95 protein-coding genes and 4 pseudogenes (1 of these 99 running past the window's edge) are annotated in these 115,343 nt (G+C 69.7%); 53 read left to right on the plus strand and 46 right to left on the minus strand.

Features of this window, described 5'->3' with window-relative positions; all coding sequences use genetic code 11:
- The 10 genes from AC068Z_RS36510 to AC068Z_RS36555 form a co-directional block, all read left to right on the plus strand.
- A partial coding sequence (locus tag AC068Z_RS36510) for a sugar phosphate isomerase/epimerase family protein (protein WP_478565972.1) occupies positions 1–429 on the plus strand: 429 nt, incomplete at its 5' end.
- Between the two features lie 440 nt (positions 430–869).
- Entirely contained in the window at positions 870–2,039 is a 1,170-nt protein-coding gene (locus tag AC068Z_RS36515) for an inositol-3-phosphate synthase (protein WP_478565975.1), read from the plus strand.
- Positions 2,040–2,131: 92 nt separating this feature from the next.
- The gene (locus AC068Z_RS36520) at positions 2,132–3,130 is read left to right on the plus strand and encodes an SCO3242 family prenyltransferase (protein ID WP_478566321.1); all 999 of its coding nucleotides are present in this window, start codon (positions 2,132–2,134) and stop codon (positions 3,128–3,130) included.
- Positions 3,127–4,005, plus strand: coding sequence for a sugar phosphate isomerase/epimerase family protein (locus AC068Z_RS36525; RefSeq protein WP_478565978.1), 879 nt, complete (start codon positions 3,127–3,129; stop codon positions 4,003–4,005). The genes AC068Z_RS36520 and AC068Z_RS36525 overlap by 4 nt, the downstream gene beginning before the upstream one ends.
- Positions 4,005–4,643 carry an EboA domain-containing protein gene (locus tag AC068Z_RS36530; RefSeq protein WP_478565981.1) on the plus strand — a complete coding sequence of 213 codons (639 nt, stop codon included), beginning with the start codon at positions 4,005–4,007 and terminating at the stop codon, positions 4,641–4,643. Before AC068Z_RS36525 ends, AC068Z_RS36530 begins: the two co-directional genes overlap by 1 nt.
- Positions 4,643–5,491 (plus strand): TatD family hydrolase, encoded by an 849-nt coding sequence (locus AC068Z_RS36535; RefSeq protein WP_478565984.1) that lies wholly within the window; start codon positions 4,643–4,645, stop codon positions 5,489–5,491. The genes AC068Z_RS36530 and AC068Z_RS36535 overlap by 1 nt, the downstream gene beginning before the upstream one ends.
- A gap of 3 nt (positions 5,492–5,494) precedes the next feature.
- Positions 5,495–6,664 carry a metabolite traffic protein EboE gene (gene eboE, locus AC068Z_RS36540; protein WP_478565987.1) on the plus strand — a complete coding sequence of 390 codons (1,170 nt, stop codon included), beginning with the start codon at positions 5,495–5,497 and terminating at the stop codon, positions 6,662–6,664.
- On the plus strand, positions 6,661–8,043 hold the full coding sequence (locus AC068Z_RS36545; protein WP_478565990.1) for an alkaline phosphatase family protein: 1,383 nt from the start codon (positions 6,661–6,663) through the stop codon (positions 8,041–8,043). Before eboE ends, AC068Z_RS36545 begins: the two co-directional genes overlap by 4 nt.
- A 54-nt stretch (positions 8,044–8,097) precedes the next feature.
- The gene (locus AC068Z_RS36550; RefSeq protein ID WP_478565992.1) at positions 8,098–9,261 is read left to right on the plus strand and encodes a sugar phosphate isomerase/epimerase family protein; all 1,164 of its coding nucleotides are present in this window, start codon (positions 8,098–8,100) and stop codon (positions 9,259–9,261) included.
- 266 nt (positions 9,262–9,527) lie between these two features.
- Positions 9,528–11,648 (plus strand): PQQ-dependent sugar dehydrogenase, encoded by a 2,121-nt coding sequence (locus AC068Z_RS36555; protein WP_478565995.1) that lies wholly within the window; start codon positions 9,528–9,530, stop codon positions 11,646–11,648.
- A 214-nt stretch (positions 11,649–11,862) separates the two neighbouring features.
- Here the strand turns inward: AC068Z_RS36555 and AC068Z_RS36560 are convergent, their stop codons facing one another.
- Positions 11,863–12,291: a hypothetical protein gene (locus AC068Z_RS36560; protein WP_478565998.1), complete on the minus strand. Its 429-nt coding sequence runs from the start codon at positions 12,289–12,291 to the stop codon at positions 11,863–11,865.
- Positions 12,292–12,362: 71 nt separating this feature from the next.
- Here AC068Z_RS36560 and AC068Z_RS36565 point away from each other — a divergent pair, with 71 nt between their 5' ends.
- Positions 12,363–12,980, plus strand: a complete 618-nt coding sequence (locus tag AC068Z_RS36565; RefSeq protein WP_478566001.1) for a P-loop nucleotide/nucleoside kinase family protein — start codon at positions 12,363–12,365, stop codon at positions 12,978–12,980.
- Between the two features lie 61 nt (positions 12,981–13,041).
- Here the strand turns inward: AC068Z_RS36565 and AC068Z_RS36570 are convergent, their stop codons facing one another.
- The 4 genes from AC068Z_RS36570 to AC068Z_RS36585 all read right to left on the minus strand — a co-directional run bounded on the left by AC068Z_RS36570 (position 13,042) and on the right by AC068Z_RS36585 (position 14,934).
- Positions 13,042–13,347, minus strand: coding sequence for a transcriptional regulator (locus tag AC068Z_RS36570; protein ID WP_478566003.1), 306 nt, complete (start codon positions 13,345–13,347; stop codon positions 13,042–13,044).
- Positions 13,344–13,841: a hypothetical protein gene (locus AC068Z_RS36575; RefSeq protein WP_478566005.1), complete on the minus strand. Its 498-nt coding sequence runs from the start codon at positions 13,839–13,841 to the stop codon at positions 13,344–13,346. The genes AC068Z_RS36570 and AC068Z_RS36575 overlap by 4 nt, the downstream gene beginning before the upstream one ends.
- A gap of 61 nt (positions 13,842–13,902) precedes the next feature.
- The gene (locus AC068Z_RS36580) at positions 13,903–14,694 is read right to left on the minus strand and encodes a phytanoyl-CoA dioxygenase family protein (protein WP_478566008.1); all 792 of its coding nucleotides are present in this window, start codon (positions 14,692–14,694) and stop codon (positions 13,903–13,905) included.
- Between the two features lie 108 nt (positions 14,695–14,802).
- On the minus strand, positions 14,803–14,934 hold the full coding sequence (locus tag AC068Z_RS36585; protein WP_478566011.1) for a hypothetical protein: 132 nt from the start codon (positions 14,932–14,934) through the stop codon (positions 14,803–14,805).
- Positions 14,935–15,495: 561 nt separating this feature from the next.
- On the opposite strand from AC068Z_RS36585, the gene AC068Z_RS36590 reads away from it, so the two are divergent.
- The 3 genes from AC068Z_RS36590 (at position 15,496) to AC068Z_RS36600 (ending at position 18,878) form a co-directional block, all read left to right on the plus strand.
- The gene (locus AC068Z_RS36590; RefSeq protein ID WP_478566014.1) at positions 15,496–16,740 is read left to right on the plus strand and encodes a hypothetical protein; all 1,245 of its coding nucleotides are present in this window, start codon (positions 15,496–15,498) and stop codon (positions 16,738–16,740) included.
- A gap of 65 nt (positions 16,741–16,805) precedes the next feature.
- Positions 16,806–17,501, plus strand: coding sequence for a TetR/AcrR family transcriptional regulator (locus AC068Z_RS36595; protein WP_478566017.1), 696 nt, complete (start codon positions 16,806–16,808; stop codon positions 17,499–17,501).
- A gap of 231 nt (positions 17,502–17,732) precedes the next feature.
- Positions 17,733–18,878: an FAD-dependent oxidoreductase gene (locus AC068Z_RS36600; RefSeq protein WP_478566020.1), complete on the plus strand. Its 1,146-nt coding sequence runs from the start codon at positions 17,733–17,735 to the stop codon at positions 18,876–18,878.
- A gap of 88 nt (positions 18,879–18,966) precedes the next feature.
- On the opposite strand, the gene AC068Z_RS36605 is transcribed toward AC068Z_RS36600, so the two are convergent.
- The 3 genes from AC068Z_RS36605 to AC068Z_RS36615 form a co-directional block, all read right to left on the minus strand.
- Positions 18,967–19,932 (minus strand): YihY/virulence factor BrkB family protein, encoded by a 966-nt coding sequence (locus tag AC068Z_RS36605; protein WP_478566023.1) that lies wholly within the window; start codon positions 19,930–19,932, stop codon positions 18,967–18,969.
- 175 nt (positions 19,933–20,107) lie between these two features.
- Positions 20,108–20,518 carry a hypothetical protein gene (locus AC068Z_RS36610; RefSeq protein ID WP_478566026.1) on the minus strand — a complete coding sequence of 137 codons (411 nt, stop codon included), beginning with the start codon at positions 20,516–20,518 and terminating at the stop codon, positions 20,108–20,110.
- Between the two features lie 230 nt (positions 20,519–20,748).
- Entirely contained in the window at positions 20,749–21,150 is a 402-nt protein-coding gene (locus AC068Z_RS36615; RefSeq protein WP_478566029.1) for an alcohol dehydrogenase catalytic domain-containing protein, read from the minus strand.
- Between the two features lie 158 nt (positions 21,151–21,308).
- Here AC068Z_RS36615 and AC068Z_RS36620 point away from each other — a divergent pair, with 158 nt between their 5' ends.
- Entirely contained in the window at positions 21,309–22,049 is a 741-nt protein-coding gene (locus tag AC068Z_RS36620; protein WP_478566032.1) for a class I SAM-dependent methyltransferase, read from the plus strand.
- Between the two features lie 66 nt (positions 22,050–22,115).
- Here AC068Z_RS36620 and AC068Z_RS36625 read toward each other — a convergent pair whose 3' ends face one another.
- Entirely contained in the window at positions 22,116–23,048 is a 933-nt protein-coding gene (locus AC068Z_RS36625) for an SDR family NAD(P)-dependent oxidoreductase (protein ID WP_478566035.1), read from the minus strand.
- A gap of 51 nt (positions 23,049–23,099) precedes the next feature.
- Positions 23,100–23,987 (minus strand): SDR family NAD(P)-dependent oxidoreductase, encoded by an 888-nt coding sequence (locus AC068Z_RS36630; RefSeq protein WP_478566038.1) that lies wholly within the window; start codon positions 23,985–23,987, stop codon positions 23,100–23,102.
- 70 nt (positions 23,988–24,057) lie between these two features.
- On the opposite strand from AC068Z_RS36630, the gene AC068Z_RS36635 reads away from it, so the two are divergent.
- Positions 24,058–24,990: a LysR family transcriptional regulator gene (locus tag AC068Z_RS36635; RefSeq protein WP_478566041.1), complete on the plus strand. Its 933-nt coding sequence runs from the start codon at positions 24,058–24,060 to the stop codon at positions 24,988–24,990.
- A pseudogene (locus tag AC068Z_RS36640) lies at positions 24,991–25,242 on the plus strand (hypothetical protein); the annotation flags it as partial.
- A 788-nt stretch (positions 25,243–26,030) separates the two neighbouring features.
- Here the strand turns inward: AC068Z_RS36640 and AC068Z_RS36645 are convergent.
- The 5 genes from AC068Z_RS36645 to map all read right to left on the minus strand — a co-directional run bounded on the left by AC068Z_RS36645 (position 26,031) and on the right by map (position 30,094).
- Positions 26,031–27,230: a spore photoproduct lyase family protein gene (locus AC068Z_RS36645; RefSeq protein WP_478566044.1), complete on the minus strand. Its 1,200-nt coding sequence runs from the start codon at positions 27,228–27,230 to the stop codon at positions 26,031–26,033.
- Positions 27,231–27,493: 263 nt separating this feature from the next.
- Entirely contained in the window at positions 27,494–27,673 is a 180-nt protein-coding gene (locus AC068Z_RS36650; protein ID WP_478566047.1) for a DUF6480 family protein, read from the minus strand.
- A gap of 197 nt (positions 27,674–27,870) precedes the next feature.
- Positions 27,871–28,278 carry a VOC family protein gene (locus AC068Z_RS36655; protein ID WP_478566050.1) on the minus strand — a complete coding sequence of 136 codons (408 nt, stop codon included), beginning with the start codon at positions 28,276–28,278 and terminating at the stop codon, positions 27,871–27,873.
- Positions 28,279–28,533: 255 nt separating this feature from the next.
- The gene (locus tag AC068Z_RS36660; RefSeq protein ID WP_478566053.1) at positions 28,534–29,106 is read right to left on the minus strand and encodes an antibiotic biosynthesis monooxygenase; all 573 of its coding nucleotides are present in this window, start codon (positions 29,104–29,106) and stop codon (positions 28,534–28,536) included.
- Positions 29,107–29,305: 199 nt separating this feature from the next.
- The gene (gene map / locus AC068Z_RS36665; RefSeq protein WP_478566056.1) at positions 29,306–30,094 is read right to left on the minus strand and encodes a type I methionyl aminopeptidase; all 789 of its coding nucleotides are present in this window, start codon (positions 30,092–30,094) and stop codon (positions 29,306–29,308) included.
- Between the two features lie 256 nt (positions 30,095–30,350).
- On the opposite strand from map, the gene AC068Z_RS36670 reads away from it, so the two are divergent.
- On the plus strand, positions 30,351–31,202 hold the full coding sequence (locus AC068Z_RS36670; RefSeq protein ID WP_478566059.1) for a LysR family transcriptional regulator: 852 nt from the start codon (positions 30,351–30,353) through the stop codon (positions 31,200–31,202).
- Positions 31,203–31,296: 94 nt separating this feature from the next.
- On the opposite strand, the pseudogene AC068Z_RS36675 reads toward AC068Z_RS36670, so the two are convergent.
- Positions 31,297–31,455, minus strand: a pseudogene (locus tag AC068Z_RS36675) (DoxX family protein); the annotation flags it as partial.
- Positions 31,456–31,715: 260 nt separating this feature from the next.
- On the opposite strand from AC068Z_RS36675, the gene AC068Z_RS36680 reads away from it, so the two are divergent.
- The 4 genes from AC068Z_RS36680 (at position 31,716) to AC068Z_RS36695 (ending at position 37,460) form a co-directional block, all read left to right on the plus strand.
- Positions 31,716–32,768, plus strand: coding sequence for a Kelch repeat-containing protein (locus AC068Z_RS36680; RefSeq protein ID WP_478566062.1), 1,053 nt, complete (start codon positions 31,716–31,718; stop codon positions 32,766–32,768).
- A 116-nt stretch (positions 32,769–32,884) separates the two neighbouring features.
- Complete coding sequence (locus AC068Z_RS36685) at positions 32,885–34,849, plus strand: hypothetical protein (protein WP_478566065.1); 1,965 nt, start codon at positions 32,885–32,887, stop codon at positions 34,847–34,849.
- A 375-nt stretch (positions 34,850–35,224) separates the two neighbouring features.
- A complete protein-coding gene (locus AC068Z_RS36690) occupies positions 35,225–36,229 on the plus strand; it encodes a mechanosensitive ion channel family protein (protein ID WP_478566068.1) in 1,005 nt (334 codons plus the stop codon).
- 403 nt (positions 36,230–36,632) lie between these two features.
- Positions 36,633–37,460, plus strand: coding sequence for a class I SAM-dependent methyltransferase (locus AC068Z_RS36695; RefSeq protein ID WP_478566071.1), 828 nt, complete (start codon positions 36,633–36,635; stop codon positions 37,458–37,460).
- Between the two features lie 448 nt (positions 37,461–37,908).
- Here AC068Z_RS36695 and AC068Z_RS36700 read toward each other — a convergent pair whose 3' ends face one another.
- The gene (locus tag AC068Z_RS36700; RefSeq protein ID WP_478566074.1) at positions 37,909–39,588 is read right to left on the minus strand and encodes a PP2C family protein-serine/threonine phosphatase; all 1,680 of its coding nucleotides are present in this window, start codon (positions 39,586–39,588) and stop codon (positions 37,909–37,911) included.
- 214 nt (positions 39,589–39,802) lie between these two features.
- On the opposite strand from AC068Z_RS36700, the gene AC068Z_RS36705 reads away from it, so the two are divergent.
- Complete coding sequence (locus AC068Z_RS36705; protein WP_478566077.1) at positions 39,803–40,189, plus strand: hypothetical protein; 387 nt, start codon at positions 39,803–39,805, stop codon at positions 40,187–40,189.
- Positions 40,190–40,232: 43 nt separating this feature from the next.
- On the opposite strand, the gene fxsT is transcribed toward AC068Z_RS36705, so the two are convergent.
- Positions 40,233–42,800: an FxSxx-COOH system tetratricopeptide repeat protein gene (fxsT, locus tag AC068Z_RS36710; RefSeq protein WP_478566080.1), complete on the minus strand. Its 2,568-nt coding sequence runs from the start codon at positions 42,798–42,800 to the stop codon at positions 40,233–40,235.
- A 304-nt stretch (positions 42,801–43,104) separates the two neighbouring features.
- Between fxsT and AC068Z_RS36715 the strand changes: the two genes are divergently transcribed.
- The 4 genes from AC068Z_RS36715 (at position 43,105) to AC068Z_RS36730 (ending at position 45,472) form a co-directional block, all read left to right on the plus strand.
- Positions 43,105–43,641, plus strand: coding sequence for a pyridoxamine 5'-phosphate oxidase family protein (locus AC068Z_RS36715; protein ID WP_478566083.1), 537 nt, complete (start codon positions 43,105–43,107; stop codon positions 43,639–43,641).
- A gap of 395 nt (positions 43,642–44,036) precedes the next feature.
- Positions 44,037–44,651, plus strand: a complete 615-nt coding sequence (locus AC068Z_RS36720) for an RNA polymerase sigma factor (protein ID WP_478566085.1) — start codon at positions 44,037–44,039, stop codon at positions 44,649–44,651.
- A gap of 68 nt (positions 44,652–44,719) precedes the next feature.
- Positions 44,720–44,989 (plus strand): hypothetical protein, encoded by a 270-nt coding sequence (locus AC068Z_RS36725; RefSeq protein WP_478566323.1) that lies wholly within the window; start codon positions 44,720–44,722, stop codon positions 44,987–44,989.
- 105 nt (positions 44,990–45,094) lie between these two features.
- Positions 45,095–45,472: an antibiotic biosynthesis monooxygenase family protein gene (locus AC068Z_RS36730; RefSeq protein ID WP_478566088.1), complete on the plus strand. Its 378-nt coding sequence runs from the start codon at positions 45,095–45,097 to the stop codon at positions 45,470–45,472.
- Positions 45,473–45,561: 89 nt separating this feature from the next.
- Here the strand turns inward: AC068Z_RS36730 and AC068Z_RS36735 are convergent, their stop codons facing one another.
- The 7 genes from AC068Z_RS36735 to AC068Z_RS36765 all read right to left on the minus strand — a co-directional run bounded on the left by AC068Z_RS36735 (position 45,562) and on the right by AC068Z_RS36765 (position 53,948).
- Positions 45,562–46,374 carry a DUF4440 domain-containing protein gene (locus tag AC068Z_RS36735; RefSeq protein WP_478566091.1) on the minus strand — a complete coding sequence of 271 codons (813 nt, stop codon included), beginning with the start codon at positions 46,372–46,374 and terminating at the stop codon, positions 45,562–45,564.
- Positions 46,316–47,221, minus strand: a complete 906-nt coding sequence (locus AC068Z_RS36740; RefSeq protein ID WP_478566094.1) for a helix-turn-helix domain-containing protein — start codon at positions 47,219–47,221, stop codon at positions 46,316–46,318. Before AC068Z_RS36740 ends, AC068Z_RS36735 begins: the two co-directional genes overlap by 59 nt.
- Before the next feature lie 241 nt (positions 47,222–47,462).
- Positions 47,463–47,708, minus strand: coding sequence for a DUF5133 domain-containing protein (locus AC068Z_RS36745; protein WP_478566097.1), 246 nt, complete (start codon positions 47,706–47,708; stop codon positions 47,463–47,465).
- A gap of 293 nt (positions 47,709–48,001) precedes the next feature.
- Positions 48,002–48,886, minus strand: coding sequence for an oxygenase MpaB family protein (locus AC068Z_RS36750; protein ID WP_478566099.1), 885 nt, complete (start codon positions 48,884–48,886; stop codon positions 48,002–48,004).
- Positions 48,887–49,150: 264 nt separating this feature from the next.
- Entirely contained in the window at positions 49,151–49,651 is a 501-nt protein-coding gene (locus tag AC068Z_RS36755; RefSeq protein ID WP_478566102.1) for an NUDIX domain-containing protein, read from the minus strand.
- An 804-nt stretch (positions 49,652–50,455) separates the two neighbouring features.
- Positions 50,456–51,286, minus strand: a complete 831-nt coding sequence (locus tag AC068Z_RS36760) for a hypothetical protein (RefSeq protein ID WP_478566104.1) — start codon at positions 51,284–51,286, stop codon at positions 50,456–50,458.
- A gap of 262 nt (positions 51,287–51,548) precedes the next feature.
- Complete coding sequence (locus tag AC068Z_RS36765; protein ID WP_478566107.1) at positions 51,549–53,948, minus strand: ricin-type beta-trefoil lectin domain protein; 2,400 nt, start codon at positions 53,946–53,948, stop codon at positions 51,549–51,551.
- Positions 53,949–54,376: 428 nt separating this feature from the next.
- On the opposite strand from AC068Z_RS36765, the gene AC068Z_RS36770 reads away from it, so the two are divergent.
- Both AC068Z_RS36770 and AC068Z_RS36775 read left to right on the plus strand, forming a co-directional pair.
- A complete protein-coding gene (locus AC068Z_RS36770) occupies positions 54,377–54,784 on the plus strand; it encodes a DUF3592 domain-containing protein (protein ID WP_478566110.1) in 408 nt (135 codons plus the stop codon).
- Between the two features lie 254 nt (positions 54,785–55,038).
- Positions 55,039–55,869: a maleylpyruvate isomerase family mycothiol-dependent enzyme gene (locus tag AC068Z_RS36775; protein ID WP_478566113.1), complete on the plus strand. Its 831-nt coding sequence runs from the start codon at positions 55,039–55,041 to the stop codon at positions 55,867–55,869.
- Positions 55,870–56,136: 267 nt separating this feature from the next.
- Here AC068Z_RS36775 and AC068Z_RS36780 read toward each other — a convergent pair whose 3' ends face one another.
- From AC068Z_RS36780 to AC068Z_RS36800, 5 genes are all read right to left on the minus strand, one after another.
- Positions 56,137–56,799 carry an HNH endonuclease family protein gene (locus tag AC068Z_RS36780; protein ID WP_478566116.1) on the minus strand — a complete coding sequence of 221 codons (663 nt, stop codon included), beginning with the start codon at positions 56,797–56,799 and terminating at the stop codon, positions 56,137–56,139.
- A 209-nt stretch (positions 56,800–57,008) separates the two neighbouring features.
- Positions 57,009–59,390 carry a SpoIIE family protein phosphatase gene (locus AC068Z_RS36785; protein WP_478566326.1) on the minus strand — a complete coding sequence of 794 codons (2,382 nt, stop codon included), beginning with the start codon at positions 59,388–59,390 and terminating at the stop codon, positions 57,009–57,011.
- 277 nt (positions 59,391–59,667) lie between these two features.
- On the minus strand, positions 59,668–63,936 hold the full coding sequence (locus AC068Z_RS36790) for a HAMP domain-containing protein (RefSeq protein WP_478566118.1): 4,269 nt from the start codon (positions 63,934–63,936) through the stop codon (positions 59,668–59,670).
- A 565-nt stretch (positions 63,937–64,501) separates the two neighbouring features.
- Entirely contained in the window at positions 64,502–65,434 is a 933-nt protein-coding gene (locus AC068Z_RS36795) for an anti-sigma factor RsbA family regulatory protein (protein WP_478566121.1), read from the minus strand.
- Entirely contained in the window at positions 65,431–65,604 is a 174-nt protein-coding gene (locus tag AC068Z_RS36800) for a hypothetical protein (protein WP_478566124.1), read from the minus strand. Before AC068Z_RS36800 ends, AC068Z_RS36795 begins: the two co-directional genes overlap by 4 nt.
- 377 nt (positions 65,605–65,981) lie before the next feature.
- On the opposite strand from AC068Z_RS36800, the gene AC068Z_RS36805 reads away from it, so the two are divergent.
- Positions 65,982–66,407, plus strand: a complete 426-nt coding sequence (locus AC068Z_RS36805; RefSeq protein ID WP_478566127.1) for an ATP-binding protein — start codon at positions 65,982–65,984, stop codon at positions 66,405–66,407.
- Positions 66,408–66,963: 556 nt separating this feature from the next.
- On the opposite strand, the gene AC068Z_RS36810 is transcribed toward AC068Z_RS36805, so the two are convergent.
- Positions 66,964–68,100, minus strand: a complete 1,137-nt coding sequence (locus AC068Z_RS36810) for a phospholipase D-like domain-containing protein (protein ID WP_478566329.1) — start codon at positions 68,098–68,100, stop codon at positions 66,964–66,966.
- Positions 68,101–68,403: 303 nt separating this feature from the next.
- On the opposite strand from AC068Z_RS36810, the gene AC068Z_RS36815 reads away from it, so the two are divergent.
- A complete protein-coding gene (locus AC068Z_RS36815) occupies positions 68,404–68,574 on the plus strand; it encodes a hydrophobic protein (RefSeq protein WP_478566129.1) in 171 nt (56 codons plus the stop codon).
- Positions 68,575–68,724: 150 nt separating this feature from the next.
- Positions 68,725–69,582, plus strand: a complete 858-nt coding sequence (locus AC068Z_RS36820) for an MBL fold metallo-hydrolase (protein WP_478566132.1) — start codon at positions 68,725–68,727, stop codon at positions 69,580–69,582.
- Between the two features lie 640 nt (positions 69,583–70,222).
- Here the strand turns inward: AC068Z_RS36820 and ppk2 are convergent.
- Together ppk2 and AC068Z_RS36830 are read right to left on the minus strand one after the other, a co-directional pair.
- Positions 70,223–71,230 (minus strand): polyphosphate kinase 2, encoded by a 1,008-nt coding sequence (ppk2, locus tag AC068Z_RS36825; RefSeq protein ID WP_478566134.1) that lies wholly within the window; start codon positions 71,228–71,230, stop codon positions 70,223–70,225.
- Between the two features lie 510 nt (positions 71,231–71,740).
- A complete protein-coding gene (locus AC068Z_RS36830) occupies positions 71,741–72,880 on the minus strand; it encodes a PucR family transcriptional regulator (protein ID WP_478566136.1) in 1,140 nt (379 codons plus the stop codon).
- Positions 72,881–72,966: 86 nt separating this feature from the next.
- Between AC068Z_RS36830 and AC068Z_RS36835 the strand changes: the two genes are divergently transcribed.
- Together AC068Z_RS36835 and AC068Z_RS36840 are read left to right on the plus strand one after the other, a co-directional pair.
- Positions 72,967–74,022 carry a ferredoxin reductase gene (locus tag AC068Z_RS36835; RefSeq protein WP_478566139.1) on the plus strand — a complete coding sequence of 352 codons (1,056 nt, stop codon included), beginning with the start codon at positions 72,967–72,969 and terminating at the stop codon, positions 74,020–74,022.
- A gap of 7 nt (positions 74,023–74,029) precedes the next feature.
- Complete coding sequence (locus tag AC068Z_RS36840; RefSeq protein ID WP_478566142.1) at positions 74,030–75,148, plus strand: fatty acid desaturase family protein; 1,119 nt, start codon at positions 74,030–74,032, stop codon at positions 75,146–75,148.
- A gap of 464 nt (positions 75,149–75,612) precedes the next feature.
- On the opposite strand, the gene AC068Z_RS36845 is transcribed toward AC068Z_RS36840, so the two are convergent.
- Complete coding sequence (locus tag AC068Z_RS36845; RefSeq protein WP_478566145.1) at positions 75,613–76,218, minus strand: dihydrofolate reductase family protein; 606 nt, start codon at positions 76,216–76,218, stop codon at positions 75,613–75,615.
- Positions 76,219–76,796: 578 nt separating this feature from the next.
- Between AC068Z_RS36845 and AC068Z_RS36850 the strand changes: the two genes are divergently transcribed.
- On the plus strand, positions 76,797–79,325 hold the full coding sequence (locus AC068Z_RS36850) for a DUF6185 family protein (protein WP_478566148.1): 2,529 nt from the start codon (positions 76,797–76,799) through the stop codon (positions 79,323–79,325).
- Positions 79,326–79,419: 94 nt separating this feature from the next.
- Here AC068Z_RS36850 and AC068Z_RS36855 read toward each other — a convergent pair whose 3' ends face one another.
- Both AC068Z_RS36855 and AC068Z_RS36860 read right to left on the minus strand, forming a co-directional pair.
- Positions 79,420–80,997, minus strand: coding sequence for a glycoside hydrolase family 10-like protein (locus AC068Z_RS36855; protein ID WP_478566151.1), 1,578 nt, complete (start codon positions 80,995–80,997; stop codon positions 79,420–79,422).
- Between the two features lie 75 nt (positions 80,998–81,072).
- Positions 81,073–81,813: a peptidoglycan recognition protein family protein gene (locus tag AC068Z_RS36860; RefSeq protein WP_478566154.1), complete on the minus strand. Its 741-nt coding sequence runs from the start codon at positions 81,811–81,813 to the stop codon at positions 81,073–81,075.
- Between the two features lie 584 nt (positions 81,814–82,397).
- On the opposite strand from AC068Z_RS36860, the gene AC068Z_RS36865 reads away from it, so the two are divergent.
- Positions 82,398–82,934, plus strand: coding sequence for a DUF4240 domain-containing protein (locus AC068Z_RS36865; protein WP_478566157.1), 537 nt, complete (start codon positions 82,398–82,400; stop codon positions 82,932–82,934).
- 371 nt (positions 82,935–83,305) lie between these two features.
- Here the strand turns inward: AC068Z_RS36865 and AC068Z_RS36870 are convergent, their stop codons facing one another.
- Both AC068Z_RS36870 and AC068Z_RS36875 read right to left on the minus strand, forming a co-directional pair.
- Positions 83,306–83,782 carry a hypothetical protein gene (locus AC068Z_RS36870; protein ID WP_478566160.1) on the minus strand — a complete coding sequence of 159 codons (477 nt, stop codon included), beginning with the start codon at positions 83,780–83,782 and terminating at the stop codon, positions 83,306–83,308.
- A 514-nt stretch (positions 83,783–84,296) separates the two neighbouring features.
- Positions 84,297–84,815, minus strand: coding sequence for a hypothetical protein (locus tag AC068Z_RS36875; protein WP_478566163.1), 519 nt, complete (start codon positions 84,813–84,815; stop codon positions 84,297–84,299).
- 510 nt (positions 84,816–85,325) lie between these two features.
- On the opposite strand from AC068Z_RS36875, the gene AC068Z_RS36880 reads away from it, so the two are divergent.
- Positions 85,326–87,098 (plus strand): S8 family peptidase, encoded by a 1,773-nt coding sequence (locus AC068Z_RS36880; RefSeq protein ID WP_478566166.1) that lies wholly within the window; start codon positions 85,326–85,328, stop codon positions 87,096–87,098.
- Positions 87,099–87,349: 251 nt separating this feature from the next.
- Here AC068Z_RS36880 and AC068Z_RS36885 read toward each other — a convergent pair.
- Positions 87,350–87,814, minus strand: a pseudogene (locus tag AC068Z_RS36885) (IS630 family transposase); the annotation flags it as partial.
- 385 nt (positions 87,815–88,199) lie between these two features.
- Between AC068Z_RS36885 and AC068Z_RS36890 the strand changes: the two are divergent.
- The 6 genes from AC068Z_RS36890 to AC068Z_RS36915 all read left to right on the plus strand — a co-directional run bounded on the left by AC068Z_RS36890 (position 88,200) and on the right by AC068Z_RS36915 (position 96,586).
- On the plus strand, positions 88,200–88,373 hold the full coding sequence (locus AC068Z_RS36890; protein WP_478566169.1) for a hypothetical protein: 174 nt from the start codon (positions 88,200–88,202) through the stop codon (positions 88,371–88,373).
- A 258-nt stretch (positions 88,374–88,631) separates the two neighbouring features.
- Positions 88,632–90,803 (plus strand): discoidin domain-containing protein, encoded by a 2,172-nt coding sequence (locus tag AC068Z_RS36895; RefSeq protein ID WP_478566172.1) that lies wholly within the window; start codon positions 88,632–88,634, stop codon positions 90,801–90,803.
- A 69-nt stretch (positions 90,804–90,872) separates the two neighbouring features.
- The gene (locus AC068Z_RS36900; protein WP_478566175.1) at positions 90,873–91,952 is read left to right on the plus strand and encodes a DUF1996 domain-containing protein; all 1,080 of its coding nucleotides are present in this window, start codon (positions 90,873–90,875) and stop codon (positions 91,950–91,952) included.
- Positions 91,953–92,518: 566 nt separating this feature from the next.
- Positions 92,519–93,523, plus strand: coding sequence for a TIGR03885 family FMN-dependent LLM class oxidoreductase (locus tag AC068Z_RS36905; protein ID WP_478566178.1), 1,005 nt, complete (start codon positions 92,519–92,521; stop codon positions 93,521–93,523).
- Entirely contained in the window at positions 93,514–95,214 is a 1,701-nt protein-coding gene (locus AC068Z_RS36910) for an alpha-amylase family protein (RefSeq protein WP_478566181.1), read from the plus strand. Before AC068Z_RS36905 ends, AC068Z_RS36910 begins: the two co-directional genes overlap by 10 nt.
- Positions 95,215–95,644: 430 nt before the next feature.
- The gene (locus AC068Z_RS36915; RefSeq protein WP_478566184.1) at positions 95,645–96,586 is read left to right on the plus strand and encodes a hypothetical protein; all 942 of its coding nucleotides are present in this window, start codon (positions 95,645–95,647) and stop codon (positions 96,584–96,586) included.
- 335 nt (positions 96,587–96,921) lie between these two features.
- Here AC068Z_RS36915 and AC068Z_RS36920 read toward each other — a convergent pair.
- A pseudogene (locus AC068Z_RS36920) lies at positions 96,922–97,023 on the minus strand (IS5/IS1182 family transposase); the annotation flags it as partial.
- Positions 97,024–97,210: 187 nt separating this feature from the next.
- Between AC068Z_RS36920 and AC068Z_RS36925 the strand changes: the two are divergent.
- Entirely contained in the window at positions 97,211–98,215 is a 1,005-nt protein-coding gene (locus tag AC068Z_RS36925) for a hypothetical protein (protein ID WP_478566187.1), read from the plus strand.
- Between the two features lie 240 nt (positions 98,216–98,455).
- Positions 98,456–98,797 (plus strand): hypothetical protein, encoded by a 342-nt coding sequence (locus AC068Z_RS36930; protein ID WP_478566190.1) that lies wholly within the window; start codon positions 98,456–98,458, stop codon positions 98,795–98,797.
- Between the two features lie 27 nt (positions 98,798–98,824).
- Here the strand turns inward: AC068Z_RS36930 and AC068Z_RS36935 are convergent, their stop codons facing one another.
- Complete coding sequence (locus AC068Z_RS36935; protein WP_478566193.1) at positions 98,825–99,040, minus strand: hypothetical protein; 216 nt, start codon at positions 99,038–99,040, stop codon at positions 98,825–98,827.
- Positions 99,041–99,132: 92 nt separating this feature from the next.
- On the opposite strand from AC068Z_RS36935, the gene AC068Z_RS36940 reads away from it, so the two are divergent.
- Complete coding sequence (locus AC068Z_RS36940) at positions 99,133–100,554, plus strand: hypothetical protein (protein WP_478566196.1); 1,422 nt, start codon at positions 99,133–99,135, stop codon at positions 100,552–100,554.
- A 110-nt stretch (positions 100,555–100,664) separates the two neighbouring features.
- Here AC068Z_RS36940 and AC068Z_RS36945 read toward each other — a convergent pair whose 3' ends face one another.
- Positions 100,665–101,009 carry a MerR family transcriptional regulator gene (locus AC068Z_RS36945; protein ID WP_478566199.1) on the minus strand — a complete coding sequence of 115 codons (345 nt, stop codon included), beginning with the start codon at positions 101,007–101,009 and terminating at the stop codon, positions 100,665–100,667.
- A 661-nt stretch (positions 101,010–101,670) separates the two neighbouring features.
- On the opposite strand from AC068Z_RS36945, the gene AC068Z_RS36950 reads away from it, so the two are divergent.
- From AC068Z_RS36950 to AC068Z_RS36960, 3 genes are all read left to right on the plus strand, one after another.
- On the plus strand, positions 101,671–101,856 hold the full coding sequence (locus AC068Z_RS36950; protein WP_478566202.1) for a hypothetical protein: 186 nt from the start codon (positions 101,671–101,673) through the stop codon (positions 101,854–101,856).
- Positions 101,853–102,164 (plus strand): hypothetical protein, encoded by a 312-nt coding sequence (locus AC068Z_RS36955; protein ID WP_478566205.1) that lies wholly within the window; start codon positions 101,853–101,855, stop codon positions 102,162–102,164. The genes AC068Z_RS36950 and AC068Z_RS36955 overlap by 4 nt, the downstream gene beginning before the upstream one ends.
- 218 nt (positions 102,165–102,382) lie before the next feature.
- The gene (locus AC068Z_RS36960; RefSeq protein ID WP_478566208.1) at positions 102,383–103,372 is read left to right on the plus strand and encodes a Gfo/Idh/MocA family protein; all 990 of its coding nucleotides are present in this window, start codon (positions 102,383–102,385) and stop codon (positions 103,370–103,372) included.
- A gap of 104 nt (positions 103,373–103,476) precedes the next feature.
- Here the strand turns inward: AC068Z_RS36960 and AC068Z_RS36965 are convergent, their stop codons facing one another.
- The 4 genes from AC068Z_RS36965 to AC068Z_RS36980 all read right to left on the minus strand — a co-directional run bounded on the left by AC068Z_RS36965 (position 103,477) and on the right by AC068Z_RS36980 (position 108,306).
- Positions 103,477–104,919, minus strand: a complete 1,443-nt coding sequence (locus AC068Z_RS36965; protein ID WP_478566211.1) for a GH1 family beta-glucosidase — start codon at positions 104,917–104,919, stop codon at positions 103,477–103,479.
- Positions 104,920–104,965: 46 nt separating this feature from the next.
- Positions 104,966–105,889 carry a carbohydrate ABC transporter permease gene (locus AC068Z_RS36970; RefSeq protein WP_478566214.1) on the minus strand — a complete coding sequence of 308 codons (924 nt, stop codon included), beginning with the start codon at positions 105,887–105,889 and terminating at the stop codon, positions 104,966–104,968.
- Positions 105,890–105,901: 12 nt separating this feature from the next.
- Positions 105,902–106,894: a carbohydrate ABC transporter permease gene (locus AC068Z_RS36975; RefSeq protein WP_478566217.1), complete on the minus strand. Its 993-nt coding sequence runs from the start codon at positions 106,892–106,894 to the stop codon at positions 105,902–105,904.
- A 98-nt stretch (positions 106,895–106,992) separates the two neighbouring features.
- Positions 106,993–108,306: an ABC transporter substrate-binding protein gene (locus AC068Z_RS36980; RefSeq protein ID WP_478566220.1), complete on the minus strand. Its 1,314-nt coding sequence runs from the start codon at positions 108,304–108,306 to the stop codon at positions 106,993–106,995.
- 303 nt (positions 108,307–108,609) lie between these two features.
- On the opposite strand from AC068Z_RS36980, the gene AC068Z_RS36985 reads away from it, so the two are divergent.
- The 4 genes from AC068Z_RS36985 to AC068Z_RS37000 form a co-directional block, all read left to right on the plus strand.
- Entirely contained in the window at positions 108,610–109,626 is a 1,017-nt protein-coding gene (locus AC068Z_RS36985) for a LacI family DNA-binding transcriptional regulator (RefSeq protein WP_478566223.1), read from the plus strand.
- 652 nt (positions 109,627–110,278) lie between these two features.
- On the plus strand, positions 110,279–113,215 hold the full coding sequence (locus AC068Z_RS36990; protein WP_478566332.1) for a DEAD/DEAH box helicase: 2,937 nt from the start codon (positions 110,279–110,281) through the stop codon (positions 113,213–113,215).
- A 56-nt stretch (positions 113,216–113,271) separates the two neighbouring features.
- Positions 113,272–114,561, plus strand: a complete 1,290-nt coding sequence (locus AC068Z_RS36995) for an SWIM zinc finger family protein (protein WP_478566226.1) — start codon at positions 113,272–113,274, stop codon at positions 114,559–114,561.
- Positions 114,562–114,924: 363 nt separating this feature from the next.
- On the plus strand, positions 114,925–115,343 hold the 5' portion of the coding sequence (locus tag AC068Z_RS37000; RefSeq protein ID WP_478566229.1) for a DUF2254 domain-containing protein. The gene runs 922 nt beyond the window's last position; 419 of the gene's 1,341 nt are visible here — the first part of the coding sequence; the start codon lies at positions 114,925–114,927; the stop codon falls past the right edge of the window.

Here is a 115,343-nt window from a genome sequence, read left to right on the forward strand (position 1 = left end):
CGTGCCCTGGAGGCGGTCGGCCGGCGGCCCGCGTTCGGCCTGAACTTCGACCCCTCGCACTTCGTGTGGCAGGACCTGGACCCCGTCGGCTTCCTGTACGACTTCCGGGACCGGATCTATCACGTGGACTGCAAGGAGGCCCGCAAGCGGCTGGACGGCCGCAACGGCCGCCTCGGCTCCCACCTGCCCTGGGGCGACCCCCGGCGCGGCTGGGACTTCGTCTCCGCCGGACATGGCGACGTGCCCTGGGAGGACGTCTTCCGGATGCTGCGCTCCATCGGCTACCAGGGCCCGATCTCGGTGGAGTGGGAGGACGCCGGCATGGACCGGCTCCAGGGCGCCCCCGAGGCCCTGACCCGCCTGAAGGCCTACGACTTCGAGCCGCCGTCCGCATCCTTCGACGCCGCCTTCGCGGGCGGCGACAAGTAGGCGCTGCTACGCCAAACGCCAGGCCGACGCCCGGCGGTGATGAGCCGCCGGGCCGGTCAGGGCTGCCCGGAGACCTCTTTGTCCTCGGCCGGGAAAAAGTTCGTCCCATTCGTTGCACGAGGGCTACCCGTCGAGGACGAACCGGGCTACGGTCCCCCTCGTATACAGGCGCCACACAGTGGTTTGAGACTTACGGCGCATTCCTGCCGTACGGGCTCACCGCGCGTTTGACCGGCCTACGGAGGACGTCCGTGCTGCACACCACAGGGCCAACAGCCCTCAGGTACCCCGCACTTGACCCGCCACCCACTCCGACGCCGTAACACCGCCGCCCCACAGCAGCCCTCGCGGGCCGCGGCCCGAGCCGTCCCCTTGCCGGCGGTGGGCGGGAGGCCCCGCGCCCCCCGCCCACCGTCCTCCAACCACATCGAATGTTCGACATGGCAGGAAGGCAGCCCGTGAACAACGACGGGAACGCATCAAAGCCCCAGACCGGCGGGCCGACCGCACGCACCGGGGTCTGGTTCGTCGGAGCCCGCGGATCGGTGGCCACCACCGCCGTCGCCGGATGTGCGGCGGTCACCGCCGGACTGCACGCGCCCACCGGCATGGTCACGGAGACCCCGCCGTTCGACGGCACCGGCCTGCCACCCCTGTCCTCCCTAGTGTTCGGCGGCCACGACACCGCCGACTGCCCGCTGCCCAAGCGGGCCGAACACCTCACCGGCGCGGGCGTCCTGCCGCACGGCCTCACCTCCGCCGTACACGCCGAACTCCTGGCCGCAGACCGGGAGATACGGCTCGGCGGCCCGCTCCCGGGCGACACGCGCGACGACGAAGAACTCATCGCGGCCTTCGCCGCCGACCTCACCGCGTTCCGCGAGCGCAACGGCCTGGCCCGGGTGGTCGTCGTCAACGTCTCCTCCACCGAGCCCCTGCCCGCGCCCGACGCCGTCCGGCTGCCGCCCAGCTCGCTCTATGCGGCTGCCGCCCTGCGCGCCGGCTGTCCCTACGTCAACTTCACGCCGTCCACCGGGCTGCGCACCCCCGCTCTCGCGGACGCCGCCGCGGCCGCCGGACTTCCCCACGCGGGCCGGGACGGCAAGACCGGCCAGACGCTGCTGCGAGCCGTACTCGCCCCCATGTTCGTCCAGCGCGCTTTGGAGGTACGGGCATGGTCCGGCACCAACCTGCTGGGCGGCGGCGACGGGGCGGCGCTGGCCGACCCGGCGGCGGCAGCGGCGAAGAACGCCGGCAAGGAACGCGTCCTCGCCGACTCCCTCGGGCACACGCCGGAGGGCGAGGTGCACATCGACGACGTGCCGGCGCTCGGTGACTGGAAGACGGCCTGGGACCACATCGCCTTCGAGGGCTTCCTCGGCTCGCGGATGATCCTGCAGACCATCTGGCAGGGCTGCGACTCGGCGCTGGCCGCACCGCTCGTCCTGGACCTGGCCCGCCTGGTCGCCCGCGCCCACGAGGCGGGGCTGTCCGGCCCGCTCCCGGAACTCGGCTTCTACTTCAAGGACCCCGACGCCGGTCCGGCGGGCCTCGCGGAGCAGTTCACCGCCCTGCTGTCGTTCGCCGACCGCCTGCGGGAGGCCACGTGATCCGCTCCCTGCTGTCCCGCCTCGCCCCACCCGCAGCGAAGCGCTTCCCGCAGGCCGCCCGCCCGGACAACGATCAGGACTGCGCCGTACCCGTGCGTGCGCGACGGGCGGGGCTGCGGGACTGGGCCGAACTGCTGCGCGTCTCCGCGCTGTTCACGGTGCCCGGGGACGCCCTCGCCGGTGCCGCGGCCGCCGGGGTGCGGCCCGGCCGCAACACGGCCTACGCCATGGGAGCCTCGCTCTGCCTCTACGAGGCGGGCATGGCGCTCAACGACTGGGCCGACCGCGACGAGGACGCCGTCGACCGCCCCCATCGTCCTCTTCCCTCCGGCCGGATCTCCCCGCGGGCGGCGCTGGGCGCGGCCGGGCTCCTGACGGCGGCCGGTCTGACGCTCGCCGCCCGCGCCGGCCGCCCCGCACTGGCGGTGGCGTCGGCACTGACCGCCACGGTCTGGGCGTACGACCTGCGCCTGAAGCACACCCCCTTGGCCCCGGCGGCGATGGCGGCGGCCCGTGCCCTGGACCTCCTGCTCGGCGCGGTGGCGAGCACACCGGCGCCCACCGCGACCCGGCCGGCGGCCATGACTGCTGACACGGCACCTACTGCGACTCGGTCGGCGACCATGACCGCTGGCACGGCACCCACTTTGGTGCCGGGGGGACCCTCCGGCACGGCCAGTCCCTCCGTACGCGCCGCGGCCCCCGCCGCCGCGGTGCTGGCCGCCCACACCTACGCCGTCACCGCCGTCTCCCGGCACGAGGCGCACGGCGGTTCGCCGCTCGCCCCCCTCACCGCGCTCGGCGCGACCACCGGCCTCGGACTGCTGCTGGCACGCACACCCACTAAGGCGGGGATCGTTTTGGTCCTGTCGGCCGCCTCGTACGTCCGCACAGCCGCCGTGCCCTTGCTGCACGCCGCTCTCAATCCCTCCCCGCCACTGACCCAGCGGGCCGTCGGGGGAGGGATCCGCGCCATGATCCCGCTGCAGGCCGCCCTCGCTGCCCGGTCCGGATCGGCCGGAACCGCACTGACGGTGCTGGGCCTGGTACCCCTGGCCCGCACGCTCGCCCGGAGAGTGAGTCCCACGTGAGCCGCCGACAGCAACTCCGCCTGGGCTACGGCACCAACGGCCTCACCGACCTCCGACTCGACGACGCCCTCGGTGTGCTCGCCGAGCTGGGCTACGACGGCGTCGGGCTGACCCTCGACCACATGCACCTCGACCCGCTCGCCCCTGACCTGCCCGCCCGCACCGCGAAGGTCGCCCGCAGGCTCGGCGAACTCGGTCTGACCGCCACCGTGGAGACCGGCGCCCGCTACGTGCTCGACCCACGCCGCAAGCACGGTCCGTCGCTGCTCGACCCGGACCCCGAGGGGCGTGCCGCCCGGACGCGGCTGCTGATCACCGCGGTCGAGGTCGCGGCGGACCTCGGAGCGCACGCCGTGCACTGCTTCAGCGGCATCACACCGCCCGGCACCGACGACGACACCGCCTGGCAGCGCCTCCAGCAGGCGCTCGAACCGGTGCTCGACGCAGCGGCCCGCGCAGGAGTGCCGCTCGCGATCGAACCCGAACCGGGACACCTCCTGGCCACCCTCGCCGACTTCCACCATCTGCGCACCCTGCTCGGCAGCCCGCCCGCTCTCGGGCTCACCCTCGACATCGGCCACTGCCAGTGCCTGGAACCCAGGACGCCCGCCGAGTGCGTCCGCGAGGCCGCGCCCTGGCTACGGCACGTGCAGATCGAGGACATGCGCCGCGGGGTGCACGAGCATCTGCCGTTCGGCGACGGCGAGATCGACTTCCCGCCCGTCCTGGACGCCCTCACCGCCACCGGCTACCAGGGCCTGACCGTCGTGGAGTTGCCCCGCCACTCCCACGCCGGACCGGAACTGGCCCGCTCCTCCATCGAGTTCCTCCAGGCCGCCCTGGCGGCCGGCACCACGAAGGGAGTGCCGGCGTGATGACCCAGCCCCCTGCCCGGACCCGCGACCAGATCAGCGCGGCGCTGCCCGACGACATGGCGCGCGCCTGGCTCGCCGAGGCGCTGGCCGACGCCACCCGCGGCGCGAATGCACCCCCCACCGCCCCGACCTCGTACATCGCCCACCCGTGGGAGCTGCGGTTCGCCGCCGCCGGGCGGCACTGCGGCCATGACAACGCCGACACCGTCCGCATGCTGCTGCTGATCGAGGCACGGGCGGGTCTGGACACCCTGACCCGGCTCTACCAGCACGGCAGCGCCGCCGAACGCCGTGCGGTCCTGCGGGCGTTGCCGTCCCTGGTCGACGGAGGGCACGCCGTGCACCTCATCGAGGACGCCCTGCGCACCAACGACACCAGCCTCGTCCGCGCCGCGGTCGGGCCCTACGCCGCCGCCCACCTCGACGCGCACGCCTGGCGCCACGCCGTCCTGAAGTGCCTGTTCACCGGCGTCCCCGTCGACGCGGTCGCGAGCCTGGCGCAGCGGGCGGCCGGCGACCGCGAACTGGCCCGCATGCTCACCGACTACGCCGCCGAGCGGACCGCCGCCGGCCGTGACGTCCCCGACGACCTCGGCCGCGTGCTGACCCTGACGGGCGAAGAGCCCAAGGAGCGTTGATGCGTATCTTCGACCCGCACATCCACATGACGTCACGTACCACCGACGACTACGAGGCCATGCACGCCGCGGGCGTCCGCGCCGTCGTCGAACCGTCCTTCTGGCTCGGCCAGCCCCGCACCTCCCCGGCGAGCTTCTTCGACTACTTCGACGCACTCTTGGGCTGGGAACCCTTCCGCGCCGCCCAGTACGGCATCGCCCACCATTGCACCATCGCGCTCAACCCCAAAGAGGCCAACGACCCCCGCTGCACACCGGTGTTGGACGCGCTGCCCCGCTACCTCGTCAAGGACGGCGTCGTCGCCGTCGGTGAGATCGGCTACGACGCCATGACAACGGCCGAGGACACCGCGCTGGCCGCCCAGCTCCAGCTCGCCGCCGACCACGGCCTGCCCGCCCTCGTCCACACGCCCCACCGCGACAAGCTCACCGGCCTGCACCGCACCGTCGACGTCGTACGCGAGTCGAAGCTGCCCCTGGACCGGGTCCTGCTCGACCACCTCAACGAGACGACCGTCCAGCACGCCAAGGACAGCGGCTGCTGGCTCGGCTTCTCCGTCTACCCGGACACCAAGATGGACGAGGACCGCATGGTCGCGATCCTGCGGACGTACGGAACGGAGAAGGTCCTCGTCAACTCGGCCGCCGACTGGGGCAAGAGCGACCCGCTGAAGACCCGCAAGGTCGCCGACGCGATGCTCGCGGCCGGTTTCGGCGAGGACGACGTCGAGCGTGTGCTGTGGCACAACCCGGTCGCCTTCTACGGACTCAGCGGCCGGCTCCGCCTCGACCTCCCGCAGGCGCAGGAGCTGCACGAGGGCAACTCCATCCTGCGCGGCGGTGAGTGAGCCATGCGCTTTCGCCACCCCGACGGCTCCACCGTCCACCTCGCCTACTGCACCAACGTCCACCCCGCCGAGACCCTCGACGGCGTTCTCGCCCAACTGCGCGACCACTGCGAGCCGGTGCGCAAATGTCTGGGCCGGGACCGCCTCGGCATCGGACTGTGGCTCGCCAAGGACGCCGCACGCGCACTGAACAGCGACCCGGTGGCACTGCGGGAACTGCGCGGCGAACTGGACCGGCGCGGCCTGGAGGTCGTCACGCTGAACGGTTTCCCCTACGAGGGGTTCGGCGCCGAAGAGGTCAAGTACCGCGTCTATTGGCCCGACTGGGCCGACGCCGAACGCCTCGCCCACACCACCGACCTGGCCCGCCTCCTGACGGCGCTCCTGCCGGACGACGTCACCGAGGGGACCATCTCCACCCTTCCCCTCGCCTGGCGGACCGGCTTCGACGAGCGCGCCGCCGCCACCGCCGGTGCGGCGCTGACCACTCTGGCGGGGCGGCTGGACGCGCTGGAGGAACTGACCGGCAAGTCGATCCGCATCGCGCTCGAACCGGAGCCCGGCTGCACGGTGGAGACCACCGCGGACGCGATCGGACCACTGACGGCGCTGCCCGGCGACCGTATCGGCGTGTGCGTGGACACGTGCCACCTCGCCACCTCCTTCGAGGACCCGGGCACGGCACTGGCCGCGCTCGCCGCGGCCGGTGTCGGCATCCCCAAGATGCAGCTGTCGGCCGCCCTGCACGCCGAGAACCCCCGTCTGCCGGAGGTCCGCGAGGCCCTCGCGGCCTTCGCCGAGCCCCGCTTCCTGCACCAGACCCGCACGCTCACCCCCGCGGGACTGCGCGGCACCGACGACCTCGGCCAGGCGCTGGGCGGCGCGGGCCTGCCCGACGCGACACCCTGGCGCGCCCACTTCCACGTCCCGCTGCACGCCCCGCCCGCCGCGCCGCTCACCTCCACCCTGGATGTGTTGCGGGAGGCCCTGACCCTGCTGGTGGGAGGGGACGAGCCGCGCACCCGTCACCTCGAGGTCGAGACCTACACCTGGCAGGCCCTGCCACCCGAGCTGCGCCCCCGCACCCGCGCCCAGCTGGTCTCCGGCATCGCCGCCGAACTCACTCTCGCCCGTGACCTGTTGACCGACCTCGGCCTGAAGGAGCTGCCATGAGCAACCGCCCCACCGCGCTCCTGGTCCTCGACGTCGTCGGCCTCACCCCGCGTCTCCTCGACCACATGCCCCGCCTCAAGGCGCTGGCGGCCTCCGGCTCGCAGGCGAACCTGTCCACGGTCCTGCCCGCTGTCACCTGCGCCGCGCAGTCCACCTTCCTCACCGGCGCCCACCCGTCGGAGCACGGCATCGTCGGCAACGGCTGGTACTTCCGCGACCTCGGAGACGTCCTGCTGTGGCGCCAGCACAACGGCCTGGTCTCCGGCGACAAGCTCTGGGACGCCGCCCGCCGCGCCCATCCCGGCTATACGGTCGCCAACATCTGCTGGTGGTACGCCATGGGCGCCGACACCGACATCACCGTCACCCCTCGTCCGGTCTACTACGCCGACGGCCGCAAGGAACCCGACTGCTACACCCGGCCCCCGGCCCTGCACGACGAACTCACCGCCAAACTCGGCACCTTCCCTCTCTTCCACTTCTGGGGCCCCGGCGCCGACATCGTCTCCAGCCAGTGGATCGCCGAGGCGACCCGCCACATCATGCGCACCCGCCGGCCCGACCTGGCCCTGTGCTACCTGCCGCACCTCGACTACGACCTGCAGCGCTACGGCCCCGACGACCCCCGCTCCCATCGGGCCGCCGCCGAACTCGACGCCGTCATCGGCCCGTTGCTCGACGACGCCCGCGCGGAAGGCCGTACCGTCGTCGCGCTGTCCGAGTACGGCATCACCCGCGTCAGCCGCCCCGTCGACATCAACCGCGCCCTGCGCCGGGCCGGACTCCTCGAAGTCCACACCCAGGACGGCATGGAGTACCTCGACCCGATGGCCTCCCGTGCCTTCGCCGTCGCCGACCACCAGATCGCCCATGTCTACGTCCGCCGCCCGGAGGACCTGCAAGCCACCCGTGCGGCCCTGGAGAACCTGCCCGGCATCGAGCAACTCCTGGGCGACGAGGGCAAGAAGGCCCACCACCTCGACCATCCGCGCTCGGGCGAACTCGTCGCCGTCGCGGAGCCGGACGCCTGGTTCACGTACTACTACTGGCTCGACGACGCCCGCGCACCCGACTTCGCCCAGCTCGTCGAGATCCACCGCAAACCCGGCTACGACCCGGTCGAACTGTTCATGGACCCGCTCGACCCCTACGTCAAGGTCAAGGCCGCGACCGCCCTGGCGCGCAAGAAGCTCGGCATGCGCTACCGCATGGCGGTCGTACCCCTGGATCCCTCACCCATTCGCGGCAGCCACGGCCGCCTCCCCACGAGCGACGACGACGGTCCGCTCGTCCTGGTTTCCACCCCCCGCGCAGTGTCCGGCCGCGTAGCGGCCACCGATGTGAAGTCCCTGCTGTTGCGGCTCGCCGGCCTCTCCTGAGGCGGCTGCCGTCGGGCATCCCGCAGCACCGTGACAACGAAAGCGAGACACACTGTGACCACGTTCAACGACGAATCCGTCACCGGCGACGCCCTGCGCCGCACGCTCGGCGTCAGCCGCCGCAGCTTCCTCAGCACCTGCACGGCCGTCGGGGCCGCGGCGATCGCCGCACCGGTGTTCGGCGCGGGTCCCGCGCTGGCGCAGGACAACGTGGAAGCCGCCGGCGCGGACCGGGGCCGCTCCGCGCTGGTCCCGCCGCACAAGCGCGGCATCATCCTCTACACCGTCCGTGACGCGATCGGCCGTGACCCGCTCGCCTCCGACCTGCCCTCCGGTTTCCGTGAGGTGTTCCGGCAGCTGGCGCGCTTCGGCTACCGCCAGGTGGAGTTCGCCGGCTACGGCCAGCACGCCAACGCGCCGGGCGGCGCGAACCTGGGCACCGTTCAGGGCGCGAAGCTGATGCGCTCCTGGCTCGACGAGTACGGGCTGCGCGCGCAGGGCAGTCACGGGTTCATTCCGCCGTCCTGGCCGCTCACCCAGGCCGACCTGGACACCTTCAAGCTCAACCTGGAGATAGCCAACATCCTCGGCATGGACCACATGGGCACCGGTGGCGACCCCACCGGGAGCGCCTACCGGGCCGACTGGGACGTGGCCGCGGAGAAGTGGAACACCATGGGCGCCATCGCCCGCCGCGAGGGCGTCAAGCTCTACACCCACAACCACGACAGCGCCTACGACTTCCTGCTCGACGGCGGTCCGCTCGACGCACAGGGCCGCCCGACCCGCAGCTCCGGCATCAGGAAGCTGGAGTACTTCCTGGAGGTGACGGACCGCAGAAGCGTCTACCTGGAGCTGGACGTCTTCTGGGCGCACGTGGCCCAGTACAAGTTCCACACCTACACCGCCCACGACGGCTCGCAGCGGGAGCGGGTCTTCGACCCCGCCGCGCTCGTGTCCCGCAACACCAACCGCTTCCCGCTCTTCCACGCCAAGGACGGCGTGGTCAACCCGCAGAGCGGGCTGGGCTACGACATGGTGCCGTTCGGCACGGGCGATATCGACTACCGGCGGTTCTTCGTCCGGGTGGGCGCGAAGAACTACCACAACCCGATGGTCGAGCAGGACAACGCGCCGAGCGCGAGCGTTCCCGGCCAGTCGCTGGAGTTCGCGCGGATCGGTTACGACAACCTCGCGGCGCTGCGCGCCCGCCACTGACGGAGCGTCACCCGCGGGACCCGCCCCGGCGCCTCGGCGCGGGGCGGGTCACCCCGACCTGCCCGAAACACCCTGAACACCGTGAAACACCGGGACAAACTTTCCCCGAGAAAGTTGAAACTTTGTCCTTGACGAGTTGAAAGTGGGCGCTTTAGCGTCCAACTGCCTCCCATCGCACGGGCTTTCACCCGATGTCACTCTGCGGCGGCCGGCCGGGGTTGCTCCCCGGGAACGCGGTGCCGCCGACCAGACCAGAGGAGTTCTGAGTGCGCAACAGACGGATCGTCACCCTCGTGGGGGCGGCTGCGCTGGCCGGAGCCGTCGGGCTCCTGCCGCTGTCCCCGGCCCAAGCCGCCAAGCCGGATCCCGCACCGCCGGCCCCGTCGGACTTCCAGAAGGTCACCCTCAACGACCGCCCGGGCGAGCCCATGGCCCTCGCCGTCCTGCCCGACAGGCGGGTGCTGCACACGGCACGCACCGGCGAGGTCCGCATCCACGACCCCAAGAGCGGGGTGAACTTCCTCGCCGCCGACCTCAAGAAGAGCCCCGCCGGGCTCTACCAGCATGACGAGGAAGGCGTGCAGGGCATCGCCGTCGACCCCGGCTTCGCCAAGAACCGCTGGGTCTACCTCTACTACTCACCCCGTCTGAACACCCCCGTCGACGACCCCGCCACCGCGGGCGTCAACGAAGGCGACGCACCGCAGTTCGGCACGCCCGCGGACTTCGCCAAGTACGAGGGCGTCACGCGGCTTTCGCGCTTCAAACTCGTGGGCAACAAGCTCGACTTCGGCACCGAGCAGAAGATCATCGACGTCCCCGCCGACCGGGGCATCTGCTGCCACGTCGGCGGCAAGATCGACTTCGACCACAAGGGCAACCTGTTCCTGTCCACCGGTGACGACTCCAACCCGTTCTCCTCCGACGGCTACGCCCCGCTCGACGACCGCGCCGACCGCAACCCGGCCTACGACGCGCGGCGCACCTCGGGCAACACCAACGACCTGCGCGGCAAGGTCCTGCGCATCAAGGTCAAGCGCAACGGCGGCTACGCGATACCCGACGGCAACCTCTTCGCGCCGGGCACCGCGAAGACCCGCCCCGAGATCTACGCCATGGGTCTGCGCAACCCGTTCCGCTTCGGCGTCGACGACAAGACCGGCGAGGTCTACGTCGGCGACTACTCGCCCGACGCCAACCAGGCCAAGCCCGACCGCGGCCCCGCCGGACACGGCCGCTGGATGGTCATCGACCGCCCCGCCAACTACGGCTGGCCGTTCTGCGTGACCCAGGACATGCCGTACCAGGACTACGACTTCGCCACCCAGAAGTCGAGCGGCGCGTTCAACTGCGCCAAGCCGGTCAACGACTCCCGGCACAACACCGGCCTGGCCGAGCTGCCGCCGGTCACGGACGCGGAGATGGTCTACGGCTACGGTGCCTCCGCTGAGTTCCCGGAGCTCGGCACCGGCGGCATCGGCCCGATGGGCGGCCCGGCGTACCGCTACGACAAGCGGAACGACGCCGAGAACCGCTGGCCCGCCTACTTCGACGGCAAGCCGCTCTTCTACGAGTGGACCCGCGACCAGATGAAGGCCCTCACCCTCGACAAGCGCAACCAGATCACGAAGATCGAGGACGCGATTCCCACGATCAAGACGGACGGCCCGATCGACGCCGAGTTCGGCCCGGACGGCGCGCTGTACGTCCTGGAGTACGGCACCGGGTACTTCGCGGAGCTGCCCGAGGCCCAGCTCTCCCGCATCGACTTCACCCGGGGCAACCGCACCCCGGAGCCCAAGGCGGCCGCCGACGTGACCAACGGCACGAGCCCGCTGACGGTCCAGTTCTCCAGCGCCGGCACGAAGGACGCCGACGGCGACGCCCTCAGCTACGCCTGGGACTTCGACGCCAACGGCACCGTGGACTCCAGGGAGGCCAACCCCAAGCACACCTTCACCACGAACGGCGTCTTCGACGCCACCCTGAAGGTCACCGACCGCACCGGGCGCTCGGCCTCCGCGTCGGTCCCCGTGGTGGTCGGCAACAAGGCGCCGGTCGTCGCGCTCACCACCGACCCCGCTCCGCACGGCGGCACGCCGTTCCACTGGGGTGACACGGTCACCTGGGAGGTCACCGTCACCGACGACCAGCCGGTGGACTGCTCGAAGGTCAGTGTCTCGTTCATCCTCGGCCACGACTCGCACGGTCACCCGCTGTCCACGAGCAACGGCTGCTCCGGATCGTTCAAGACGTTCCTCGACGGCGGTCACTCCGGCTCGGACAACCTGAAGGCGGTCTTCAACGCCAGCTACACGGACACGCCCCCGGCCGGCCTGCCGGCCCTCTCGGGCAGCGCTGAGGTCGCTCTGACCCCGGCCGACTGAGCGACGGCGACAACACCCCGCTGATTGCGGGCCCTCACTGCGGGCCTCACGGTGCACCGACCGTGAGGCCCGCAGCGGCCTTCGGCCTTTTCGTTACGGAAACCATTGCGGGAGGCCGAGAGAGCGCGCAACGCGACCTCTCGGCCTCCCGCAAGAGCAGCCGTGAAAGTGACAACAGGTGCGCCCCGCTCCATGAGAGGGCTCGCCTGTCATCTCAGATCCGGCCGCCGGTCAGACGGGTGATCGGACCGTGCGTATGGCGCCCGGAACGGCGACCCGCGAGATAGGACGTGGCAGTCAACGCCGACAGGCCGACGCCGACACCGGCCGCGAGGAGCTTGCGATTGGCGATCAACGTCCAGGCAGTCGTGGCCAGGGCCACCGCCTGTCCCGAGGCGTCCACGACGACCTGACGCCCGGCGTTGACCCGCTCGGCCGCGCTGTGCGCGACCTTCGTGCCGGCTCCGGCCGTACGCTCGGCCACGCCCACGGCGGCCGAAGCCGCGCCACCGGACTTGTCGGCTGCCGCGTCCGCGGCCTTCGACGCGGGGGCAGTCGCCTTCGCCGCGGCCTGACGGGCCTTGGCGGAAGCGCTGCGTTTGGATGCGGAATTCTGGTTCGTGCCGCTGTTCGATTCACTCATGCACTTCGCTTTGCCGGATCCGTCAACGGCAAACGCACGCCTCCAGGAACTGCCCTTCACGACGCCGACTCGTGGACACGGTGATCAAGATCCGGCAGGATCGGCGGATGTTGAGACAGGAACGGCCAATCGTGGTCGCCATATGCGGGTCTCCGGGGGCCGGAAAGACCACCGTCGCCGACGCGGCCGCCCGCCGCCTCGGGGTGCCCTTCTTGACCAGGGACGAGATCAAGCGCGGTATCGGGCTGTCCTCCGCATCCGTCGCCGAAGACGGCCGTATGGAACTCGATCCTGAATTCCACATCGCCGGCGGGCCGTTGAGTTCCCGCGCCGAGGCCGCGATGGTCGACGCGGCACGGTTGTTCGCCTCTGCGGGGGTGAGCTTCGTCGTCGAGTCCTCGGTGCTGTCGCGTACCCTCGTGGACACGCTCGTCGCCTGTGACGCACGCGTGCTCGCCGTTCACGTCGGCGCGGACGCCTCGGTCATCGGCAAGCGCCTCCGAGCCCGGGCGGCCACAGGCGGAGCAGTCGACCGGCAGCTCTCGGCTCATTTCGAGCGAGGGGAAATGAAGGCGGCGATATTCGACCCACCGGATGGAGTCGATGCCGTCATACGCGTCGATACCTCGGATGGCGGCGATCCGGACCTCGACTCCGTGGAAGCGGCGCTGCTCGCGTTGCTCAGGTGACCGAGCGCCGTCTGAAGAGACGCAGCCTGGAAGACCGTGGACGGGCGGAGGGGCCGGGCGGCTACGGCCCGACGATGGCGCGGAGAGCGGCGAGGTGGGCCCGGTATGCCTCTCGTCCCTGCCGGGTCAGGCGCAGCCAGACGCGTTGGCGGGTGTCGCGTACGGCCTTGCGCTGTTCGACGTAGCCGGACTCCATCAGCACGGTGACGTGCTTGCTCAGAACGGAGGCCGAGACGTCGAGCTGTTGCTGGACCACGGCGAACTCGGCCTCGCCGGCGGCCTCGAGCAGCGCGCAGATGCGCAGCCGGTTGGGTGCGTGGATGGTGGCGTCGAAGCCGTCCATGGGGTCGGAGGTGGAGCGGGTCACGAGGTGGTCCGGTGCATGCGCACGAAGGTGAGGTGGAAGGCGATCGACACCGCGGCCCCGATGGCGGAGGCGGCGAACAGCCACAGCGGTTCCCCGGTGGCGCGGAAGGCGAAAGGCGAGCCCACCAGCACCACGGGCAGTCCGATCATGAGGGGGACGGTAGCCCGCTTGGGCAGCACGTCCAGGCGCAGCGCCACGCCGGTCTTCTTGCGCCAGTTCGCGCCCGCGACCGCGAACAGGGCGAGGTATGCCGCGGTCATCACCACCATGATGACGCCCCAGGCCATGTTGGGGAGCAGCCACTGAGGGCTTGCCAGGGTGCCTCCGTAGACCGGCGGTACGGCAGCGACGTACAGCGTGAGCGTGGTGGCGAACCAGCGTGGCCAGGGAGTGGCGGACAGGGCCGTGGCGGAGGCCCGGACCCGCTCGGTGTCGGCCAGTGCGGCGCGTGCCTGCTGCACGCTCGGGCGGATGGTGTCCCCGTTGGTTTCCATGGCGGAAACTCTATGGGTGTGTTTCCATCATGGCAAGTCGAGACTTTCCGCTGTGGAAACGTCAGCTCAGGCCGATGGCCGGGGTGTCCAGTCCCAGCCCCCGACGGATCGCGATCTCCACGGGCGAGTACGCGCCGTCGGCCCGCTCCAGCTCGTACGGCGCGGCCGGCATCAGTGGCGGTTGGGCCATGAAGCGGGGCCGTACCCCGTGGTGCGGTTGCGCCGCGTGGACCAGGAACGGATGGCACAGAAAGACGTCGCCCGGGGACCCGGTGGCGAGTACGACCGGCCGGTGGTCGGAGGCCGCCACAAGATCGGGCGCGAGGGCCAGCCCGCTCGCCCCTTCCTCGCCGTACTTCTCCAGCACCCTCGGCACGTCGAGGTGTGACCCGACCCGGATCCGGGTGGGGGCGTCCTCCTCGCCGACCTCGCTGAACAGGAACAGCATCAGCAGCGCCCGGCCCCGGGAGCGCAGGTTGGTGAAGTGCCAGTCCTCACCTTCCGGCAGGTAGCTTCCCTCGATGTGCCATCCGGCGTCGTCCGGCTCCTCCGGGTGCGGGAACCGCAGCGGGAACGAGCCGAGCGAGTACCGCGGCTCCCAGCGTCCCACTCCGACGAGCAGGTCGTACGCGCGATGCAGGGAAGGGGAGTTGGGCGCGGCGGCGAACGGCCCCTGCGCCATGCCGCCCACCCAGTGCACGGGTTGCGTCCACGTCGCCGCATCGTCCGGGTCGCAGCCTGTCTCTCGCCACAACAGCCGCGCACAATCCGCGGCGACGCGCGGCGCGACAGCGCCCTCCAGCTTCACGAAGCCGTCGCGGACAAAGCGGGATACCAAGGTTGTGTCATCCATGTCCCCATCGTGCGGCGGGACCGGTGCCGATCACCCGACATTCTCCGCACCGTCTTTGTCGGGCGCCACGGCGAGGCCATGCCATGAGGACGCCGGCTGGGCCTCTGTTCAGCTTCGCTCGGGTTCCACCGGGAGCCACAGCTCGGCATCGGCCTCGGTGCCCTCGGTGACGGACTCGCCGAGCGCGGGCAGGACGACGTCCGTGCCCTCGGCGCGGCTGGCGTCCAGGCCGTCGCACACGGCGACGATGCCATAGGGCTCCTGGTCAGACAGCTTCTCCAGGTGTTCCAGGGTCCCGGGGGGCGATCCCGCGGACGAAGTCGACGATCGCCTGGTTCGGCCCCGTGTGCACCAGCGGCACCCGTGTCCTGAGCCCGACGACGGTGAAGCCCGCTTTGTTGACCACGCGATGCCTCGCAGTGCTGTTGCCTTCGATCGTGAGGCCGTAGGTCCGCCAGCGAGGAGAACATCCGACGCAGGTGGTATTCCGAGGGGGCCGCGATGCGTGCCAGTTCCTCGATCTCGATGGTCTGGTCGAGTGCAGCTCGATGTGCTCCAAGGCCAGGTTCAGCCGCTCCAGCGTGCCCGGTTCTTCCTTGTCTTGGTGATCACCATGCTAGGCGGCGCCGCCACCGCGAAATCGGTGCCTATTGCCGATATCGGGGTGGGTCGACGGGTGCGATCGGGAGGAGGAGGCGCCGGACGTGCAACCGTTCGGGACCGGCGGGAGTCTAGCGCTCGACACTCCGTTCTCTCGGTGGACACCGTCCATTTGCCCGCGCTCCGACTGAGGTTCTCCCCATGCCGATGCCCCCGTACAGCCGTCGCCCCGCCCGTGTCGCTGTCGCCGCTCTCGGCGCGGCCGGCCTGATCGCGCTGGCCGCCGCTCCCGCCGCCTTCGCCGATGAAGACGCCCCAGACTTGTTCATCGGAGGCGTTCAACCGATCAACGGCGTGCAGCCGGGGACCACCTTCGATCTTCCGGTCACCGTGGCGAACAAGGGCACCGCAGTCGCCGAGAAGGTGTGGGTCACCTACGCCGTCACCCGGGGACTCGATTTCACGGAGGTTCCCTCCAACTGCTGGACCCAGCAGGTCCGGTCCTACGACGAGATGCCGGAGCGCTGGCACGCGGTGTGCGGGTTCGAGCAGCCGGTGGAACCGGGTGCCGTCTACACACCCGAGAAGCCCCTTCAGGCCAAGGCCCTGAGCCGTGCTTTCAACGACGAACTGCTGGTACGCGTCGGTGACAACGATCCAGGGCCGGACGACAACGGCCTTCCGCCAGTGGCGGGAACCGCACCGGCGGTGAAGTTGGTCAAGGGGCAGGCCGGGAGCGAAGGGGCCGTGCGAGTAGTCATCGTGCCCGTCACCTCCGTCAACACGGCCGACTTCCAGGTGGCGGGCGCCGAGTTGAAGGGGCGTGTCGGTGAAACGGTGCCGATGAAGGTGGAGTTCACCAACGCCGGACCCGCCTGGTTCATGGCCAAGTTGGGGGAGCCGACCGTACACGTCATCGTCACCCCGCCCGCCGGAACGTCGGTCACCAAGGCGCCCGGGTTCTGCAAGGCCAAGGGCAAGGCGTACGACTGCGGGATGAGCCAGCGGGCTCTCAACGAGGGCGGCCGGGAGACCTACACCTTCCAACTGAAGATCGACAAGCGGGTGGCGAACGCCAGCGGCTCGGTGGCCCTGAGCACCGAGCCGCGGCCGTTCGACCCCGACAAGTCCAACGACAAGGCCGACATCACGCTGGACGTCACGGGTGGGGGTCCAGCCCCTTCGCCGACCACCTCGCCGACTCCTTCGCCGACCCCCTCGCCGAGTGGCTCGGGCGGATCGACCGGCGGGTCGGGAGGGTCGACGGGCGGGTCGGTCGGCGGGGCGTCGTCGACCGGCGGCGACGGGACCACGCCGCAGGGCGGCAACCTTGCAGACACCGGATCACCGGCGCTGCCGACCATGGCCGTGGCTGCCGGAGCGGTGTGCACAGGTGCGGCCGTATTGGTCATCGTGCGCCGCCGCCGGGCCCAGAACCTGAACTGACGACCGGCCCTAGCGCCCCCCGCGGGCCGCTCTGGGATCCGAACGCGTTCGTTACGATCGGTGTCATGAGTGCGAGAAGAGAGCCGGTCAGTCGACGGGAGCGTCCCGCGAAGCCCGCCCTGTCGCGGCGCTGGATCGTGGACACGGCCGTGCGGATCATGCGGGCCGAGGGGCTGGAGAAGGTCACGATGCGTCGCCTGGCGCAGGAGCTGGACACCGGCCCGGCCTCCCTGTACGTCTACGTCGCCAACACCGCCGAGCTGCACGCGGCCGTCCTGGACGCGCTGCTCGGCGAGGTGGACCTGAGTGGCCGGGGCGGCGGTGACGACTGGCGCGAGCAGCTCCGCACGGTGATGAGGTCGTACACCCTGGTGCTGTTCGAGCACCCGCAGCTCGCCCGGTCCGCGCTCGTGGCCAGGCCGAGCGGTGAGAACTACCTGCGGCTGGTGGAGCGGATCCTCGACCTGCTCGCGCGCAGCGGCGCTCCCCGCGCCCAGGTCGCCTGGGGAGTGGACAAGCTGCTCCAGGACGCCACGGCCACCGCCGCGGAGCACTCGACGCATGAGCACGACCCCACCGCCGAGGACGACTGGAACGCCACCGTGCGCGCCCTGCGCTCCGTCGACGAGGCCACGCATCCGGCGATCACCGCCCACATGCCGGATCTGATCGAGGGGGCGGCCGGGGGCCGGATGCGCTGGAGTTTCGACGTCCTCGTCAACGGCATCACCCACACTCCGGTACCCGACCGGGCCGACTGAGCCTGCTTTTCCGGGTCCGGCGTGCGACGCGTGCCGGACCGAGGGCGCTTCGGTGTGGCCACGCACACTCATTGACGAACTTGTTCGCTACGAACATGTTCGTTAACGTGAGAAGTGGCCGGACGGACCACAGCCACGCCACTGCGCATGCCGTCCCGCCCGGCGTCCGCACCGGCGGCAGCCGCGTCCCCGGCGCGCACACGCGTCCCACTTGCGCGAAAGAGGTTCACCATGACCACCACCACCCACTTCCCCGTCGCGATCATCGGCGGCGGTCTCGGCGGTCTGACCGCCGCCCGCGTCCTGCACGTCAACAGCATCGAGTCGGCGATCTTCGACCTGGAGACGGGGCCGGAGACCCGCACGCAGGGCGGCATGCTCGACATCCACGAGGAGAACGGCCAATCGGCCCTGCACGCCGCCGGCCTGCACGACGACTTCCTCAAGCTCGTCCACGAGGGCGGCCAGGCCATGCGCCTGCTGGGCCCCGACGGCACGGTGCATGTAGCCCAGGAGGACGACGGCACCGGCGACCGCCCCGAGGTAGACCGCGGCGACCTGCGCGACCTGCTGCTGAACTCCCTGCCCGACGGCACGGTCCGCTGGGGCCGCAAGGCCACGGGCGCCCGCCCGCTGGGCGACGGCCGCCACAAGGTCACGTTCACCGACGGCTCCGTCATCACCACCGACCTCCTCATTGGCGCGGACGGCGCCTGGTCGCGCGTCCGGCCGCTGCTCTCCGACGCCAAGCCGGCCTACACCGGCATCTCGTTCGTCGAGACCGATCTGTACGAGGCCGACACCCGCCACCCGCGCAGCGCGGTCGTCATCGGCGGCGGCTCCTTCTTCGCCCTGGGCCACGAGCGTGCCCTCCTGGCACACCGGGAGACCGACGGCTCGCTCCACGTGTACACGGCGCTCAAGGCCGACGAGGACTGGCTGGACGGAATCGACTTCAGCGACCACGCCGCCGCCAAGGCCGCGGTCCTCGCCCACTTCGACGGCTGGCACGAAAGCCTGCGCGGCCTGATCGCGGACGCGGAGACCATCACCCCGCGCCGTATCCACGCCCTGTCCGTCGGTCACCGCTGGGACCGCGTCCCCGGTGTCACCCTGCTCGGCGACGCCGCCCACCTCATGTCCCCGTTCGCGGGCGAGGGCGCCAACCTCGCCATGATCGACGGCGCGGAACTCGCCCTCGCCATCGCCGCCCACCCGGGCGACACCGAGGCCGCCCTGACCGCGTACGAGGACGCCCTCTTCCCGCGCAGCGAAGCCTCCGCCGTCGAGTCCGCCGCCAGTCTGGACACCATGTTCGGCGCGGACGGCCTTGAGCGGATGGTCGAGTTCTTCACCACCGCCCCGGCAGGCCGCTGAGAACCCTCCCGGGACTTGGGTCGGCTGGGCCCCGCCTCGAGCCTGCTCCACGCGTTCGTACGGCGCCGGCGCCCCGAAGTCGGGCTGCTCAGTCGCCGGGACCGGGGTCGGGGCGCGCGGGTGCTGTGATGCCGGCGCGGGTTGCTTCCAGCTGGGCGGCGAACGCGATGCCGTAGAAGAGGGCCACGGCGGTGAGGTTGGCCCAGAGGAGCAGGGCGATGAACGCGGTGAGCGGGCCGTACAGGGCCCCGAACGCACCGCTGCCTTCCACGTAGAGTGCGAGCAGCCAGGTCGCCACCACCCACAGCAGCAGGTGCAGGGCGGAGCCGAAGGCGAGCCAGGTGTAGCCGGGCTGGACCCGGCGCGGTGCCCACCGGAAGATCACGGCCGAGGCGATCCACGCCAGCGCGAGCCCCACCGGCACCTGGAGGGCGTTTCGCCAGCCGGGTGTGCCGAGAGACCAGCCGAAAGACGTTGCTACTGCGTCACCCACCGCATCACCGGCCACCAGGACGATGAACCCCACGATCATCGGAAGGCCCGCGGCGAGGGCCAGGGCGAGGGAGCGGGCGTACTTGCGGGGGAGTGGGCGGTCGCGCTCGATGCCGTAGATGCGGTTGGCACCCCGCTCGATCTGTCCCATCGCCGAAGCCAGGTTCAGCAGCGCGAAGCCCAGGCCGAGCCAGAGCGCGAGGGTGCTCCACACATTGCCGTCGGCGCTGGAGCGGGTCGTGTCGAAGGCGTCAGCGACCACCTCGCCGCTGGTTCCGGGCACGATTTCGGCCAGGGTGAGTTCCACGGCCCGTCCCACGGACTCGGTGTGCACCGAGGTGGCCAGGCCCACCAGCGCCACCGTGAAGGGCACCAGGCCGAGGACCACCTGGAAGGCGAGTGCCCGTGCGTTGGTGAAACCGTCGGCGAAGCGGAACCGGACGAAAGAGTCCACCAGCAGCCGCAGCCCGCCGTAGTGCCGCAGAGCGGTGAACGCCTCGTCCCCCGACAGCTCCTCGCCCAGCATGTCCCTGGTCTGCGGTACGTGTACGGCGGTGCCCACAATGCCTGCCCTCCTTCTGGTCGTGGTTGGTGTCCGACTGCCCACGGCGAGTCCGCGCACGCGTCGCCAGTCGTCCTGTATTCCACTACCGCCTCTGATCCAGGAGCATCCCGCACCGTCATCCCGAGCCCAGCGAGGCGGCGCCGGTGTGCGTCCGCCGCCCGCTGGGGCTTGTTCATGCGTGCAAGTCCGGCTCCTGAGCCCCGGTGTCGTTGCGCGGCTCTGTACGGTGGTCGAAATACGCCCACGCGAAGATCCCGAGCAGCGCCACGGTGCCCACGATCAGGTACCGCACCACCGTCGGTGCGTTCTGGGTGAAGAAAGCGGAGAGTCCTACTGCCAGCGCGCCGCACAGCATCACCATGCGGCTGGTGAAGCGCTGACCCGGATCGATCTCCTCGCGCTCGGAGAACAGGTCTTGCGCCGCCGCCTTCGCCGGACGTGCGGCACCTCTGCGTCTCTTCGACCGGTACTCCAGCCCGTACCCGATCAGAAGGTAGAGCGCGAACACCGCGGCGATCCACGCCCAGTCGGACGGATCGCTCGTGCCACCGCGCGCCAGTAGAACGTTCAGCCTCGGGCTCATCCAAGCCCTCCTTTCCATGTCTGAGCCGGATGCCCTGCGCGCGGAGCGGCATGCGCCGTTGGTGAGAACGGAGAACGTGTGTAGTTGAGCGGGGAGAGCACCAACTGGCCTTATGCGCCCGAAATGTTGGCGGAACCTGCGAACACCGTGGCAGAGCGGCAGGCTTGAAACGCCTGGTGGGGCGATCCTCAGGGGCATGAGCCGCGCAGGTGGCATGACTTGACGTGTGCCTACGGATCCGCGCAGGACGCGTGGACCGGCCAGTGATCGCGTCTTCTGATCTGCATCATCAGACTCGCGGCCACTTCGTCGGAGATGTCGTCGGGCACCGGCACGGCGTCGGCTGCGGGGAGCACGATTTGTTCGGCGTAGGAACCGTAGGCGTACCCCCAGGCGACCCGGTCACCGACCGCGAACTCGGCCAGTCCCGGGCCCAGCGCGCTGATGCGGCCGGCGCCCTCCACTCCGGGTACGAAGGGGAGTTGGCCCGTGGCCGCGCCGAGTCGGCGGGCTCCGGTGTCCATGAAGTTCACCCCGGCCGCGCTGATGTCCACGCGGATCTCACCCGGGCCGGGCTCAGGGGTGGGCAGTTGGGTGGTGTGCAGTTGGTCGGGGCCGCCGAGTCCTTTCACGACGATGGCGCGTGGACCAGCAAGGCCAGAAATGGGGCTTCAGGGGAACGGGCGGCGGTCGGCGGATGACAGCACTCGCACGTGCGGGACCGAGGTGAGGGCGGGCCGCGCATCAATCCTGTTGACCGCACCCGGCAGGCAGTGCTGGAGTCGGGCGCGTGGACAGCATTTCCGCCAACCGGCGGCTCTGGAACCAGATCAGCAGCGCCTACCAGCACGAGCACGATCCGCAAATCGGCGCCGCACCCCGGCTGTGGGGCATGTACTCCATCCCCGACGCGCAACTGCGCGCGTTGGGCGACGTCACCGGCAAGCGTGTCCTCGAACTCGGCTGCGGCGCCGGCCAGTGGTCCAGGGCGCTTGCCGCCGAGGGTGCCAAGGTGGTCGGGTTCGATCTGTCCGAAGCCCAACTCGCCGCAGCGGCCCACGCGATGGGAGAGGCCCGCTACCCGCTCGTGCACGGCGCCGCCGAACAACTCCCCTTCGCCGCAGCCAGCTTCGACCTGGTCTTCTGCGATTTCGGTGGGCTCAGCTGGGCGCCCCCGCACCTGGCCGTCCCCGAGGCCGCACGCGTCCTGGGCCGAGGCGGGCGCCTGGTGTTCAACGTCGCCAGCCCCTGGTTCGAAGCGTGCTACGACGAAGCCGCCAGCCGCGTGACCACGACGCTGCAACAGGACTACTTCGGGCTGGACGCCATCGCCGAAGGCGACGGCGCGACCAGTTATCAGCTCACCTACGGCGACTGGGTCAGAGTCCTGCGCGGGGCGGGTCTCATCATCGACGACCTCATCGAGCCGCGGCCCGAACGCGGAACACCCAACGGCTACAACGAAACCGACCCACCCGACTGGGCACACCGCTGGCCGGCGGAACTGCTCTGGGTAACCCACAAGCCGTAAGTTCCGCCGCGCTCAGACGTGCGGGCATCCTCTCGCCGGACAAGCCCTGTCCGGGACGCGGCCGGATCACGCGGCTCCGGCGAGGAGAGCCTGCGACAGGTCCCACAGGCGCCGCGCGCCCGCCGGATCGAGTGCGTAGCGGGCGACGCCGTGCAGGGTGCCGGAGCGGCGGTCGACGATGTCGGTCTCGTTGCAGTCGACGAAGTAGCGTCCGCCGACGCCTTCGAGCAGCGGCGAGGTGGCGAGGAGTACCGACGTGGCGGCGCCCTGTTCGACGGTCTTGATCAGCTCGGCGGGGACGCGGCCGCTGCCCCGCCCTCCGGTGTGCCGTTGCAGGTTGGTGTAGATGGCGCCGGGCATCAGGGCGTTGGCGGTGATGTTGTCGTCGGCCCAGCGGCGGGTCACCTCCACCGAGAACAGGACGTTGGCGGTCTTGGACTGTCCGTAGGCCAGCCAGGGGTCATAGGGGCGGAAGGCGAAGTTGACGTCGTCCCACACGATCGGTGACTGCTGGTGGCCGGTGGAACTCACCGCCACGACACGGGCGTTGCCGTCGGCGGCGAGCGCGTCGTGCAGGCCGGTGGCGAGGGCGAAATGGCCCAGGTGGTTGGTGGCGAACTGCCATTCCCAGCCCTGATCCGTGTACTGCTCGGGGCAGGCCATGACGCCGGCGTTGTTCACCAGGACGTGCAGCGGTCCCTGCCAGGCAGTGGTGAAGGCCGTGATGGACGCGGGGTCGGTCAGGTCGAGTGGCGCGACCCGCACGTCCTGGTTGCCGGTCGACGCGGTGATGTCCTTGGCCACGCGTTGGCCCGTCGCCACGTCCCGCGCGGCGAGGGTGACGGCCGCGCCGGTGGCGGCGAGGGCCCGGGCCGTCTCCGCTCCGATGCCGGAGGAGGCGCCGGTGACGACCGCGCTGCGGCCGGTGAGATCGATTCCGGCGACGACCTCACCGGCGGTGCTGGCGAAGCCGAACGGGGTGCTGATGGCAGCGGTCATGAGAGGGCTCCTTGCTGGAAGAGTGGCTCGCAGGGGTGCGGGACGGCGTGGTCAGGGGTCGAGCAGGGCGTCCTGCTCGACCGGAGGTGTGCCGTCATGCCACGGAAGGACCTTGCCGAAGCGCACCAGCTCGCCGTAGAGCGCGGGATCGACGTGCTCGGCGAAGACCAGATCGAGGATGGCTTCGGCGGCCCGGGCGGGGGACTGGGCCCGGCTGTAGTCGCTGAACCACGGGCGCGAGGTGGCGGTGTCGACCATGCCGGGGCACACGGCCGCGAGGAGCGTGTTGTCGGCGAGGTCACGTGTACGGCGTTCCGCGGCGACGGCGCGGACGGCGGCCACCTGGGCCACCTTCGAGGGCACGTTCAGCCACAGGGGCCAGCCCGCCTCCTGGGCGGTCTTGTTGTGGACGGCGCTGCGCCATGACTCCACGGCGTACTCGACCTGGTCCAGGCTCGCCCGGTAGAACAAGTGGTGGAGCCGGTGGTCGAGGTGGCCGAGCGTGCCCAGGCTGCTGGCCACCACGAGCAGCCTGCCACCCGGACGCAGCACGGGGCCGAACGTGCGCAGGACCGCGTGCGTGGCGGTGTTGGAGACGTCGATGAACTCGTCGGCCCGCTCAGCCTGGGACTCCTCGGGCAGCAGCCGGGCGACCGCGTTGGAGACGACCACGTCCACCCCTCCGTACCGGCACCGCAGTTCCTCGCCGAGGCGGGCGATGGCGTCGGTGTCCGTGACGTCCAGGACCCGGCCCTCGACCCGGGCGCGGGTGGCGGGCAGCTCGGCGACCTCCCGGGCGGCGTCCGCCACCCGCTGCGGGTTTCGGCCGGTGAGCAGGACCAGATCCTGCGGATCCATGCGGGCCGCCAGCCCATCGGCGAGAGCCCGGCCGAGCCCTTGGTTGGCGCCCGTGACGAGGGCGATGCGTGAAGTGGTCATACGGCCACGCTAGAAACCCGTGTTGCATGAGTCCAACGAAAGTTCGGCACAGCTAGTATGCGAAAACATCATGGACTTCACCGACGTGTCATTGACCGCGCTGCGCGTCCTGCGCGCCGTGGCCGAACAGGGAACCTTCACCGCGGCCGCGGCCTCGCTCGGCTACACCCAGTCCGCGGTCTCCCGGCAGATCGCCGCGATCGAACGAGCCGCGGGAGCGGAACTGCTGGAGCGACGGCGCGACGGTGCCCGGCTCACTGCCGCGGGCCGCGTCGTCATGCGGCGCGCGACCGTCGTACTCGACGAGATCGACGCGACCGCCCGGGAACTGTCCGGTCTGCCGGAGCAGAGCGGGACGGTCCGGCTGGGGTGGGTGCCCAGCGCCGGCGCCGCACTGCTGCCCCGCACCCTGGCCGCGCTGCGGCACAGCGACCCCGGACTCGACGTCGTCGGCCGTGAGGGCGGCACCCCGGCCCTGGTCCGCGCGCTGCGGGCAGGCAGCCTGGACCTGGCCCTGCTCGCCTCGGCGCCGCCGTTCCGCGCGCCGGACACCGAGACGCCTCCGCTGGCCCTGCAGACCCTGACCGAACGCCCCCTGCGGCTCGCGGTGCCCGCCACGCACCCGCTCGCCCGCGGTGAATACGTGGACGTGGCCGATCTGCGGGGGCAGCGCTGGATCGCCGGGTCGGCGTCCGGAGAGGACCGGCTGATGGGTGTGTGGCCGGGCCTGGACGAGCGCCCCGAGATCGCCCACACCGCCCGCGACTGGCTGGCCAAACTCCATCTCGTCGCCGCCGGGTGCGGACTGACCACCCTGCCCGCCTCGCTGGTCTCCGCCGTGCCTCCCGGCGTGTGCGTCCTCCCCGTCCGCGGCGGGCCGCAGGAGCTGCGCCGCCTGCTCCTGGCCCGCCTCCCCACCCCGCCGACCCAGGCGGTGGCACGAGTGGCCGCGGCGCTGCGTGCCACGGCGCTCGAAGCCGATACGCCCTCCGGCTTCGCGTGAGTGAGGTGGTGTGCCGGCCGGCGCCTTCCCCGGGTCACGCCGTCTCGATCAGCTCCAGCAGGTTGCCCTCCGGGTCGGCGACGTACGCGTAGCGCATGCCCGCACTGGCGCCGGGCGCGGGGGCCGAAACCGCGGCGGCGCCGCACCGTCGGCCTCCACCACGGCGATCTGCGCAACGCTCTGCTGCGGGCTTCCCTGGAACTGGTCGGCGAGCGAGGCCCGCACGGCTTCACCCTGGCCGAGGCGAGCCGTCGGGCCGGCGTGAGCGTCGCGGCGCCGTACAAGCACTTCGCCGACCGGGACACACTGCTCATGCCGGACTCGACAAATCCCGGTTCGCCGACCTGGCCTCGGCGGGTGACGAAGTCGCAGGCCTTCTCCTGCCGGTCGCCCGGCAGCTCACCCCCGGCCCCGACGCCGCGTTCGACCTGCTCCTGCGGATCGCCGCAGCCGCGCACGGCCTGGCCGTGTTCCTACGGCAGGGTCTGTTCGGCATGGGAAGCGCGGCCGTGTCGGACACCGAGGACAAAGCCGCCCGCACGGCCCGGGCCATCACGGCCCAGGACGGCGGTTCGTGATGACCCCAAAGAGCGGCCGCCTGCCGAGACAGCGGCGCGCAGTAGGCCACGCCCTGCGACTGCTGAGCAGCGCGGTGCGGCGCTAGAAGAGGGGCAGTCCCGATCGGTCTCGGCCACGTTCCGGACGCCGCCGTCGATGAGCGGCCCGGCGAGCCCAGGGGCCGGCGGCCGTGAGCATCCTGCGTCAGTGCCGGCGAGGTCTCACCGCCGCCCATGGCACCTTGGACGGCCGCTTTGCCCTTGATGAACCCGGATCTACCACTCGGCGTGGCTGCGCACACGACGACCCACCACTGGCCCGACCCCTGCGAACCGCGCCGGGTCCAGACGGTGCCAGTCCTGGCCCGGCGCCGCGTGATGCTGCAGCGGTCAGGGTGCAGCCGTCGCAGCATCTGACGGCATGCCTTGCGACCAGGACCGATCATCCCGCGGGTCATTGTGCACGACGGTGTCGCTACGGCATCAGAAGGCGTAGCGGACGCGCAGCCAGGGGGCGTACGAGCTGATGAGGCCGCGGAGGGTGTGCAAAGCGTCGGCTTTGACGCCGTTGCGGTAGCGCACGTTGAGGGCGCCGTTCTCGGAGCGCTTGGCCTGCTGGAGGCCGGGCTGCCACAGGACGTCCTCGGCACGGGGATGCCACCCCAGGTTGACCTCGTGCAGATCCCGGTTGTGCGTAAGCATGATCACCTCGACGGCCGCCTGCCGCCGCACCCGCTCGGGCAGGACATCGTCCAGCTCCCGGAGCAGGTCTGCCCAGGCGTCCTGCCAGCCGGGCCGGACGACCACCGGCGAGAAGTTGAAATGCACCTCATAACCGGCGTCGAGGAAGTCTGCGGCGGCGGCGATTCGGTCGGCGATCGGCGAAGTGCGGATGTCCAGCAGTTGGGAGTCGTCCGGCGGCATCAGGGAGAAGCGGATGCGGGTACGGCCCTGAGGGTCCAGCGCGAGCAGGTCGGGGTTGACGAACTTCGTGGCGAAGGACGCCTTGGCGGTAGGCAAATGGCGGAAGGCGTACACGAGATCGGCCGTGTTGTCGCAGACCAGGGCATCCACCGAGCAGTCGCCGTTCTCACCGATGTCGTAGACCCAGGCCGTGTCGTCGCACTGGTTGGGCTCCGGCTTCGGTCCGTGCCGTGCGACGTGGCGGGCGATGTGGGCGACGATCTGGTCGATGTTGGTGAAGACGGTGATCGGGTTGGCGTACCCCTTGCGCCGCGGCACGTAGCAGTAGGCACATGCCATCGCGCAGCCGTTGGACGCGCCCGGCGCGATCCAGTCCGCGGACCTGCCGTTGGGGCGCGTGGTGAGCGTCTTCCTCTCGCCGAGGACCAGGGTCTCGCTCTTCACGCGCACCCAACGGTCGACATTGCCCTCGTTGCCGTGCAGTCCGGGGATGCCCCAGTGGGAGTCCACGGTGGTCAGCCGCGCCTCGGGGAACCGGGCGATGATCTGCCGTCCGCGGGAGGACGCTGCAGCGGCCGGCTCGGCGAGGATCTCCCGTACGGGCAACATCCGGCGGGCCGCCGCGGAGTCCCGGAACAGTGGGCCCGCGCTCGCTTGTCCCCGGACGGCGCTTTCCGCGGCCGGCCCCGTCCGGAGGGCGTCCAGGGCGAAAAGGGTGCCGGAACCGTCGTCATCCGTGAAGGGGGAGGGGTCGTGCATGTGTGCTCCGGTGCGAGGTGGGGGCCAGGTGCCGGGAGGCGGCTGGACCACGCCTGTCCAGTGTAGGAGGCACCTTGGAGGTCCGGACGGCCTGCTGCTGGGCCGCCCTCGGGCGACGCCTCTCATGGTCACGGCGGGTCGTACCGCCGCGGGCGCCCGCTGGGCCCCACTGCATCGAGGTGATGGCTCGCGGGACACGATTCCGCCGCGGCTCAGGCGTGTGCTGAGCGGATCTTGCAGGCCTAGTGTCAAAGGACCGGTGATCACATGGCAATGACCCGTACCAGGAAGAGTGCGGCGATCAGCATGGAGCCGATCACGACCAGGGACAGCCACCAGAAGGGGTGGTCCCAGATCCCGCCATCCGGCCTTTCCTGGTGAGCCTCGGCGGTCGACCCTTCTACCGCGGGCGTTTCACTGGGAGGACGCAGCTGCTCAGTCATCATCGACCTCCGTAGCATCGCTGATCAGGCAAGCGGATTTTCCGGAAACGGGACAAAGCGCATCACACACGCCCACATTTCCGTTGCGCGAATGCGTTCGGATGCGCCCTGCCGGAACTTGCCGACGCGCATCCAGTGATCAACGTGACCGCGTCGCTCAGAAAGCCCGGCCGCAGCAGTTCCTGCGGGTCCCGGAATCACATGGGCGGAGTTTGTCCCGGCCGGTAGCTCCCGAAGCTCCACTCATGACCTTCCGGATCGAGTACGCGTGCCCGCCGGCTGCCCCATTCGGTGCCCTCCGGAGGGAACACCGACTGCCCGCCTGCCTCCACGGCGCGGGCGAACAGGTCATCGACATCGGCTACGGCCAGATACAGGCCGGCGCCCGTCGAGAGGCCTCTCACGGGCGGGACGTCGTAGGGGGCGTCCGAGCTCGCGACCATGACGACGGCGTCCCCCAGACACAGCTCGGCATGGACGACCGCGCCGCCTCCTCCGTCCTGACGTGAGGTCGTGACGAAGCCCAGCGCCTCCAGCCACGCGATGCCCGCCGAGGCGTCGGCATAACTGAGGTACGCATAGAGGGCCGTTTCCTGCGTCGTCATCATCGGCTCCTTGCGTGAAGTGCTGAAGAACAAGGTCCCCTCACACCGTCCCGCCCGGGTCGCACCAAGGCAAACTGCACCGTTTAAGCGTCGAAATCAGCGACTTGCGGTGCGTACAACGGCTGGCGCCGGGGCCGGGCCGCGCCCTGCGGCCACCGGCCGCAACCCGTCGGCGGGTCCCGCCTGTGCGGCTGGACCGGGGGGATGTCTGCCGAGCTGTCGATCCGATGCACACCCCCAACGGCCCTTCTCACGCTATGGCGTGAGCCAGTCGCGCAGAAGTCTGCTCACGGCGGGCATCGCCACGTACGTCATGAGCACATTGAAGACGCCGGCCACAACCGCGCTGCTGAGCAGCAGAGGCAGTGCTGTCAGATGAGGCAGCAGGAAGAGGCTGCCGGCCACGGAGATCGGGTAGATCGCCAAGGTCGCGCTGATCGCCATCTTCCATCGCGGCGGCGCAGGCCGTGTCGAGCCCGGCTTGGCGAACCAGGTCTCCATTCCGGTGAGTTTCCGCCGGGCGATCTCGGTGTGGTGGTGTCCGTCGCAGTCGGCGAACCAGGCCGCGCGCTCCGGCGACTCCTGCCACGCTCGGCACGCCTCGCTGTCGCGGAAGCGGTGGATGAGGAACCATGGGGCGTCACCTCCGGAAGAGCGGAACAGCCCGTATCCGAGGTGCCCGGGAAAGGCGGCGGCGCTTTCGAGGATTCCTTTCGCCCACCGCTCGAATGCGGCTTCGTAGCCGGGTTCCACGCGACGGGCTATCAGCAGCGTCACCTCGCCCGTGTCGCTGGGGACGGAGGTGTGCTCAGGACTGACGGCGGTCACAACAGACTCCTCATGATCTCACCGCGCCCACCGACACTGTACGCGTGCGGTGATGGAGGAGCCCGCAGACCACTGCTTCCGCGTTCTTCGTGCGGGTGGCCGTGCTGTCGATCGCCGCGTCGGTGGGGGTGAGACGTGGATCGACCGAACCCACGGGCGCAGGCCGGAATCGAGGTGACCGGCTCGCCGTGCCGGGGCATCAGCCCTTCGGTGGCGTCGGCGTCGGCAGCGTGAGGATCTCGGCTCCGTCTTCCGTAATGGCGATGGTGTGCTCGCTGTGCGCTGTCCGGCAGCCCGTCGCGCTGCGGAGCGTCCAGCCGTCCGCGTCGGTGACGAGTTCGGCGGTGTCGGCCATGACCCATGGCTCCAGCGCGAGCAGCAGTCCTGGGCGGAGCTTGTAACCGCGGCCGGGGCGGCCGGTGTTCGGTACGTGGGGGTCCTGGTGCATCGTCGACCCGATGCCATGCCCGCCGAATTCGGTGTTGATCGCGTATCCGGCTCGCCGTAGGACCGTGCCGATGGCGTGGGAGATGTCGCCGATGCGGGCTCCGGGCCCGGCAGCGGCGATCCCTGCGGCCAAGGCGCGCTCGGTCGCCTCGATCATCGCGATGCTCTCCGGGGGACGCGTGTCGCCGACCACGAAGCTGATGGCGGCGTCTGCCGCGACGCCGCGCCTGGAGACGGCGAGGTCGAGCGTGAGCAGATCGCCGTCGGCGAGTGTGTAGTTGTAGGGGCGGCCGTGGAGCACCGCGTCATTGACGCCTGTGCAGATGTAGTGACCGAACGGGCCGCGTCCGAAGGACGGTGCGTAGTCGACGTAGCAGGATGAGGCTCCTGCCTCGGCGATCAGGGTCTTGGTCCACTGGTCGATGTCCAGGAGGTTCGTGCCGACCGTGCTCCGGCCCTTCAGCTTCTGCAGGATGTCCGCGACCAGGGCGCCCGTGTCTTTTGCCCGGGTCAGCAGGGAGGGGTTCAGAATCTCGATCATGTGCCAGTTTCCTCGCGGTGGCCAATAACTATACCGGTAAAACTATACCGGTATTTGAATGGTGTCCGCACATCGGCGGTAAGGCGATCGTCGCGTCGGCCGCCGCTGTCCGCCGCCGTCCGCCGTACTCCGCGCGATGCGGCGCGATCGGCTCGGGGCCTGTCAGAGGTCGCAGGTGAGCGACGCCGCCCCGCCGCCTTACCGCGTCAGGCACGGCGTGGCCAGGAAAGATACCGTCCGGGTATCGTCAACGGCCATGGAGCTGCGCACCCTTCGCTACTTCGTGGCCGTGGCCGAAGAACTCCACTTCGGCCGGGCGGCCGCCCGACTGTGCATGAGCCAGCCTCCCCTCAGCCGGGCCATCAGGCAGCTAGAGGCCGACTTCGGTACCTCCTTGCTCTACCGCTCCGCCGCAGGTGTCGCACTCACCCCGCCCGGCGCGACACTCCTGGACGAGGCGCGCACCCTGCTGGAGCGAGCCGACCGGGTGCGGGTCCGGGTCGCCGCGGCCGCCGGTGCCGCCGTCCTCACGGTCGGCCTGCTGGGCGACAGCACCGACCCGGGTGCCCAGCGGCTGGCCGCCGCGTACCGGCGCCGGCACCCGGAGGTCGAGGTCCGCATTCGCCAGACCGACCTCACCGACCCGACCTGCGGACTGCGTGCCAGACTGGTCGACGTCGCCCTGACCCGCGCACCGTTCGACGAGGCGGGCCTGATCGTGCGCGAACTGCGTGCCGACCCGGTGGGCGCGGTGCTGCGCGCCGACGACCCGCTGGCCCGCCGCGACCGTCTGGAGCTGGCCGACCTGGCGGCGCGGCGCTGGTTCCAGTTCCCAGACGGCACGGATCCGCTCTGGCGGTCGTACTGGAACGGCGGGGAACCGCGTGAGGGGCCGGTCGTCCGTGGCGTCCAGGAGTGCGTGCAGGCCGTGTTGTGGAACGGCACGGTCGGCATGGCCCCACTGGGGCACGACCTTTCCGAGGAGCTGGCCGTCGTCCCGCTGACCGACATGGCGCCGAGTCGCGTCGTGGCGGTGTGGAAGGCGGATGACACGAACCCGTTGTTGCGTTCATTCGTGCAGATCGCCACCGCCGCCTACCGCACCTGAGGCGACCGAGGTGAGCCGTCAGGACCGTGCGGCTCCGCTCAGCGCGGCGACGCACCCACTGACCGGCCCGCCCAGCAGGCCGCCCCGCGCGAGGTCACAGCCACGTAGTGGCCAGCCAACCCCGCGGGTGAACCCCGGTCGCGCCGATCCGCAGAACCACGAACCCGAGGGCCGCGACCAGGGCGAGCCAGGGCGCGATGCCGGTCAGCGGCGGCAGAACCAGACCGAGCGCGCCGAGCACTTCCTCCAGACCAGCGCTTGAAACTCCCAGTAGAAGTGAAGAGTCCTTCGTCGTGCCGGTCGTGCCGGTCGTGCCGGTCGTGCCGGTCGTGCCGGTCTGCTGGTCGAGCCCGGGCCACGTCCAAGACCCAATCCGCGACCCCGAGCCGCACCGGTATCACTACTGATCACAGAACCATGCGCGCCGCCCGGGCCAGCCGCGATACCCATCCGGTATCAGCTCTCCCGGATAGGTAATGGACGCCGACGAGGAGCCACCCACACAGTCGGGTCATGCCTCTCTCACGACGAAGTGCCCTGAGCGCACTGGCGGGACTCTCGATCACCACCCTCGGCCTGGGCACGCCCCACAGCAGCGCCCAGGCCAACGAGTCCGACGCCGACGATCACGCGCGGTGGCGGACCAGAACACCCATGCCGCAGGCCCGCGCCGAAGTCGGGGCCGCCGCCCTTGACGGCCGCCTGTACGTCGTCGGCGGCACCCTCCAGCAGGACAACGCGGCACCGGTCTGGGCATCGGATGTGGTCACCAGTTACGACCCGCGCACGGCCCGGTGGTCGTCACATGCCCCGCTGCCCCGCCCGCTCACCCACGTCGGGGTGGCCGCCCTCGACGGAAGGCTGTACGCCTTCGGCGGCTTCACCGACGCGGTGCACCTGAACCCGCAACCGGTGGCCTACGTCTACCACCCGGCCAGGGACCGGTGGAGCCGACTGCCCGACATGCCGCAGAAGCTCGGGTCGGTTGCCGTCGCAGCCGTGGGCGGCAAGCTCCACCTCATCGGCGGGCGGGAATCCACGTCGGTCGTCACGATTCCGGACCCCCCGATCTCCCTGGGGTTCGGCACGGTGAACAGCCACCTCGTGTACGACCCCCTCCGGCGGCGATGGTCCACCGCGCAGGCGCTGCCCGGCGAACCGCGCGATCACGCAGGCATCGCGGTCCTCGGCTGCGACGTTCACGTGTTCGGCGGCAGGGTGGCCGACGTGACCGACAACCTGGCCCGCCACGACGTCTACCACACCGGCACGGGCCGCTGGAGCTCCGCGGCACCGCTTCCGGCACCCCGGTCGGCCGGCGCCGCGGTCGTCCTGGGTGGTCGCATCGTCTACGCCGGAGGCGAATGCGGCGCCGGCGGAGGCACCTTCGGCGACGTGACCGTCTACGACCCGGCGACCGACGGCTGGTCCGCCAAGAGCCCCCTGCCCCAGAGTCGGCACGGATTCGGCGCCGGTGCGGTGCGTGGCCGCGCCTACTTCGCCGCAGGCGCTCCCGCCTGCGGTGGCGGCGCCTCGAAGGACACGCTGGAACTACGTCTGACGTAGCCCCCCTTGGCGCCGGGATGTGCGGAGCAGTGGTGGAAGGTGACCATCGCGCGGGTCACTCGTTTGGTTGAGCGCAGGGACGTCATGGCATCACCCGCGGGAAGGCTGTACGGCTCATGTCCACTGACCACCGGCGCACCGCAAGGGGCAGCGCGCGCACCACGATCCAGCAGGCCGAGGTCACCCTCGTCGGTCAGTATCCCGGGCTGGTCTCCCTGGCCTATCTGACGCTGCCGGCCTCACTCGGCAGGCATCGCAGGGTCCTGGTCGCACATGGCATCGTCCAGCGCGCCTTGCCGGGGCTGCGGACGGCCCCGGCAAGACGGCGTGTGCCCGCGCAGCGGGGCAGTGGCGTGTCACAGGAGTGTGCGTGGCTGCGCGAGCGCGTGCTCAGGGAGGCGCTGCGCTACGAGGTCCGGCCGCGTGGCTGGCCAAGCCGGCTTTCGCCGCCGCGTCGGCTGCGGCCCGCCCTGCCGGTGGTATGGGGGCTGCGGCTCTTCCCGCGCGCAGGCGACGAGGAGGAAGTCCAGCTGGCCCGGCTGCTGGCCGGCGTACCCGCGGCGGCCCGGGCGGCGTTCGTCCTGCGCCACCTGGAGGAGCTGCCGGATGAGGAGGTCCTGCGCCTGCTGCGGGCGGCGGGCGAGGACCGGCCCGAGCGGGCGCTGCGGACCGCGGTCCGGCTGGAACAAGACGCCGGCCCTGCGGCGGAAACGCTCCTGCGATCAAGGGAGTTCGACGCCTGCTCCGTGCAGATCCGGCCGACCGACCTGCTGCGCCGCAGGCGCCGGTGCCACATGGCCTGTGCGGGTCTCGCGGCCGCTGCGCTGGCCGGTGCGGCGCTGGCTGTGACCACCACCGGCCCCGGGGAGCCGTTGCGGGCGGCTCCTGTGGTCAAGGTGCCCGGCCTCGGACAGGTGGTCCGTGTACCGGAGGGGGAGTGGGCGGACACCTCCCGGGTCGACTTCACCGCTTGGCCCGCCCGGGGTGAACTGGCCGACGACAAGGCCTTGTTGAGCCGCGCCCTGCACGTCTGGGCAGATCCGTCGGCCGGTACCTCCGTCACCACCACCGCCGCCACCACCGCGGAACCTCCGCGCCGCGCACCGCAGTTGCTGTACGCGGGCAAGGTGTACGACACCACCGTCGTGCTGTTCCACGAGGCAGACCAAGTAGTCCGCTACTCAGAGCGGGGCGAGCAGGCCAAGTTGGCCTTCGCCCGGACCGACGAGGCGGATGTGACCACCGCCGCGGCTTTGGTGGTCGCCCGCAGCGACGACTCCGTCCGCTATCTGACCGCACCCTGGATCGCCGAGGCCGAGACGCGGGACCTGCTGCGGCCCGACACCCCCGGCAGCCCGCTCTCCGTGAACGCGCACGGCCTCACCGATGCCGTGCCTGCCCCGGCCGGGGCCGGCGACTGCTCATCCTGGCCGGTGCTCCAGCTGCGTTCCTCAAGCCGCATCGTGGAGAAGCACGCATTCCTTGTCACTGATCTCGGCGGGTTGACCTCCACCCACCTCACGTACACGCCGCTGCCGAGCAAGGACCAGCGGGCCCGCCAGCCGCGGGAGGCTACAAGCTCGGCCGCACTCGAGAGCTGGGCGCACAGCGCGTGCCGGCTCGAGGCGCTGCGCGGACGGGACGTACGGGCCGTCAACCACTGGGACTTCGCCGAACAGGACCTGCCCGAGGGCGCCGGCACCGCGCTGTGGTCGTGCAGTCGGGTCTCCAGCTGGCGCGGACCCGGGGATGTCCTGGTGCAGTTCCGGAAGTCCTCCGACGCCCCGGACGCACCGGCCAAGGTGGTGGCGCAGGCCCGCTCCACCGCCGCATGCAGCAGGTTCGGCCAGCACGTCGTGGCGGCCACCTCATGGAAGGCGCCGTCAGGCCGAACGTATCTCCTGGCGGCCGGCAGCCGCGAGGTTACCGCTCTGCGGGTCAGCGGTGACGTGGAGGAGACCGTCGACGGCCGTACGCTGGCGGTCCGCGCGCCCGACGACACCGTACGGGGGAGTGTGCGCGCGACCCTCGCCGACGGGGGGACTCTCCACGAGGTCGACGCTGCGGCCGTAGACGAGTGATCTGCTGCGTGGCCAACTTCCCGCGAGACCGCAGGGCTGCCTGACGGACCAGGCAGGTTCTGAGGATGGTCAGGGTCGGGGCGACGTCGGTGGTGGTGACATGAGACTCCGCTGGGGGCGGAGGGGACTGGGCGTGCCGACTGAGCTGCTGGACGGCCGCCCGGCGCACCGTGATTCTGGGGTAGGCCCGTCGGGCTGCCGCCGGTGGAGCAGGCGCGGCGACTGTCGATCAGCGCGCCGGATCCGCGGTGCTCCACCCTGCTTGCCCGTTGCGCTCGGAGTCAGGGCTGCCCTGCACGGAAGATCATGCTTGCGTCGAGAGTGGGTAGGCGCGGCCGACGAACCACCCGGTACGTCGAGAGATGGAGCCTTTCCTTGCTGACCGCACTCCCACCCGCAGAGCCGGGCCTGACCACCCGAGTACAGATGGCCGCCCCCTGGTCAGGTTGGGTCGGCGAACACACGAGCGCGCTGATCGGGATACCGCTCCGCATCGCGTTGATCATTGCCGTCCTGGCAGTGCTCCGCTGGGTGGCCAAGCGGGCCATCACCCGGATCGTCCGTCACGTCCTGGAGCCTGCCGGCGGCGACGACGAGCGCAGGCTGCCACGGGCATCGGGCAGGGGCCTGGCCGTCATGCACCGCGACCGTTCACTGGGCCGACAGCGGCGCGAGCAGCGAGCCCGCACCATCGGCTCGGTACTCAGCAGCGCTGTGACGATCATCCTGTCCCTGGTCGGCGTCGCCATGGTGCTCGACCAAGTGGGGATCGCTCTGGCGCCGCTGCTGGCCAGTGCGGGCGTTGTCGGCCTGGCGATCGGTTTCGGCGCCCAGAGCCTGGTCGCCGACTATCTGTCCGGCCTGCTGATCATGGTTGAGGACCAGTACGGCGTCGGTGACTCGGTCGACCTCGGAGAAGCCGTCGGGGAAGTGGAGCACGTCGGTCTGCGTCTGACCCATGTGCGGGACCTCAACGGCGGCCTCTGGCACATCCGCAACGGCGAGATCATGCGTGTCCGCAACGACAGCCAGGACTGGGCCCGCGCCGTACTGGACGTTGCCGTGGCCTACGAAGCCAACCTCGACGCCGTCTACCGCGCGCTTGAGGAAGCGGGGCACGCCCTGCGTCAGGACCCGGCCTTCGCCGACCTGCTGCTCGAGGACCCCGTCGTGTGGGGTGTGCAGTCGCTGGACGCCGATGGCGTCATCGTCCGCATCGCGGTCAAGACCGCTCCGCTGCAGCAGTGGGCCGTCACACGCGAACTCCGTCGCCGGGTCAAGGAAGCCCTCGACACCGCCGGCATCGACATCCCCTTCCCGCAGCGCACCATCTGGCTGCGCACGGATCCGGCAGAGGAAGCCGCGCCGTCGGTGCGGTGACGTCGGCGAGCACGACGATCGACGCTGTGCCGTTTCCCGGACCGATGTGTGTAAGGCGGGAGTGAGCGACTGCTCCACCGTCCTGGCCGTAGGCGGGGTAGGGCCGACGGCTCGCCAGGCCTGCCTCCGAGGTGCCTGATGCTGCCGTCCCGGCGTCGGGCCGGTGCGGAACCGGTCATGCGTAGCCACCCGTGCGCCGGCTAGGCCAGGCTGGTGGCGGCACACAGGCCGTAGCGCGACGAAGTCCGGTCTTCTGATGCGGCTGATGCGGCCCCCCGCGGCGTCGGCCCTGCCCCGGATGGTCCCGGCCAGCGGATCGGCGGCGTCCGGGTGGCGGGGGAGGCGTCGGCCTCTAGGCTCGAAAGAGGACGGCGATCGGTACCGGGCGAGGGAGGCACGTGGCATGGCGGAGACGGCGGACGCGCGTGAGGCGGACCGAGCGCTGAAGGCGAAGCACCGGACGATGTGGGCGCTGGGCGATTATCCGGCGGTGGCACGGCAGGTGGTGGCAGGGCTCGGGCCGGTGCTGGTGGAGGCTTGCGCGGTCAAGGCGGGTGACCGGGTGCTGGACGTCGCCGCCGGGGCAGGGAACGCGGCGATCCCGGCCGCGCTGGCAGGCGGTGACGTGGTCGCCTCCGACCTCACGCCCGAACTGCTGGCCGTGGGGCGACAGGAGGCCGAAGCCCGCGGCGCCAAGCTGAGCTGGCAGGAGGCGGACGCCGAGGCGCTGCCGTTCGAGGACGGCACCTTCGACACGGTGATGTCCTGCGTGGGCGTCATGTTCGCCCCGCACCACCAGGTGACCGCGGATGAGCTGGTGCGGGTGTGTCGGCCCGGCGGCACCATCGGGCTGCTCAGCTGGACGCCCGAGGGGTTCATCGGGCAGATGTTCGCCACCATGAAGCCCTACGCCCCGCCGCCTCCCCCCGGTGCCCAGCCGCCGCCGCTGTGGGGACAGGAAGAGCACGTACGCACGCTGCTCGGCGACCGCGTCACCGACGTCGAGGCCCGCCGCGGGACGATCCGTGTGGAGACGTTCGGGGAGCCGGAGGAGTTCCGCGACTTCTTCAAGGCCGCCTACGGGCCGACCATCGCGGTCTACCGCAACCTCGCCGACGACCCGGAGCGGACCGCCGCCCTGGACGCCGCCCTCACCGACCTGGCGGGCGGGGCGCTGCGCGACGGGGCCATGGAGTGGGAGTACCTGCTGCTGACCGCCCGTAAGGGCTGAGCGGTCGCCGGCTGCCGGCTTTCGACCGGCAATCGAACGGGCTGCGGTCACGGCGTGGGACGAGTACGCCCTCTGAGTCGCGTCGGCCGTATTGTGGGCGACCGATCCTGTGAACAGTCACGTCGCCGATCTGCGGCCATGAAACCGAACTCGCGGCCGGAGCAGATCGCCGTTGCCGGCTATCCACATGAGCAGGGTCAGAGGAGGGCGAGCGTGCCCGCGATGCCTCAGTGCGCGCCGCCGACTTGCAGACCCGCCAACGGGTCACCGCAGCCGAAGCCACTCCGCTGATCCCTGCCCTCTCCGAAACCTCCCCGCCGGACTACTAGCCGACCGCAGCCGCGCCACCGCCCTGCTCAACCGGCTCATCGGTCTCCTGCACTTCGGCGCTTCGCCTGGCAGGCGCATCACGAAGCGACCCTCCTGCGGCAGCCACGGCACGGCGGTGTCAACAAGCCCGGCCGGGTCCGAGTCGTACGGCCAGCAGGGCCACGTCGTCGTCGTTGTCCGGCGGGCGCGCCCGTGACAACAACTCGTCGGTGAAGGATTCCAGAGGGCGATGGGCCAGGGACGCGGCATGCCGGCGCAGGCGCTCCAGACCCTCGTCCAGATTTCGGCCCGGCGACTCGATCAGGCCGTCGGTGTAGAGAACCAGGGTCGCCTCGGGCGGCAGTTCAGCTGTCGCGTCGGGACGGCTCTGATGGGGAGTTACGCCCAAAAGGATCCCGTGGCCGTCGGTCAGGTAGCGCGCCACACCCTCGCGGGTGACCAGCAAGGGCGGTGGATGTCCGGCGTTGGTCCAAGACAGCTCGCACCGGCCGGCCTCGTTGTCCTTCATGCGGGCGAAGACCAGCGTGGCCATGGGAATCTCGCTGATGTCCCGGGTCGCCCGGTCGAGCCATTCCACGATCTTGCTCGGCGGCTTCTGCTGAGACACGGCGTAGGCCCGGAGCATGTTGCGCAACTGGGCCATGCCGGCCGCAGCCTCCAGATCGTGGCCTACGACATCCCCCACGGCGAGTGCGATGGCCCCGTCCGCCAGCGTGAACGCGTCGTACCAGTCACCGCCGACGTGGGAGGCGTCCGGCGCGGGCAGATAGCGGGCGGTCATGCCGCGGTCGGGTGCACGCGGAAGCCTCGGCAGGAGATGGCGCTGCATGGTCTCGGCGACCTGCCGCTGACGCTGGTAGAGGCGGGCGTTCTCCAAGGCGAGGCTGGCGCGTCGGGCGATGTCCTCCACCAGGGCGGTGTCGGCCGCGGTGAACCGATCGGGTTGGTCGGCGCGGCCGAGGGTGAGGGCACCCATCACGTCGTGCAGGCTGCGCAGCGGTACCAGGACGGCCGAGTGCATGCCGGTCGCCTCGAACAGACGCCGCTGTTCCACCGCGATGCCCGAGTCGGGCGGCCCCTGATAGGTCTCGGGACCCGCGAACGAGGTCGCGACCCCGCGCAGGGCGCGGGACAAGGGCATCGGGGACTCCTGCGGCACGGGCGGCATGGGCCCCTGGAGGTCCTCCCGGAACATCACGGTGCCGTCCTGGGCATGGGCGACGGCGAACCGGGACACCTCGTCCCGCTCGCCGATCAGGTCGATGACGGCCCAGTCGGCGATGCGCGGCACGACGAGGCTGATGAGGCGGCGCAGCGCCTCATGGATGTCCAGGGTGGAGGTGAGCAAGGTGGTCGTCTCGGCGAGCAGAGCGAGCCGTTCCAGTTCGGAGAGCCGCCTCCCGGCCGGTGATCGCTCCCCTGGGCGCCCCAGGGGGTGGAACAGGACGAGTGTGGCCGACGGACGGCTGCCGAGGTCACAGGGAGTCGCCAGCCACCCCACCTGCAACAGCGTGCCGTCTCCGCGCGCGAGCCAGTCGTCCCCCTGTTGTGTCCGCCCGCTGAGAACGCTCTCCCGCATACGGCACTGGGCCCGCGGTACGGACTCCCCGCGGCTGGTGCGGTGCAGCAGGTCGTGGGCGTCCCGGCCGACGAGATCAGCGGCGGAGCGGATCAGGAGCTGTTCGCCGCACGTGTTGACGGCGGTGATCCGACCTTGCTCGTCCGCCAGGTAAGCCCCTGTGCCAAGGGTGTCGAGAGCCCGGGCAACCGCCTCGTGCGGACCATCCAGGCTGCCCATCGTTGCCGCCTTCCGTCACCGGAGAAGACACCGGGCGGCGCCTGCGGTCCGAGTTCCCCCCTGAGAGCGTGGTGACCCTTGCAGCAGGCAAAGACCTTGCAACCCAGCCCCTGAGCCCGCGCGGCGGCCCTACGGCGACCGAGACGCTCCGTCCCGCCTTGTTCGCATTGAAACCCTGAGAGCGGGAATCCGGACAGGGCATGCCAGGTCGGCCGTGCCGGCCCTGCCGGGAGAGGAGCGCATCGCGATGATGACTCACACGCTGGTGCATCAAGTGCTCGTCGTCACGATGCATGACAACCCCGGCACGGACACCGACCCGGTTGGCCGGATCAGCGACCTCGTCCACGCGTACCGGCCGGCTTCGGTCGTGATCGTCCTTGCCCAGCCCGCACCAGCCCCGACGGCGCTCAGCGTGGTCCTGCGGACGCACAGCTTGTGCAGCCGCCTCGACCTGGTCATGTCTGTTGCAACGCACAGCGCTCCCGTGCGACGCCTCCTCGCGGCCGGCGCGGATACTGAGGCAGACATTCGCCTGGTCATCCATGCTCGCGCCGACATAGCGATCGCTACGGCCACCGCGCTGACCACGGCGGCGTGAGACTGCTCCCGCGGCGCCGGCTGTGCTGGGTGCGGCGGTGTTTTCACGAACCGCGTTGCCAGCGGGCCAGGTTGTGCTGTGCGCTTCGCGTGTGGGGGTTGCTCGCGCCGAGCACCTGGATCATGTGCGGCAGCAGTTCGGTGAGGGCGATGGCGGACGCGGCTGTGTCCCCCATCTCTCCTTGCCAGTGGGCCAGATAGTGCCGGGCGATCAGCGTGTGTCGGTGGTTCTCACCCAGTGCTTGGATCATGCGGGGGAGCAGCGCCGTGAGGGCGGCGGCGGCGCGGGACGCGTCCCCCGTTTCGCCGTGCCAGCGGGCGAGGTTGGTGCGGAGGATGAGGGTGAGCCGGTGGTCTTCCCCCAGTACTTGAATGAGGTGAGGAAGCATGTCGGCGTGGGCGGTGGCGGCCGCGCCCGCGTCGCCCGCGGCGCCCTGCCAGTAGGCGAGGTCGTGTCGCACGATGAGCGTGCGGGGGTGGTCTTGGCCGAGTACCCGGCTCATGTGGGGGAGCAGTTCGGTGAGGATGTCGGCGGCCGTGGCGGCGTTTCCAGCCTCTCCGCGCCAGTGGGCCAGGTAGCGCCGGGCGTTGAGAGTGAGTGGATGGTCCCTGCCCAGGACTCGTACCGTATGGGGTAGCAGGTCGGCGTAGGCAGCGGCGGCTGAGGCCGCATCCCCTGATTCCCCCAGCCAGTAAGCCAGGTCGTGACGGGCTGCGAGAGTTTCGGGATGGTCCACTCCTTGTAACCGGCTCCGGTCGGCGATCAGCGCGACAAGGGCGTCGGTCACGCTTGCCGTATCCCCCGATACGGTCTGCACGTAGGCAAGGGCGTGCTTCACGATGACGGTGTCGAGGTGGTCCTGACCCAGGATGCGGGACATGCGGGGCAGAAGGTCGGCGTAGGCTCTCTGCGCTCCCATGGTGTCCCCTGCCGCCAGCCGCTCATAGGCCAGTCCGGCCCGCGTTCTGAACGTGTCCGGGTGCTCCTCGCCCAGCACCCTGTTCTGGTCGTCGAGCAGGTCGGTGAATGCCGAGACGGCCCCTGCTCTGTCGCCCGATTCGCTTAGCCAGTAGGCCAGACGGTGCCGACAGATGAGGGTGTCGGGGTGATCAGGGCCGAGGCGGCCGGTGACGGTGTCAGTAAGGCGGTTGAAGTAGTCACACGCTGCGGTGAACTGGGCTGCTTCGCCGAGACTGCTGCCGGCTTGGTAGAGAACCCCGTGTACGTCCGGTTGGAACAGCGCGTCTGGCGCGCACGCGGCGAGAGCACCGGTATTGGCACGCAGCGTCTGAGCCAGCGCCATGTCGTCCTCGATTTCGGGCCAGGCGGCGAGCAGTGCATCGGCGCACACCTGGGCTGCCCGGTCGTGCTGGTCAGGGGCGAGGGTGTCGCGGACGGCACGCTGGATGAGTTGGTGGACGCGGATCGCGGTGTGGGGGGTGCCGGGTTCGTGTTGAATGAGGCTGAGCCTGCGCAGCGCGCTCAATGCCCAGCGGACCTCCTGCTCGGGAACGTCCTCCCGGCCCTGTGTTCCGTCCACCGAACCGGTCGTGGCGCTGCCGGTGCGGTGGAGAGCCAGGTAGGTGCGGGCCGGGCGGCTTGCCAGGACAGTGTCGGGGATGCCGTTGGGGTCCAGGAATGCCGCGAGTTGGAGGAGCGGGCGGGCCAGGCCGGGCGGGCGGAGCCGGTCAGCGTGGTCGATCGACAGTGCCCAGGTGGCGGCCGTGGTGAGTCGTTGTCCGTCGGGCAAGCAGTCGGGCGCGGCGGTCCGCAGCGTGGTGGTGCGGTCGGCCAGCAACCGCCGGTAGTCGGCGGCCGAGGTCCCGGTGTCGGTGAGGTAGGCGGCGGCCTGGGACAGGGCCAGCGGCAGGCGGCCCAGGTCTTCGGCCAGGGCCACCAGTTCTTCCACAGGCTCGTCGTGAGCCACGGCTTGGGCGAGGTAGGCCAAGCACGCATCGGGGCTGAAGAGGCCGACGGGGATGTGGTGGCGACCGGTGGTCAGAGCGGCATCCTGACGGCGGGTGGTGATCAGGACTCGGCCGGTCGGTGAGAGCGGCGGCCACTGCCCGGCCAGATCCGCCGGATCGCTCACATCGTCCAGAACGACCAGCCAACGGCACGGGATCTGGTCCGCCTTCGGTTCCAGCCAGGCGAGAAATACGGACGCCGCGCCGACCGGGTCGTCTCTGTCGATGCCCAGCAGGCGAGCGGCTGCATCCGCGTAGCCGTTGATGACGGCTTCCCGGCTGCCGGCCGTGATCCACACCAGTACGTCCAGGTCCCTGGCACGCCACAGACCGCGGGCGTAGTGGGCGGCGAGCTGGGTCTTGCCCACCCCACCCAACCCCACCACCACACCCACCTGCGCGGCCGGCGTCACCACCGCCGCGCCACCCCCGGCGAGCGCCGCAGCCAGCCGGGCAACCTCCGCCCGGTCCTGAAAGCACACCGCCTGCGGGGGCATCGTTCCGACCTGGCACGGCCACGACGCCGGAGGACGAGGCGCGGCGTTGTGCTGCACCCCCACAACCCATCCGTTGAAGATGCCGCGCCGGAAGTCAACCAGATCGCCTTCGGCGTTCCTGCCTACGTCGTCCTCCGGGGGCCGCATGCTTTCCCCTCTCCCGGGTCCAGACGGATCGGCACCGTTGACCTTACGCATCGAGGATTCCCCAACTGCGGCGCATTGCAGAGCCGTTACTTCTGGTCTGTGCGGTATCGGGCAGGCGCAAGCCGAGGTCCTGCCTCAGATGCCACACCTGACGCGGTAGTCGCGGAGCCTGCGCGGCTACCGCGATTTCGGCCGACCTGTAATTAGGGTCGAAGTGCAAACAGCCAGGAGGAGGACCGGTAGCTGCTCAGGCCCGCACTCCGGTGCGGGAACCGCGGCGACCGGTGACGAAGGCGGCGGTGCTATGACGAACGAACCGGTTGCGGAGCTTCATCCCGACTACAGCAGCGCTGGTGCCACGGCGACCCCGTGGAATGAAGTGGTCGCCGTGCTCGAGCGAGCAGAAATCTTCTGGATCTCGACGGTCCGGGCCAACGGTCGGCCGCATGTGGCACCGCTGCCGGCGATGTGGCTCGACGGTGCGCTGCACTTCTCCACGGGTCTTGAGGAGCAGAAGGGCCGCAACCTCGCGCGCAACCCGAACTGCATCCTCACCACCGGCAGCAACTCGTACCGGGAGGGCCTCGACATCGTCGTCGAAGGGCGGGCGGATCGCGTCACCGACCTCATGACGCTGCAACGGCTCGCCGATCTCTGGCTGGCAAAGATCGAGTGGCCCTACGACGCCGTCGAGGGCGGCTTTCGTCATCGGCCTGAAGGACCCCAGCCGGAGACGGCTGTTGGGTCGGATGAGGTGGTTCCGGTATTCGCGGTGCGGGCGTCGAAGGTCCTCGCGTTCGGCCGCGGTGAGGGGTTCACCCAAACCCGCTTTCGGCTCTGAAGCCTGCCTCGGACCGGATCGAGGCCGACCGGATCGAGGCCGACCGGATCGAGGCCGACCGGATCGAGGCAGGCGGGATGTGAGCCCCGGGCGCGGCGCCGTCACGACGGTGGCACCTTAACCACCCGCGTCTCGCCGAGCTGGGATGTATCCGGAGCGGCGTTCAGAAAAGACTTCGGCCGGAGGCGAATCCTTTTCGGACCTCCCCGCCTCTTGTCTGTGTACCGGCCGAACGGGCCGGCAGAACTGGGAGGAACCACCAATGATGGTCGCTGGCCTCGTCGTGATCGGAGCCTTGCTCGTGGGTGCGTGCAGTTGGCACCTGATGCGGCGCTACAAGAGCGGAAGCTGACCAGCACCTGCCCGTAGGGCGCCTTCCGGGTAGGAGTCTTTGGATGAACCAACGTTTTACGTGGCTGGACGAGCGGCTGATCAAGGCCGCTCAGGACGGCGACGTCGCTTCGCTCACCACCGTCGTCATGGAATCGCAGCCTCATGTGCGCAGGTTCGCCCTGTCGCTGTGTTCCTCACCGCAAGACGCGGAGGACGCGGCGCAGGAGGCTCTGATCATCCTCTACCGGAAGATCGGCACGTTGCGGGCCACAGGTGCGCTCGCCTCATGGATGTTCCGGATCGTGCGCAACGAATGCCTCCGGCAGGTACGGCAGCTCGTCTCACGAAGCGACGGGGCACCGGCCGAACCGGAGACGACGGTGCAGCCGTCCGCCGAGGACGCGGTGCTGCACAGGCTGGAGGCGGAGCGGATCGCGGCTGCGGTCAGCGCCCTTCCCCATGACCTGCGGCAGGTTCTGATCATGCGGGACGTTCAGGGTTTGCCTGGCAGGGCCGTAGCCCATGCGCTCGGCTTGAGCACCGCCGCGATGAAGTCGCGGCTGCACAGAGCACGTGCAGCGCTGCGTTCGTCTCTGGCGGTGACAGAGCAACCACTGCGTCAAGCCACTGATGGGGCGCGCGATCAAACCATCGACCAACCAGCCGGAGGAGTCTGACCACCGTGTACGTCGCGAACGCCGTGAAGCCCACGCAGGCCGCGAAGGACCAGGCTGCTGCGCCCCAGATGAACTTCGCCAGCGACTCCGTCCCGCGTCATCTGGCGCGCGGCGCCATCGGCTTCGGGCTGATCATTGCCTCGATCACTCTCGTGCCCGTCGCCGGCCCGGCCACCCTGCTGGCAGCCCCACTGGCCCTGATCGCCTTCCGCGGCTGCCCTACCTGCTGGATGGTCGGCCTGGCGCAAACCATCTCCCGCGGCCGCCTGGAGCGCCGGTGCGGGGACGGCGTTTGCAGCCTCACCAAGGCGCACGCTCCCGGTGATCACGACCACTGACCAACAGGAGGCTCGGGTGGCTTTGGTCAAGAATTGGATCCCGTATGGATCCCGTTGAGGAAAGACGCTGGTTCGCCGAGTGGGCCCAGCCCTACGGTTTTCGTCATGAGCGACAACTCGAATGCACCTGTCATGCCCGTTGAGGCCTTTGAACCTCCGTACTATGTCGCGGTCTTCGCTGCGGTGCGGACCCCGGAACAGAGCGGATACAGCGAGACCAACGTGCGCATGGAGGAGCTGGTGAAGGACGTCCCCGGGTTTCTGGGGATGGACAACGCGCAGACTCCAGGCGGCCTGGGCATCAGCGTCGGCTACTTCCGCGACGCCGATGCCCTGACTGAGTGGCGGAACAACGTCGAGCACCGAGCGGCTCAAGAGCGCGGACGAGCAGACTGGTACGAGAGCTACACGCTGCACGTCGCGACAGTGGAGCGGAGCCACGGGTTCACGCGAGCGGAGGGCCCGGAGGGTCTGCAACGCTGAAGTGCCCCCTTGATGTCCGTGTGAGGTTGGCTGGACGGGCGGTGGCGGGTAGCGGAAGAGGGCCATCGGCCGATTGCCGACCGATATGGTCAGGGGGCCGCAGGCTGCGGCTGCTCGACCGACGTCAGCTGGGTCAAGGTGCACCGCCACCGCTCTCCGTCCCATACGAAGACGTCGGTGGCCCACTCGTCCGCGCTGAACGGCTCCCCCCGATAGGCGCCGCTGTTCGTGCCGTGTGTCGTGACCAGCACCGTTGTGTCGGACGTCGCCGCAAAGTGCTCGAGGTCGAGGTTCATGGTGTCGTGGGTCAGGTCGCCGGAGGCAACCAGCTTGAGGAAGGTCTGGCCCGATGTGATGCCGGTGTTGGTGACGAACTTCCAGTCCGGGGCGGCGAAGCGTCCGATCGCCTCGGCGTCGTTGGCGACGATGGCGGCGGCCCATTCGTTGAGCAGGGCCGCGAAGGTCTCGCGATCGGCCTTCGGCGCCGCGCCCTCGCCCCGGTAGGTGCCGAAGCTCCAGAGGTTGCCCTCGCCGTCGCGGACGGTGAAGCCGCGTGAGCCGTAGTCCTCGTCGACCAGGCCGCGAACCGTTTGGACACCGGCGGCGACGGCTCGGTCGAAGAGCGTGTCGGGATCGTCGCATACGACGTAGATCGCATCGTTGCCCGGAGCGCGTCGTCCCCAGGCGGACTCGTCCTTCGCGGACGTACCCAGCATCACGCCGCCGCCGAGCGGCCAGCGCAGTTCGGCGTGCTCGACGACCGTCGGGTCGTCCTCGCGGGCGTAGACCGCGGTCTCCTGGAAGCCGAAGACGTCGGTCAGAAAGGCGATCGCGCCGCGCGCGTCACGGTAGGTGAGGCACGGCCAGACGCCGGCTGTCGTGGTGGTGCTGTTGGTGTTCATGGAATGACGATGCCCCGGCGTCGGGGGGGTTGTCTTGGACGGATGGAACATCACCCGCGAGCAGCTCGGTCGGTGTGCAGCCGGCCAGCGCGGCGAATTCCCGGGTCAGATGTGACTGGTCGTAGTACCCGCACGCCGCCGCCACCTGGGCGATCGACACGAACGGCGGCGAGCGTCGCAGCATCTGCTGGGCTCGCTCGAACCGCACCACCCGGGCCGCGAGTTTCGGTGTCAGGCCGAACTCGCTGCGGAAGCGACGGGCGAGGTGCTGGCGGCTCCACCCGCTCTCCTCGGCCAGGTCACGCACGGTCACTTCACCGTGGGAAGCGACCACCGCCTCCCACGCGAAGCGCAGCTCGGGCGCCGGCGCGCCGCCCCCGGCCAAGCGGCCCAGGACGGTGTCGCAGACGGCGAATCGGTTCTCCCACTCGGCGGTGCTCTGCAGACGTTCCCGCAGCTCGCGACCGATCGGCCCGACCACCTCCCCGAGCTCGACCGAGAGATTCCACAGCTCGCCCGCAGGCATGCCGAACAGGGCCCGGCTTCCGAGGGGCGTGAGCTCCACCGCCACGCCCTCCTGGTCGCCGTTGTGAGAGATCAGAGCCGCCGTGGCCTGGAGGCCGCTGAGCACACACCCGTAGTGCTGCGGTGACTGCGCGGGATCCGTTTGGGCCACGACGTCGATGTCGTCGCCGATGCTGACAATGAATGTCATATGGCGCGACGGCAGGCCGCGGTGCAGACCGGGCGGAAACCCCGCGAGCCGGTAGCCGCAGTAGCTCTCGATGAACGGCCGCAGCGGCGGCATCGGTGCGGCCGTCACCCACTCCTCACACCGCTCCACCATCCCAAAAGTGTATAAGCCGAGCCTCACAGGGGGCGGCGTGCGGTGCAGGTGGTACTCACCGTCTGCGGGTCGTCTCGAACTCACGGGCGGCATCGGGCCTGCACGAGTCATCGCTCGTGGAGATGGGCCCCGACTGGACCAAGTGCTGGTCATGGGCGAGGACGAGGTCGCGGCGTTCGACGGCTCGGCACCGGTTTGCCGGAGGGGCCGGCCCGAGTGCGGACGGGGTGGCTCCTGCTGGTCAGGCAGCCAGACGCTGACTCGCCTTGCCGGCCGCCCGGCGGTCCGCCCGCATCCTGTCCAGCAGCGCGTCAGCGGCCTTCAGCGCCTCGCCCACCGAAGGTGTGCCCGTCATGACGCAGAGGGTGTGGGAGGTGTCCTCCAGCTCTCGGCTGGAGTGACCGGTGGGTTGCAGGTCGTGGCGGAAGCGGGCCTCGGCGAAGCGGGCCAGCACGGCACGCAGTTCCTTCTCCGCGGGCAGCATCACGGCGAGAACCCTCTCTTCCGGGTCGGCGGCCCGTGGCACCGGGTGCCGCCGTACCTGTTGCGACGGCGCTCGGTACTCGGCGCCGCCCACAGCATCTACGTTCCTACGGCGGCCCTTGTGCCCCGGGCCGGTCACTCTATGCGCGTCTTGCGCAGGGTGGCGTCGCCACGGCGTGAGACGGCGTGGCGGACGCGGAGCCGGGGACGTGCAGGCCGGTGAGGTGGGTGGCCTGTCGCGGGGCCGGGGTGGGTGGGGAGGCCGTCGTCCGCCGAGGCCGAGGGAGGGGCGGCGGGTCAGGTGTGTCCTGAGCGGACCCTGGCGCGGGTGGGGGTCATGGCCCAGCGGATGCCGGCGGTCATGGCGGTGCCGAGGGGCCGTACGAGCAGGTCTTGGGCTATGGGGATGCGGGGCAGGCGCAGTTCGCGGCTGGCCCAGGCCGGGAGCAGGGAGATGGCACTGGCGGCGAGTGCGGTGTACGGAGGGCGGGCCGGCCAGGGGATCGGCGGGTGCAGCAGCAGGAAGCGAGCGGTGGCGCGGGCTTCGGGAGTGGCTCCCAGTTCGCTGCGGTAGGCGGCCAGGCAGCGGTCGAGTTCGGACCGGGTGGTGGGCGGGTCGGGCACGCCGAGCGCGGTGGCGATGCGGGCCATGTCGGCGACGTACTGGTCGCAGCCCTCCTCGTCGAGAGGGTCGGCGCCGTAGCGCTGGTGGGCACGCAGGAAGCAGTCGGTCTCGGCGATGTGGACCCAGCACAGCAGGTGCGGGTCGGAGGCGGCATAGGCCCGGCCGTCGGGGGCGGTGCCGCGGACGGAGGTGTGGACGGCGCGGACCCGGTCACAGGCCTCCTGGGCGCGGTCGGCGGGGCCGTAGGTGGTGACCGCCAGGAAGGTGCTCGTGCGCTGGAGGCGGCCCCAGGGGTCGCCGCGGAAGCCGGAGTGCCCGGCCACGGCGGCCATGGCCAGCGGGTGCAGGGACTGCAGCAGCAGGGCGGCCAGTCCTCCGGTGAACATCGAGGCGTCGCCGTGCACCTGGCGGACGGGACGCTCGGGGCCGAACCAGCGCGGACCCGGCGCGCCGTGGATGCGATCCCGGTTGGCCGGGCCCTCCGGCCCCGCGACCCGGGAGAAGATCGCCTCGCCGACCCGGTCGCGCACGGGGCTGAGGTCCGGCAGCAGTTTCATGGCACGCTCGCCTCCTTTCCGCACCGGGCCGACGCCGTCGGGGGTGCGTGGCGGCCGGTCATGCGGCCCCGCGGGGGCGGTCAGCACGTCGCCCGTGGCGATGGCCTATGGCGGTATGCGTCTCAGCGTAGACCCAGTCCATCCCCGCTGAGGTTGATCGGCGTCCACGGCTGCGTGCCGGGAAGACCGAGTGCTGCGCTGCCCGGTTCCCCTCCGTCCCGTCTCCTCCGACGCGAGCCGCATCGACGGCCCGAGCCGCATGCCTCAGGACTGCGCGGTCCGGAAGGCGAGAAACCGACTGAAGGCTTCGTGGCTGTCGGGAGTGAAGCGCCACTCCAACAGGGCCGCGTGAAGCTCCGGCTCGGTCAGCCAGCCATGCCAGGCGACCTCATCGGGATCGGGGGTCACCGCGTCCGGAACCACAACTTCGTGCACGCCCAGCCAGTGAGGGCTCAGGCCGCTGCGGTTGATGAACGTGAACAGCAAGCGCGGCAGGCCACGGATGCCCAGCTCTTCCGCCAACTCCCGCGCGGCAGCCCGTTCGTAGGATTCCCCGACACCCACAGCGCCACCGACCATGACCTCGTAGAACCCGGGGAAGCGCGACAGCTGCTCCGACCGACGATGGACGAGGATCCGGCCATCCCCACCACGACACACCGTCGAGGCGATTCGATGCAGCCAGCCTTCCCGGATGGCCTGCCGACGGGTGACCACACCCAGGACACGATCTCGACAGTCGACACGCTCCACCAGTTCATCCACGAAGCACACCCTGACAGAGCCCTCCGACAACGCCGCGTCGCGGCGAGCCGTTCTCGGGTTCTCATTCACCGACTCCTATGGGCTCGACGGCGTCAGGCCGCATCGCTCGGCGAGGTCGGATACACCGAACTCGTAGCCCACCCCGACGCACTCGACCAGCTTTGCACCGACCTACGGATCAGCAGCTGGCACGACGACCCCCAGCTCGAGTACTTCCTGACCCACCTCGGAGGCGTACGTGGCGATCCGGTCCCTCGTCGACTACGGCACCCCCGAAGGCCGCATGTGGGCATGGGATTCCGACGCGCTCGCCGATCTGACCTTCCGAAGGCGCCCGCCGGCCCGTACTGCGCCGATTGCTGAACCGGCGGAAACACCGATTTCGGCGGAGTTTGCACTACGACCAACGGCGTCGCCATCCGATTCATCCGCGAACCTGCGGGCACCTTGAACTCCATGCCGGCTGGGGGAAGGTGAGGAATGTGCATGCACACAGGGTGGCGCGTGCCGCCACACTCCTTCGCTGTGCTTTCGCTTTCGCGGTAACGATGAATCTCGTGGCCGCCATATGGCATCCAAGCGGCACACCGTGGACTGCAGCACGCCTCATCGTGAGTGCGCTCTTCCTGGCGGCACTCTGCTACTACCTGGCTGTCCGCTTCAGCCACTGGCGGCAGGGGTGAGAGCAGCGCGGGAAGACCGTTCCGGCACAGGTCGCTCAGTGCTCATCGCGCGACATGCTGCGCCGGAAGATGACAAGCCCCGGCAGGTGAAGGCTCAGACGCGGCCCCAACGGCGTCCGCGTCAGTCGAGCTTCGCGTCTTGGGCCTTGGTGAGGGCTTCGGGGAAGTCCCAGTCGTCGTCGGAGATTCCGGCGGTGATGTTGACGGTGCTGAAGTGGGCGAGGACGTGGCCGTGGCGGAAGACGACCACGCGGATCGGGCCGGGGTCGCCGTTCCCTCGGATGACCGTCGCGTTGAACGCAACAGCCTCGTCTCCCACGTCTGGAGACTTGGCCCTGTCCACCGTGTCGACGTCCTGCGGGGCGCCGTAGAGCTCGTATTCGAAGTCGCCGTCGCATGCGGCGATCCCGTCGTGCAGAGACTTGAGGGCAGCCTGCGCCTCGTCCTCGCTGTCATAGGAGGCGAGGGTCACCGTGGTGTCGAGGATCCTGGTGGCTGCGTTCAGTTCCTCGACGGTCTCTGCCGTATCGAACGCGGCGTCGTCGGTTTCGGAGGTGATCGCCCGTTGGGTGGCGGCCACCGGGTCACCCAGGGCCACGGCCTGCAGGGCGTGTGCCACCGGGATACAGTCCTTCTCCTCCGTGTTTACTTCGGTCTCGGCCGGCAGACCGTCCATGGCGTAGTCCTCGACCTCGAATCCGGTGAGGTCGCTTGCGGTGAGTGACGCTTTGTCCAGCTCGGCGGAGGCCCGTGACTTCGCGGCGGCGGCGACCGGCGCCGAGGCAGACGGAGAGGGAGACGAAGACGAAGGCGCGGACGGGGATGCGCCGCCGGTGGCGGGGGCGTCGTCGCTGGAGCCGCCGCATGCGGAGAGCGCGGCAACGGAGACCAGGGCGGAGCTGGCGGCGAGAGCGCCAGTACGGAAGAGGGGGCGTATGCCGGATCTGTTCACTATGTGCTGTGTTCGCTTTCTCTGTTCCTCGATTCAGGCTGAGCCTATGTCACCCCGGATGGGGTCTGAGGGGTGCATCAGGGCTGGTCAGGTGGGGGTGACGTGACGAAGCCCCTCGTCGTCGGTGTGCTGATCTCACTCAACACGCCTACGGCCGAGGGGCTTCGCTGGTTCCGTGTCCTTCGAACACGGGTGTCAGCCCGGACTGGAAGCTCTGAGCATGCCCCTGTTCAGCGGCACCGCCCGGAGCGCGGCTCATCGGTCAGGGCAAGGTCCATTTCTGGTTGGGGCCGGTGTGGCACGTCCACAGGTGGACCGGGGTGCCGTCGTTCCAGGTGCCACCGGAGGCGTCGAGGCACTTGCCGGACTGCGGGTTGCGCATGGTGCCGTCGGGTTGGGGCTGCCAGGCCTGGGCGCCGGAACTGTTGCAGGTCCACAGCTGGATCTTCGTACCGTCGGCACTGCCGCCGCCGGACACGTCCAGGCACTTGCCCAGGGCCCGTACGGTTCCGTCGCCCGGCAGGGTCCACTTCTGGGCGCCGGTGCTGTTGCAGGTCCACAGCTGGATCTTCGTGCCGTCGGCGGTCTGGGAGTTGTCGACGTCGAGGCACTTGCCGTTGACGCCCTTGACCTCGCCCGTCCGGGACGTCGCGCCGGGGATCTCGTTGAGCGTGTACCACGCCTCGGTGCTCCACAGCGCCTCACCGTCGGCGGAGCTGAACGGCCGGGGCGAGCGGACGTGGACGACCCGGTCGGTCTTGAGACCGGGGATCGTCAGGGTGACGGTCTTGCGGTCGGTGGAGAGCGTGGCCGCCTGCGCGGTCAGTGTCTCCTCGTCGACCTTGGGCCCGCCGTACGCGGCGGTCGGTACGTAGCGCCACTGCTTGACCTTGTACCGCTTGGCCAGCTCGGCCGCCGTGTCCGTCGACAGCGGCTGGGTGTACTCCAGCTCGAAGCCGCCGGGCACCGCGCGCATGGCGCGGATGTCGAAGCCGTTCTTGCCGTTGGGCGTCAGCTTCTGCAGGCCGTAGGTGAGCTTGCCCTCCTGGCCCCAGTTGCCGCCCGCGCCCAGCCCGCCGGCGTACAGGGCGCCGTCGGGGCCGACGCTGATCCGCGTGACACCGGCCTCCAGGCCCTGAGTCATCCGGAAGACGGCGCCCTGGTACTCCCCGCCGACCTTCTCCAGGAAGGCCCGCTGGATGCCGCCGTAGGTCACGTCACCGAAGAGCATCTGCCCGGCGAACGGCCCCTCCTTCAGCTGCAGGGGGGTGCTGGGGGAGTTGGCGATCTCGTTCTGCGGCAGCCACAGCACCGGCTTGGTCACCGGCTGGCTGTCGAACGGGCCGTCGGGGTTGGTGTGGTGGTTGAAGAAGCGGCCCTGCTTGATGTGCACGAGTTTGGAGGAGGGCAGCCAGCCGCCCTGGTTGTCCGTGACGAACATGTCGCCGTCGGGGCCCCAGCCGATGCCGTTGGGCGTGCGCAGTCCGCCGGCGACGTACGACACCTCTCCGGTCGCCTTGCTCACCTTGATCGTGGTGCCGCGGTTCGCGGCGGGCTGCGGATCGGTCGTCGCACCGCCGTAGTTGATGGACACCGACAGGTTCAGATAGAAGAAGCCGTCCTTGTACAGCAGGCCGAAGGCGAACTCGTGGAAGTTGCCTCCGAAGGGCCAGGTCGCCACGCGCCGGTACTGGTCGGTGACTTCGTCGCCGGTGGTGTCGTTCAGCTCGGTCAGCTCGTGTTTCTGGGAGACGTAGAGCTTGCCGTCGACGTACTTGATGCCCATCGGTTCCTTCAGGCCCGAGGCCACCTTCTTCGCCGTCACCTTGTCGGGGCCCGTGGAGCCGGTGACGTTGCTCAGCAGGTAGACCTCGCCCGCGGTGTTGTTGCTGCCGCCCCAGGTGGCCACGGCCAGGCGGCCGTCCGGGAGCCAGTCCATCGCGGAGACCTGCGGTTCGAAGCCGTTCGGCCGCAGGTTGGTGAGGGTGTAGTTGGGGTGCACGCCGGTCAGTGGCAGGCCGTCGCCGGGGGAGTCCGTGCCCGCCTCGCACTCCTTGCGGCCGGGTGCGGTCACCCGTACGACGCCGGCGTCCGTGCTGAGCACCGAGTTCGGCACGACGCTGAAGCCGGAGGCGCCCGGGGGCTTCCAGGCCAGGGTCAGCTGCTGGCCGCCGTCCCGTTCGAAGTGCTCGATGCGAAGGGAGTGGTAACCGGCCGTCAGGTCGACCGTGCCGTCCTTCGGCTCCGCCCCGTGCAGGCCGTCGTGGTTGATGACCAGTTGGTCGTCGATCCACAGACGGGAGCCGTCGTCGCTGGTGAGACGGAAAGTGTAGCTGCCGGCCTGGGAGGCGCTGAGGTTGCCGAGGACGTGGGTGACGAAGTTGGTCTCCAGGCCGAACTGGGCGGCGGAGGACCAGTCGATCACCGGCATGAGTTTGTCGATGTTCGGGGTCTGGCCCGGCTTCAGGGTGCATATCTCGTTCAGTGGCGCCTGGATGTCGAAGACGCGCAGGGTGACACCGGGTTCCTGCGGAGGCGGATCGGCCGCTGCCGTGTCGTCCGCGATGCCCGGGGACGACGACAGACCGATCGTCAATAACGAGGCGATGAGCGTTCCGGCCAGGCGTCTGCCCAGCCGGCGGGGGTACAGCCGTGGTTCCACGTGACCTCCTGACGGTCCCTCGGGCATGAGGGACTCGATCGGGTAAGTGAGGGATCCACCGCTGCCGGGGCGCGCCGTCGCTCCGGATACGGGGGGTGTGCGCGACCGGGCGGCGCATGAGGCTTGCCCCGTCGCGTCGGACACAGTAGGGACTTCTTCCGGTGCCGTCCATACTTTGTCATGGACCCGTACAAAGTTCAGGACTGCTCAAGGAAGCCTTCGAAGGCAGCACGCGCAACTCCGCCATTTGGAAGGGTCGTTGGTGCACGAACCGGAAGTGCGTACCGATCCGCATGCGGTGGCTCCCGCGCCTCCCTGCGGCCCCCGCTGTGAAGGGCCGGCCATGGCCGGAACCGAGTCATGCTGCCCGGCCCGCATCGAGGCGGGCAAGAACGACGCCAGGGGATGCCCGCACATAGCCTGTCCGTGTGAACTGGGAGCAGATCGTCGAAGCGGCCTTCATCCCGATGTCGGCAGGGCTCTCGGGATGGGCCTTCGTGACGGCGTGGAACTGCTTCCGCCTCCGCACCCGCGGACAGTGGATCGACGCGGAGATTGTCGGAATCCGTGAGGACACGGACGGCGACGGCGACCCCCGCTTCTATCCCGAGGTTGCCTTCACCCCTCCGGACAGCGACGAGGTCAGGGTCGAGTCCAAAGTCGGCCGGCTTTATCCGATCGACCACTCAACGCCCGTACGTGTCCGCTACGACCCGGCCAAGCCGCGGCGGGCCCGTCTGGAAGGCTATGGCGGGCCGGGCCTGTTCGCATCGCTGGCGTCCGGAGCGGGAGGGGCCCTTGTCGCTGTGGTTCTGTTCCTGGACATCTTCACCTGACGAGTTGATCTCCCGCACGGCTTTGCCGCGGTCACGGGCCCAGGATCCGGGTTTTCGATCAGGCGGCCATCGCCCTCGCATCGCTCTGGAGCGGGCGGCCTGAAACTTTGACCCCACCCTGGCCGGGTGGCTGCGTTGCGGGTGACCCTCCTCGTGCCGGCGGGGTGCCCGGGAGCCTTGCCCTGGGTCGGTGGGTCTGGTTCTGTACGCCGCTACGGGTATGCGATCAAGTGGTTGTGGGGAGAGGCGGCGGCGTGGAGCGCGAAACGCAGGCGGGTGTCAGAGAGTGTCTGCCGGAAGGGCTCGGTTGGGCGATACGGGAGACCGCTGGTGACATTGCCGCGCTTCTGGACGGTGCGGTGGACACGGACATGAGCGGCCCTGTGCCCGGGCTGGAGTGGACGGTCGGTGAGACAGCCGCCCATCTGGTCCTGGCAGGGGGCCTGATGGCTGATCTGGTGTCCGGTCGGGAACGGCCGTACGGGGACGGCACGCCGGAGGGTATCGCGGCGGCCAACGCGCGCAGTCTGGCCGCGTTTGACGAGCGTGGGGCGGGGACGCTTGCGGCGATGCTGGTTCAGCAGACCGAGGTGTTCCTGGACGCGGTGGAAGAAGCCGTGGCGGAGGGGCGTGCGGGACGGACGCTGCTTACCCCGTTCGGACCGATGGGCCAGGACGTCCTCGCCGCATACCTTCTGACCCACTTGCTGGGCCATGGTTACGATCTCGCCCGCGGGCTGCGCCGGCCGCACATGATCGATGCGGGGCGGGTCGGGCTGTGCCTGCCGTTCTTGAAGATGGCGATGCCGCGTATAGCCGTCGACTCTACGCTTACGGCTCGTTACACCCTGCGCATCCGGGGCGGCGCGGCCTTCGGAGTCATCTTCACCGACGGTGTGGTGGAGGTGCTGCCCGGTCCGCCTGAGCGTTCGGACTGCACCATCCTCACCGAGCCGGTCGTCTTCCTCCTCCTCGCGCTGGGGCGGTTGGGGCCCTGGCAGGCCATGGCACGCGGGGGTGTCCTTGCCTGGGGCCGCAAGCCCTGGCTTGCCCCGCGTTTTCCCACACTGTTTTCCGCGCCCTGACCCAGCAGCCCCCAGGTGCCACTTACGGCCGTTCTCGCAGAGCATTACCGACGCGAAGTGGCCACCGCCGGCACAGGCGCCCTCGCCCACGTCCTGCCGTACGAATCCTGCCCTCGTCGCCTTTCCGGGAACGTCCCTGAACGCAACGTTCCCGGACGGTGCCCCCGACCAGGCCTGAGCGGCGCTGCGTCATACACGGAGTCCTCGTCCATCGGTGACCGGAGCCCGCTGCACCGCGTGCGCAGGGACTCCGGACGTCCGGTGAGGTCAGGGTGCAGGGCTGATCATGACGACTGTCTCCTCGCACGGTCCGTCGGCGAACACCTTCAGCGCCTCAAGCTCGGCAGGATCGGCCGTCAGGTTCCAGCGCAGTTTGGTGCCCACCCACTCCGAGACGTAGCGGCAGTGCTGCTCGGCGGCCGACGGCAGCCACTGCGCCGGGTCCTGGTCGGCTTTCGCGCGGTTGCTGCGCGCGGTGACCGCCACGAGGGAGGCGGCAGCGGTCTGGTCGTTGGCGTAGGCCTCGCGCCGGACGGCCGTCCACGCGGATGCCCCCGAGTCCCATGCCTCGGCCAGTGGGACGAGGTGGGAGACGTCCAGGGTGTCGGCGGAGGTCACCTGCCGGCCGTCGTAGTAGGACAGCCAGCGGCCGCCGGTGAGGGTGCAGTTGGTGCCTACTTCGGGTGCGTCGACGGCTTCGGCGAGGAGGACTTCCTGTCGGGTGTTGCAGCTGTCGGTGCGGTCGTCTCCGGCGTTCCAGTGCTTGAAGGCGGTGAGTTCGTAGCCTTCCCTGTTTTCGGGAGCGCTGGGGATCTTGGCGATGGCGTCCGGCAGGAGCATAGGCTGTGCTGCCTGGACGGGGGCGGGAGCGGTGAGCGGGACGAGGGCCAGGGCGAGCGGGACCAGCCCGCGCAGCAGCTTCGTGGTCATATACCCCTGCGTATCGGGGAGTTGCTCGCGCGCAGAGGCCTTCGGCCCGGACCTCACCCGTCTGGACGCGGAAGTTCACCGGAAGAACGTTCAGCCGCGTGCAGTGCAGTGCAGCGCGGCGCTGTGCACGTGTGTGCTGCGTGCCTGCGCACTGTGCCGAGCCCAGGGGTGAACCGGGGGCAAACCCCGGTCCGGCTGGCACCAACTCTTCATCCGAGCCGGATGCCCACGATGCACGTGTCGTCGTCGGTGTCCGAGTTGCTGTAGGTGAGCAGGCGGTCCAGCTGCTGGTCGAGTGTGCTGGGTGCCGTGCGGGCGGTCGTCAGCAGGTGGATCAGGGACTCCTCCACGGACCGGTCGCGTCGTTCGATCAGGCCGTCCGTGTACATCAACAGGGTGTTTCCCTGAGCCAGTTGGACCTCGGCCTCCTCGTACACGACCTCGGGCAGCGCTCCGAGCAGCATCCCCTGCAAAAGGGGAAGGGCAGCAGCCTCGTTGCCCTGGACGAGGACGGGCGGCAGGTGGCCCGCCCTGGCCCAGCGGAAGGTCCGTAGGGCCGGGTCGTACAGACCGCACACTGCCGTCGCGGTGATGGCACCGGTCAGGTGGTGAGCCACGATGTTGAGCCACGACAGCAACTGACCCGGCCCTGCGCCGGTGACCGCCAGGCCACGCAGGGCGTTGCGCAGGACGACCATGCTGGTCGCTGCCTCTATGCCGTGACCGGCCACGTCGCCCACGCACAACAGGACTTGCCCGGAGGGCAGCACGACGGTGTCGTACCAGTCGCCGCCCACCAGGTGCTCGGTCTCGGCGGGCCGATAGCGGACGGCCATCTGGAGGCCGGGGACCTCCAGCGGTGCCTGGGCGGGCGGCATGATGGCGTGCTGCAACTGGAGGGTGAGCCGGTTGCGTTCGGTGGCCTGCTGCTCGGTGTGTGCCAGCTGGTCGCGGGTGGCGGCGAGGGCCACCTCGGTCCAGTGCTGGGCGGAGATGTCCTGGTAGGCGCCGCGGACGAGGAGCAGCCGGCCGTCGGTGTCGAGCACCGGCTCGGCGACGACCCGGATGTGGCGGGTCACGCCGTCGGGTCGCTGGAGCCGGAAGGCCGCGGCGGCCGGCCGCCGGTGGTGCAGCAGCGTACGCAGGAAACGACGGATGGAGACGCCGTCGTCGGGATGCGCGTGGGCCGAGAGATTCTCCAGGGGCACCGGGGTGCTCGACTGGGGGCGCCCGTAGAGGTCGAACAGCTGTCCGTTCCAGGTGATCTCACCGGTCAGCAGGTTCTCCTCGAAGCCGCCGATACGGCCGAGGCGTTGGGCGTGCTGCAGGAGGCTTGCCAAACGCGCCGTCTCGTCCTCGATGCGCCAGATGAGCAGGACGGTGGTGCCGTGGCGGCTGATGCTGATGTCCGCGACCGCCGAGAGGGGCACCTGGTCGACGAGGGCGGTGAGGTTCATGCGGCGGGCGCGGAAGGCTTCGCCGGTGGCGTAGACCCGCTCGACGCGCTGGAACAGCTCGCTGTCCCCCGCGGCCATCGGGTACGCCTCCAGCAGGAGGGCGCCGTTGATGACCGCGCGCGGCCGGCCGGCCGGGTCCAGGAAGCGGTTGTTGACGTGCTGGATGCGGAAGTCCTCGAGGTTTCCGGCGTCGTCGAGGTGCGGCACCAGGACCAGGGCGGGATCGTGCAGCCCGTCGGCCAGGTCCATCAGTTCCGCGGCGTCCGGCAAGACGCGTGGTTCATGGGTGGGACCGTGCAGGAGCGGGTGGGTCTCCAGGGTGTGGCCGCACAGCTCCGCCAGGGCCTCGACCTGGCGGACGATCTGCGGGGGCTGCGGCTCCACGGGCGTGGGCCAGGCGATCTCCAGTACGCCGTAGATGCGCCCTCCGGTGCCCGCGGGCAGGGCGGCTCGGCCTCCGTGCGGATGGTGGTGCAGCCCGATGCTGGGAAGTCCCGCCGCCGCGAGCGAGGGGATCCACTGCCCCCTGCGTTCGGTGAGCCCGCGCCGCGCCACCGTGACCACGTCCGGCGGGACGTACCGCCAGCGGGCGGCTTCGGCGAGCGAGAAGCCGGCGCTGCCCGCCAGGGTGAGGGAACCGTCGGAGCCCGCGGCCCAGACGGCCACGGCTACCGCGCCCAGAGGGCGCAGCGCCTGCTCCAGCAGGGCCTCGGCGACGGCCTGGGTGTCGTCCGCGGCCAGCGCGCCGCTCTCCGCCGCGCGCAGACGTACGGCGGCCGACTCGGCCTTGGCCTCGTCCGCGGCCCGGGTGGCGGCGAGGAACGCGTCCGTCACCTCGGACATCCGGTCCCGGGCGGCCTGATTGATGATGTCGACCGCGAGTTCGAGGGGGGTGAGCTGGGCCTGCTCGGCCAGCTCGGCGAGCTGCCGGGCGGCCTGGGCGGGCCCGCACGTCAGTCGCTCGACCAGGATGCCCTTGGCGAGTTCGATCAGGGCGCGTCCCTCGGCTTCCGCCTGTGCGGCCCGCACCTCCCGGCTGAGCCGCTCCACCGTGGCCGCCAGCCGGCCCACCGGTGAGGCGGACGGGACGCCGTCGGGAATCGCGGGCAGCTCGCCAACGGGGTCATCGGGCAGCTCGCCAACGGGTCCCGTGGGTAGCTCGCCGACAGGACCTGCGGGCAGGTGTGCGACGGGTGTTGTGGACAGCTCACCGGCGGAAGGCACCGACAGACTGGAGGACGCCGGGGGAGCGCCGGCTTCGAGCTTCGGCGCACCGCCCTGATCCGGTTCGCCCGGATGCTCGGACTGGCTCACGGTGTGAAAGCTCCTCGGCTGAAGCGCCCGGGGGCGCAAATCGGCAGGCGCTGCGGGGCGCCCGGCCCGCCGGGGTGCGGGAGGGGCGCCGGGGTGCTCATACGGGCAGCCAGCGCCGGACGCAGGCGATGAGGTCGCGTGTGTCGACGGGCTTGGTGACGTAGTCGCTGGCGCCCGAGGCGATGCTCTTCTCCCGGTCGCCGGGCATCGCCTTGGCGGTGACGGCGATGATCGGCAGCTCCGCGTACTGCGGCATCCTGCGGATCTCGGCCGTCGCGGTGTAGCCGTCCATCTCCGGCATCATCACGTCCATCAACACGAGTGCCACGTCAGGGTTGTTCACCAGCGAGTCGATGCACTGGCGCCCGTTCTCGGCGTGCAGCACCCGGAAGCCGTGCAGCTCCAGGATCCCGCTGAGCGCGAAGAGGTTGCGCGCGTCGTCGTCGACGACGAGGACGGTACGGTCCGCCGCCGGCGAGCCCTCGACGGGCTGCGGCGGCACGGGCCGCGATTCCTCCGGCCGAACCAGCGACAACACGTCCCCCGGCTCCTCGGCGGACAGATGCAGGACGATGCGCTCGCGCAGCTCGTCGAGACTGGACAGGAACTCCAGTGCGCTGCCCGCCGAGCGGGACCGCAGTGCCTCTTCCAGGACCAGGTCCGTGCGATGACCGCTGTGCACCAGCACCGGCACGCTCGCCAGTGCCGAGTCACCTCCCAGCGCCTCGAGGAAGCGGGAAGCCTCACCGTCCTGCGTGCCCAGTTCCAGGACGACGCAGTGGCACGGTTCCGCGGCGAGCGCGCCCGCCGCCTCGTGCGCCCCGACCGCGGTGATGATGTCGACGGCGGGCCGCTGTCCACCGTCTTCACGGCCGTGCGTGAGATCGGCGACCACACTCTCCGCGACGAGGGTCAGCAGACCGCGCGGCCGCTCTTCGACGACGAGCAGGCGCCGGGGCCGCGACCCGGTCCGGGGCACCGGCACCGGGCGTGACAACCCCTCAGGAAGGGGCTCGGTCGGGAGCTCCTCCAGGGGTCTGCCCTGGTCGATCAGTTCCTCGAAGTCGGGACGTGCCACGGGCAGGAAGAGCGTGAACGTACTGCCCTGGCCGGGCGTGCTGTGCACCGTGACGGCGCCGCCGAGGAGATGGGCGATCTCCCGGGTGATGGACAGGCCCAGACCGGTGCCGCCGTACTTGCGGCTGGTCGTGCCGTCCGCCTGCTGGAAGGCGCCGAAGATCGTCTCCAGGTGCTGCTCCGGGATGCCGATGCCGGTGTCCGTGACACGGAAGGCCACCACGGGGCCGCCCCGGATGACTCCCGCGGGCACCTCCTGGTCCTGTGCCGGCTCGACGCTCAGCTGGACGCCGCCCTGTTCGGTGAACTTCACGGCGTTGGACAGGAGGTTGCGCAGCACCTGGCGCAGCCGCGAGTCGTCGGTGAACAGGTCCGCGGGCGCGCCCGGAGCGGTCGTCACGGTGAAGTCCAGGCTCTTCTGCGTCGTCATGGGCCGGAAGGTGGCCTCGACGTACTCGATGAGCTGACGCAACGCGACCCGCTCCGGTGTGACGTCCATCTTTCCGGCCTCGACCTTCGACAGGTCGAGGATGTCGCTGATCAGCTGGAGCAGGTCGGAGCCGGCGGAGTGGATGATCTGCGCGTACTCGACCTGCTTCGCCGTGAGATTACGAGCCGGGTTCTGGGCCAGCAACTGCGCAAGGATCAGCAGACTGTTCAGCGGAGTGCGCAGCTCGTGGCTCATGTTCGCCAGGAACTCCGACTTGTACTTCGAGGCCAGCGACAGCTGCTGGGCGCGTGTCTCCAGTTCCTGCCGGGCCTGCTCGATCTGCAGGTTCTTCGCCTCGATGTCCCGGTTCTGGGCCGCCAGCAGCGAGGCCTTCTCCTCCAGGTCGGCGTTGGAGCGCTGCAGTTCCTCCTGCTGCACCTGCAACTCCGCGGACCGGTCCTGGAGTTCGGCCGTCAGGCGCTGCGACTCGGCCAGCAGCTCGTCGGTGCGGGCGTTGGCCACGATGGTGTTGACGTTGACGCCGATGGTCTCCATCAACTGCGTGAGGAAGTCGTGCTGGATCTGCGTGAAGGACGTGACAGATGCCAGCTCGATGACGCCGAGGACCTGATCCTCGACCACAATGGGCAGCAGCACCAAGGCGGTCGGGACCACCTGGCCGAGCCCCGAGGAGATGGTCACGTAGTCCGGCGGCAGGTCGTCCACCGTGATGGGGCGCCGGCTGCGGGCGGCCTGACCGACCAGGGTGCGACCGAAGGAGATCCGCCTGGGCCGGGTGTCGTCCTCCGGGTAGCCGTAGGCACCGACCAGCCGCAGCCGGGGGCCGTCGTCGCCGTCCTCGGCCAGGTAGAAGGCCCCGTACTGGGCCGCCACCAGCGGGACCAGCTCGTCCATGATCAGTTCAGCGACCACGGGAAGGTCACGGTGGCCCTGCATCAGTCCCGAGATGCGGGCGAGGTTCGTCTTCAGCCAGTCCTGCTCCTGGTTGGCGCGGGTGGTCTCGCGCAGGGACTCCACCATCGAGTTGATGTTGTCCTTGAGCTCGGCGACCTCGCCGGAGGCCTCCACGGTGATCGAACGCGTCAGGTCGCCCTCGGCGACGGCACTGGCGACCTCCGCGATGGCACGCACCTGCCGGGTCAGGTTGCCCGCCAGCTCGTTGACGTTCTCCGTCAGCCGCTTCCAGGTGCCCGAGACACCCTCCACCTCGGCCTGACCGCCCAGGCGTCCTTCGGTGCCGACCTCGCGGGCCACGCGGGTGACCTCGTCGGCGAACGCGGAGAGCTGGTCGACCATCGTGTTGATCGTCGTCTTGAGTTCGAGGATCTCGCCCCGGGCGTCCACGTCGATCTTCTTCGACAGGTCACCCTTGGCCACCGCGGTCGTCACCAGCGCGATGTTGCGCACCTGGCCCGTGAGGTTGTTGGCCATCGAGTTGACGTTGTCGGTCAGGTCCTTCCACGTGCCGGCGACGTTGGGCACGTGCGCCTGCCCGCCCAGGCGTCCTTCGGTGCCGACCTCGCGCGCCACGCGGGTGACCTCGTCGGCGAAGGCCGACAGCGTGTCGACCATCGTGTTGATGACATCCGCCAGCGCCGCGACCTCGCCCTTGGCCTCGACCGTGATGCGCTGCGACAGGTCACCCCGCGCCACGGCGGTGGCCACCTGGGCGATCGAGCGGACCTGACCGGTCAGGTTGGACGCCATCACGTTGACGTTGTCGGTCAGGTCCTTCCAGGTACCCGACACACCGCGCACCTGGGCCTGTCCGCCGAGGCGTCCTTCGGTGCCGACCTCGCGGGCGACGCGGGTGACCTCGTCGGCGAAGGCGGAGAGCTGGTCGACCATCGTGTTGATGGTGCTCTTGAGTTCGAGGATCTCACCGCGGGCGTCCACGGTGATCTTCTGGGAGAGGTCTCCCTTGGCGACCGCGGTCGCCACCAGCGCGATGTTGCGGACCTGGCCGGTGAGGTTGCCCGCCATGAAGTTCACGGAGTCCGTGAGGTCCCGCCAGGTGCCCTTGACACCCTTGACGTCCGCCTGTCCGCCGAGGCGTCCTTCGGTGCCGACCTCGCGGGCGACGCGGGTGACCTCGTCGGCGAAGGCGGAGAGCTGGTCGACCATCGTGTTGATGGTGCTCTTGAGTTCGAGGATCTCACCGCGGGCGTCCACGGTGATCTTCTGGGAGAGGTCTCCCTGTGCCACCGCGGTGGTCACCTGGGCGATCGAGCGGACCTGGCCGGTGAGGTTGCCCGCCATGTGGTTCACGGAGTCGGTCAGGTCGCGCCACACCCCGGCCACACCGGGCACCTGGGCCTGTCCGCCGAGCCGCCCCTCGCTGCCGACCTCGCGGGCGACGCGGGTGACCTCGTCGGCGAACGCGGACAGCTGGTCGACCATCGTGTTGACGGTCTCCTTCAGCTGCAGGATCTCGCCCCGCGCCGGCACGTCGATCTTCTGCGACAGGTCGCCCTTGGCCACCGCCGTGGCCACCTGCGCGATGTCACGGACCTGGGTGGTCAGGTTGCCCGCCATGGCATTGACCGAGTCCGTCAGGTCGGCCCACGTGCCCGAAACACCCGGCACCTCCGCCTGTCCGCCCAGTGTCCCCTCGGTGCCGACCTCGCGGGCCACCCGGGTGACTTCGGACGTGAACACCGACAGCTGGTCGACCATGCCGTTGAAGACCTTGGCGATGTCGCCCATCAGGCCGTCGGCGTCGACCGGCAGCCGCGTGCCGAAGTCCCCGTCCCGCACGGCCGTCAGGCCCGCCAGAAGCCGCCGCAGCTCCTGATCATCCGGAGACACCTCGACGACCCCGGCGCTGTTGCTCGTCATGCGTAACCTCGTTCCGCTCCCCCAGGAGCCCTCGTGACCGAGAACTCGGAACCCACTCTGAACCGATCGGTGGCCCGGCCGTCGTGCGTGCAGTTCCGCAGTTCACGGCCAGTACGCAACGAGAAAAACACGCCGCAGATTAACCCAAGTTCCTGGCGCGGAACAAAGCGTCGGCCCAGCTGGGAACCATGGGAAAGCGGACCGGCCGGAATCGGCATACCCGGACGACACCGGGGTACTCGACGCGGTTTCGGCGTCGGGAGGGCGCCTCTGCGTACCGGTGCGGAGACGCCCGGTCGCCGGTGGGGGCAAACCCGCCCGTATCGCACCGGTCGGCCCCTGCACTGCGAGTCCGGCAACGGCTCGATCACCGCCCGACGAAGCTCACCGGTTCCCGCCGCGGGAACACCGTCCGGGTGTCGAACGGCACGACCACCGGGTGCCCCATGGCGACGGCACCCGTCTTTCCGGGGCCGTACAAGGCGGGCGGCAGGCCGGTGGCTGCCCCCTGCGGTGCTCACTGGCTGACGCAGACGCGGACGGTCATTCCATGGCCGTACCGTGCTCACTGGCTGACGTAGACGCGGACGGTCGTTCCCTGGCCGTCGGTGTGCAGGCGCACCAGGTCGGCGACGCAATGGACCAACAGCAACCCCCGCCCGCCGATCTGTCCGCGCTCCGGCGGGCAGCGGCCTGCCAAGGGGTCGGTCAGCCGTCCCGCGTCGCGGACCTCGATCACGACCTGGTCCTGCTCGGACCAGATCGCCAGCGTTCCCCGGCCGCCACCGTGGAGCACGCTGTTGGTCGTCAGTTCCGCGATGACCAGCTCCGCATCCATCAGCCGTACCCCGGCCAAGCCCAGCCGGGCCACCTGCGCCACACCGAACTTGCGGACCGACGGCAGCTCCTCAGCCCCGAAGGAGAAGGCGGCGGCGTCCGGTGCGGGCGGCAGCGCCCGGTTGTATCGGGCGACGACCGCTTCCCAGTCGTAGGCGCCGCTGACCTCCTCACGGCCGTCACCGCTGATGACGGTCGGGTGGGTGATCCGCGCGTCGGCGATCACGTCCGGATCCAGCCGTACCTCGTCATACGGGCACAGGATCGTCACCGTACGGCCCTCGAAAGCGGCGTTGATCAGTGCCTCATGCTGGGCGCAGGCCGGGTACTCCACCGCGCTGCGCCCGGCCCAGATCGGCTCACCGATGATCCGCACCCTCCCCTCGGGGTGCGCGTCAGCGAAAGCGCGCAGCACCTTGGGGATGATCCGCCCGGGGTTGCGGCCTACCTCGGTCATGTCCAGGAGCAAGACGTCCTCGGCGTCCGCACCCAGCCCCGTCCTGATCCGTTCCAGATTGGGGCCAGGCACCGCGACGGCCACCGGCTCGCTCTTCGCCAGCCCTTGTCTCAGGAACGAGACCGTCTGCTGCGTGTACTCCTGTTCACTGCGGTAGAACAGGGCAGGATGCTCGAAAACCTCGTCGGCGTTCAACGGACTCATCGAGGTCCCACCTCGATTCTGTCCAGGCCGGGCCCGGACATGGTCCCCACCGCGAGCGAGTGGCACGGAGGAGGTGCGACCAGCATCGGCTCGTCGGGCGGATCCATGACGGTGACCGACAGCGCGGTCACCCCCGTCGCGTCGACGAAGGCCACGTCAGACAGCTCCACGCAGGACACCCCCACCCGATGCCGGGGCAGTCCGGACCGGGCCTGCCCCCAGGCCGGGCGGGGGAGCGCGCCGAGCCCACCACAGGAACGTCTCCCGGCACGACCAAGCACCGCGTTCACCTCCACGCAGCCCTCCCTGGTCTCGCCCAGCCCTGCCCACCGTATGCGGGGTGTCCCCGCTCGGTCTCCTACACCCCTCCGACAGCCCCCCGCCGGCCGGCTTCCACCTGACGCGCAGCAGGAAGCTTTTTTTTCGGGCCCCCAGCCTATAGCGCACGCCGGGTGCACCGCTCCGGAGTGCGCCCGGCCGCGTCAGCCCGCACACAGCGGGTACTAGCGACAGCCTCGGAACGGATCCAATCGCAGGGAGGGGCACCGTGGACGAATCGTCACTGCGGGCGGTGGGCTGGGCGCGCTCGCTGCCCGTCAACACCGGCCCGAAAGCGGCGCGTGACTGGGCACGCGGGCATCTGGAGACGCTCGGCTGGGCGCACAGCGCCCCGCAGACGGTGGACGATGTGCTCCTGACCGTGTCAGAACTGGTCACCAACGCCCACGTCCACGCTCATTCCACTGCCCGGCTCGTGCTGACCTGGGACGGCCAATGCCTGCACGTCACCGTGCACGACGACGCCTCCGCGGAGTTGCCCACCCCACGCGCTCCCAGCGACGACCGCCCCGGCGGGCGGGGCATGTTCCTGGTCGACGCCCTGGCCGACGAGTGGGAAGCACGGCGTTGCCCCGACGGCAAAGCGGTCACCGCCTGCTTTCGCCCTCCGGGCACGACCGGCGACGACCGCTGACGCGTCAGGCACGGGCGGGCGCCGCTGAGCGCGGCGAAGCGCCCTGAGTCGGCTGGCCGCCACGTGGCGCCGCACCGAACCGTCCGCCTCAGTGAGGACGGGCCGGTGGGGCGCCTGGTGTGCGGCGGCCAGGAGGTCGGCTGCGAGGCGGGCGGGCCGGTGGTGTGTGAGGGTGGGTGACCGGGTGGTGTGGCACGGAGCGGCTCGTGCGGTGGGCGTTGCCGATGCAGAACGTGCCCCGTAGGGCCCGGTGCGAGGTGGCCGATGGGGACGGGTTGCTTCCAGAGGTCACCCACCACTGCGCCAAGCGGAGTACCGCTGGTGGACGCCCGTTGGTCTCACGCGGGCTGCTCGTCGAACACCGGCTCGCTGACGCGCAGTTCGCCGACAGCCCGCCGAGTCCATCCACCGAGCAGGCTCTACGTTCGTGCTGGGGCGGGAGGAGCGCAGACGCGGCATATCTGCTGCTCACCCGGTCGGTCGGCGGTCGGCCAGGCAGAACGCGGGATGGCTCACCTGCCCTGCCTTCGCTTCACAGGAACCGCCTGCCTTCGCTTCACAGGAACCGGCGGATGGGGGCGACCGCAGCCTCCCGCAGTCGCTGCGGGGCCGAGCGGCGTTCCCAGCGACCCCTCTCGATCTGCTGACTGACCTTCAGGTCGTCATCGAAGTGCCGATTGAGGGTGGCGGCGAAGTCCTCGTCGAGGACGGCGCACATGACTTCCTCGTCGTGGTCCAGAGAGCGCCGGTTGAAGTTGGTGGAACCGATCAGGGCGGCGACCCCGTCGACGGTGATGACTTTGGCGTGCATCATCGTCGGCTGGTACTCGAATATGCGCACCCCGCACTCGATCAGCTGCTCGTAGAAGCGCTGGCCGGCCAGTCGGCAGACCCGCTTGTCAGTGTGCGGGCCGGGCAGCAGGATCTCCACCTCGACACCGCGCCGGGCGGCCGCGCACAGCAGGTCGATGAAGTACTCATCGGGGGCGAAGTAGGCGGTTGCCAACCGGAATTGCTCCTGAGCGCATTCGATCATGACTCGCAGCAGGGTCTGCATGTCCTGCCAGCCCAGGCTGGCTGAGCCGCGGACGACCTGGACCACGGCGTCGCCTTGCGGCGTGTGGTGGCCGAAGCGGTCGCGCGCGTCGAAGAGGGTGTCGTGGCATTCGGCCCAGTTCTGTGCGAAGGCGGCGGCGATGCCGTCCACCGCGGGTCCGCGCACCTGAACATGGGTATCGCGCCATTCGTTCTCGTTCCGAGCGTCCCCGCACCATTCCTCAGCGATACCCACCCCGCCGGTGAACGCCGTCTCCTCGTCCACCACCAACACCTTGCGATGACAGCGGTGATTCTGTTTGAACGGGGTGAGGTAAAGGGGCTTTCGGAACCACGCCACCTCAACCCCGGCCCGGTCCATCAAGTCCAGCAAATCGCCTTCGATCTGCCGACTGCCGAAACCGTCCAGCAGCAGCCGCACACGCACACCGTTACGAGCCCGTTCCGTCAAAGCCTCGGCGAACTGGCGGGCTATATCGCCACGCCAGTACACGAACGTCATCATGTCCACCGTGTGTTGGGCGCCGCGGATGCTCTCCAGCATCGCCGCGAAGATCTCATCCCCGTTGCGCAGCGGCAGCAGGGAGTTGCCTTCCGTGGCGGCGATGCCGATCAGCCGCTCCAGGCGACGCCGCATCCGCTGCTTGCGTTCCGCCGGAGACAAGGACGCCGCGGCTGTCACTTGGGACCCTTCTGAGTCGGTGCGTGTACTGGTCACGGCTCCTCCTTGCCGTTTGAGAACGGCCGCCCGCGGGTCCGGCACCGCCGAGGCGAGCAGACCGCCCCCACCGGCACAGCGAACCGGCACAGTGCCGGGACCCGGCCATCCGAAGAACTGAAGCGGCGAACCTTATACCGCGCCGCAGGAGAGGTAAACCCGGAAACTCGCACGTATGTCTCCGCAACGGCAGGGCACATGCTTCATCGGAGGTTGATAATCATGGTTCCCCTGCTTCTTGTTCTGCTTCTCGCACTTATTCTTTTCGGTGCTGGCTTCGCTCTCAAGGCCCTGTGGTTGATTGCGGTCGTCGTACTCGTGGTGTGGTTGCTGGGGTTCGTTATGCGATCCCCTGCCACCGGTGGCCGCAGGGGCCGCTGGTACCGCTGGTAGTCGTCAGCAAGTCTGCGCAGGGCGGGCTGGGTCAGAGGAATACTCTGCCCCAGCCCGCCCTGCGTTTGGGACCGCTTGCTCCGCTGCGCCGAGGCGATCGGCATTCCGGCGAGTGCCCGTCCTCGTGGGAGGCGTGGCAGGATCGCTGTCATGCCTGCCAACGTTCCCCGTCTGCGCATCGGTTCGACCGAGATCATTGCCCTTGCCGACGGCGAGGGCCCCTTCTTCTCCCCGCGGGCCGAGGCGTTCCCTGGGGCGTCGGCCGCTCAGTGGGCTGAGGCCGACCGCTTCGATCCCGGTGCGGTCGATGCGGAGGGACGATGGCGGCTGCGGTTTCGTGCCTACGCGATCCGCAGCGACAAAGGCCTTGTTGTGGTGGACGCCGGGATCGGTCCGGCGGACAGCCCGGCCGCCTCGTGGGCGCCGGTGCCCGGGGCGCTTCCCTCGTCTCTGGCTGCCGCGGGCATCGATCCGGCGGAGGTCGACACCGTGGTGCTCACACACCTGCACACCGACCACGTCGGGTGGGCGGTCGTGACCGAGGCAGCCGTCCCCTCGGCGGGCGGCGCAGTGGACGGAACTGCTTCGGCCGACGCTCGTCGCCCTTACTTCCCGAATGCCGAGTACCTGCTCCAGCGGGCCGAGTTCGACGCTGTTGACGAGCTCAACCCGCAGCTTCGCGAGAGCCTCATCGACCCGCTCGAGGCCGCCGGCCGGCTCCGGCTCCTCGACGGGGACACAGCGCTGCGCATCGGGCGCGCGATCGCCACGCCCGGCCATACACCTGGCCACCAGAGCGTGCTCGTCGCCGATGGACGCGAGCTGGCACTCGTCACCGGCGACCTCCTGGTACACGCAATCCAGCTCCTGCATCCCGAACTCGCCTACGCGCACGAGCTCGACCCGGAGGCGGCCAGGCACTCAAGGCAGCGCATGCTGTCCCACGGGGCCGACACGACGCTGCACCTGGCGACACCGCATCTGACGGAACCCTTCCCTTCCGCGTGATCGAGACGGTTCGAGGACCGGTAAGGCCCGCGGGGGCGTACGGCGGCTTCACACGGCGAGGGGGCGGCATCCGCGTCCTCGCGACGAACGGGCCCCAACCCCGGGCGCGTTGGCGTCCGCGACCAGGCTTGTGCTGGCGCGGGGCGAAGCCAGTGGTTCAGTCGCCGGGTCCTGCATCGGAATGGGCCGGTGCGCTTGATGCCGGCCTGGGCTGCTTCGGGCTGGGCGAGGGAGTGGGGTCGGCAATCGGCCGCCCGCCGGGGCACGCCCGGTGCTGGGTGCGCGCAGCCGTCGGCCCTCCCGTGGGGAGGCCGGGAGGGACGGCGCGCCCTCGCCGAAAGAACAGCGCAACGGAGAGGGCAATGAGACGGGTCCTCTCCCCGGGGGAGGGAGAGGATCACCGCGGTCACAGGATGGCACTGGATTCGGCCATACGACAGTGTTGTGACCGGAATTGGCCGTACAGCGGACCTGTCTGGGTCTTGGCCGCGCTCCCGCGGGGTCACATGCCTCAGCAGCGCAGCCCCTCTAGCCTGGCTTGTTGCTCACCTGCAGGTTGACGCCAAGCCCGCACTGACGGACCCGCTCACCGAAGAGTCAACGCCACGCGGCTTGCGCATGGTGTTCGGCTCGGAGCGCTTCAGGCCTGCGGGTCAGGGGTTTCGGGATGGTGGCCGGGGCGCTGGTCGTAGCCGGCCAGCGGGGTGGGGGAGAGGTCTGTGGGCTCCTCACCGGCCTCCAACAGGGTGTTGGCGGCGCCGACGATCAGCGGGTCCGGTTTTCCCACGGCGTCGTCATCCTTCGCCGGGTAGTCGCAGCGGTACAGCAGGCTGCGCATCGCCTCGAGCCGACCGCGGCGTTTGTCGTTGCTCTTGACCACGGTCCAGGGGGCGTGAGGTGTGTCAGTGGCTCGGAACATGTCGACCTTGGCCTTGGTGTAGTCGTCCCAGCGGTCCAGGGAGGCGAGGTCGGTGGGGGAAAGCTTCCAGCGGCGTACCGGGTCGACCTGGCGGATGGCGAAACGTGTGCGCTGTTCGGCCTGGGAGACGGAGAACCAGAACTTGGCCAGCAGAACGCCGTCCTTGGTCAACATCTCCTCGAACAAGGGAGCCTGCTCCAGAAACGTGCGGTACTCGGCCTCGGTGCAAAAACCCATCACGCGTTCGACGCCGGCCCGGTTGTACCAGGAGCGGTCGAAGAAGACGATCTCACCGCGCGAGGGCAGGTGGGTCACATAACGCTGGAAGTACCACTGGCCCATCTCTCGTTCGGTCGGCTTCTCCAGGGCCACGACGCGGGCGCCGCGCGGGTTGAGCCGCTCGGTGAAGCGCTGGATCGTGCCGCCCTTGCCGGCCGCGTCACGGCCCTCGCACAGCACGACGATGCGCTGACCGGTCTCCTTCACCCAGCGCTGCATCTTCAGCAGCTCGATCTGCAGCACCCGCTTGGTCCGCTCGTACTCGGACCGTCTCAGCTTCCGGTCGTAGGGGTAGTTCTCCCGCCAGGTCTCCAGAGGGCTTCCGTCGGCTTCGAGGAGGATCGGCTTTTCCGGCCGCCGCTCGTCGACGCTGAGGCCTTCCAGCAGGTCATCTTCGGCTCTGGTCGCCTCGTCCTCGTACGAGGGGCCCGCATTCTCGTTCTGCGACATCACATATCTCCCGGTTGTCCCTGGGGCGACGTGGACAGTGTCCGCTCCACGTACTGGCGAACGTGGCACGCTGACGTTGGCGCGATGGCAGCAAGAGCTGAAGGGGGCGCGGGCTGGTACGCCCCGGACGACACCGGCGCTATGACCACCACGGACTCCCCGGAACTTGCTCCGACGTAGGGCTGCGATCTGCTGGACCGCGTGCCCCTTCCGCCGGGGATCACGCCAGCTGGTTTGCTCCGGCTGAATGACGGCCTGCAGCCGCCGCTGTCAGAGGGCGCGCCGTGCGGCCGGAGCCGGCCTGTCCGGCGGAGTCCGGGGCGCACCTGTTGCCCGCCACGTTCGTCTCGAAGGCGACGCTGTTGTCGAAGCCTGCCCGACGCACGGTTCGCGGTCCTCCGTACAGGACGTGGCGGATTCGGACGCCGGTCGATCAGGGCTCGTCCGCGGCCGGATACGTAGGCGAGAAGGCCCGACCCAGGACGCGATCGTGGCTGGTCGGGGTATGCGTCAGCCGTCCCGAAGCCCGACCGCGAGCGTCAGTTCAAGGACCCGGTGCGGGGACGCGAGATCCGGGAACAGCTCCCGCAGCTGTGACATCCGGTACCGGACGGTCTGGGGATGGACGAACAGCTCCGCCGCCACCTCCTCCCGCCTGCCCTGGTGCAGCAGCCACGCCCGCAGCGTCTCCTCCAGCCGCCGTGCGGTCGCGACGGGCAAGGTCCGCAACGGTGCGAGGGCTCGGGCGCGCAGGTCCGTGAACGCGTCCATGTCGGCGCTCAGCACCAGCTCGGCCAGGTGGTCCTCGGTGTCGCGGATATCGGAGGAGAGGGAGCGCGCGCGTACGGCTCGCGCGTACGAGGCGGACGCACGCGTCCATGGCCGGGCCGGGCCGACCACGGCGGTGCGCTCGGTCAGCTGCCGCAGCAGATGTGACCGGTCGGCATCGGGGACGAGCAGCACGCCGGTGCCGTCCGGCAGATCGTCGAGGACGAGGGTGCTCGGGTCGAGGGTGCGGTAGGCAGGCCGGGCCTGGGCGCCGGGCAGCAGGACCGCGGTCAGCGAAACCGGAGGCTGCCAGCCGGCTCGTTGGGCCGAGACCAGCAGTACGTCGGGGCTCGCGCCGGCGAGGAGGTCGCGGGCGAGGTGCTCCAGGTGGCGCTCGTGATCCCGGCCCCGGGCGGCCAGCTCGTCGGCGTGGCCCGCGGCGCTCGCGGCGGAGAGTTCGTCGATGTAGGCGAAGGTCAGCTCGGCGAACTTGGCGACCTCGGCGGCGGGCAGACCTGCGGGTACGGCTCCCGCTGCCAGGCATCGCCAGGCCACGCGGGCGCCGACGCGGTAGGCGCTGAGCAGGGCGTCCATCGAACGGCCGTCGCGGACCTCGCCGCGGCCCAGCTCGTAGGCGGCGTCCCCGCCGTCGCCGGCCGTGGCGTTCCCGCTCGCGAGGTCCAGGTAGTGTCCCAGCGCGGTGCGGACGGCTCGGCGGATGGTGGCGCCCATGTGGCCCGAGAGGGCGTTGGCGTAGGGAGGGACCTCGTCGATGATCGCCTGGACGACCTCGTCGGCGGTGGACTTCAGCGTTGCCCGAAGTACTGTGACCGTCGTCTCATCAAGGGCCAGCTCACTGGCCCTGCGGATCACGTGACTCACGTTTTATTCCCTGCGAACAATTTGGCTGACCAGATTTACGTCCTGCGGTCAGGACTTTACGCCCTGAGGCGCAGCAAGCTGGGGTCATGACGAGTACTGCCCTCCGCAGCAGGGCGTGGAAACTGCTGGAGATGGTCACCACGCCGCTGCTGCCGTCTGACTACCTCGACCTGGTCAGCCCGCTGCGCGCGGGCGCTGACCTGCGGGGACGCATCGAGGCCGTGCACCCTGAGACGGGCGACGCCGCGACCATCGTGATCAGGCCGGGACGGGGCTGGCGCGGGCACAGAGCCGGTCAGTACGTGCGGATCGGCGTCGACGTCGACGGCGTGCGCCTGTGGCGTGCCTACTCGCTCACCTCACCGACCGACCGCAGGGACGGCCGCGTCACGATCACCGTGAAGGCGATCCCGGACGGCAAGGTCAGCAACCACCTGGTCCGCAGGGTGAAACCGGGCACGCTGATCCAGCTGGACCAGGCGACCGGTGACTTCGTGCTGCCGCAGACCAAGCCCGCCAAGGTGCTCTACCTGACGGCCGGCAGCGGCATCACCCCCGTCATGGGCATGCTGCGCGACACCGCGTTCGACGACGTCGTCATGGTCCACTGCGCGCCCCAGCCGCACGACGTGATCTTCCGCAACGAGCTGCACGACCTGGTCGCGGAGAAGAAGCTGCGGCTCACCGAGGTGCACACCGACACGGACGGCATGCTCGACATCGCCCGTCTCGACGAACTCGTACCCGACTGGGCCGAACGCGAGACCTGGGCCTGCGGGCCTACAGGCCTGCTCGACGCCGCCGAAAAGCACTGGGCCGGGCACGGCGTCCCGGAGCGCCTGCACACCGAACGTTTCCGCCCCACCATCGTCGTCGCCGGCGACGGCGGCGAGGTCACGTTCAGCACCACCGGCAAGACCGTCGAAGCGGACGGCGCCACGCCGCTGCTGGACGTCGGCGAAGAGGCCGGCGTGCTCATGCCCTCCGGATGCCGCATGGGCATCTGCTTCAGCTGCACCACCCCGCTCAAAGCAGGCGCCGTCCGCGACCTGCGCACCGGCGAGATCACCGAAGCCGAACCGGGCGTCCTCATCCAGACCTGCGTGTCCGCCGCCGCGGGCCCCTGCGACATCGAACGGTAGGAACAGCTTGACCGCCATCGACCCCACCGCCCACCTGACCGCAGAGCAGATCGAGGAGCTCGGCCGCGAGCTGGACGCGATCCGCGACGAGGTGATCGCCAGCCGCGGCGAGAAAGACGCCGCCTACATCCGCAAGGTGATCTCGGCGCAGCGCAAGCTCGAGCTGGCCAGCAGGGGCGTGCTCTTGTTCTCGTTCTTCCCGCCCGCGTGGCTGATCGGCACCGCCGGGCTGTCCGTGGCGAAGATCATGGACAACATGGAGATCGGTCACAACATCCTGCACGGCCAGTGGGACTGGATGCGCGACCCGAAGATCCACTCCACCACCTGGGATTGGGATCACGTCTCGCCGGCCGACCAGTGGAAGCACTCGCACAACGAGCTGCACCACAAGTACACCAACGTTCTCGGCAAGGACAACGACCTCGGCTACGGCATCATGCGCGTCGACGAGGACCAGAAATGGCACCCGTTCCACCTCGGCCAGCCGCTGTGGAACTTCCTCAACGCCTGCTTCTTCGAGTACGGCATCGCGGCGTACGACCTCGAACTCGGCGCGAACCTGTCCAAGGACCGCCGCAAGAACCCGGAGTTCCGCGCGCGGGCCAAGGCCGTGGGCCGCAAGATCCGCAAGCAGGTCCTGAAGGACTACGTGATCCACCCGCTGCTGTCGGGCCCGTCGTTCCTCACCACCCTCGCCGCCACCTTCACCGCGAACGTGGTCCGCAACGTCTGGTCCCACTCGGTGATCATGTGCGGGCACTTCCCCGAGGGCGTACAGGTCTTCGAGCGCCGGTCGATCAAGGGCGAGACACGCGGCCAGTGGTACCTGCGCCAGATGATGGGCTCCGCGAACATCAGCGGCAGCAAGGCCATGCACTTCATGACCGGCAACCTCTCCCACCAGATCGAACACCACCTCTTCCCCGACCTGCCGAGCAACCGATACGCCGAGGTCGCGGTGAAGGTGCGGGCGCTGTTCGAGAAGTACGAGCTGGAGTACGTGACCGGACCGCTGCCCAAGCAGGTGTTCTCCGCGTGGCGCAAGGTCGTCCGGCTCTCGCTGCCGAACGCGAAGCCCAAGATCAAGACGCCGGAACGCGAGCGGGAGGTCCTCGCGGCCTGATTCCGGGTCCGGGTTCAGATCCGTCGGTCGTACCGGCGGCACCGGGGCAGCGCAGTGTCCAGGCTGCGCTGCCCGTAAGTGCGCCAGGAGTTCGCCGCACGACTGCCCGGCGAAGTGTCGGACCGGTAGTCCGGCGTGGAGGCGCACTCGGTTTGCCGACGGGGGACTGGCCGAAAGGCGTGGGCGGTGATGGGGTACGGCCGGAAGGATGCCCGACCGCCCATGGGCCGTTGACAGGGCAGGTGTGTGAGACGAACAGTCCGGCGTTCCTGCCGGGCATCCCTGTTCTCCCGGCCGTGAGCGGGCACTGGGTCGCCTTCGGGCGCGCGAGCAACCCTGTCGCCCGGAACCTGCGTCACGACCTGCACCGTGCGCCCTGACGACGGCGTTCGCCCTTATCAGGTCGTGCTCTGCGCCCCCCGGAGCCAGCCCGACGGCCGTTCAGGCCTGCGGACGGGGCGGTGTCACGCAGGGACATCGAGCGGCGGGTGCTCGAGCACGCGGGGCTTGTACTCGACCAGTTGGATGCTGCCGTCGAAGGTCCGGTGCTCGATCATCTCGAGAGCGACGTCCGGATAGCCGTCGTAGATGCGCTCTTCGCCCGTGGCCCCGGTGATCACCGGGAACATCACGACCCGGAAGCGGTCGACGAGTCCGGCTCGTAGCAGGGACCGGCACAGGCTGAGGCTGCCGATCGTGCTGAGGAGCCCCGAGCCACTCGACTTCATGTCGCGGACCGCCTCGACGGCGTCGCCACGGACGAGCGTGGAGTTGGCCCACGTCAGTGGCTCCTCGAGTGAGGAGGAGAACACCACCTTGGGCGCCTGCGTGAGCTCGTCGACGGAGGCCTCTTCCTCCGGCCTGAACTCGTCTTGGCCCTTCGGGACCTCGCCTGCGGCAAAGCCTGACATCAGACGGTATGTGTTCGCCCCCATCAGGTAGGTGACCTCGGGCTGCTCGCCGAGCCATGCGAGGTACTCCGGTCCCTCCAGCCCCCAGAATCCGGGCCACCCCTCTCCCGATGCGTAGCCGTCGAGGGTGGTGATGAAGTCGACGAGGAGCTCCGACATGGCGTTGTCCTTTCGTGGGGTGTCACGAGTTTGGACCGGCCAAGAGCCACAAACTCATCGGCCGCGCCGTGGAGGAATGAGAGACCTCGGACCTGGCAACGAGGAACGGCCAGGCCTGCAGGGTTCGTGACGTCACCCTGTCCAAGCCAGGACTCTGCAGCCGCAGACGTTCAGGATCTCTCTGGACGCAGTTCGCGTCCGTGTGGAGACGCTATCGAACTGGAAGTGGATCGGTAGGTCGCACATTGAGTCCGGCGGCTCCGGCGGGAAGTCATGCCGACCCCGAAGGCCGGAAGCGTCATCGGGGAGCGCGGAAGTCGTGGCGGGGGAGCGCGCCGTGGGTCGTGCAACGGCTTTGCGGGAAGGGACAGAGCGGAACGTGGGCCTCAGGGTGATGATGGACAGTCCAACTCGGTGGCGTGGAGGGCTGCTTGATATCAGAACCTCGTTGCCGCCTTGTCGTTCGTCTGTTGTGGTTAGCGGTAGCTGCTCTGCTCGCGTTGGGCCTTGCTGCACTGCCGGCGTCGGCTGCCACACCCCCTTCAGCGGCAGGCCTCGGCGATGCGAGCTCGGACGGCGTGTGCAAAAAGGGAGGGCTGAGAACGGCTGAAGTCGAAGCCGTTCTGCGCTTGGAGCACGATGGTCGCACCTATACCAAGGTGATCAGCGAACTGACCATCGAGGTGCCTATGACCTGGGCGCTCGCCGACGGGCTGCTGCTCAGCCCTTCAACGGACAAGTACCGGCGTGCGATGCGTTGCCTGACCAGGGGGACCTTCGAGGGGGTGGAAACCAATTGGCAGGAGTGGCGGGCTGAGGAACCTACCGTCTCCCCGGTCCGTGATGTGCCCGCTCTCACGGAAGGAAGTGCCCGCTCGGTTGCAGTCGTCTACTCCGCCTTCGGATGGGTGGACCAGCGCGGCGACTTACCCATCGGCCCCTGGACTGTGGACGTAGGCAAGTCCGCATGGCTCGTACGGCTGACCCCGCCTGAAGCCCTGCAGAATGCGCGTTGGCAGCAGATCGCGGTAGATCCAGGCAGCCCAGGTGCCATCTCAGCAACGCCCGAGCCGACCGTCGGCCGTGACGGGACCCGTCTGGCCTGGTATCCCGTGGGAACTGTTCCCAGCGTCGAGGTGCGTGTCCCCCCAGCATGGCCCCGTTCCGTCGCGGCCCAGGACGACAATCCACCGTTCTCCACGTTCAGCCACGCCGGGAGTCTGCTGTGGTCCCTCATCGCGGTCGCAGCGCTCTGGTGCGTCGTCATCACGCTGCCGCGGTCGTACGTAGCGGACCCGCTCGAGGACCGGGCTCGCGTAAACCTGCGGAATTGGAGCTGGGTACTCCTGGGAGCCTGCCTGGTCGTTCAGGGACGCAACACCTACCTGGGTGCGGTCGGGGCCTTCGAGGACAACGACAAGTGGGCGGAGCAGGCTGCTTACGCGCCGTGGGCATGGCTGACCGCAGCCGTGGCGGGAGGGCTGATGCTCTTGTTCGCTCGCCCTTCCAAGGCATTGGCATTTGCGGGAGCGGCGCTCGGTGCGGTGTCCGTGGTGCCGGCCCTGTGGCCCGATCTGGTGGGCCTGCAACCGAAGGCCTTCGTCAGCCCCCCTGCCCCTGACGTAGCTGTAACGATCATGGTGGGAGGCGCTGCCGTCTGCTCCGTGGCGCTGCTCGTCATGGGCAGCGCCGCAGCAGTGCGCCGTCTGGTCGTCGACGGGGGCTTGCACCACCCACGCCATCCGCGGCCACGGCTTGTGCCGATGCTTACCGGCACATGCACGGTCGTTGCGATCATGGTGATCAGCTACGGGGCGGCGGCTGAACGCGACTGGAACCGGGCGTCTTGGCTCTCCCCTCACATCGATCCAGGCCGCCTGATACACGAAGAAGGGCTGCTGACATGGGAATGGGGCTACGGCCCCTGGCATCGCGCGGAACTGAGAAGCGCCGCGCTGTGGTTCACGCACAATGCGCAGGACTGGTGGTGCGCCATGCTGTGGCTCCCCAGCGGCCTGGCGATCCTGGCTGTCCTCCGCGCGCGTTCTCGACGCACCCGGGACACCACCGTGGCCCGCCGAGGGCCACTCGCCGTCGACCGGTCGCTGCTGCTGCTCCTGTTCCCCATCATGGTCGCCCTGAACATTGGCGACTACACGGGCAGCGGAGCTCTGACCTGGGTTTGGTTCCTTGCCTACCTCGGCGCACTCGCCGGCATGCTGCGGATTGCCTCCGGGCGGACAGTAGCCGACCAGCCCCTCCAGCGGTCAGACGAACCCTTCGCGGCGACTTTGCGGCTCGCCCACCGGACCGCCCTGCTCGACCGTGCCCGTACCTACCGCGACGTCCACGCCCAACTACGCCGACTCGATCAGGGCCAGGCCGACGACACCAGCGTGCAACGGCGGCCTTTGGAGCGCCGCCTGTCCCGCCTGCACCGCTGGCGGTCTTCCGCAGGCAGCCGCGACCGCCTCCCGCACAACGTGTCGGTCGTGGACGCCGCACTGATCCTCGGGCCCGCCGACACCTGGTGGGCCAACGGCGTCCGAGCCGCCCGGCTCACCCAGCTGGTTGCCCTGCCCCTGAGCGCCGCACTGGTGTGGTCTTCCCACCTGCGGGGCGACTCTCTGACGAGCACCCTCTACTTCCGCCTCGGCCTGCCCGACGTACTGGTCCAGTTCCTTCTCTGGCAGATCGGCTTCGCCGCCGCCGGAGTGATCCTGGGAGCCTTCTGGCACCAACTTCCCGGTCGGCGCGGGCCCACCAAGGCACTTTGTGTCACCCTCGCCTACGCGATCCCCGCGGGACTCTATGCCGTGGGCAACTGGGCCTTGGACGAGGAACAGACCGGCCTGGCTTTCGCCGTCGCGGCCATGCTGCTCATCCTCACGGTGACCGGCATTCTCATGGACGTCGAGAGCTTCGGCACCGAGCGCCACTACTGGCGCAACAGGGTGGGACTCCTGTACTCCGTTTACCAGATGCGCTTTTTCTCCATTCAGGTGGCCTGGTTGCTGGCGCAGGCCGCAGCCATCGTGACGATCTGGCAGTTCCTTGCCGGAGACGGCGGTGCGCCTCCTCAAGGAGTCAGCGGTTCGTCGCGCTGAGACGCTGCTGGCGTACCGACTGGAAATGTGCGCGTCGAACGGAAGTGCCGATCGGGTGATCGCAGACAACTGCCGCTGCGTACGGTCGCGAGCGTCATGGTACGACGAGGAACGGCGGGAACGACGTTCTCGCGATGCTGCCTTTCGTCACCCTCACCACGGTCTTCGGAGCGCCGATCACGCCCTCCGGCAGACGGAGGGTGAGGAGATACAGACCCGGTTCCGCATGGGTGAAGCCGAACCAGCCCGAACCGTCGCTGAGCCGGGTGGTCTTCTCACCGCCGCCCGTGAGCGGGGCGAGCGTCACTGGCACTTGGTCCAGCGGGCCGCCGCCCCGGAGCAGGAGCCTGCCGCTCACGTGCCCGTCCCGGGGTGCCGTCTTCCACGGCATGCCGGGCACCGCCGCGTCGTCCCTGAACGGCGCGTCCTCGCCCTGCGTCAGCGCCTGCACCAGCTTGGCCCGTTCGGCCGCGAGGCCGTTGGCCGCCACGTCCTTGCTGGGGGTGGCGTAGGAGTAACCGCTCCAGCCGGCCGCGGTGTTGCCAGCCGTGCTGGGTTTCAGTGCCTCCCTGACCTGGCTGAGCGAATCCGGGACGCTGTTCAGGTACAGGGCGGGGCCGTTGACCGCCTGCCGCTCGCCCTGGTGGTCGGCCATGAACTCGGACCACTCGGAGAACATCAGCGCCTGGTCCGGATTCCAGTTGCGCTTGTAGTTCATGGTCACGGCGGTGTCCATGATCCCCTCGTCCAGCCAACCCGCCCAGTCCTGCAGGACTTCGGCGTAGGTGCGTGTGGCCTGCCAGCCGCCGACCGCCTGCGGTCCGTGTCCGTAGGTGATGGCGTCCATCGACAGGCGGGCTTGCGGGTCGACTTCCCAGACTCCGAGGTAGATCCTGCGCACCAGTTGGGTGACCTGGTCGCGTCGCCAGTCGCTCCAGGCGGTGTCGGACGGGAGGGGTATGTCCGTCCGGCCCGTCGCCTGCTGGAAGCGGGCGACGGACACGGCGTTGTAGCCCCAGTCGCTGTGGGTAGTGGTGGAACTGCCGTCCGGGTAGCGGACGTAGTCGAGGTTGATGCCGTCCACGTCGTAGTTGCGCACGATGCTCTGGATGCCACGGACGATGTAGTCGACGGCCGCCGGATGGCCGGGATCGACGTAGGCGTTGGCGCCCACGAGTTCCTGGCCGTTGGCTTTCTTGTTGAGCCAGCGGTCGGCTCCGGTGGCGCTGGGGCCGTGCTGGTTGAAGACGTGGTCGGGGGAGCGGGGCGGGGTGGTGCTGTTCCACATCGTGTTGACGTTGACCCAGGCGTGCACCTGCAGTCCGGCCGCGTGTCCCTGCCGGATCACCTCCGCCAGCGGGTCGTAGGGCTGTGGGGCGATCGCGGCGTCGGTGCGCGGGTACAGCGCGTTGTTGCAGAAGCAGTCGTAGCGCCGGGCGGTCTGCACGATCAGCACGTTGGCGTTGATGTCCAACGCGTCCTGGACCAGGGCCGTGACCTGGGTCGGTGTGTAGATGCCCGGGTTGAACGCGTCCACCCAGTAGCTGCGCCATTGGGCCGGGGGTGCCGCGCCGTCGTCTGTACCGGCGGCGTGGGCGGGCGGCGCGGTGAGTGCGCCGAGGAGCAGGCCGAGGCCCGCCGCCAGGGTCGTGAGTACGCGTGGCAATCGCATGTCGAGGTGCCCCCCTCGGTGGAGTTCGTCGGCTGCGGGCGTACGTCGTGGGCAGGCGGTGGGCTTTGGCCGGTTCTAGGCGAACGTGGCTGCCCAGGTGGCAGGCCCGACGATGCCGTCGACGCTCAGGCCCCTGCTCGACTGGAAGCTGCGGCAGGCGGAGTCGGATCCCGGGCCGTACTGGCCGTCCACGGTGAGGGAGTAACCGTGCGCGCTGTTCATCCGGTACTGCCAGGTGGCCACGCTGGCGTGCACGAACGTGGGCGGCTGGCGGAAGTTGACGCCGGGGTGGGGCAGGGGGCCGCCGCCGGGGTTGACCTCGCCGCTGAGCACCCTGGCGTACAGGTTGCCCGGGCAGGCGGTGGCGTGGTGGTCCCGGTGACCGGTGATGGCCCGTGCGGCGCCGCCCGACACCCTGAGGCGGTTGATGCCGTGGCGGATGGCGTCGATGAGCCCGGCGGTGATGGTGTCGTAGCTGCTGGCGGTGCCGCCAGTCAGTGCGCAGACCGCGTACCAGTCGTCATTGCCCTGCGTGGTGCCCTGGGCGGCGGTGCGGACGTTCTCGCCACGGCCCTGGAAGAGGTAGCCGTGGACGCAGGCGAGGTGGCTGTAGGCGATGTCCGACCAGCCGTTGGAGTCCATGTGGAAGTTCTGGATGCCTCGGACCTGGGCGGCGCAGTCGGCGTGATTGGCCTTGGCCACCTTGACGGCGTCGACGTGATGGACGACCACGCCGCCCTGGGCTGGGGTGATGTTGTTGCTGACGCTGCTGGGCGCTCTGGCGCCCCACTGGGAGCGGGTGACGAACGTGGCCATCAGCTTGGCCCTCCCCGGTATAGGGCGCAGTTGACGGCTGCGTTGAGGGGTTCGGTGTGGGCGCCGCGCGCGACTTCGGGGCCGTGGATGGCGCCGGGGTGGCGGGAGTGCGTGACGATGGGGAGTTCACGGCCTCCTGGGGGGAGGGGAGTGCCCGCATGCGCGGGTGCGGAACATATGGCGGGCAGCGTGAACGCGCCGGCGGCTGCCGCGAGCAGCGTCGTGCGACGAGACGGGCCGTGGGTCAACGGTCCTCCAGGGGATGAGGAGCTACGACCGATTGTCGAGATGTTGACAGGTTCCAGTCAAGATGGCGGTAGGCGTCCGACGCACCGGCAGGGACGTTGGTCCGTCGTTGGTAGCCGTGGACGGATGTGCGCAGGCTCAGAGGCTTCGGTTTCCGCCCCGCCCTCCTCGCACATCAGCTCAACGGTCATGTCCGTCGCCAACGTGCCGGGGGACTGTTGAGTGCGGGTGCGGGTGCGGGTGCGGGTGCGGGTGCGGTGCAGCGGTGGGGCCGCTGTGGTGAGCCGGGCTCGCGTGGTCAGGCCCTTTGTCAGAGGCAGGTGGCATGCTCTGCGGTCATGAACAGACAGCAGTTCTGGCAGCTGATAGAGACAGCCCGCAGTCAGGTGTCCGGCCCGGACGAGGCGGGAGATGTCGCCCGCCGGGTAGCTTCGCAGCTAGCCTCGTACCCGGCCGAGGAGATCGTTGCTGCTGATCAGGTGCTGTGGGACCTGATGGCCCACTCCTACACGGACCCTCTGTGGGCCGCTGCGTATGTGATCAACGGTGGCTGCTCCGACGACGGGTTCGACTACTTCCGCGGCTGGTTGATCGCGCAGGGACGTGAGACGTTCGAGCGCGTGGTGGGGGACCCCGATGCCCTGGCAGGACTGCCCGTCGTGCGGGCGTCAGCGGCTAGCGGAGACTTTCTCGAGTGCGAGGAGGTGCTGAGCATGGGCTGGAACGCACACATCGCGGCGACCGGCAAGCACCTGCCTGACGGCGCGCGCGTCATCCGGTATCCGGATCCGGACCCGGCCTGGAACTTCGATTTCGACGATGACGGCGAGATCCAGCGGCGGCTGCCTCGCCTGGCGGCTCTCTATCTGAAGTAGGCGGAGAGCCCGCAGGCACCAGGCGTGGGGTCATGTCCGCTGGAGTCGGTGTACGGCCAGTCGGTGATGACTTGGCCGCCGTGGCCCTCATGACGAGGCCCTTCGGCCGCCACGGGGCGCGCTCTGCTGAGTGCGCTGACCTGGGACACGGCTGCGTGGTGTCAGGCGCTGCGGTCTGCTGTCCGCGGCGTGGGAACAGGCAGTGGTCAGCAGGTCGTTGTCTACCGCGATGCCTGACCTGCCGCGTTCTTTCATGACCGCTCGAGGTCGCGCAGGCTGGTGGGGGAGAAACCGGCCCGGTAGCCCGAGCTGTTGAGAGCGGAGGCGATCCAATGCGCAGTGGTGCGTACGTCCTGCCTTCCGTGTGGATGTCAGTCCCACGCGTTGAAGAGTAGTCCGCCCAGCGTGGTGATGCCGTAGGAGCGCACCTGACGCCACTCGCTCTGTGTGAGCACTGAGGTGTCCACGTCGGAGAGCGGTGTGGCGAGTTGGTCATAACTCAGGACTACGAAGTCTGTGTCGGTGAAAACGTGAGCCCACGGCGGCGGAGCGAGGAACTCCTCTGCGTACCAGTCCCGATGCGTCTGAGCGAAGGCGATCCAGGGCTGGTGAGCGTGACACAGGACGATGTTCTCGCCCGTGCGTGTGGCGATCACGGCGGTGTGGAAGGTCCGGGGGTATGCCTGTTCCTCCACCTCACCCACTTCGCCTCCGACGACGCGGGCGGCGGCATACAGTGCGGCGCGAAATGCCCGCAGGTCAGTGTGTGGGAGCGGACCATCCTGCAGGCGGAAGAAGCCTGTCGCCCCGCGCGCCAGCGTGAAGCCGGTGTTCCCCTCCTTGACCATGTCGCTCATTTTGCCCGGCGCGCGGGCGTAGGCCTCGCCGGTGGGGAGCCCTCTGCCGACGTCATGGCGGATGGCCGAGCGGCGGCTCTTCGAGCCGAGGTCCGCCAGGACCGGGTCGAGTCGGTATGGGCGCAGTCGCCGGGGAGCCGGCCTTCGTGAGCGGATTCCTGAACACGCGCCGACTCCGGGCAGGGGTGGATTGGTTGGTGGGGCAGGATTCTTTCACGGCCTGACCTGACCGGTCAGCACCAGCTGCGGGTGACGGGCCCGGTGAACCGGTCTCTCACCTGCCTCTTACGGCGGACGCGGCCACCCAGGACAGGTCATCGACCCTCCAACACGGATACGGCCGGGCGACGCCAAGCATCAGATGATTCCGGACCGGGCGTACTCGGTCGCATCGGACTGGGGCGGGCACCAACCCGACGGCTACGGCGCAGTACGCGCGCGCAGGCAAGGAGGCGACCCGATCGTCGTGCCGAGTGGTTCGGGTCCAGGGGCCACGGAGGTCGGACTATATGTTCCTGGCGCGTTGCAGGACTGCACGGAGGTCCTCCTCGAACTGTAGGCGTCGGACGGGCGAGCGTCGGTACGTGATCGGGAAGGAGAACGTGGATCGAGCTCCCGTGTGGTGTTCGATATCGATCGTCACCGCGGAGTCGAGCCTGGGCAGCTGCCTGGCCAGGAGGAGCGGAAGGAGCCAGCCCCAGGTGCGCGAGTCGATCGCGTTGCCGTAGACCAGGGCGGCACACCGATTGGTTCCCAGCTTCTCCCGCAGGGCGCCGGAGAAGGAGCGGGTGGAACGCGGAGCGTCCCAGTCGACGTGCTTGCTCAGTTCGCCGGAGTCCGCCTGCACCACGACGTCTTGGTCGCTGTCACGCAGGGTGATCCACTGCACCTGAACGCCCCTACGGCGGGTCCATGCCCCCGGGGCGACCTGTATCACCGTCTCGAGGATGCGGATGTAGTCCTGGCGCACATGCGCGGCAAGAGAGCTGAGTTCGGCCAGAATTGCCTCGCCGCGTACTGACATACACGCCCCCGACGTGGTGTGACGTTCTCCGCCGTAGGGTAATGCAGCCCGGTTCCGCCACGCTCATGGGTAGTGCGGCGGCCTCGGCGCAGCGGAGTGCACATCTCGCGGCGGATCCGACGCGAAGACCAGGGGCTTCAAGTGGATGTCAACGCAGTGGTGTTGGAGATGACCCCGCCGGGCCGCCGGCCGCATCCGGGACGGGGCCGGCTGAAGCGGGCTTGACCTCCGACGCCACAGTCACTCGGTCTCCGCGCGCCACCCACGGGCAGGACGACGTACCGGTCTCCGGGCCCCTCCTCGGCCGGCCGTCGCAATCTCCGTACTCGCACCTATAGTCGGTTTCCGGCCACCGATAACCGATCTCCTCTGCTGTAAAGGCACTTCCGCAACCAGTCGCGTGCATGACATCTTGCGTCCATCACTTGATTCGTACGACCCGGCCTGACCACCGGGTCTTCGGAGGACGCATTGATACCCCACAGATCCAACCGCCCTCGACGTACCCTCGTGCCGGCTGCCACGCTCGGTGCGGCGCTAGCTTTCGGGGCCCCTGCCGCGCTCGCCGACACCGCGCCCGTCTCCCCCTCCGGCTCTGCCGCCCCCGCCCCCGCGGCGGCGCCCCAGGCCGCGGCCCCCGCTTCCTCGAGTGCGAACTGGGTTGCCGGCACCCGCGCGTACCTCGTGATCACCGCCCCGGGTGACACCACGGCGGTCCGTAACGCGGTGACCGCCAACGGCGGAACGGTCTTTCAGTACTACGACGCGATCGGTGTCATCACCGCCCACTCCGCGTCCGCCTCCTTCGCCGCCACGATGCGCGGTGTGAGCGGGGTTCAGCAGGTCGGCGCCACCCGCACCTCCGACGTACCGGCGGACGCCTACAACCCGGCGCTGCCCGCCAACCCGGCGCAGTCCACAACTCCTTCGGGCGAACCGGTCCGCGCTGACATGACTCAGATCAAGGCCGATCAGGCCTGGGCCGTCACCACCGGCTCCGCCTCCGTCAAGGTCGGCATCCTGGACACCGGTGTGGACGACCAGCACCAGGACCTGGCGCCCAACTTCAACGCCGCGGACTCCGCGTCCTGCGCGTACGGCAAGCCGGACACCCGTACGGGCGCCTGGCGCGACGTCGGCACCCACGGCACGCACGTGGCCGGTACGGTCGCGGCTGCCAAGAACGGCAAGGGTGTCATCGGTGTGGCTCCGGGCGTGAAGATCTCCTCGGTGCGCATAGCCGAGCCCGGCTCCTCGCTGTTCTTCGCCGAGAACACCATCTGCGGTTTCATGTGGGCCGGCGACCACGGCTTCAAGGTCACCAACAACAGCTATTACACCGACCCGTGGCAGTTCAACTGCCCGGACAACGCGGACCAGGCCGCGATCATCGAGGGCGTCAGGCGCGCCCAGGAGTACGCGGAGGGCAAGGGCTCGCTTCAGGTCGCGGCGGCCGGCAACTCCAACCTCGACCTGGCCAACAAGACCGTGGACACCGCGAGCCCGAACGACTCGACGCCGGTCACCCGCACCATCACCAACGCCTGCCTGGACATCCCGACCGAGCTGCCGGGCGTCGTCACGGTCTCGGCGATGGGCACCACGGCGAAGGCCTCCTACTCCAACTACGGCCTGAACGTCGTCGACGTCACCGCCCCGGGCGGAGACGCCACCGGCATCTACAGCACCCTGCCGGGTGGCAAGTACGGCTCCATGAGCGGCACTTCGATGGCCTCGCCGCACGTCGCCGGCGTGGCGGCGCTGCTGGCCAGCACCAACCCCGGCATCACCCCGGCGCAGCTGCGCGACAAGCTGGCCACCCAGGCCAACGACATCGCCTGCCCGTCGGACAGCCGCTGCAAGGGCACCACGGCCAAGAACGGCTTCTTCGGCGAGGGGCAGGTCGACGCCCTCAAGGCCGTCGGCAGCACTCCGCCACCCGGCAAGTACTTCGAGAACACCGCGGACTTCGCCATCGGTGACAACACGACCGTGGAGAGCCCGATCACCGTCAGCGGCGTGACGGGCAACGCCCCGGCCACCCTCAAGGTAGGTGTGAACATCGTGCACACCTACATCGGCGATCTGAAGGTCGACCTCATCGCCCCGGACGGCACCGTCTACACGGTCCACAACCGCTCGGGCGGCAGCACGGACAACATCAACCAGGTCTACACCGTCAACGCCTCCGCCGAGGTCGCCAACGGAACCTGGAAGCTCCGCGTCAACGACAACGCCGGCGGCGACACCGGCAGGATCGACTCCTGGAACGTCACCTTCTAAGAGGGCACCTGCCCTGGACAGTTGGTGTTCCGGGTTGCTCATTTGACTGACGGTGTGGGCGGTCGTTGCCCGCTGTGCGCGTGCTCGCCGTCCGCACCGTCAGCGATGTGTCCGATGCCCGCTGGGCTCTGATCGAGGGGTCTTCGCCGCCTGGCCGGGCGAGACTGACGGGCCCGGGGCGGACGGCCCCGGGGCGGACGGGTCCGGAGAGGGCGGCTCAGGTTCACGATCTGCGCGCGATGGCAAATGGGCCAGGTGAAGCCCTTCGGCTTGCCCTTTCGGCTCTGGTGCTGGCGGATCGCGTAGATCATCCAAGACGGCTCACCAGGCCTGTGGCAGGCCATGGCCGTCATCGAGGCACGGCCAGGCCTCCGGCCGCGCCCACACGGACGACGGGCGTGCACCCGTCGCGGCCCCGGTCCTGGCGCGCGGCGGTGTCATCGACTGCCCGGCCTCGACCTCGACGACGATCCGCCCGTGGCACGCTGCCGCGGTGCTCTTCCCTGCGGCCAGTCCTCCTTCTTGGGAGACGTGGAACTTCGGCCGGTCAGCGTCTTCACCCGGGTCCGCGTCCGCGCTGATGCGCCCGGCCGTGGACCAGCGGCCCGCGTTCCAACTCACTCTCCAGCCTGGCGACCTGCTTCTCGCCGAGACTCGGGCGCCCAGGCGATCGTCGGGAGAACCCGGGCCCAGCCGCGCTCGCGCCACTGGCGGCGACGGACATGCCCGCTACGACGGCCTGAATATTGATCACGTGGCCTCTCAGGCTGACGCTGGCACAGCGCTCCGGCGAAGACTGCCCGTTCGGGTAGGTGACCTCTCGGATTGGCGCTCAGCCAAGGTCCCCGGCAGCGTCGGGTACGAACGGAGCCCCACCAGGGGAGACAGTCACTGCGCGAGCTGACGTGCAGTCAACCGCCCCTGCCCGTAGCCGTTTTGACCTCGCCATCGATTTCCTCTCCAGGAACTCCCCCTCAACCATCGAGGCTTAATGCAAGTCAAAAGAAAAGGCGTGCGCGGAACCTTGACCGTGACCGGTGAGGCGGGCATGGTTCCGGAGAGCGCTCTCCCCGCCACCCACGCCAAGGAGTGCCATGCCCTGTGTCGGCTTACCTCCAGCGGCACCGATGCCAGCACCGCCTCAACCCGCAGTGGCCCCACGTCGACCTCGGCGCCCCCGCCACCCTTTCCCAGGTCCAACTGCAACGGCCCGCGACGCGCCCCACCCAGGCCGCCACCCATAACGGCTCCACCCTGGGAGACGCCCCGGCGTGACGTTCCACAGTCTCCTCGTGGTGTCCCTCGGCGGAAGGGGCCGCCACGACCCCGACATCAGCGACACCTGGGCATCCACTGCGCCGGCCGGCACCTCGACCGTTGCGTCCGCCCTCGTGGCCTGTCCCTGACCGGGCCACGCGCCCGCCACAACTCCCCTCCGTGCCGGATGACATCCCGGCGCCCCGGCCCGGAGGGGCCATCACGCGGTGCTCCCGCAGCCGCCGACCGGCTCTTCCCGACCCGCCAGGAGCAGATGTGTCCAGAGCCCCCTCGTACCCCAGATCGACCACCCGCCGCGCAGGCGTTCCCCTGCTCGTCCTCGGCACCGTGGTGGCGTCGTCGCTCGCCCTCGCAGCCCCGCCCGCCCAGGCCGCGGAAACCCTGCTCTCCCAGGGCAAGTCCGCCACCGCCTCGTCCCAGGAAGGCGCCGGGTACGCGGCCGCGGCGGCCGTCGACGGCAACCTCACCGGCACCCGCTGGGCCAGCCAGTGGAGCGACCCGCAGTGGATCCAGGTCGACCTCGGACAGCGCGCCGACCTCAGCCGCATCGTGCTGACGTGGGAGAGCGCGTACGGCAAGAGCTACCAGATGCAGGCGTCCGACAACGGCACGGACTGGCGCACCCTGAAGACCGTGACCGGCGGGGACGGCGGCACCGACGAGATCGCCGTCTCCGGCGCCGGCCGGTACGTGCGCATGCTGGGCACCGAACGGTCCGGCGGCTACGGCTACTCCCTGTGGGAGTTCCAGGTGTACGGCAGCACCGACGGCACGCCGCCCGCCGGGGGAGGCGCGGTGAAGGTCGCCGGCTCGCAGGGCAACTGGCAACTGACCGTCGGCGGACAGCCGTACACGGTCAAGGGTCTGACCTGGGGGCCGGCCATCGCGGACGCTCCGAAGTACATGCCCGACGTCAAATCCATGGGCGTCAACACGATCCGCACCTGGGGCACCGACGGCGGCACCAAGCCGCTGCTCGACACTGCCGCCGCGCACGGCATACGTGTCGTCAACGGCTTCTGGCTTCAGCCCGGTGGCGGTCCGGGCTCCGGCGGCTGCGTCAACTACGTCACGGACACCACGTACAAGAGCAACATGCTCGCCGAGTTCGCCCGGTGGGTGGAGGCGTACAAGAGTCACCCGGCGACCCTCATGTGGAACGTCGGCAACGAGTCGGTCCTCGGCCTGCAGAACTGCTACAGCGGTACCGAGCTGGAGGCGCAGCGCAACGCCTACACCTCCTTCGTCAACGACGTCGCCAAGAAGATCCACAGCATCGACCCCGACCACCCCGTCACCTCCACCGACGCCTGGACCGGCGCTTGGCCGTACTACAAGCGCAACGCGCCCGACCTCGACCTGTACTCGATGAACTCCTACGGCGACATCTGCGGCGTCCAGGAGGACTGGGAGGAGGGCGGCTACACCAAGCCGTACATCATCACCGAGGGCGGACCGGCCGGTGAGTGGGAGGTGCCCGACGACGCCAATGGCGTCCCCGACGAGCCGACCGACGTCCAGAAGGCCGAGGGTTACACCCAGGCTTGGAACTGCGTCACCGGCCACCGGGGCGTCGCCCTGGGCGCGACCCTCTTCCACTACGGCGTGGAGCACGACTTCGGCGGCATCTGGTTCAACCTGGTTCCCGACGGGCTGAAGCGGCTGTCCTACTACTCCGTCAAGCGGGCCTACGCCGGCTCGACTGCTGGCGACAACACCCCGCCCGTCATCACGAACATGACGGTCAGTCCCGCCTCGTCCGCCCCGGCGGGCGGCGAGTTCACCGTCCGCGCCGACGTGCGCGACCCCGACGGAGACCCGGTCACGTACAAGATCTTCCTCAGCGGCAACTACGCCAACGGCGACAAGCGCCTGGTCGAGGCCAAGTGGCGGTCCACCGGCAACGGCACCTTCGCGGTGACCGCGCCCGAGAAGCTCGGGGTGTGGAAGGTGTACATCCAGGCCGAGGACGGACGCGGCAATGCCGGCATCGAGACCAAGTCGGTCAGGGTCGTCGCCCCGCCGGTCTCCGGCACCAACGTCGCGCTGAACAAGCCCACCACCGCCTCCTCCTTCCAGGCGTCCTACGGCGACTGTCCCTGCGAGCCCGCCAAGGCCACGGACGGCCGGGCCGACACGCGCTGGGCCAGCGACTGGAGTGACCCCCAGTGGATCCAGGTCGACCTCGGCGCGGCCACCGCCGTCCGCAAGCTCCAGCTCGTCTGGGACCCCGCCTACGCCAGGTCCTATGAGGTCCAGGTGTCGGACAACGGCTCCACCTGGCGCACCGTTCACACCACCACGACAGGCAACGGCGACATCGACACCATCGACGTCGCGGCGACCGCACGACACGTGCGACTGCACTTGACGGCGCGTGGCACCGGTTGGGGCTACTCGCTGCACGAGTTCGGCATCTACAGCTGACCGCGAAGGGCAACCGGCGGCGCCCTTCGCACCACCCCCACTTGGCACCTCAGCGGGCAAGGAGGCCCCATGAGACCCCGTTCGAAGCTCCCCGCGCTGCTGCTCGGCACCGCACTGATCGCCGGCGTGCTCGGCGTCGGCACCATCGCGACGGCGGCCGCTCCCGACAGCGCCCCGGTCGTCCCGGCCGGCGGCCACGCCGGGCACACCATGGCGGTGTCGACGCAGGCGTCCGGCGACGACCCCGACGGCGACGGGTACATACCGGCCGTGCCCCAGGTCACCGGCGTGACTCCGTCCCAGGCCACGCCGCCGCCGCGCTACCACAAGGAGTTCCAGGCCAACTGTTCCGTCACGCACACCGCGCCGGACGACCCGATCATCTATCCGGGACAGCCCGGCAAGTCCCACGACCACACCTTCATGGGCAACAGGACGACGAACGCCGCCAGCACGACGGCGAGCCTTTACGGCGGCAACACCACCTGCCTGGCACCGGCCGATGCTTCCGCCTACTGGATGCCGTCCCTGTACAAGGGGGACACCAAGATCCTGCCCGAAGGCCCGCAGGTCATCTACTACAAGTCCGGTATCACCGACTACACCAGCGTGCGGCCCTTCCCCAAGGGGCTGCGCTACGTCGTGGGTGACCCCATGCAGAGCGCCCAGCAGTTCCGCAGCCACAAGGGCTTCGTCGAGGGCTGGGAATGCGGTGACAGCTTCTTCAACACCGACTTCCCGGCGAGCTGCCCGAGCCGTCCCGACGTGAAGCTCAACATTCGCTTCCAGGCGCCCAGTTGCTGGGACGGCAAGTACCTCGACACCCCGGACCACAAGAGCCACATGGCCTATCCGGTCGTCAAACCCGGTACCAACGACAACATGTGTCCGGCCTCCCACCCGGTCGCCCTGCCGATGATCGAGTTCAAGATGGCCTGGCCGGTCAACGGCGACATGAGCCAGGTCCGTCTGGCCAGCGGCCGTGGATTCTCCTTCCACTACGACTTCTTCAACGCCTGGGAGGAGCGGACCCTGAAGGCGCTGGTCGACCACTGCATCGTGGGCGGCCTCCAGTGCGACACGCGCGGCTACGACCAGAACCACCCCGAGCGCGGCGCGGTCCTCAACGCCGATCACCGGCTTCCCTGACCCAGCCTCGGATTCCAGGGGCCCGGCGGCACCCGCACAGCGCGGGTGCCGCCGGGGTTCCCCAGCCGACCGCGCCCCTCCGTGCGGCGATTGCCCGGGGCCTTGCCGGGCGGCGAAATGCGCCGGGCAGCTTTCCGAGCGCCCTCCCGAGGGCGGAAAGGGGAAGGAAATGGGGCGGGAATGAACCACGGACACTCGGTCGGCTCATCGGCAGCTGGGCCTTGAGCGGAAGCTGCGCCCTACTCACGGGCGCGACGACTTGGCTCCGCGCCGGGGTGCCCGGGCCGGGCAGCGGCAGATGGCGACCCGGGCGGACTCGCCGGGATGCGGTAAAGGCAGGGCGCCAACGTGGAGTTCGACACCGAGGCGCTCCAACCTGAACTCGACAAGGCACCCTCGCCGCGTGCGACCGGGTCGGTGACGGACGGGCCGACCTTTTTCTCCCCAGGCCCCTCCGACGGCCCTCAACCTCACCACGCGCATCGTGCGGCGCGGGGGTTCCGACGGCACCGACACCCGTGCGGTCGGAGCCCGTTGAGGGACCGAACGGGGGGTAGTCGCTTGCCATGACTGTCTACGGATTTCACGCCTCGCACGAGCAGATTCCCCCGGCGGATCTCCTCGACGCCGTGGTGCGCGCAGAGCAGGCGGGCTTCACCGCCGCCATGTGCTCGGACCACTTCTCGCCGTGGAGCGTGCGGCAGGGGGAGTCCGGCTTTGCCTGGTCGTGGCTCGGAGCCGCCCTCCAGGCCACCGACCGGGTGCCGTTCGGTGTGGTGAACGCGCCCGGCCAGCGCTACCACCCCGCCGTCGTCGCCCAGGCGATCGCCACCCTCGCGGCCATGAACCCGGGCCGGTTCTGGACCGCGCTCGGCACGGGAGAGGCCTCCAACGAACACATCACCGGCGAGGGTTGGCCCCGCAAGGACCTGCGCTCCGCCCGCCTGCGGGAGTGCGTCGACGTCATCCGGGCGCTGCTGCGGGGCGAGGAGGTCAGCCACGACGGGCTGGTGACCGTGGACCGGGCCCGGCTGTGGACGCTGCCGCCCGAGGAACCGCCGCTGATAGGAGCGGCGTGCAGCACTGCCACCGCGGCCTGGTGCGCCGAGTGGGCGGACGGACTGATCACGGTCAACGCCCCGCACGAACGCCTGCGTGAGATCATCGGCGCCTATCGTGACGCGGGCGGCCGTGGGCCCCTCCACCTCCAGGTGCACCTCAGCTGGGCGCCTGACGAGGCCGAGGCACTTGCCATCGCCCACGACCAGTGGCGCACCAACGTACATGCCCCGCCCGCCAGTTGGGACCTCGACTCCGCGGAACTGTTCGACGTCGTCAGCGAGCACGTCACCCCCGAGCAGGTGGCGCGCACGGTCGACGTCTCCTCCGACCTCGGCCGGCACACCGCCCGGCTCCAGGAGTATGCCGAGTTGGGGTTCGAGGCGGTGATGCTCCACCACGTCGGTCAGGAACAGGCCGCGTTCATCGACGCCTTCGGCGCCGAGGTACTGCCGCGACTCGACGTGACCCGCCCGATCACAGCCACGGCCAAGGAGTACCGATGCGTCTGACACGTACATCCGACCTCTGGTGGAAGAACGCGGTGGTGTACTGCCTGGACGTCGAGACCTACCAGGACGGCAACGGCGACGGCATCGGAGACTTCGCGGGGCTCACCCAGCGCATCGACCACTTGGCGCGCCTCGGCGTGACCTGCGTGTGGCTGATGCCCTTCTACCCCACGCGGGAGCGCGACGACGGCTACGACATCACCGACTTCTACGGCGTAGACCCGCGCCTGGGCACCCTCGGCGACTTCGCCGAGTTCGTTCGCACCGCGCGCGACCGCGGCATACGTGTCATAGCCGATCTCGTCGTCAACCACACCTCCGAGGACCACCCCTGGTTCAAGGACGCCCGCTCCAACCGGGACTCCGCCCACCGCGACTGGTACGTCTGGACCGACGAGCCCCCGAAGGACGGCCCCCAGGGTGTGGTCTTCCCCGACGCGGAGGACAGCCTGTGGGAGTACGACGAGGGCAGCGGCCAGTACTACCTGCACCGCTTCTACAAGCAGCAGCCCGACCTCAACGTCGCCCACCCCGACGTCCGCGACGAGATCGCCCGCATCATGGGCTTCTGGACCCAACTCGGCCTGTCCGGCTTCCGGGTCGACGCCGTGCCGTTCCTGCTGGAGACCGACGGACAGAGCGACGCGGGGGAGCTGCCCGACCCGCACGAGTACCTCGCCGACCTGCGGGCCTTCCTCGGCCGCCGCAACGGCGAGTCGGTCCTGCTCGGCGAGGTCAACCTGCCCTACGACGAAACCACCCGATTCTTCGGCGACCCCTCCTCGGACCGCGGCGACGAACTCACCATGTGCTTCGACTTCGTCGCGATGCAGCAGATGTACCTGTCCATGGCACGCCACGACGCCAGGCCGCTGGCCGCCGCACTGCGCGACCGCCCCGCAGCACCGCGCGACGCCCACTGGGCCGTGTTCGTGCGTAACCACGACGAACTCACCCTCGACAAACTCAGCGACGACGAACGGGCCGAGGTGTTCGCGTGCTTCGGCCCGGACAAGGACATGCAGCTGTACGACCGAGGGCTGCGCCGCAGGCTCCCGCCCATGGTCGACGGCGACCGACGCCGCATCGAACTGGCCTACAGCCTGCTGTTCACCCTGCCGGGCACCCCCGTGCTCTTCTACGGCGAGGAACTGGGCATGGGCGAGAACCTGGTCGCGGAGGGGCGCCAAGCCGTACGCACTCCGATGCAGTGGACTCCGGAGAAGACGGCCGGCTTCTCCACCGCCGAGCCGGACGCCTTCCCCAACCCGCTGGTGGACGGCGTGTTCGGTCCCGAAAAGATCAACGTGTACGAACAGAGCCGCGATCCTGCCTCACTGCTGAGCCGCATGCGACTGTTCATCGAACGCTACCGGGAGGCCCCCGAACTGGCCTGGGGCGACTACCGTTTGCTCACCACGGGAGAGACCGCCGTGCTGGCGCACGTCTGCCGGGCCGACGACGGCACCGTGCTGGCCGTGCACAATTTCGCGGACCGGCCTCACACCGTACGGCTGGAACTGACCGAGGCCGGATCCGGCGGACGGTTGACAGACCTGCTCGACGAGGGGCACACCGGGCTTGCTGCAGGCGAGGACGGCATGTTCACCGTCGACCTGCCCCCGTACGGCTATCGGTGGCTCCGCGTCGGCACCCCGGCGGACGACCCCGAAAGCATCGCGTCCGGCTGACAGGCCCATGAGCGGCGGTCCCAAGCCATCGTCGGGGTGTCCGTGCCCGGGGCAGCTCTGCCGCTGGCCGTGCTCCACGCCCTGGTCCGTCCTTCGGACAGCGTCGGTCGAGAAACCCGTAGCAGTCAGGCCCTATTCATCGATACCGCCGCTACCGCGCACCACATCGGCCGGTCGTGCCGATGAAAGCCGGTGCGGCAGTGCGGCGTCGTCGAAGTCCTGGCCGTCGTCGAAGGGGAAGCGCGCGGACACTCATGCCGGTCCGCCGGGCGGGGGCCGGGACTGAGGAAGGGCTGCGGCTCCTTCCGAGTGGAGCAAGAGGGTCCGGAAGTAAGTAACTCCTGTGGCGTGTGGGGACGTTCGTACGGGGGAGTCGGAGGGAGGGGCATATGCCCTTTGCGCCGTGTGGCGTCACAGGAGGGGATGGGACATGAAGAAGGCTCGACACAGATCCCGGAACATCGGACGGATCGCCGCTGGGCTGGCGGCGCTGGCCGGGATGCTGGCGGGGGGTGCCTCACCCGCGCAGGCGGCGTCGGATCAACCGGTGCCGGTGACCTCGTTCTCGTACACGAGTGAAGCGGGGCACGACCTCGGGAAGGGCGCGGCTGAGAAGTTCAGGGATCCGGCGGTTCCGATCACGGTCGGGGGCACCGCGGAGCGGGTGCAGATGACGGTGGAGGCGCCCGACCGCACCTGGCGGATCCGGCTCCAGGCGCCGATTGGGGAGACGCTGCGGCCGGGGGTGTTCCGGAACGCCGAGGGAACTCCGCCGCAGGGGCGGGCGCCAGGACTGGATCTTTCCGCTTCCACGAGCGGCTGCTCCGAGGTCTACGGGCAGTTCACCGTGAACCAGTTCGCCACCGATGACAGTGGCGCGGTGACCCTGCTCGATGCCTCTTTCACGCATCGCTGCGGTGCGGCGGACGGGCCCGCGCTGAAGGGCGTGCTGAAGTACCGTGCGCTTCCGCTGTCGTTCGCGTACAGCAGCGACGAGGGGGACTGGGTCGGTAAGGGCACCAGTGGGACCTACACCGGGGCGACCAGTCTCTTCTCGGTGTCGAGCCGGGGTGTGCAGACCGTCTTTCATGTGCAGGGGAACCGGTCCTCCTGGTCGGTGATGCTGATGGCGCCCCAGGGGGAGACGCTCCAGGCAGGCCGCACCTACCAGGCTGGTTCAGGGGGAGACGGACTCGCCACGCTCAGCTTCAGCGGCAACGGGCGGGCCTGCAACGGCCCCGAAGGCGAATTCACCGTGCACCGGCTGGTCAAGGACGAGAACGGTCAGGTGACCGGGCTATGGGTGACCTTCACCCAACGCTGCCAGGGCAGCACGGCGGCGTCGAGCGGCACCGTCCGGTACTACGCCTAATCCCATGAGAGACAGGAGGCCCCCCGCCCCTCGGGCGCGGGGGCCTTCCTTCGTGGTGCGTCATCCGGGGCGCGGTCTCAGCCTTTCGGGCGCCCGGGCACCCAAAGGGAGCCATGCCCCAGTCGACCTGGGCCTGAGCAGCCAGGACAAGCTTGAACCGCTACTACAGGTCGGCCAGCTCAGCTGGACTGAGAGCTGGTTCATGCAGCCGGTGATTGGGGAGGCGGGGGCCTGTAGAAGGTGCCGTCGCGGAGCATTGCGAAGAGCAGGCTGATCCGATGTCGGGCAAGGCGGAGAAAGCACTGCTGGTGGCCCGCTCTGATGCAGACGCGGCCGGCGAGAACAAGCACGCCCTGGCGTTGGCAGATCCGGATGGTGCGGTGGATGCGGGCAGCGATCAGGTCGTGGGTGCGGCCGGGCATCGCGGGCGAGATCCACCGGTCAGTCAGCCCTCCGCCAATTGGTGACGCGGACAGGGCAACTCTGTGGGTGGCTTGTGGGTCTCCCTATTGATCACGTTGTGATCGGAACCACGAGGAGACCATCATTAACGCTGTACGCAAGACCCTGACCGCCACAGCCGTCGTCGGCGCCGTTCTCGCGGGAGCCGCCGCCTGCGGAACGGTGGAGCAGCTGTCCGCCGGTCAGAAGCTCGACCGGGCCTTCGACAAGCTCGGTGAGAAGAACACGCTCTCCTTCGAGTTCGACCTGGACACCGACGTCGCGTCGCTGAAGGCGCTGGACGACGCCTCCGACCCCGCGCCCGGCGAGGAGATGCCCGACGAGGTCGCCGAGATGTTCAGCGACATGAAGATCACCATGACCGTGCAGTCGAAGAAGCCGCTCGAGAAGTCCGGTGAGAAGGACCTCGTCGGCATGGCCATGAAGCTCAGCACACGCGACGGCGACCTTGTCGAGTACCGGCTGATAGGCGATTACGTCTACCTGCGTGCCGACATGGACGCCATGGGTGAAGCGATGGGCGCGCCGCTGCCGGACGCCGACGAACTGCCCCCGCAGGCCAAGGGGTTCAAGGACGTCATCGAGGGCAAGTGGGTGAAGTTCAACGCCAAGGAGATGCAGCAGGCGGCCGACGAAGGGCAAGAGGGCGAGCCGGCTCCCGCGCCGTCCCTCGATGCCAAGGAGCAGAAGAAGCTCATGAAGGCTCTGAGCAAGATCATGGCCCGGGAGGTGGAGTTCAAGACGGCCGACGGCGGGGACGGCACCGAGCACATCACCGCCACGGCTCCCTTCCGCACGCTGATGACCGAACTGCTCGGTGAGATCGAGCCCCTGCTGAAGGACCTGCCGCCGGGCACGCCGATCCCGACGGCCAAGGACATGAAGGACGCGCCCAACGCCAAGGTGACGGCGGACTTCACGCTCAAGAACGGCGAGCTGGCCCAGGTGGACCTGGACCTCGCCAAGCTGGCCGAGAACGCCAAGGTGAAGAAGCTCGGCCTGACCCTGAAGATGCGCGAAGGCACGAAGCCCACGGCTCCTGCCGGTGCGACGACGCTGGACATGGACGAGCTCATGACGGGCCTCCTCGGCGGGCCGATGATGGGCGATGCCGAGTTCGAGACGAGTGAACTCGCCGAGGACGAGGTTCCGCTGGACCAGTTCTGATCTCACCGTCTGCGCGCGGATTTCGTACGCCCACGCCGACCGCCTCGCGTTGAGGTCGGCGATCAGCGTCTGGTGGCCTGGCGGACACCACCCGTCGGTGTCCGCCACGGGCCCTGGTGAGGGCCGCGGCGGCGAGGCCTACAATTTTCCGCAGGACAATGCGCACAACTGCTGGAGTCGGCGGGACAGGAGTACCTGCCGGCCCCTGATCACGCCGGACCGGGATGAAGCCGCACCTGCATGACTGACAGGGACGACTCCGAGAGCGACGCCGAGCAGGCCGTCATCGCTCGATACCGGCTGGCCGAGGACGGCTTCGGCGGCCAGGAACAACGCGCGACTGTCCGACAGGCCGAATCGCTGTTGACCGAAGCGATCGAGCGCGCCGATGTCGGCGAGTTTGACGGCCATGAGTTCGGAGGCGGCGAGGTGGTCATCTACGCCTACGGACCGGACGCCGACGCGCTCTTCGCTGTGATGGCGCCCATCCTGCACGACCTCCCTTTCCGCCCGGCACACGTCGTCCTGCGCTACGGCACGGTCGATGACCCATCGGCATCGGAGCATCACATCGGCCTGTGACGAGACGGGCTACCACTCGCATGGTCATCAACTGACCGAAGCGGTGTTATGCACGGGGAGGGTCAGCGCGTCGCCGACAAGAGCGCGGCGTACGGCGGCGGCCGCATCGGCGGAGGCGGCGGATCCGTCCCACAGCCGGACCCGGACGTTCTGCCAGCCGGCGATGGCCCGTTCGATGGTCTGGATCCTGGCGCCGGCGTCGGCCCTGCCGCGGGCGAACGTGGTGCGGCAGAAGTCCTCCACGCCGGCAGCCTTTGGCGATCACGGGCCATTTCGCGCGCCCTGCACGAACCCCGCCCCTACGATCACCTGGTACGACTGCTGGAGGGGCGGGAATGCTTGAGGACAGCGACGGCGGGACAGCGGCAGCGACGCGGCTTGCGGGAGGTACGCCGCTGCACACCACGCTTGATGTCGCCGACCCCACTGACTGGCTCGCGCTCGACGCAGGAGTGCGTGAGGTGGCATGGCACCGCCCGCAGTTTTTCCCAGGGGGGCAGCGCACCGCCCCACTGCCCGCCGACCTGACTCAGCTCAGCGAGTCTCGGCTCGCCCTCGCCCTCTGCCACAGCAACGGGCGGATCCGGCAGGAGGCGCTGAGCCAGTCGGACCGATACCCGGGTCTGCTGCCGTTGGTCGCGATCCGCTGCACCGACTGGGTAGCCCCCGTGCGCGATCATGCGCGGAAGCTGCTGCGCGAGGCCCTGGATGTGGACTCTGCCCTCGATCTCGCGCCACTCATCCTCCGCCTCGGTCGCCGGGACAGAGGTGACTTCGGCGTCGACGTGCTCGGTCAGATCCTGCGCCAGGCATCTCACAAGCAGATCGCTGTTCTCTTCGCCGACCCCGACCGTCTCGTCCGGCGGTTCGCGTACCGGCTGGCCATCGAGGGCGGACTGCTTCATCCCTCTGAACTGGCCCTCGCGGCCGCCGGAGACCAGGACACCGTGGTCCAGGACCTGTGTGCCACAGCGGCGCTCACGGCTCTGGGGAATGAGGACGCCTACGAAGATGTGCTGCCTCCATTGCTGTCCGCGCGCAACCCGCGCACCCGTTCCGTCGGCGTCACCGCGCTCAGACGCGCGGGGCGGTCAAAGGAGGCGGAGCCATTTCTCAGCGACCGTTCCGCGCTCGTACGTGCTTGTGCCCGGTATGTCGTACGGCAGCAGGGTGGTGACCCGGCGGCCTGGTACCGGGAGCGGTGCACGACCCCGGACGACCCCGGGTTGCGGCCCGGTGCGGTCATCGGGCTGGCCGAGTGCGGGAACCGCGCGGACGCCGGGCTGCTGCGGCTGCTGCTCGTGCACCCGGCGGCCGGGGTGAGGGCGCGAGCGGTGGCAGGGCTGCGGGCGCTGGACTGCGTGGATGCGGAGCAGTTGCGGCCGCTCCTCGACGACCCGGCGGCCGGCGTCGTCCGCGAGACCGCTGCCGCCCTGCTGCCCTCGGCCAGGGAACTGGCCGCCGACTGGCTATTGGAGCGCACCGGTACCGATCGGCCGCGGCACGTCCGCGTCGGCGCGTTCCGGCTGCTCGACGCGCGCGGCGGCACCGTGGCGCTACGGGCGGCGGTCGGTCTGTGCCAGGACCCGGATGTGAAGCTGCGCACCTGGGCCGCGCAATCGGTGCAGCGCTGGCATCCGTTGCCGGACGAGCGGCGCGGTGACGCTGAGGTGGGTGAACTGCTCAACCAGAGCCGACACCTCTTCAGCGACCACGTGCTGCGCCGGCGCAAGTGGGAAGCCGGGGTGGATCACTGAGATTCAACCGCGGCTCAGAACTCCGCTCAGCGCTCGCCTCCCGGTGGCCTCGGGGACAGCACGCCTGCCTTGGTGACGAACACCGAGACATCCGGGGAGGCTGTGGCTCATCAGGCTGAAGTTCTGGGCTGTGATGCGTCGCCTTGTGTGCGCAGTTGTTCGTTGATGCGCTGGGCTTCTTCGAGCTGGTCCTCGAGAACGATGATGCGGCAGGCGGCTTCGATGGGGGTGCCCTGGTCGACGAGTTCGCGGGCGCGGGCGGCGATGCGCAGTTGGTAGCGGGAGTAGCGCCGGTGGCCGCCTTCGGAGCGAAGTGGGGTGATCAGGCGGTGCTCGCCGAGCGCACGGAGGAAGGCTGGGGTGGTGCCGATCAGTTCGGCGGCCCGGCCCATGGTGTAGGCGGGGTAGTCGTCATCGTCGAGGTTGTCGACGGGACGGGATGCGGCAGGGGGCATAGACCTCTTCTTTCGGGGACGCGCGTCGGGGGGCCCGGGTGCCGTACGGCACCCGGGCCCCGAGCTTGCAACACCATCTACCGGCCAACTGCGCCGGGCCTGTGAGACCGCAGGTTCCGCCCGTCAGGGCGGGGCTGCGGGGATCGCGAATGCGTGACCGGGGACCACCTTCCAATCCGGGGCCAGCGGTACCCGGGCGGATGCTTCCTCGCCCGGGCGATCCTGATGGCGCTTGTGCTCCTTACCTTCGATTACTCGGTTGTCGTGCTCTGTACTGCGAGTACTGCTCACGGCCCCGCGGGGCCGTGTCCTGCATGGTCCTGCGGGGCAGTTCGTGTCTGCCGCGCCTTCTTGGACTTCTCGTCTTCGGTAAGAGAGTAGCTCCGTGACCAACCAATGTCTACTTCCGCCGTGACAGTTTTTCTGTTGAGTCAGCGGGTGGACTCCTGTCGCATGTGCATTCGAAAGAGTGCTGCCGTGACGGGCTTCCCGGTGCGGTAGGTACGCCGGGCCCCGGGGAATGACGGGCATCGAAGCCGCCCTCGACGGCCACGCCTGCACACCCGGGACGCGCTGCATTGCACCGCAAGCCGGGCAGCCGGGCAGTCACCCCCGCACAGGAGGGTGCGATGATGGCAGTCTTGCCACTAGATTTGGTGTCATGACTGCCATCACCCTGCGGATCCCGGACGCCATGGACAAGCAGCTGCGGGACGCCGCGGCCGAGGCCCCGTCGCTGAACGACTACATCCTCAAAGCCGTGCGCAGGCAGATGACGTTGGACGCGGCCCGCAAGCTCGCCGCCCTGCCCACCCTCGACCTCGACGGTGAGGGCGACGCCCTGTGACGATCCGCAAGGGCGACGTCTTCGACGTCGACACCGGCAAGGGGGTGCGCACTGTCCTCATCGTCAGTCTCGACGGGCTCGCCGAAGCGTACGGAGCGGTCGTCGCCCTGGTGCTGCACGCGCCAGCCGCCCACCCCGACACAGCCATGAGCGTCCGGCTGACTGCCCCGGTAGACGCCTCGGCTGTGGCCGTCAATCTCCTGCAGTTGTCCACGTCCCGCTTCGAGACGGCCGACCATCACGGCAACATCGGTCCAGAGCAGCAAGAACTCGTCGACAACGCACTCCGCGCCGTTCTCGACCTCTAGGCATCGCCCGCAACCCCGCCCGAACGGGGGTGGCCGGCTCACCCCCGCCCCAACCTGAGTGGCCCACCACCTGCTCGGAGTCGTCACGCTCACCACCGCAGAAGGGCCGACTCCACCCCCGAAAGAAGTGTCCGCAGTACGAACCCGCCAGCCCTATGGTGGGAACGTGCCCATAGAGTGCGGGGAGCACCGCGAGCACCGCTGAACAGGAGACACACGTGAGTGAACAGCCCGTCCGTTGGGGTGTCCTGGCGACCGGTGGTATGGCCGCCGCCTTCACCGAGGATCTGCTGCTGTTGCCGGACGCCCGGGTCACCGCGGTCGGGTCCCGGTCGGTCGAGTCCGCGCGGGCATTCGCCGACCGTTTCGGCATCCCCCGCGCCCACGGCAGCTGGCGGGAACTGGCTGCCGACCCGGAGGTCGACGTCGTCTACGTCGCCACCCCGCACGCCCAGCATGTCGCCGCCGCGACGGCCTGTCTGGAGGCAGGCAAGCCCGTGCTGGTCGAGAAGCCCTTCGCGCTCAGCGGCAGGCAGGCCCGCCGGCTGACCGAACTGGCGGAGAAGCAGAACCTGTTCGTGATGGAGGCGATGTGGACCTGCCTCAACCCGGCCGTCCTGCGCATCGTGGAGCTGGTGGGCGAGGGTGCCATCGGTGAGATCCGTGCTCTGCACGCCGACTTCGGCGCCCGCGTGGACGCGCCCCAGGACCACCGCCTGTGGGACCCCGCGGCAGGCGGCGGCGCCCTGCTGGACCTCGGCACCTACCCGGTCTCCTTCGCCCACCTGATGCTCGGCGCTCCCGAGACGGTCACCGCCCACGCGCGGCTGTCGCCGCGGGGCGTGGACGAGCAGACGGGCATCCTGCTGGGCTACCGGGACGGCGCGATGGCCGTAATGACGTGCTCGCTGCTCGCGCAGGACGAGCACCGGGCGACGGTATACGGCACGGCCGGCCGCATCGAGATACCGTCCGACTTCTACAATCCCCGCTCCTTCGTGCTGCATCGCGACGGTCGCGAGCCGCAGACCGTGACCGCCGCACCGCAGGAAGGAAACGGCTATGGGCACCAGGCCCGCGAGGTGATGCGCTGTCTGCGGGCGGGCCTGACGACGTCACCGCTGCTGCCGCCGGCTCACACCCTCGCCGTGATGGACACCCTGGACCAGGTGCGCGAGCGGACCGGGGTGCGCTACCCCGGGGAGTGACGCGCGCGAGCCCGCCCTTCGGTCCGGTGGTCCGGGCCGGAGGACGGGCTGCGGGACGCGGCACCCGTGCGGGGCGGGCTGGAGGGCGCCGCGCCGGGCGTGGGTCAGGCGCCGGGCAGGACGCCGGTGCGCGCCACCTGGGAGTACCAGCGGGCGCTGGCCTTGGGGATGCGCCGCCCGGTCGGGTAGTCCACGTAGACGGCGCCGAAGCGCTTGCTGTAGCCGTGCGCCCACTCGAAGTTGTCCAGCAGCGACCACAGGAAGTACCCGCGCACGTCGGAGCCGTCGCGCAGGGCGTCGTGCACGGCGGCCAGGTGATCACGCACGTACGCGATCCGGCCCGGGTCGTTGACGTTGCCCTCGGGGTCGGCGTAGTCGTCGAAGGCCGCGCCGTTCTCGGTGATGACCAGCGGCAGCTGAGGGAAGTCGGACGACAGCCGTCGCAGCAGCTCGTACAGGCCGCTGGGGTCGATGGTCCAGCCCATGGCGGTGGTCTCGCCCGGCGTCTGGTGGAAGGCGACCTCGTCGGCGGCCGGCCAGGGGCTGAACGCGCTCTTGCCGTGCCCGTCGGAGGTGTGGGTGCCGCTGCCGTCGGCCTGCGACACGAGGGTGGGGGAGTAGTAGTTGACGCCGAGGAAGTCCAGCGGCTGGTGGGCCGTTTCCAGGTCGTTGTCGCGCACGAAGGACCAGTCGGTCAGCGAGGCGGTGTCCTTGAGCAGGTCCTCCGGGTAGGCGCCGCGCAGCATCGGGCCGGTGAAGACCCGGTTGGCCAGGGCGTCGATGCGGCGCGCGGCATCGTTGTCGGCCTCGGTCGCGGTGAGCGGGCGTACGTGGTGGATGTTGAGGGTCACCGAGACCTGGGCGTCGGCGCGCAGGCGGTCGCGCAGGGCCTGTACGGCCATCCCGTGGCCGAGGTTGAGGTGGTGGGCGGCGCGCAGCGCGGCGACGGGGTCGGTGCGGCCGGGGGCGTGCACTCCTGAGCCGTAGCCGAGGAAGGCGCTGCACCAGGGCTCGTTGAGGGTGGTCCAGGTGCGTACCCGGTCGCCCAGGGCGTCCGCGGCCAGGGACGCGTACTCGGCGAATCGTTCGGCGGTGGCGCGTTCGGGCCAGCCGCCGGCGTCCTCCAGTTCCTGGGGCAGGTCCCAGTGGTAGAGGGTGGCGACGGGCTGGATGCCCTTGTCGAGCAGGTCGTCGACGAGACGCCGGTAGAAGTCCAGGCCCTTCTGTACGGCGGGGCCGCGGCCGGTGGGCTGGATGCGGGGCCAGGCCAGGGAGAAGCGGTAGGCGCCGACGCCGAGTTCGGCCATGAGGGCGACGTCCTCGCGCCAGCGGTGGTAGTGGTCGGTGGCGATGTCACCGGTGTCGCCGTTGCGGACCCGGCCCGGGGTGCGGGCGTAGGTGTCCCAGATGGACGGGGTGCGGCCGTCCTCGCCGGCGGCCCCCTCGATCTGGTAGGAGGCGGTCGCGGTGCCCCAGAGGAAGCCCTTCGGAAAGGTGCGGGAGGCGTCCGGGGCGGACGCGGTCTGCTGTCGTGCTGCGGTGACCACGTGGGTCCTTTCGGGAAAAGGGGGATCGGTAGGAGAGGGGGGAGGGTCAGCCCTTGACCGCGCCGGCCATGATGCCGCTGACGATCTGCCGGCCGAAGACGATGAACATCGCCAGCAGCGGGAGCGTGCCGAGGAGAGCGCCCGCCATGATCAGGGACTGGTCGCGGACGTAGCCGGCGCTGAGCTGGGTGAGGGCGACGGGGACCGTCGGGTTGCTCATGTCGAGCACCACGAACGGCCAGAAGAAGTCGTTCCAGGCGTGCACGAAAGTGATCATGAAGAGGACTGCCATCGCGGGCCGCGCAATGGGCAGCACGATGCTCCAGAAGATCCGCAGCGAGTGCGCGCCGTCCACCCGGCCCGCCTCGACCAGCTCGTCCGGCAGCGCCTCGGTGAGGTACTGGCGCATGAAGAAGACGCCGACGGCGCTGACCAGGGTGGGGAAGATGACGGCGGGCAACTGCTGCGACCAGCCCAGCTCGGACATCATCATGAACAGCGGCACGACGCCGAGTTGGGGCGGCACCATCATCGTGCCGATCACCAGCATGAGCAGGACGTTGCGGCCCTTGAAGCGCAGTTTGGCGAAGGCGAAGCCGGCGAGCGTCGCGAACATCACGGTGGACAGGGCGATCACCCCGGCCACGATCGTGCTGTTGATCATGGCCTTGCCCATGGCCGCCTCGTCCCAGGCGCGGGCGAGGTTGCTGAACAGGTTGGGGCCGGGCAGGAACGGCGGTGGTGTCTGGCTGACGCGGGTGTTGTCGGTCGAGGCCGCCACCATCGTCCAGTACAGCGGGAAGATCGACAGGATCGCCACGATCCCGAGCAGGATGTAGGAGAGCGGACCGGCGTGGTGCTGGCGGCCGGCGCCCGGCCGGAACACCCGCAGGCTGCGGCGGGCGGCGGGCTTGGTGACGGGGATCCGGGCGGGGGCGTCCGTCCGGACCGGGAGGCTTTCGGTGGTCATGACGACTCCTGGTCAGGAACGGGCACGCAGGCGCTTGATGAGGCGCTGCGCCACGAAGACGACGACGAGCAGCAGGAACATCGCCCAGGCGACGGTCGCCGAGCGGCCCATCTGGTAGTTCTTCCAGCCCTCCTCGTACAGCAGCAGGCCCAGCGTCTGGTACTGGTTGTCGGCTCCGCCGGTGATGCCGTTGGGGCCCTGGCCGAAGATCAGCGGTTCACCGAAGAGCTGGGTCGCGCCGATGGTGGAGAGCACGATGGTGAAGACGATGGTGGAGCGGATCCCGGGCACGGTGACGTGGGTGAACTGCTTCCAGCGGGAAGCGCCGTCGAGGGCGGCGGCCTCGTACCGGTCCGCGGGGATGGCCTGCATCGCGGCGAGGTAGAGCAGCGCGTTGTAGCCGGTCCAGCGCCAGATGACGATGGTGGAGATGGCGATCTGGGCGGGCCACTTGTCGGCCTCCCAGTCCACCGGGTCCAGGCCGACCGTGCCGAGCGCCCAGTTGATCATGCCGAAGTCGCGCTCGAAGAGCATGGTGAACACCAGGGCTGCGGCGCCCACCGAGGTGGCGTAGGGCACGAGCGAGGCGACCCGGAAGAACAGCGAGCCGCGCATCCGGTAGTTGAGCAGGTGCGCCAGGCCCAGTGCCATCAGCAGCTGGGGCACCGTGGAGATGACGCCGATGGTGATGGTGTTGGCCAGCGCGTTCCAGAACCGTTCGTCGTTCCACAGGTTGACGTAGTTGTCGAACGCCACCCACTCCATGACGTCCAGGGTGGCGAGCTCCACCCGGTGCAGGGAGATCCAGGAGGTGTAGACGAGGGGGTAGAAGCTGAACGCGGCGAACACGACGAAGAACGGGGCGACGAAGGCGTAGGGCGCGCCCTTGACGTCGAGGCGGTGCAGCAGCGCGCCGCGGCGCCGGCCGGCGCCCTCGCCGCCGGGGCGAGGGGTGGGACCCCGACGGCCCTCGCCGACCTGGGCCTTGGTGGTGGAGGTGGCCACCGGACTTCCTTCCTGAGAGCGGATGAGTGGGCCGGGCCCCGGCCCGCCCGCCGTCGAGGACGGACGGGCGGGCCCGGGCGGCCGGAGCGGTCGACGGGTCAGCCGACCGCCTTCTCGATGCGCTCCGCGGTGGTCTCCCACGCCTCGTCACGTGCGTTGCCCTGCTGCTCGATGAGAGTCAGCCCCTGGGAGAACAGGTCCTTGATCGTGCCGTCCTTGCGCCCGAGGACCTGCTTGTCCGGGATCTCCTGCGCGGCCGCGCCGAAGATCTCACCGATGGGGGCGTTGTTGAAGTACTCCGAGGTGATGTTCTTGACCTCGGGGCTCTCCAGCGCCTTCTGCGAGGACGGGACGCTGCCCTGCTTCTCGAAGATGTGCGCCTGCTGTTCCGGCGCGGTCAGCCAGGCGGCGAGCTTCTTCGCCTCCTCCTTCACCGGACTCTGCTCGACCACGCCGAGGAAGGAGCCGCCCCAGTTGGCGCCCTTGGGGGCCTTGGCGACGTCCCACTTGCCCTTGTTCGCCTCGCCGGCCTTCTCACCGATGTGGCCGAGCATCCAGGCCGGACAGACGGCCGTGGCGAACGTGCCGTTGGCCAGACCGGGGTCCCAACCAGGCTGGAACTGGCGCAGCTTGGCGCTCAGGCCGTCCTCGGCGGCGTCCGCGGCGAGGTTCCAGGCCTCCTTGACGGCCGGGTTCTTGTCGTAGATCAGCTCGCCCTGCGCGTTGTAGTACTGCTCCGGGTAGCCGTAGACCATGGCGTTGAACAGGCCGCTGGCGGCGTCCATGAACGCCACGTCACCGCCCTTGAAGTCCTTCTTGAAGGCGCGGCCGACCTCGACGTACTTCTTCCAGTCGCCCTCCCACAGCTTGGCGACCTCGTCGCGGTCGGTGGGCAGGCCGGCCTTCTCGAAGTAGTCCTTGCGGTAGCAGACCGCCATCGGGCCGATGTCGGTGCCGACGCCCAGGACCTTGCCGTCCTCGGTGGTGATCTGGGACTGCTTCCACGGCAGGAAGTGGTCGATGCCCGGCACGTCGGAGAAGTCCGCGAACTTGTCGGCCTGGGTGTCGACGATCTCCTTGGCCCGGCCGATCTCGATGCCCTGGATGTCCTTCAGGCCCTTGCCTGCCGCGAGGTGGGTCTGCAGCGCGGTGTAGTAGGTCTGCTCGTCACCGGCTATCTCGGCCTTGATCTCGACGCCCGGGTTCTCCTTCTCGTACTGCTCCAGCAGGCCCGTCTCCTTGAAGCCCATCACTCCGTACAGGCCGACGGTGATGACGACCTTGCCGTCCTTCTTGCCGCCGCCGGTGACGGAGTCGTCGCTGCCGCCGCAGCCGACGAGGAGTGCCAGCGCGCCGGTGGCCGCGACGGCCGCGAGCGCTCTGGTCCTTGATGACCTTCGAACAGTTGCCATGTTTCTTCCTCCAAGCGGCGGCGCTGACGCACCGGAGCAGCGGGTTCCGCGATCTACGGGGTAGGGCGTTTTGTCGGTGGGCACGTTCCCATCAGTGGGTGGGAACGTGCCCACCGGTGGATGGAAGACTCGTGGCAGGGATCGGCTATGTCAATAACTTGAAAACAATTCGTGACCCAAACCCGGGTGCGGTGTTCGGTTCGTGACGTTGGCGGGGGTGCAGTCCCCCGTCCCGCGTCTGCCACAATTGCCGCTGGTCACGTCCGCGGCCGGTGCCGCCGCGGCTGCTGCCGGGAGGAGCACATGACAGGGAACCGCCGTCCCACGATCAAGACAGTCGCCGCCCGGGCCGGGGTGGGTCGGACCACGGTGTCCCGCGTCATCAACGGCTCGGAACTCGTCAGCGCCGACGCGCGGGCCCGGGTCCTGGCCGCGATCAAGGAGCTGGACTACGTCCCCAACTCCGTCGCCCGCGGACTGGTCACCAACCGCACCAACGCCGTCGCCCTGGTCATCCCCGAGTCGGAGAGCCGGCTCGGCTCGGAGCCCTACTTCGCCGCCCTGATCCGCGGCGTGAGCGGCGCACTCTCCGAGACCCGCACGCAGCTCCAGCTGATGCTCGTCCGTGACCAGTCCGAGCGCGACCAGCTGGCCGCGTCGGTGGCGACCCGCCGGGTCGACGGCGTCCTGCTGGTCTCCGTCCACGCCCACGACCAACTGCCCGGCATGCTGGAGGAGATGGGCCTGCCCACGGTGCTGGCGGGCCGCCGCGACGAGAACGAGCCGCTCAGCTACGTCACCGCCGACAACGCGGGGGGCGCCGCCGCGGCCGTACGGCATCTGCTGGCCGGGGGCCGGCGCCGCATCGCCACCATCACCGGCGCCCTCGACATGGACGTCGGCCGCAGCCGCCTCGAGGGCTGGCGCGCCGCCCACGAGGAGGCGGGGATCGCGGCCGACGAACTCCTGGTCGAGGCGGGCGACTTCACCGAAGAGGGCGGTCGCCGGGCGATGCGTTCGCTTCTTGAACGTGCGCCCGACCTGGACGCCGTTTTCGCCGCCTCCGACCTGATGGCCGTCAGCGCCCTGAGCGAACTGCGCCGCCAGGGACGGCAGGTACCGGGCGACGTCGCCGTCGTCGGCTTCGAGGACTCCGTCCTCGCCCGCCACACCAACCCGCCCCTGACCACGGTCCGGCAACCGGTCGAGGAACTGGGACGGACGATGGCGGCGATTCTGCTCGACGAGATCAGCGATGTCGCCTCCGCTGAGCGGCAGTTGACGCTACCGACGGAGTTGGTGGTGCGGGAGTCGTCCTAGGCTGCGGCCTTGTGGGCAGGCTCGGTGAAGGACGCACTGGCTGTGACTGTGGCTGTGACTGCGGGTCTGGCGCGGTCCGGTCGGGCGGTCCGCGCTGCGCTGTCCGGTCGGTGCAGCCCTCAGGGGGCGCGCAGCTGGTGACGGCTAGAGCAGTCAGCGCCGGTGAAGCGCTGATACGCATCCGTGCGGGAATCGCTCAGCTGACCTCGATGCGGTCGAGTTCCGGTGCGCGGCGCGCCGCCTGCGGACTGTCGCGACAGGCATCAGCGGCCTTGACTTCTCGTGGTTCCCTGCAGCCGCTAAGGCGTCGTAGGAGAGTTCGGGGCCATGCGTGGGTGGTTGGTGCCTTGAGATGGGGCGGCCACGATCGCGGAGGGCTTCACCAGGAGGCGGTCCGCTCCACTAGCGTTGATGCAATCCGGCCGGTGCACCCACGGCACGGAGCGATCAGCGGCAGAGGAACCAGACGATGGCCACGGTCTACCGCGTGGTGACCACGAACGACAAAGGTCAAGAGCGGAGCGCTCGGTACTTCGACGTGGACGGCCGGGAGATCGACGATCCCCACCTGCCCGAGGGGCTCATCCCTGCCGCCCGACGGCGGACGGTGGATCCGCCCGCCACGCCGGAGCCACAGCCGGGGCCGGAGCAGGTGTCAACCGTTCCCGGAACTGTCGTGTTCAACCCGGCGTGGTGGGGGGACCTGCGGCGGTGCACGGCTGTGTTCCTGCCGGGCGATCCTCCGCGCTCAGGACGGATCGCCTTCCATGCCTCGAACGGGCGGCTGCCGACCGGTGCCCCCACCGAAGAGCTCGTGGTGGTTGTGCCGCACGGTCGCGGCGGACGGCGACGGACCGTTCCCGCGGTAGTGTGTCCGCTCGCCGACGCTCTTCCGTTGCTGCTCGACGAGCCGCCGGAGCGGCTCACCCCGACCGGCGCCGCGTGGCGCCATGCGGCCCTCTACGCGCTGTACATGGCCGGTCGTGGCCTGTTGCTGCCCGGGCTGAGCGCCGGCGGGTACGACGCCTGGCGGCTCGGTCCGTTCTCGCACGAGGACGCCGGGTGGGTCCGGGCCCTGGCCGGATCCCTTGACCCCGCCGCGTACGCCACTCCGTTACCGCGGGCCGGGCATGGACGTACGCCGTTGCTGCTGCAGCATCCGTACGACCGGCTGCGTCTGTTCCTGGACGCTGTGGCCGACTTGCTGCCGCGTACGCCCGCCGCTGCCGCCGCGGCAGGGCAGGCCGCGTTCGCCGGTCGGGAGCCCCGGCATCTGCCCGGGCTGTGGGGCTGGGCAGCCAAGGTCGCCAACGGGCGAGACGCCGGCGTCAAGCTCTCCCTCCGCTTCGAACTGCCGGACACCGGTCAGCACTTCGACGGCGCGGCCGATGACAGGGGCGCCGCCGACCGCCACGGCACGATGGTGCGCTGTGTGCCTCAGGTGCACTCGCTGGCGGATCCCTTGCTGTTCGCCGACCTCGTCGCGGTGCGCAGCGGAACCGCGGACGGATTCAGCTCTGGAGACCGTGCTCGCGTCGATGCGATGTTGCGGGCGGCCGCCGAGGTCTGGCCCGCACTCCTCGGGCTGCTGGAGCCCGCCGCGCCGGATGCTCTGGATGTGGACGACGACGCTTTTGTCGCCTTGCTGGACGACTGCATCGGCGCCTTGGCGCGGATGGGCGTGTCGGTGCTCCTGCCGAAGGACCTGGTCCAGGACCTCGGCGTACAGGCAGTCCTCGAGCCCGCGAGCGGATTACCGGACGAAGAACCGGAGGGATCGGGGTTCTTCACAGCCGACGCGCTGCTCTCCTTCCGCTGGGAGCTGGCGGTGGGCGACCGCACTCTCACCCCCGCGGAGCTCGACCGGCTGGCACGGGCCGGGCGCCCGCTGGTACGGCTGCGGGACCAGTGGGTGGTGGTCGACGACGCGCTGGTACGCAAAGCCCGGACGCGGCCGCGTGAGCTGGGCGCCCTGGAGGCACTGACGGCCGTCCTCACAGGCGAAGTGACAGCAGAGGACGGAACCTTCACCCCGGTGCGGCCCAACGGCTGGCTTGCCACCCTCAGGGACCGGCTGACCGCACCTGAGCACGCCGCGGATGCCGAACTGCTGCCTCCCGCCGGGCTGGAGGCCACCCTGCGCGGGTACCAGCTGCGTGGCCTGGCCTGGCTGGACCGGCTCACCCGCCTCGGCCTGGGCGCCTGCCTCGCGGACGACATGGGGCTGGGTAAGACGATCACCGCCATCGCTCTCCACCTGCGCCGACAGGAGGATCCGCGGACGGACTGCGGCCCCACCCTGGTGGTGTGTCCCGCCTCGCTGCTCGGCAACTGGGGGCGGGAGATCGACAGGTTCGCGCCCGGCACCCCCTGGCGGCGCCATCACGGACCCGCGCGGGACCTCGGGGGCCTCCGGCCCGGGGAGATCGTCCTCACCACGTACGGCACACTCCGCCAGGACCTGTCCCGCCTCCGCGAGGCCGGACCGTGGGGGCTCGTCGTGGCCGACGAGGCGCAGCACGCCAAGAATCCCGCCTCGGTCACCGCCAAGGCCCTGCGTGCCCTCCCCGCCCAGGCTCGGGTCGCTCTCTCCGGCACACCGGTGGAGAACAACCTCACCGAACTCTGGTCGCTCCTGGACTGGGCCACGCCTGGCCTGCTCGGCCCGCTCCGCGCCTTCCGGGACCGCTACGGCCGGCCCGCCGAACGCGTCGCCCGCGGCAGCGAGGCCGAAGCCGACGCGGCGGCCGCCGACCGGCTGGGCCGTCTCATCCGCCCCTTCGTGCTGCGCCGCCGCAAATCCGACCCGGGCATCGCCCCCGAACTCCCGTCCAAGACCGAGACCGACCACCCCGTCCGGCTGACCCGGGAACAGACCGTGCTGTACGAGGCACAGGTGCGAGAGTCGCTGGACGAGATCCGCAGCGCGCAGGGCATCACCCGGCACGGCCTGGTCCTCAAACTTCTCACCGCCCTCAAACAGATCTGCAACCATCCCGCCCACTACCTGAAGGAGGACACAGCGGCCCGCCTCACCGGACGCAGCGGCAAACTCGAACTCCTCGACGAACTGATCGACGTCCTCCTGACCGAGAACGCGTCCGTACTGGTCTTCACCCAGTACACGCGGATGGCGCGGATACTCGAGTCGCATCTCGCCCGGCGCGATGTGCGGACACTGCTGCTGCACGGCGGGACGCCGGTGCACCGCCGCGAGGAGATGGTCGACGCCTTCCAGCGAGGCGAAGTCCCGGTGTTCCTGCTCTCACTCAAAGCGGCCGGCACCGGCCTCAATCTCACCCGGGCCTCCCACGTCGTCCACTACGACCGCTGGTGGAACCCCGCCGTCGAGGACCAGGCCACCGACCGCGCCTACCGCATCGGCCAGACCCAGCCGGTCCAGGTCCACCGGCTGGTCACCGAAGGAACAGTCGAGGAGCGCATCGCACAGCTCATCTCCTCCAAGCGCGACCTGGCGGACTCCGTGCTCCGCGGAAACGGGCGAGAGGCCGCGATCAGTGACCTGACCGATGACGAACTCGCCGACCTCGTCGCCCTGCACGGCACGGCAGATCGGAGCAGCCGATGAGCCGCAACGGCACAAGGAAGCGTCACGCCGGGCTGGTTCTCCCCAAGGAGCCCGCAGTGTCGGGACAACGGAAGCTGACGAACCGGCCATGGGGCATCCTGTGGATCGCCTCCTTGGAGAGTTCCCGTGGACGGGACTCCGGGCAGGCGGCCCGGCTCGACCGTGCCCTCAGCTATGCCCGGCGCGGGGCGGTCGGAGACATCACCGTGCGCGCGGGCGAATTGTCCGCCCGGGTCACCGGTAGTGGCCGCCACCCGTACCGGGTAACCCTCCGCGTCCCCGAGCTTCCCCAGGCGGACTGGGACCGGCTGATCGAGGCATGGTCGGACGACGTCGACGCCGCCGCCGAACTGTTTCGAGGGGAACTCGGCGAGGCCACCGCACGTATCGCTGCCTTCGAAGACATCGCCCTGGTTCCCCGGCCCGGCCTCACCGACTACGAGTGCACCTGCCCTGACTGGGGCTTCCCCTGCAAACACGCGGCCGCCGTCTCCTACCAGTACGCCCGGGCCATCGACGCCCGCCCCGACGCGCTCCTGCTGCTCCACGGTCACCTCTTGGACTCGGTGCGTGAGGAAGCAGCGCTCCGGTGCGCCGAACGCGAGGCCGCCACTGCTGAACAGGCCGCCCAAGAGGCGGAACTGGCCACGGCCTGCAGGGCTCGCGCAGTCCCGGCCGGCGAGGCGTTCGCGCGGGCCAGGCGGGACGGCGGGCTGCCTGCCCTGCCGACGCTGCCCGCCCCGCAGACCGGCCCCGCCCTCGCCGGCGCCGCCATCGGGCCTTTCCCGGATCCGGGCCACAAAGACAGCCTTGTACATCCCGACCGGCTGCGCACGCTTGCCGACGACGCCGTACACCGTGCCGCCGCTGCCTATCGCCATGCCCTAGCCGCTGGAGGCGCCCCCTCCGCCCAGCTCTGGCTCTACAGCGACTCCTGGCGGGACACCGTCCGACGCGCGGCACGAGCGGACGGCGACCTTCGCGTCGTCGGCCGTCTGCTGAACAGTTCCGACCAGGCACGTGCCGGGCTCGCGCGGGCAAGCGTGGCGTGGAGGTACGGGGGCGAACCCGCGCTGGCCGTCCTCGACGGAGGCCAGGTGCCACCACGTGGCGCGGAGACGGCGGCACGCGAAAGACTTCTCACCACGCTTCCTGGCCTGAGCCGCCCTCCCTCGCTGCGCCGCACCGGCGGCCGCCTCCAACTGGTCGGCCACGGCATCGAGTTGCGGTACGGACCGGACGGTCTCTGGTACCCGTTCCGTAAAACGTCCGGCCAGTGGTGGGCGGCGGGCCGGCCCTCCCCGGACGCGGTGGAGGCTGTGCTGCCAATCCTGGCAGGGAGCTGACGGGCGGGGCGGAGGGCACACGGCCGAAGCGGTACGAGCACGGGTCCACGGCTGGTCCGCGTCGCTCGGTTCGGCCGAACCCCCGTTGCCGGCCCGGGGTTCCCACCACGTGGTGGCGTCTCACGCCGACCTGCCTCGCGGCCGGGCACTGCTGGCTCTCGCTCGACGACGCCCAGCGGGGTATGCCGAACACTCGTCCGCGGCGGCCGGTTCGATGGGCTGTGCGTTGGTGTGCCGCCTTTTCGTCGGCCTCGTGGTACGAGGACAGAGCACGGTGACGTGTCCGTGTGGGCGCGACACGCGGGCTCGGAGCAATCGCGTGATCGCAGCGGTTCGGTGCGGCAGTTTGCCTATCGTCTAGCCATGAACGTCAGGGACGTCGGTCCGGGTGTGCCTCGTCGGCGGTTGCCGTGGCCGCGCGGAGAGCAGTTGCGGGATTCCTTCTGGTTCGCACCGACCGCGGCCATGGCGGCTGTCTTCTTTCTCTGGCTCGCGGCCAGCGAACTGGACGCCGCCATCGTCGAGGCGTTGAAACGGGACGGCGACCTGGAAATGCTGACGGAACTCCAGCGGTTCGCCGATGACGCGAAGAGCGTCGTGAGTGCTGTCAGCGCCGCGATGATGACGTTCATCGGTGTGGTTTTCAGTATCTCCCTGGTCGCCGTGCAGATGGCGAGTGGCCAATTCACTCCCCGCGTGGTGCGGCTGTTCGTCCGCAGCCGCATCACGAAGGCGACCTTTGCGGTGTTTCTCGCCACCTTCGTTCTGACGCTGCTCGTGCT

The sequence above is a fragment of the Streptomyces sp. NPDC043726 genome (genome assembly GCF_056436565.1).

Bases quoted from the DNA above. Each gene is read 5' to 3' on its own strand.
- AC068Z_RS36515 (WP_478565975.1), top strand. From the start codon at position 870: ATGGCAGGAAGGCAGCCCGTGAACAACGACGGGAACGCATCAAAGCCC.
- AC068Z_RS36530 (WP_478565981.1), top strand. From the start codon at position 4,005: ATGACCCAGCCCCCTGCCCGGACCCGCGACCAGATCAGCGCGGCGCTG.
- AC068Z_RS36535 (WP_478565984.1), top strand. From the start codon at position 4,643: ATGCGTATCTTCGACCCGCACATCCACATGACGTCACGTACCACCGAC.
- eboE (WP_478565987.1), top strand. From the start codon at position 5,495: ATGCGCTTTCGCCACCCCGACGGCTCCACCGTCCACCTCGCCTACTGC.
- AC068Z_RS36545 (WP_478565990.1), top strand. From the start codon at position 6,661: ATGAGCAACCGCCCCACCGCGCTCCTGGTCCTCGACGTCGTCGGCCTC.
- AC068Z_RS36560 (WP_478565998.1), bottom strand. From the start codon at position 12,291: ATGAGTGAATCGAACAGCGGCACGAACCAGAATTCCGCATCCAAACGC.
- AC068Z_RS36575 (WP_478566005.1), bottom strand. From the start codon at position 13,841: ATGGAAACCAACGGGGACACCATCCGCCCGAGCGTGCAGCAGGCACGC.
- AC068Z_RS36580 (WP_478566008.1), bottom strand. From the start codon at position 14,694: ATGGATGACACAACCTTGGTATCCCGCTTTGTCCGCGACGGCTTCGTG.
- AC068Z_RS36590 (WP_478566014.1), top strand. From the start codon at position 15,496: ATGCCGATGCCCCCGTACAGCCGTCGCCCCGCCCGTGTCGCTGTCGCC.
- AC068Z_RS36595 (WP_478566017.1), top strand. From the start codon at position 16,806: ATGAGTGCGAGAAGAGAGCCGGTCAGTCGACGGGAGCGTCCCGCGAAG.
- AC068Z_RS36600 (WP_478566020.1), top strand. From the start codon at position 17,733: ATGACCACCACCACCCACTTCCCCGTCGCGATCATCGGCGGCGGTCTC.
- AC068Z_RS36610 (WP_478566026.1), bottom strand. From the start codon at position 20,518: ATGAGCCCGAGGCTGAACGTTCTACTGGCGCGCGGTGGCACGAGCGAT.
- AC068Z_RS36625 (WP_478566035.1), bottom strand. From the start codon at position 23,048: ATGACCGCTGCCATCAGCACCCCGTTCGGCTTCGCCAGCACCGCCGGT.
- AC068Z_RS36630 (WP_478566038.1), bottom strand. From the start codon at position 23,987: ATGACCACTTCACGCATCGCCCTCGTCACGGGCGCCAACCAAGGGCTC.
- AC068Z_RS36635 (WP_478566041.1), top strand. From the start codon at position 24,058: ATGGACTTCACCGACGTGTCATTGACCGCGCTGCGCGTCCTGCGCGCC.
- AC068Z_RS36645 (WP_478566044.1), bottom strand. From the start codon at position 27,230: ATGCACGACCCCTCCCCCTTCACGGATGACGACGGTTCCGGCACCCTT.
- AC068Z_RS36650 (WP_478566047.1), bottom strand. From the start codon at position 27,673: ATGACTGAGCAGCTGCGTCCTCCCAGTGAAACGCCCGCGGTAGAAGGG.
- AC068Z_RS36655 (WP_478566050.1), bottom strand. From the start codon at position 28,278: ATGACGACGCAGGAAACGGCCCTCTATGCGTACCTCAGTTATGCCGAC.
- map (WP_478566056.1), bottom strand. From the start codon at position 30,094: ATGATCGAGATTCTGAACCCCTCCCTGCTGACCCGGGCAAAAGACACG.
- AC068Z_RS36670 (WP_478566059.1), top strand. From the start codon at position 30,351: ATGGAGCTGCGCACCCTTCGCTACTTCGTGGCCGTGGCCGAAGAACTC.
- AC068Z_RS36680 (WP_478566062.1), top strand. From the start codon at position 31,716: ATGCCTCTCTCACGACGAAGTGCCCTGAGCGCACTGGCGGGACTCTCG.
- AC068Z_RS36685 (WP_478566065.1), top strand. From the start codon at position 32,885: ATGTCCACTGACCACCGGCGCACCGCAAGGGGCAGCGCGCGCACCACG.
- AC068Z_RS36695 (WP_478566071.1), top strand. From the start codon at position 36,633: ATGGCGGAGACGGCGGACGCGCGTGAGGCGGACCGAGCGCTGAAGGCG.
- AC068Z_RS36700 (WP_478566074.1), bottom strand. From the start codon at position 39,588: ATGGGCAGCCTGGATGGTCCGCACGAGGCGGTTGCCCGGGCTCTCGAC.
- fxsT (WP_478566080.1), bottom strand. From the start codon at position 42,800: ATGCGGCCCCCGGAGGACGACGTAGGCAGGAACGCCGAAGGCGATCTG.
- AC068Z_RS36715 (WP_478566083.1), top strand. From the start codon at position 43,105: ATGACGAACGAACCGGTTGCGGAGCTTCATCCCGACTACAGCAGCGCT.
- AC068Z_RS36720 (WP_478566085.1), top strand. From the start codon at position 44,037: ATGAACCAACGTTTTACGTGGCTGGACGAGCGGCTGATCAAGGCCGCT.
- AC068Z_RS36725 (WP_478566323.1), top strand. From the start codon at position 44,720: ATGAACTTCGCCAGCGACTCCGTCCCGCGTCATCTGGCGCGCGGCGCC.
- AC068Z_RS36730 (WP_478566088.1), top strand. From the start codon at position 45,095: ATGAGCGACAACTCGAATGCACCTGTCATGCCCGTTGAGGCCTTTGAA.
- AC068Z_RS36735 (WP_478566091.1), bottom strand. From the start codon at position 46,374: ATGAACACCAACAGCACCACCACGACAGCCGGCGTCTGGCCGTGCCTC.
- AC068Z_RS36740 (WP_478566094.1), bottom strand. From the start codon at position 47,221: ATGGTGGAGCGGTGTGAGGAGTGGGTGACGGCCGCACCGATGCCGCCG.
- AC068Z_RS36750 (WP_478566099.1), bottom strand. From the start codon at position 48,886: ATGAAACTGCTGCCGGACCTCAGCCCCGTGCGCGACCGGGTCGGCGAG.
- AC068Z_RS36780 (WP_478566116.1), bottom strand. From the start codon at position 56,799: ATGACCACGAAGCTGCTGCGCGGGCTGGTCCCGCTCGCCCTGGCCCTC.
- AC068Z_RS36790 (WP_478566118.1), bottom strand. From the start codon at position 63,936: ATGACGAGCAACAGCGCCGGGGTCGTCGAGGTGTCTCCGGATGATCAG.
- AC068Z_RS36795 (WP_478566121.1), bottom strand. From the start codon at position 65,434: ATGAGTCCGTTGAACGCCGACGAGGTTTTCGAGCATCCTGCCCTGTTC.
- AC068Z_RS36810 (WP_478566329.1), bottom strand. From the start codon at position 68,100: ATGCGGCGTCGCCTGGAGCGGCTGATCGGCATCGCCGCCACGGAAGGC.
- AC068Z_RS36815 (WP_478566129.1), top strand. From the start codon at position 68,404: ATGGTTCCCCTGCTTCTTGTTCTGCTTCTCGCACTTATTCTTTTCGGT.
- AC068Z_RS36820 (WP_478566132.1), top strand. From the start codon at position 68,725: ATGCCTGCCAACGTTCCCCGTCTGCGCATCGGTTCGACCGAGATCATT.
- ppk2 (WP_478566134.1), bottom strand. From the start codon at position 71,230: ATGTCGCAGAACGAGAATGCGGGCCCCTCGTACGAGGACGAGGCGACC.
- AC068Z_RS36835 (WP_478566139.1), top strand. From the start codon at position 72,967: ATGACGAGTACTGCCCTCCGCAGCAGGGCGTGGAAACTGCTGGAGATG.
- AC068Z_RS36845 (WP_478566145.1), bottom strand. From the start codon at position 76,218: ATGTCGGAGCTCCTCGTCGACTTCATCACCACCCTCGACGGCTACGCA.
- AC068Z_RS36855 (WP_478566151.1), bottom strand. From the start codon at position 80,997: ATGCGATTGCCACGCGTACTCACGACCCTGGCGGCGGGCCTCGGCCTG.
- AC068Z_RS36860 (WP_478566154.1), bottom strand. From the start codon at position 81,813: ATGGCCACGTTCGTCACCCGCTCCCAGTGGGGCGCCAGAGCGCCCAGC.
- AC068Z_RS36865 (WP_478566157.1), top strand. From the start codon at position 82,398: ATGAACAGACAGCAGTTCTGGCAGCTGATAGAGACAGCCCGCAGTCAG.
- AC068Z_RS36870 (WP_478566160.1), bottom strand. From the start codon at position 83,782: ATGGTCAAGGAGGGGAACACCGGCTTCACGCTGGCGCGCGGGGCGACA.
- AC068Z_RS36875 (WP_478566163.1), bottom strand. From the start codon at position 84,815: ATGTCAGTACGCGGCGAGGCAATTCTGGCCGAACTCAGCTCTCTTGCC.
- AC068Z_RS36900 (WP_478566175.1), top strand. From the start codon at position 90,873: ATGAGACCCCGTTCGAAGCTCCCCGCGCTGCTGCTCGGCACCGCACTG.
- AC068Z_RS36905 (WP_478566178.1), top strand. From the start codon at position 92,519: ATGACTGTCTACGGATTTCACGCCTCGCACGAGCAGATTCCCCCGGCG.
- AC068Z_RS36910 (WP_478566181.1), top strand. From the start codon at position 93,514: ATGCGTCTGACACGTACATCCGACCTCTGGTGGAAGAACGCGGTGGTG.
- AC068Z_RS36915 (WP_478566184.1), top strand. From the start codon at position 95,645: ATGAAGAAGGCTCGACACAGATCCCGGAACATCGGACGGATCGCCGCT.
- AC068Z_RS36930 (WP_478566190.1), top strand. From the start codon at position 98,456: ATGACTGACAGGGACGACTCCGAGAGCGACGCCGAGCAGGCCGTCATC.
- AC068Z_RS36940 (WP_478566196.1), top strand. From the start codon at position 99,133: ATGCTTGAGGACAGCGACGGCGGGACAGCGGCAGCGACGCGGCTTGCG.
- AC068Z_RS36945 (WP_478566199.1), bottom strand. From the start codon at position 101,009: ATGCCCCCTGCCGCATCCCGTCCCGTCGACAACCTCGACGATGACGAC.
- AC068Z_RS36950 (WP_478566202.1), top strand. From the start codon at position 101,671: ATGACTGCCATCACCCTGCGGATCCCGGACGCCATGGACAAGCAGCTG.
- AC068Z_RS36970 (WP_478566214.1), bottom strand. From the start codon at position 105,889: ATGACCACCGAAAGCCTCCCGGTCCGGACGGACGCCCCCGCCCGGATC.
- AC068Z_RS36980 (WP_478566220.1), bottom strand. From the start codon at position 108,306: ATGGCAACTGTTCGAAGGTCATCAAGGACCAGAGCGCTCGCGGCCGTC.
- AC068Z_RS36985 (WP_478566223.1), top strand. From the start codon at position 108,610: ATGACAGGGAACCGCCGTCCCACGATCAAGACAGTCGCCGCCCGGGCC.